98 protein-coding genes, 2 pseudogenes and 1 riboswitch (2 of these 101 cut by a window edge) are annotated in these 114854 nt (G+C 73.3%); of the genes and pseudogenes, 38 read left to right on the top strand and 62 right to left on the bottom strand.

Going from position 1 to position 114854, the window contains the following annotated elements; all coding sequences use genetic code 11:
• On the bottom strand, positions 1-417 hold the start of the coding sequence (locus OYE22_RS27300) for a saccharopine dehydrogenase (RefSeq protein ID WP_277322868.1). 597 nt of this gene lie to the left of the window's left edge; only the first 417 of its 1014 coding nucleotides appear in the window; its start codon is at positions 415-417; its stop codon lies off the left edge, out of view.
• A 74-nt stretch (positions 418-491) separates the two neighbouring features.
• On the opposite strand from OYE22_RS27300, the gene OYE22_RS27295 reads away from it, so the two are divergent.
• A complete protein-coding gene (locus tag OYE22_RS27295; RefSeq protein WP_277322867.1) occupies positions 492-1085 on the top strand; it encodes a TetR/AcrR family transcriptional regulator in 594 nt (197 codons plus the stop codon).
• 199 nt (positions 1086-1284) lie between these two features.
• Here the strand turns inward: OYE22_RS27295 and OYE22_RS27290 are convergent, their stop codons facing one another.
• The 3 genes from OYE22_RS27290 to OYE22_RS27280 all read right to left on the bottom strand — a co-directional run bounded on the left by OYE22_RS27290 (position 1285) and on the right by OYE22_RS27280 (position 5110).
• Complete coding sequence (locus tag OYE22_RS27290) at positions 1285-2850, bottom strand: hypothetical protein (protein WP_277322866.1); 1566 nt, start codon at positions 2848-2850, stop codon at positions 1285-1287.
• 281 nt (positions 2851-3131) lie between these two features.
• A complete protein-coding gene (locus tag OYE22_RS27285) occupies positions 3132-4250 on the bottom strand; it encodes a prolyl oligopeptidase family serine peptidase (RefSeq protein WP_277322865.1) in 1119 nt (372 codons plus the stop codon).
• A 116-nt stretch (positions 4251-4366) separates the two neighbouring features.
• Entirely contained in the window at positions 4367-5110 is a 744-nt protein-coding gene (locus tag OYE22_RS27280; protein WP_277322864.1) for a class II aldolase/adducin family protein, read from the bottom strand.
• A 366-nt stretch (positions 5111-5476) separates the two neighbouring features.
• On the opposite strand from OYE22_RS27280, the gene OYE22_RS27275 reads away from it, so the two are divergent.
• The 7 genes from OYE22_RS27275 (at position 5477) to OYE22_RS27245 (ending at position 14922) form a co-directional block, all read left to right on the top strand.
• On the top strand, positions 5477-6853 hold the full coding sequence (locus OYE22_RS27275; RefSeq protein WP_277322863.1) for an inorganic phosphate transporter: 1377 nt from the start codon (positions 5477-5479) through the stop codon (positions 6851-6853).
• A gap of 102 nt (positions 6854-6955) precedes the next feature.
• Entirely contained in the window at positions 6956-7204 is a 249-nt protein-coding gene (locus OYE22_RS27270; RefSeq protein WP_277322862.1) for a hypothetical protein, read from the top strand.
• 229 nt (positions 7205-7433) lie between these two features.
• Positions 7434-7566: riboswitch (cobalamin riboswitch) on the top strand.
• A gap of 165 nt (positions 7567-7731) precedes the next feature.
• On the top strand, positions 7732-8739 hold the full coding sequence (locus OYE22_RS27265; protein ID WP_277322861.1) for a cobalamin biosynthesis protein: 1008 nt from the start codon (positions 7732-7734) through the stop codon (positions 8737-8739).
• Positions 8740-8753: 14 nt separating this feature from the next.
• Positions 8754-10550 (top strand): cobyric acid synthase, encoded by a 1797-nt coding sequence (locus OYE22_RS27260; protein ID WP_277324344.1) that lies wholly within the window; start codon positions 8754-8756, stop codon positions 10548-10550.
• The gene (locus tag OYE22_RS27255) at positions 10550-12802 is read left to right on the top strand and encodes a putative cobaltochelatase (RefSeq protein ID WP_277322860.1); all 2253 of its coding nucleotides are present in this window, start codon (positions 10550-10552) and stop codon (positions 12800-12802) included. Before OYE22_RS27260 ends, OYE22_RS27255 begins: the two co-directional genes overlap by 1 nt.
• Positions 12803-13399 (top strand): cob(I)yrinic acid a,c-diamide adenosyltransferase, encoded by a 597-nt coding sequence (cobO, locus tag OYE22_RS27250; protein WP_176160993.1) that lies wholly within the window; start codon positions 12803-12805, stop codon positions 13397-13399. It abuts the gene before it with no gap.
• Positions 13393-14922 carry a cobyrinate a,c-diamide synthase gene (locus tag OYE22_RS27245; protein WP_277322859.1) on the top strand — a complete coding sequence of 510 codons (1530 nt, stop codon included), beginning with the start codon at positions 13393-13395 and terminating at the stop codon, positions 14920-14922. The genes cobO and OYE22_RS27245 overlap by 7 nt, the downstream gene beginning before the upstream one ends.
• Before the next feature lie 71 nt (positions 14923-14993).
• On the opposite strand, the gene OYE22_RS27240 is transcribed toward OYE22_RS27245, so the two are convergent.
• Positions 14994-15803, bottom strand: a complete 810-nt coding sequence (locus OYE22_RS27240) for a ZIP family metal transporter (protein ID WP_277322858.1) — start codon at positions 15801-15803, stop codon at positions 14994-14996.
• A gap of 230 nt (positions 15804-16033) precedes the next feature.
• Between OYE22_RS27240 and OYE22_RS27235 the strand changes: the two are divergent.
• Positions 16034-16423: pseudogene (locus OYE22_RS27235) on the top strand (cobalamin biosynthesis protein); the annotation flags it as partial.
• Between the two features lie 107 nt (positions 16424-16530).
• On the opposite strand, the gene OYE22_RS27230 reads toward OYE22_RS27235, so the two are convergent.
• The gene (locus OYE22_RS27230) at positions 16531-16836 is read right to left on the bottom strand and encodes a hypothetical protein (protein ID WP_277322857.1); all 306 of its coding nucleotides are present in this window, start codon (positions 16834-16836) and stop codon (positions 16531-16533) included.
• 68 nt (positions 16837-16904) lie between these two features.
• Between OYE22_RS27230 and cobC the strand changes: the two genes are divergently transcribed.
• Positions 16905-18014: an Rv2231c family pyridoxal phosphate-dependent protein CobC gene (gene cobC / locus OYE22_RS27225; RefSeq protein ID WP_277324343.1), complete on the top strand. Its 1110-nt coding sequence runs from the start codon at positions 16905-16907 to the stop codon at positions 18012-18014.
• Positions 18015-18228: 214 nt separating this feature from the next.
• Here the strand turns inward: cobC and OYE22_RS27220 are convergent, their stop codons facing one another.
• Together OYE22_RS27220 and OYE22_RS27215 are read right to left on the bottom strand one after the other, a co-directional pair.
• The gene (locus tag OYE22_RS27220) at positions 18229-19035 is read right to left on the bottom strand and encodes an SCO1860 family LAETG-anchored protein (RefSeq protein WP_277322856.1); all 807 of its coding nucleotides are present in this window, start codon (positions 19033-19035) and stop codon (positions 18229-18231) included.
• 290 nt (positions 19036-19325) lie between these two features.
• Complete coding sequence (locus OYE22_RS27215; RefSeq protein WP_277322855.1) at positions 19326-20426, bottom strand: amidohydrolase family protein; 1101 nt, start codon at positions 20424-20426, stop codon at positions 19326-19328.
• A gap of 426 nt (positions 20427-20852) precedes the next feature.
• Between OYE22_RS27215 and ectA the strand changes: the two genes are divergently transcribed.
• The 4 genes from ectA to thpD all read left to right on the top strand — a co-directional run bounded on the left by ectA (position 20853) and on the right by thpD (position 24247).
• The gene (gene ectA, locus OYE22_RS27210; RefSeq protein WP_277322854.1) at positions 20853-21416 is read left to right on the top strand and encodes a diaminobutyrate acetyltransferase; all 564 of its coding nucleotides are present in this window, start codon (positions 20853-20855) and stop codon (positions 21414-21416) included.
• A 74-nt stretch (positions 21417-21490) separates the two neighbouring features.
• Entirely contained in the window at positions 21491-22759 is a 1269-nt protein-coding gene (gene ectB / locus OYE22_RS27205; RefSeq protein WP_187061505.1) for a diaminobutyrate--2-oxoglutarate transaminase, read from the top strand.
• Between the two features lie 80 nt (positions 22760-22839).
• Complete coding sequence (locus OYE22_RS27200) at positions 22840-23244, top strand: ectoine synthase (RefSeq protein WP_176161001.1); 405 nt, start codon at positions 22840-22842, stop codon at positions 23242-23244.
• A 91-nt stretch (positions 23245-23335) separates the two neighbouring features.
• A complete protein-coding gene (thpD, locus tag OYE22_RS27195; protein ID WP_277322853.1) occupies positions 23336-24247 on the top strand; it encodes an ectoine hydroxylase in 912 nt (303 codons plus the stop codon).
• Between the two features lie 98 nt (positions 24248-24345).
• On the opposite strand, the gene OYE22_RS27190 is transcribed toward thpD, so the two are convergent.
• From OYE22_RS27190 to OYE22_RS27180, 3 genes are all read right to left on the bottom strand, one after another.
• Positions 24346-25407, bottom strand: coding sequence for an aminotransferase class V-fold PLP-dependent enzyme (locus OYE22_RS27190; protein WP_277322852.1), 1062 nt, complete (start codon positions 25405-25407; stop codon positions 24346-24348).
• Between the two features lie 161 nt (positions 25408-25568).
• The gene (locus OYE22_RS27185) at positions 25569-27209 is read right to left on the bottom strand and encodes an aldehyde dehydrogenase family protein (protein WP_277322851.1); all 1641 of its coding nucleotides are present in this window, start codon (positions 27207-27209) and stop codon (positions 25569-25571) included.
• A gap of 279 nt (positions 27210-27488) precedes the next feature.
• Positions 27489-28124: a TetR/AcrR family transcriptional regulator gene (locus OYE22_RS27180; protein WP_277322850.1), complete on the bottom strand. Its 636-nt coding sequence runs from the start codon at positions 28122-28124 to the stop codon at positions 27489-27491.
• A 158-nt stretch (positions 28125-28282) separates the two neighbouring features.
• On the opposite strand from OYE22_RS27180, the gene OYE22_RS27175 reads away from it, so the two are divergent.
• The gene (locus OYE22_RS27175) at positions 28283-29281 is read left to right on the top strand and encodes a DMT family transporter (RefSeq protein WP_277322849.1); all 999 of its coding nucleotides are present in this window, start codon (positions 28283-28285) and stop codon (positions 29279-29281) included.
• Here the strand turns inward: OYE22_RS27175 and OYE22_RS27170 are convergent.
• Complete coding sequence (locus OYE22_RS27170) at positions 29229-29648, bottom strand: pyridoxamine 5'-phosphate oxidase family protein (RefSeq protein ID WP_277322848.1); 420 nt, start codon at positions 29646-29648, stop codon at positions 29229-29231. The two genes, OYE22_RS27175 and OYE22_RS27170, sit on opposite strands and share 53 nt — an antisense overlap.
• A gap of 307 nt (positions 29649-29955) precedes the next feature.
• Between OYE22_RS27170 and OYE22_RS27165 the strand changes: the two are divergent.
• Together OYE22_RS27165 and OYE22_RS27160 are read left to right on the top strand one after the other, a co-directional pair.
• A pseudogene (locus tag OYE22_RS27165) lies at positions 29956-31216 on the top strand (TerD family protein).
• Between the two features lie 286 nt (positions 31217-31502).
• A complete protein-coding gene (locus tag OYE22_RS27160; protein WP_277322847.1) occupies positions 31503-31682 on the top strand; it encodes a hypothetical protein in 180 nt (59 codons plus the stop codon).
• 278 nt (positions 31683-31960) lie between these two features.
• Here OYE22_RS27160 and OYE22_RS27155 read toward each other — a convergent pair whose 3' ends face one another.
• From OYE22_RS27155 to OYE22_RS27145, 3 genes are all read right to left on the bottom strand, one after another.
• On the bottom strand, positions 31961-33037 hold the full coding sequence (locus OYE22_RS27155; RefSeq protein ID WP_277322846.1) for an MsnO8 family LLM class oxidoreductase: 1077 nt from the start codon (positions 33035-33037) through the stop codon (positions 31961-31963).
• A gap of 157 nt (positions 33038-33194) precedes the next feature.
• Positions 33195-34706: an alkaline phosphatase PhoX gene (locus tag OYE22_RS27150; RefSeq protein WP_277322845.1), complete on the bottom strand. Its 1512-nt coding sequence runs from the start codon at positions 34704-34706 to the stop codon at positions 33195-33197.
• Positions 34707-34888: 182 nt separating this feature from the next.
• Entirely contained in the window at positions 34889-36427 is a 1539-nt protein-coding gene (locus tag OYE22_RS27145; protein ID WP_277324342.1) for a hypothetical protein, read from the bottom strand.
• A 377-nt stretch (positions 36428-36804) separates the two neighbouring features.
• Between OYE22_RS27145 and OYE22_RS27140 the strand changes: the two genes are divergently transcribed.
• Positions 36805-38676 (top strand): endonuclease/exonuclease/phosphatase family protein, encoded by a 1872-nt coding sequence (locus OYE22_RS27140; protein ID WP_277322844.1) that lies wholly within the window; start codon positions 36805-36807, stop codon positions 38674-38676.
• 131 nt (positions 38677-38807) lie between these two features.
• On the opposite strand, the gene dapD is transcribed toward OYE22_RS27140, so the two are convergent.
• The 3 genes from dapD to OYE22_RS27125 all read right to left on the bottom strand — a co-directional run bounded on the left by dapD (position 38808) and on the right by OYE22_RS27125 (position 40806).
• Positions 38808-39800 carry a 2,3,4,5-tetrahydropyridine-2,6-dicarboxylate N-succinyltransferase gene (gene dapD / locus OYE22_RS27135; RefSeq protein WP_277322843.1) on the bottom strand — a complete coding sequence of 331 codons (993 nt, stop codon included), beginning with the start codon at positions 39798-39800 and terminating at the stop codon, positions 38808-38810.
• A 146-nt stretch (positions 39801-39946) separates the two neighbouring features.
• Entirely contained in the window at positions 39947-40486 is a 540-nt protein-coding gene (locus tag OYE22_RS27130) for a TetR family transcriptional regulator (RefSeq protein ID WP_277322842.1), read from the bottom strand.
• Positions 40486-40806, bottom strand: coding sequence for a multidrug efflux SMR transporter (locus OYE22_RS27125; protein WP_277322841.1), 321 nt, complete (start codon positions 40804-40806; stop codon positions 40486-40488). The genes OYE22_RS27130 and OYE22_RS27125 overlap by 1 nt, the downstream gene beginning before the upstream one ends.
• Before the next feature lie 167 nt (positions 40807-40973).
• On the opposite strand from OYE22_RS27125, the gene OYE22_RS27120 reads away from it, so the two are divergent.
• Positions 40974-41549: a DUF664 domain-containing protein gene (locus OYE22_RS27120; RefSeq protein WP_277322840.1), complete on the top strand. Its 576-nt coding sequence runs from the start codon at positions 40974-40976 to the stop codon at positions 41547-41549.
• Between the two features lie 138 nt (positions 41550-41687).
• Here the strand turns inward: OYE22_RS27120 and OYE22_RS27115 are convergent, their stop codons facing one another.
• The 11 genes from OYE22_RS27115 to OYE22_RS27065 form a co-directional block, all read right to left on the bottom strand.
• Positions 41688-42608, bottom strand: a complete 921-nt coding sequence (locus OYE22_RS27115; protein WP_277322839.1) for an RNA polymerase sigma-70 factor — start codon at positions 42606-42608, stop codon at positions 41688-41690.
• 44 nt (positions 42609-42652) lie between these two features.
• On the bottom strand, positions 42653-43858 hold the full coding sequence (locus OYE22_RS27110) for an FAD-dependent oxidoreductase (RefSeq protein WP_277322838.1): 1206 nt from the start codon (positions 43856-43858) through the stop codon (positions 42653-42655).
• A gap of 181 nt (positions 43859-44039) precedes the next feature.
• Complete coding sequence (locus OYE22_RS27105; RefSeq protein ID WP_277322837.1) at positions 44040-44405, bottom strand: VOC family protein; 366 nt, start codon at positions 44403-44405, stop codon at positions 44040-44042.
• A 159-nt stretch (positions 44406-44564) separates the two neighbouring features.
• The gene (locus OYE22_RS27100; protein ID WP_176161018.1) at positions 44565-44900 is read right to left on the bottom strand and encodes a metal-sulfur cluster assembly factor; all 336 of its coding nucleotides are present in this window, start codon (positions 44898-44900) and stop codon (positions 44565-44567) included.
• Positions 44897-45361 carry a Fe-S cluster assembly sulfur transfer protein SufU gene (gene sufU / locus OYE22_RS27095; RefSeq protein WP_277322836.1) on the bottom strand — a complete coding sequence of 155 codons (465 nt, stop codon included), beginning with the start codon at positions 45359-45361 and terminating at the stop codon, positions 44897-44899. The genes OYE22_RS27100 and sufU overlap by 4 nt, the downstream gene beginning before the upstream one ends.
• 13 nt (positions 45362-45374) lie before the next feature.
• A complete protein-coding gene (locus tag OYE22_RS27090) occupies positions 45375-46631 on the bottom strand; it encodes a cysteine desulfurase (RefSeq protein ID WP_277322835.1) in 1257 nt (418 codons plus the stop codon).
• A gap of 115 nt (positions 46632-46746) precedes the next feature.
• On the bottom strand, positions 46747-47511 hold the full coding sequence (gene sufC, locus OYE22_RS27085) for a Fe-S cluster assembly ATPase SufC (RefSeq protein WP_277322834.1): 765 nt from the start codon (positions 47509-47511) through the stop codon (positions 46747-46749).
• A 7-nt stretch (positions 47512-47518) separates the two neighbouring features.
• Positions 47519-47854 (bottom strand): non-heme iron oxygenase ferredoxin subunit, encoded by a 336-nt coding sequence (locus OYE22_RS27080; protein WP_176161022.1) that lies wholly within the window; start codon positions 47852-47854, stop codon positions 47519-47521.
• Entirely contained in the window at positions 47851-49029 is a 1179-nt protein-coding gene (sufD, locus tag OYE22_RS27075; RefSeq protein WP_277322833.1) for a Fe-S cluster assembly protein SufD, read from the bottom strand. Before sufD ends, OYE22_RS27080 begins: the two co-directional genes overlap by 4 nt.
• A gap of 66 nt (positions 49030-49095) precedes the next feature.
• The gene (sufB, locus tag OYE22_RS27070; protein WP_277322832.1) at positions 49096-50517 is read right to left on the bottom strand and encodes a Fe-S cluster assembly protein SufB; all 1422 of its coding nucleotides are present in this window, start codon (positions 50515-50517) and stop codon (positions 49096-49098) included.
• Positions 50514-51233, bottom strand: coding sequence for a helix-turn-helix domain-containing protein (locus tag OYE22_RS27065; RefSeq protein ID WP_277322831.1), 720 nt, complete (start codon positions 51231-51233; stop codon positions 50514-50516). Before OYE22_RS27065 ends, sufB begins: the two co-directional genes overlap by 4 nt.
• A 730-nt stretch (positions 51234-51963) precedes the next feature.
• On the opposite strand from OYE22_RS27065, the gene OYE22_RS27060 reads away from it, so the two are divergent.
• From OYE22_RS27060 to OYE22_RS27050, 3 genes are all read left to right on the top strand, one after another.
• The gene (locus OYE22_RS27060) at positions 51964-52857 is read left to right on the top strand and encodes an ABC transporter ATP-binding protein (protein WP_348652279.1); all 894 of its coding nucleotides are present in this window, start codon (positions 51964-51966) and stop codon (positions 52855-52857) included.
• Positions 52857-53657: an ABC transporter permease gene (locus OYE22_RS27055; RefSeq protein ID WP_277322829.1), complete on the top strand. Its 801-nt coding sequence runs from the start codon at positions 52857-52859 to the stop codon at positions 53655-53657. Before OYE22_RS27060 ends, OYE22_RS27055 begins: the two co-directional genes overlap by 1 nt.
• Before the next feature lie 109 nt (positions 53658-53766).
• Positions 53767-54786 carry a COX15/CtaA family protein gene (locus OYE22_RS27050; RefSeq protein WP_277322828.1) on the top strand — a complete coding sequence of 340 codons (1020 nt, stop codon included), beginning with the start codon at positions 53767-53769 and terminating at the stop codon, positions 54784-54786.
• Here OYE22_RS27050 and OYE22_RS27045 read toward each other — a convergent pair.
• The 3 genes from OYE22_RS27045 to OYE22_RS27035 all read right to left on the bottom strand — a co-directional run bounded on the left by OYE22_RS27045 (position 54726) and on the right by OYE22_RS27035 (position 57484).
• Positions 54726-55937 (bottom strand): amidohydrolase, encoded by a 1212-nt coding sequence (locus OYE22_RS27045; protein ID WP_277322827.1) that lies wholly within the window; start codon positions 55935-55937, stop codon positions 54726-54728. The genes OYE22_RS27050 and OYE22_RS27045 overlap by 61 nt on opposite strands.
• 76 nt (positions 55938-56013) lie before the next feature.
• On the bottom strand, positions 56014-56403 hold the full coding sequence (locus OYE22_RS27040; protein WP_277322826.1) for a hypothetical protein: 390 nt from the start codon (positions 56401-56403) through the stop codon (positions 56014-56016).
• Between the two features lie 136 nt (positions 56404-56539).
• Complete coding sequence (locus OYE22_RS27035) at positions 56540-57484, bottom strand: heme o synthase (RefSeq protein WP_277322825.1); 945 nt, start codon at positions 57482-57484, stop codon at positions 56540-56542.
• Positions 57485-57925: 441 nt separating this feature from the next.
• Between OYE22_RS27035 and tkt the strand changes: the two genes are divergently transcribed.
• The 5 genes from tkt to pgl are packed head-to-tail and all read left to right on the top strand — an operon-like array spanning position 57926 to position 64622.
• Positions 57926-60004 (top strand): transketolase, encoded by a 2079-nt coding sequence (gene tkt / locus OYE22_RS27030; RefSeq protein ID WP_277322824.1) that lies wholly within the window; start codon positions 57926-57928, stop codon positions 60002-60004.
• Positions 60005-60038: 34 nt separating this feature from the next.
• Complete coding sequence (gene tal / locus OYE22_RS27025) at positions 60039-61181, top strand: transaldolase (protein WP_277322823.1); 1143 nt, start codon at positions 60039-60041, stop codon at positions 61179-61181.
• Positions 61182-61183: 2 nt separating this feature from the next.
• The gene (gene zwf, locus OYE22_RS27020; RefSeq protein ID WP_277322822.1) at positions 61184-62719 is read left to right on the top strand and encodes a glucose-6-phosphate dehydrogenase; all 1536 of its coding nucleotides are present in this window, start codon (positions 61184-61186) and stop codon (positions 62717-62719) included.
• Complete coding sequence (gene opcA, locus OYE22_RS27015; RefSeq protein ID WP_277322821.1) at positions 62716-63819, top strand: glucose-6-phosphate dehydrogenase assembly protein OpcA; 1104 nt, start codon at positions 62716-62718, stop codon at positions 63817-63819. The genes zwf and opcA overlap by 4 nt, the downstream gene beginning before the upstream one ends.
• Complete coding sequence (gene pgl, locus OYE22_RS27010; RefSeq protein WP_277322820.1) at positions 63816-64622, top strand: 6-phosphogluconolactonase; 807 nt, start codon at positions 63816-63818, stop codon at positions 64620-64622. Before opcA ends, pgl begins: the two co-directional genes overlap by 4 nt.
• Positions 64623-64771: 149 nt before the next feature.
• Here the strand turns inward: pgl and pgi are convergent, their stop codons facing one another.
• From pgi to OYE22_RS26950, 12 genes are all read right to left on the bottom strand, one after another.
• On the bottom strand, positions 64772-66424 hold the full coding sequence (gene pgi, locus OYE22_RS27005; protein ID WP_277324341.1) for a glucose-6-phosphate isomerase: 1653 nt from the start codon (positions 66422-66424) through the stop codon (positions 64772-64774).
• A 251-nt stretch (positions 66425-66675) separates the two neighbouring features.
• Entirely contained in the window at positions 66676-67011 is a 336-nt protein-coding gene (locus tag OYE22_RS27000; protein WP_176161036.1) for an RNA polymerase-binding protein RbpA, read from the bottom strand.
• A gap of 165 nt (positions 67012-67176) precedes the next feature.
• Positions 67177-67410 carry a preprotein translocase subunit SecG gene (gene secG, locus OYE22_RS26995; RefSeq protein WP_176161037.1) on the bottom strand — a complete coding sequence of 78 codons (234 nt, stop codon included), beginning with the start codon at positions 67408-67410 and terminating at the stop codon, positions 67177-67179.
• A gap of 148 nt (positions 67411-67558) precedes the next feature.
• Positions 67559-68335, bottom strand: a complete 777-nt coding sequence (tpiA, locus tag OYE22_RS26990; RefSeq protein WP_277322819.1) for a triose-phosphate isomerase — start codon at positions 68333-68335, stop codon at positions 67559-67561.
• 5 nt (positions 68336-68340) lie between these two features.
• Positions 68341-69552 (bottom strand): phosphoglycerate kinase, encoded by a 1212-nt coding sequence (locus OYE22_RS26985; protein WP_277322818.1) that lies wholly within the window; start codon positions 69550-69552, stop codon positions 68341-68343.
• A 198-nt stretch (positions 69553-69750) separates the two neighbouring features.
• On the bottom strand, positions 69751-70755 hold the full coding sequence (gap, locus tag OYE22_RS26980; protein ID WP_277322817.1) for a type I glyceraldehyde-3-phosphate dehydrogenase: 1005 nt from the start codon (positions 70753-70755) through the stop codon (positions 69751-69753).
• A 340-nt stretch (positions 70756-71095) separates the two neighbouring features.
• Positions 71096-72094 carry a DNA-binding protein WhiA gene (whiA, locus tag OYE22_RS26975; protein ID WP_176161041.1) on the bottom strand — a complete coding sequence of 333 codons (999 nt, stop codon included), beginning with the start codon at positions 72092-72094 and terminating at the stop codon, positions 71096-71098.
• Positions 72085-73131 carry a uridine diphosphate-N-acetylglucosamine-binding protein YvcK gene (yvcK, locus tag OYE22_RS26970; protein WP_277322816.1) on the bottom strand — a complete coding sequence of 349 codons (1047 nt, stop codon included), beginning with the start codon at positions 73129-73131 and terminating at the stop codon, positions 72085-72087. Before yvcK ends, whiA begins: the two co-directional genes overlap by 10 nt.
• The gene (gene rapZ / locus OYE22_RS26965; protein ID WP_277322815.1) at positions 73128-74057 is read right to left on the bottom strand and encodes an RNase adapter RapZ; all 930 of its coding nucleotides are present in this window, start codon (positions 74055-74057) and stop codon (positions 73128-73130) included. Before rapZ ends, yvcK begins: the two co-directional genes overlap by 4 nt.
• The gene (gene uvrC / locus OYE22_RS26960) at positions 74054-76156 is read right to left on the bottom strand and encodes an excinuclease ABC subunit UvrC (RefSeq protein ID WP_277322814.1); all 2103 of its coding nucleotides are present in this window, start codon (positions 76154-76156) and stop codon (positions 74054-74056) included. Before uvrC ends, rapZ begins: the two co-directional genes overlap by 4 nt.
• Before the next feature lie 313 nt (positions 76157-76469).
• A complete protein-coding gene (locus OYE22_RS26955; protein ID WP_277322813.1) occupies positions 76470-77381 on the bottom strand; it encodes a hypothetical protein in 912 nt (303 codons plus the stop codon).
• A 4-nt stretch (positions 77382-77385) separates the two neighbouring features.
• Positions 77386-78006 (bottom strand): papain-like cysteine protease family protein, encoded by a 621-nt coding sequence (locus OYE22_RS26950; protein ID WP_277322812.1) that lies wholly within the window; start codon positions 78004-78006, stop codon positions 77386-77388.
• Positions 78007-78276: 270 nt separating this feature from the next.
• Here OYE22_RS26950 and OYE22_RS26945 point away from each other — a divergent pair, with 270 nt between their 5' ends.
• A complete protein-coding gene (locus OYE22_RS26945; RefSeq protein WP_277322811.1) occupies positions 78277-79221 on the top strand; it encodes a hypothetical protein in 945 nt (314 codons plus the stop codon).
• A gap of 58 nt (positions 79222-79279) precedes the next feature.
• On the opposite strand, the gene OYE22_RS26940 is transcribed toward OYE22_RS26945, so the two are convergent.
• Together OYE22_RS26940 and OYE22_RS26935 are read right to left on the bottom strand one after the other, a co-directional pair.
• Positions 79280-79708, bottom strand: a complete 429-nt coding sequence (locus tag OYE22_RS26940; RefSeq protein WP_277322810.1) for a protein-tyrosine phosphatase family protein — start codon at positions 79706-79708, stop codon at positions 79280-79282.
• Positions 79709-79819: 111 nt separating this feature from the next.
• Positions 79820-80242 carry a Rieske (2Fe-2S) protein gene (locus tag OYE22_RS26935; protein WP_277322809.1) on the bottom strand — a complete coding sequence of 141 codons (423 nt, stop codon included), beginning with the start codon at positions 80240-80242 and terminating at the stop codon, positions 79820-79822.
• Between the two features lie 532 nt (positions 80243-80774).
• On the opposite strand from OYE22_RS26935, the gene OYE22_RS26925 reads away from it, so the two are divergent.
• Positions 80775-81716 (top strand): carbohydrate kinase, encoded by a 942-nt coding sequence (locus OYE22_RS26925; RefSeq protein WP_277322808.1) that lies wholly within the window; start codon positions 80775-80777, stop codon positions 81714-81716.
• A 213-nt stretch (positions 81717-81929) separates the two neighbouring features.
• On the opposite strand, the gene uvrA is transcribed toward OYE22_RS26925, so the two are convergent.
• Positions 81930-84929, bottom strand: a complete 3000-nt coding sequence (uvrA, locus tag OYE22_RS26920; protein ID WP_277322807.1) for an excinuclease ABC subunit UvrA — start codon at positions 84927-84929, stop codon at positions 81930-81932.
• A 181-nt stretch (positions 84930-85110) separates the two neighbouring features.
• On the opposite strand from uvrA, the gene OYE22_RS26915 reads away from it, so the two are divergent.
• Positions 85111-85824, top strand: a complete 714-nt coding sequence (locus OYE22_RS26915; RefSeq protein ID WP_277322806.1) for a maleylpyruvate isomerase family mycothiol-dependent enzyme — start codon at positions 85111-85113, stop codon at positions 85822-85824.
• 4 nt (positions 85825-85828) lie between these two features.
• The gene (locus OYE22_RS26910; protein ID WP_277322805.1) at positions 85829-86485 is read left to right on the top strand and encodes an MBL fold metallo-hydrolase; all 657 of its coding nucleotides are present in this window, start codon (positions 85829-85831) and stop codon (positions 86483-86485) included.
• Between the two features lie 163 nt (positions 86486-86648).
• Here the strand turns inward: OYE22_RS26910 and OYE22_RS26905 are convergent, their stop codons facing one another.
• The 4 genes from OYE22_RS26905 to uvrB all read right to left on the bottom strand — a co-directional run bounded on the left by OYE22_RS26905 (position 86649) and on the right by uvrB (position 93118).
• Positions 86649-87629 (bottom strand): TerC family protein, encoded by a 981-nt coding sequence (locus tag OYE22_RS26905; RefSeq protein WP_277322804.1) that lies wholly within the window; start codon positions 87627-87629, stop codon positions 86649-86651.
• Between the two features lie 310 nt (positions 87630-87939).
• Entirely contained in the window at positions 87940-89910 is a 1971-nt protein-coding gene (locus OYE22_RS26900) for a TerD family protein (RefSeq protein WP_277322803.1), read from the bottom strand.
• Between the two features lie 316 nt (positions 89911-90226).
• Positions 90227-90805: a TerD family protein gene (locus tag OYE22_RS26895; RefSeq protein ID WP_277322802.1), complete on the bottom strand. Its 579-nt coding sequence runs from the start codon at positions 90803-90805 to the stop codon at positions 90227-90229.
• A gap of 186 nt (positions 90806-90991) precedes the next feature.
• A complete protein-coding gene (gene uvrB / locus OYE22_RS26890; RefSeq protein WP_277322801.1) occupies positions 90992-93118 on the bottom strand; it encodes an excinuclease ABC subunit UvrB in 2127 nt (708 codons plus the stop codon).
• A gap of 183 nt (positions 93119-93301) precedes the next feature.
• On the opposite strand from uvrB, the gene OYE22_RS26885 reads away from it, so the two are divergent.
• Positions 93302-93502, top strand: coding sequence for a DUF4177 domain-containing protein (locus OYE22_RS26885; protein ID WP_277322800.1), 201 nt, complete (start codon positions 93302-93304; stop codon positions 93500-93502).
• A 110-nt stretch (positions 93503-93612) separates the two neighbouring features.
• On the opposite strand, the gene OYE22_RS26880 is transcribed toward OYE22_RS26885, so the two are convergent.
• The gene (locus OYE22_RS26880; RefSeq protein WP_277324339.1) at positions 93613-94512 is read right to left on the bottom strand and encodes a phosphotransferase; all 900 of its coding nucleotides are present in this window, start codon (positions 94510-94512) and stop codon (positions 93613-93615) included.
• A gap of 146 nt (positions 94513-94658) precedes the next feature.
• On the opposite strand from OYE22_RS26880, the gene OYE22_RS26875 reads away from it, so the two are divergent.
• Both OYE22_RS26875 and OYE22_RS26870 read left to right on the top strand, forming a co-directional pair.
• A complete protein-coding gene (locus OYE22_RS26875; RefSeq protein ID WP_277322799.1) occupies positions 94659-95585 on the top strand; it encodes a glycerophosphodiester phosphodiesterase family protein in 927 nt (308 codons plus the stop codon).
• 359 nt (positions 95586-95944) lie between these two features.
• Positions 95945-96475 carry a methylated-DNA--[protein]-cysteine S-methyltransferase gene (locus tag OYE22_RS26870; RefSeq protein ID WP_277324338.1) on the top strand — a complete coding sequence of 177 codons (531 nt, stop codon included), beginning with the start codon at positions 95945-95947 and terminating at the stop codon, positions 96473-96475.
• Positions 96476-96543: 68 nt separating this feature from the next.
• Here OYE22_RS26870 and OYE22_RS26865 read toward each other — a convergent pair whose 3' ends face one another.
• From OYE22_RS26865 to OYE22_RS26855, 3 genes are all read right to left on the bottom strand, one after another.
• Positions 96544-97188: a uridine kinase gene (locus OYE22_RS26865; protein WP_277322798.1), complete on the bottom strand. Its 645-nt coding sequence runs from the start codon at positions 97186-97188 to the stop codon at positions 96544-96546.
• Positions 97189-97404: 216 nt separating this feature from the next.
• Positions 97405-97866: a type II toxin-antitoxin system PemK/MazF family toxin gene (locus OYE22_RS26860; protein ID WP_277322797.1), complete on the bottom strand. Its 462-nt coding sequence runs from the start codon at positions 97864-97866 to the stop codon at positions 97405-97407.
• Between the two features lie 183 nt (positions 97867-98049).
• The gene (locus OYE22_RS26855) at positions 98050-98745 is read right to left on the bottom strand and encodes a S1 family peptidase (RefSeq protein WP_277322796.1); all 696 of its coding nucleotides are present in this window, start codon (positions 98743-98745) and stop codon (positions 98050-98052) included.
• 501 nt (positions 98746-99246) lie between these two features.
• Here OYE22_RS26855 and OYE22_RS26850 point away from each other — a divergent pair.
• A complete protein-coding gene (locus OYE22_RS26850; RefSeq protein WP_277324337.1) occupies positions 99247-99573 on the top strand; it encodes a DUF6343 family protein in 327 nt (108 codons plus the stop codon).
• A 150-nt stretch (positions 99574-99723) separates the two neighbouring features.
• On the opposite strand, the gene OYE22_RS26845 is transcribed toward OYE22_RS26850, so the two are convergent.
• From OYE22_RS26845 to OYE22_RS26830, 4 genes are all read right to left on the bottom strand, one after another.
• On the bottom strand, positions 99724-100095 hold the full coding sequence (locus OYE22_RS26845; protein WP_277322795.1) for a tetratricopeptide repeat protein: 372 nt from the start codon (positions 100093-100095) through the stop codon (positions 99724-99726).
• Between the two features lie 296 nt (positions 100096-100391).
• The gene (locus OYE22_RS26840) at positions 100392-100844 is read right to left on the bottom strand and encodes a DUF3592 domain-containing protein (protein ID WP_277322794.1); all 453 of its coding nucleotides are present in this window, start codon (positions 100842-100844) and stop codon (positions 100392-100394) included.
• 219 nt (positions 100845-101063) lie between these two features.
• Positions 101064-101666: a dephospho-CoA kinase gene (coaE, locus tag OYE22_RS26835; RefSeq protein WP_277322793.1), complete on the bottom strand. Its 603-nt coding sequence runs from the start codon at positions 101664-101666 to the stop codon at positions 101064-101066.
• Between the two features lie 161 nt (positions 101667-101827).
• Positions 101828-102775 (bottom strand): PAC2 family protein, encoded by a 948-nt coding sequence (locus OYE22_RS26830; protein ID WP_277322792.1) that lies wholly within the window; start codon positions 102773-102775, stop codon positions 101828-101830.
• Between the two features lie 365 nt (positions 102776-103140).
• On the opposite strand from OYE22_RS26830, the gene OYE22_RS26825 reads away from it, so the two are divergent.
• The gene (locus OYE22_RS26825) at positions 103141-104166 is read left to right on the top strand and encodes a right-handed parallel beta-helix repeat-containing protein (RefSeq protein WP_277322791.1); all 1026 of its coding nucleotides are present in this window, start codon (positions 103141-103143) and stop codon (positions 104164-104166) included.
• A 105-nt stretch (positions 104167-104271) separates the two neighbouring features.
• Here the strand turns inward: OYE22_RS26825 and rpsA are convergent, their stop codons facing one another.
• Entirely contained in the window at positions 104272-105783 is a 1512-nt protein-coding gene (gene rpsA / locus OYE22_RS26820) for a 30S ribosomal protein S1 (protein ID WP_176161067.1), read from the bottom strand.
• A gap of 371 nt (positions 105784-106154) precedes the next feature.
• On the opposite strand from rpsA, the gene OYE22_RS26815 reads away from it, so the two are divergent.
• A complete protein-coding gene (locus OYE22_RS26815; RefSeq protein ID WP_277322790.1) occupies positions 106155-107135 on the top strand; it encodes a methyltransferase domain-containing protein in 981 nt (326 codons plus the stop codon).
• Between the two features lie 138 nt (positions 107136-107273).
• A complete protein-coding gene (hrpB, locus tag OYE22_RS26810; protein WP_277322789.1) occupies positions 107274-110051 on the top strand; it encodes an ATP-dependent helicase HrpB in 2778 nt (925 codons plus the stop codon).
• A 155-nt stretch (positions 110052-110206) separates the two neighbouring features.
• Here the strand turns inward: hrpB and OYE22_RS26805 are convergent, their stop codons facing one another.
• Positions 110207-112051: a lytic transglycosylase domain-containing protein gene (locus OYE22_RS26805; RefSeq protein ID WP_277322788.1), complete on the bottom strand. Its 1845-nt coding sequence runs from the start codon at positions 112049-112051 to the stop codon at positions 110207-110209.
• Positions 112052-112469: 418 nt separating this feature from the next.
• A protein-coding gene (polA, locus tag OYE22_RS26800; protein ID WP_277322787.1) for a DNA polymerase I crosses the window boundary here: on the bottom strand, positions 112470-114854 show its 3' portion. 345 nt of this gene lie beyond the right edge of the window; only the last 2385 of its 2730 coding nucleotides appear in the window; its start codon lies off the right edge, out of view; the stop codon is at positions 112470-112472.

Below are 114854 nucleotides of genomic sequence, written 5' to 3'. Positions count from 1 at the left end.
CGCCACGACCAGCGTGACGGCGCCGGCGCACCAGTGGCTGGCCAGCAGGATGGGCCCGGCGCCGGCGCCCTGGGCCCCCATGACGACCTCCGGCGCGATGTCCGGGCCACTGGAGATGCTGAGGTAGGGCAGCCCGCGCCGCTGGGCGTACCGCAGCCCGTGCAGGCGCTCGTCCCACAGCGCGGCGACGACCGCCGAGTACGTCTCGTCGGCCGGGCGCCCGAGGTCGCCGCGCTCAAGGTCGACGCGGACGGCGGTGGCGGCGCCGAGCCGGTCGGCCACCCGTCGCGCGCGGTCCAGGTCCCGGCCCGCGATCGTCAGCGGCAGCGTCGGGTACCACCGGCGCAGCAGGGCGGCCGTATCCGCTCCCGCCTGCCCTGATCCGCCCAGCATCAACACCGATCGCCGTTCCATCATGGCCTCCCAGGCTAAGTTACATTTCGTAGCTTACATTTTGTAGCTAGACTGGGTCGCAGACGCAAGGAGGGGCCATGGCCACATCACCGACCCGGCTGTCCAAGCAGGCCAGGCGGGAGCAACTGCTCGACGCGGCCCTGGGGCTCGTACGCGCCCGTGGCGCCGACGGCCTGACGCTGGTCACCCTCGCCGAGGCGGCCGGGGTGAGCAGGCCGATCGTGTACGACCACTTCGGCACCCGCGCCGGGCTGCTGCTCGCGCTCTACCGGCGGCTGGACGAGCGGCATCGCGCGGCGTCGACCCGGGCGTTGGCGGCCGCCGCGCCGAACGCCAGGGCGATCGCCGACGTCCTGAGCGCCGCGTACTTCGCCTGCGCCACCGACATTCCGGAGTTCGCGGCCCTCTCCGCCGCGCTGAAGGGCGACCCGGAGATGGAGGCGGCGCGGCACGAGATGCTCGACAGCTACACGCGCGCGATGGCGGCCGCCTTCGCCCCGCACTCCGGGCTGGAACCGGAGGCGATCCAGCTCCGCTGCGTCGGCCTGCTCAGCGCGGCCGAGGCGCTGGCCACCGAGCTGGACCGGGGGCGGACGACCGCCGCCGAGGCCACGGCCGCGCTGGCCGACCTGATCGTGGGCGGTCTCGCCGGCGACGCCGCCGACCGCTAACGGCCACCGCCGCGCGGGGGCGGCGACGCCAAGCGCCCGCCGGCCGAGGTGGTCGGCGGGCGGGCGCGGACTACGGGGCGGCTCACGGCGCGCTGGGCCGCCCACGGGACGGGCTCGGGTGCGGCCGGGCGCGGGCGAGGCGCCGGGGTGGCCGCGCCCGGGCCCGGCCGGCTGGGTCAGCGGGCCGGGTCCGGAGCCCTCACGTACCGCCCGTGTGCACCTGGAAGGCGGCGCGCCGGACCGCCTTGGCCAGGGCCGGGTCGGGGTGGGCGGCGGCCAGGGCCACCAGCACCTGGACCGTGCGCGGGTGGCCGACCTCGCGGACCTCGGCCAGCAGCGCGGGGACCGTGCCCTGGACGGCCGACTCGAGGTGGCGCACCAACAGTCTTATCTCGCCGTGGTCGGCGATCGCCGCCGCCGTGTCCACCCAGAGCCAGGTGGCCTCCTCGCGGGTGAGGACCTCAAGGGTGTCCTCTGGGTCGGCGCCCTCCTGTTCGGCGAGCCAGAGCAGGGCGTAGGGGCGCAGTCGGGACTCGTCCACGGCGGCGCGCACCGCGGGCTCGGCCGGGGCGCCGACCACCCGCAGCGCCTCGAAGGCGAGCCCGCGCAGCAGCGCGTCGTCGCCGCGCGCCGCGTCGAGCAGTTCGGTGACCGCGCTGCCCACCGGGCGGGCGGCGAGCCAGGCGCGGTACTCGGCGCGGGCCGGGCCGGGGGTGAGCTGGGCGCAGCCGCGCAGCATGTCCTCGGCGGGCTGCTCGATGTTGCCCGCGGGGCTCTGCGCGGCGACGCAGATCTGCTCCAGCTTGACCCACACCGCCCAGTTGCCCAGCGCGGTCAGCTCGGCCTCGCGGTCCTCCACGGCCTCGGCGTCGCGCACGACGAGCGCGTCGACCTCGGCGAGCCCGCCCAGCGCCCAGGTCAGCAACGACTCGGGGACCTCACAGGCGGATGCGCCCGCCCCCTCCCCCACCGTCGCCTCCGTGGCGCTCGGCGGCGCGGCCGTGGCCAGGTCGAGGCCAGCGTGCGGGCCGGGCAGCGGCTCGGGCAGGGCGGCGAGCCGGGGGCCCGACCCGGCGGGGCCGTGGTGCGGGGCGCGCTGGCCGTAGGGGACCTCGCAGCGCTCCGTACGCAGTTCCGCGACCCGCTTGCGCAACAGGTCGAGCAGGGCGGGGAAGCCCACCGGACCCGCCGAGAGCTGCAGCAGCGAGAGCAACTGCGGCACGGCCTCGATGACTTCGGCGACGGCGGCCGGGGTGGCCTCCGCGTCGGCGCGGCCGCGCGGGCCCCGGTCGTCCGGGAGCCAGGGGTGGGCGATGGACCAGGCGTCGAAGAGCGCGACCCAGCCACGGAGCACGGCCGAGTCGTCGCGGTCCCAGGCACGCAGCCGCCAGCCCGCCCGGGCGGCGCCGCCGTGCAACTCGATCAGGCCGGCGAGGCGGGCCCGGTCCCAGTCGGTACGTACCTGAGCGGGCGTCAGGCCGAGGGCGGTGGCCGCGCGGTCGGCGGCCACGTCGGACAGGGCGCCGTACGCCCCTGGCCGCAGCGCCGCGTCACCGTTCGGCTCGGCGGCGGCCCAGCGGGCGACGCGGGCGGCACCGGCGAGCGAGGCCCGTGCCTGGCGGGCAAGTTCCGCGGGTGGCGGGGTGCCCTCCGGTGGTCGTGGGGCGGGGCGCGTGCCGCGCTGCGGCACTGCCCGGCGGGCACCGGCGATCGGCCGGTGGGGGACGAGTCGGAGTCGGGAGTCGCGCGGGGTACGGGACGTCACAAGAGCAGTCTTGCCCCTGACGGCCCGAAAACCCAATCGGTGGTCATCCGGCCGCGTTCCCGCAACGGGTGTGGCGGTTGGGGCGGATGAGCCGCCTCCCTGGGCCGTATGGGCGTCGGCCGATCCGAACGTCCGCGCGAGCCGAACACGGCCGTGGCGCGAAAGCCGGGCGAGCGCGGCATGGCGGCCAGGTGAAGGGCGGGCGTCGGCCGCGCTCGGGCGCGCCCTGCCGAGGCCCACGGCAGGGCGCCCGACCGGCGGGCCCGTCGGAGTGGGGGCGCTCAGACCAGCGGGGTGAGGAAACGGCGCAGCGCCTCCTCGTACCCGACGGGGTCGGCGTTCCACATCGCCGCGTGCGGGGCGCGCGGCACGCTGCGCAGGGTGACCAGGTCCGGGCGGCGCTCGGCGAGGGCGCGGGAGCCGGCCCAGGGGGCCAGGTGGTCGTCGGGCCCGTGCATGATCAGCGTGGGGACTTCGAGGCGGCCCGCGTCGGCCAACTCGGCGAAGTGCTCCGCGTGCAGGGAGGCGCGGCCCTGCGCGGCGCGCACCACGAGCGGCAGCAGCGGGGCCGGCGTGCCACGGGCGGCGGCGACGGCGCGCAGCGTGGCCTGCCAGTCGAGCACGGGCGAGTCGAGGACCAGGCCGCTGATCAGGTGGCGCAGGGGCGAGTGCGCCGCGGTGTGCAGGGCCATCGAGGCACCGGTGGACCAGCCGTGGAGCACGACGCGCCGCGCGCCCCGCTGCGCCGCGTAGGCGACGGCCGCGTCGAGGTCGCGCCACTCGGTGTGCCCCAGGTGGCTCACCCCGTCGGGTGACGGGGGCGCCCCGGCGTCCCCACGGTAGGAGACGTCGAGCACCGGGAGTTGCTTGTCGTGCAGGAACCCCATGACGACCAGCGGGTGTTCGCGGGTGCCGCCCAGGCCGTGCACGGTGATCACCCAGGTGTCGCGGGCGGCCGGCACGTACCAGGCGGGGAGCGCGCCGAGTTCGCCCGGGACCTCCACGTCCTCGTAGGCGAGGCCGAGGGCCTGGCCGGGGTCGCCCGCGTACACCTGTGGCGTGAACCAGACGCGGGCGCCCGGCTCCAACGTGCCACGGGTGACCGACTCCAGGCGGCGCACGACGCAGTCGGCGGGGTGCGGCGCGCCCTCGACCACCGGGCCGACGGCGGCGTGGCAGCCGTCGCCGGTCAGCCCGTACGTGCCGGGGCGCTGGGAGGCCAGGGTGCGGGTCAGGGTGACCTGGCCGGCGGCGGTCGAGTGCACGGTGAGCCTGGGCTCGCCGGGCAGCGGGCGGCCGGGGGCCAGGGCGGCACCGCTGGCGTACCGGCCGGCCAGCACGGCCGTCCCGGCACCCAGCACGGTGGTGGCGGCCACGGCCGCCGCGGTACGCAGGCGCATCCTCCCCAGTGTGGGCGGACAGCCGCGCGCCGGCCAGTGGGCCCCGTCCACCGGGTGAGCCGCCGCGGCGGCCCCGGGTGTGGCGCCGGGCGCGGACCCCTCGGCCCGGGCCGGGGTCAGGCGGGCGGTGCGCCGGCTGGTCCGGGGGGTTGGCCGTAGCCGCGCAGGCGGTCGGTGGCCGCGTCGAGTTGCGCGGCGGTGAGCAGCGCGGGGGCGCGGCCGGGGACGGCCGACGCGGCCAGCCAGACCTGGCACATCCACTCCAGTTGGGCGGTGTGCTCGTACGCCCGGCGCAGGGTGTCCGCGTAGACGACCGTGCCGTGGTTGCGCAGCAGGCAACCGGTGCGGTCGCGGAGGGCGGCGAGCACGTGCCGGGCGAGTTCGTCGCTGCCGTAAAGGGCGTACGGGGCGACGCGGACGGGGCCGCCGAGCGCGCCGGCCATGTAGTGGACGGCGGGCAGTTCCGTGACGAGCGTGGAGACGGCGGTGGCGTGCACGGCGTGCGTGTGCACGACGGCGCGGGCGTCGGTGGCGCGGTAGATCGCGAGGTGCAGCGGGAGTTCGCTGGTGGGGCGCAGGTGTCCGACGCGGACGCGGCCGTCGAGGTCGACGGCGAGCATGTCCCGGGGGCCGAGCGCGTCGTAGGGCACGCCGCTGGGGGTGACGAGGACGGTGTCGCCCACCCGCGCCGAGACGTTGCCCGACGTGCCGACGACCAGGCCGTCGCGCGTGCTGCGCCGTGCCGTGGCCACCACCTCGCGCCAGGCCGGCGCGAGCGCGGCCGGGTCCGGCACGGCGGCCGGGGCCCGCCGCTCGGGCCGCTCGTCCGTTGTTTCCCGCTCACCTGAGTCCCGCGCCATGGGCCACCTCCGGGCCCGATCCTGTCAGGGTCCCCCGCCCGGCGCGCCGGGCGGTGTGCGCGGGGGCCCGGGCGAGGCCGTCTCGCCGGGTCGTCACGGACGGTACGGGAGGCTGTTCCATACGGGTGACAGGCGAACGGAAATGGGAGATCCGATGTCCGTCACATGTACAACGGATTGAGGTCTGCCGCACGCCGCTCGCACGCCGCTGACCTGCGACGTTGAGTAGTCGACGAGGAGGCGTGAGAGCTTCACCGCCGCACCCCCCGGACCGCGTCACCGCGATGCCCTACCTCGTTCACCTTCCGTTCACTCTTCGTACCTACGGTCGCCGGGACGTTGCTCCCTCAACGATTGCCTGGGTGAATGGAACACATCACGCTTCTCATCGGGATCGTGATCATCACGGCCTTGGTGTTCGACTTCACGAACGGCTTCCACGACACGGCCAACGCCATGGCCACCACCATCTCGACGGGGGCGCTGCGTCCCAAGACCGCGGTGGCCATGTCGGCGGTGCTCAACCTCGTCGGCGCGTTCCTGTCGGTGGAGGTCGCCAAGACCATCTCCGGCGGCATCATCGACGAGGGGTCCGGTATCCAACCGGAAGTCATCTTCGCCGGTCTGGTCGGCGCGATCGTCTGGAACCTGTTGACCTGGCTCGCCGGGTTGCCCTCCAGCTCCTCCCACGCCCTCTTCGGTGGCCTCATCGGCGCCACCCTGGTCTCCGTCGGCATGGACGGGGTCAACGGCGACGCGGTCGTCATGAAGGTCCTCATCCCCGCGATCGCCGCCCCGCTGGTGGCCGGCGTCGCCGCCCTCGTCGCCACCCGGCTCACCTACCGCATCGCCCGCGACCGCGACCCGCGGGACACCGCCAAGGGCTACCGCGCCGGGCAGATCGCCTCGGCCGCCCTGGTCTCGCTGGCGCACGGCACCAACGACGCGCAGAAGACGATGGGCGTCATCACCCTGGCCCTGGTCACCGGCGGCGTCGTCGCGCCCGCCTCCGACCCGCCGATGTGGGTCATCGTCTCGGCCGGTGTGGCCATCGCGCTCGGCACCTACCTCGGCGGCTGGCGCATCATCCGCACCATGGGCAAGGGCCTCACCGACATCCAGCCGCCGCAGGGCTTCGCCGCCCAGACCGGCGCCGCGACCGTCATCCTGGCCTCCTCGCACCTCGGCTTCGCGCTCTCCACCACCCAGGTCTGCTCCGGCTCCGTGATGGGCTCGGGCCTCGGCCGCAAGGGCGGCGTGGTGCGCTGGTCCACCGCCGGCCGGATGGTCATCGCCTGGGGCCTGACGCTGCCGGCCGCCGGCCTGGTCGCCGGCGCCGCCGCGCTCCTCGCCGACCAGGGCGACTGGGGCGTGACCACGGTCGCCGTGCTGGCCGTCATCGCCTGCGGCGCCATCTGGCTGGCCTCGCGCCGCAAGCCGGTCGACCACACCAACGTCAACGACGTCGAGGGCGCCCCGGCCCCGGCCGCCGCGGCCGTCGCCGTGGACGCCACCGCCCCCGCCACGACGGACGCCCCCGCCGAGCCGGTCGGGATCGTGACCGCCGCCGTGCGCAGCGTCGCCCCGCCGCCCACCGAGGCCGCGCTCGCCCAGTCGGCCGCCGACGCGGCGCCGGAGCCGGCCGCTCCCGGGGACCCGTCGGCGTCCGTCGCCGACGCCCTGCCGGCGCAGCCGACCGCCGCCACGGCATCGGCCTCCGCGCCCGCCAAGGCCACGGTCTAGCCGCCGTCCGGCCCGTCCACCCGTACGGGGCACGCACACGCGCCTCGCGCCCGCGCCCCGTACGACGCGGCCCAGCCGCCCCGACGACAAGGAAGCAGTGCCATGAACATCGACTGGACCGCGCTCGGTCAGGTCTTCGGCGTGAGCCTGGTGGTGACCGTCGCCATGGTGGGCGTCTTCACGCTCGGCATCGTCGGCACCTCCGCCAAGCCCTCCCGCGAGACGGCCACCGGGGCCGCCGGGGCCACCACGGCCAGCGGCCCCGGCGCGCTGGCCCGCTCCGGCGCGTACGCCTGCTTCGCGCTGTGCGCGGCGGCGGTGGCGTACGGGATCTACCTGATCGTCGCCTGAGTCCCTCACCCGTGGCGGTTCGCCGTCGCGGGCCGGCCGCCCCGGTCGGGTGGTGCCGTCTCGACGCGGCGCCGCCCGGCCGGGGCGGTGTTCGTGGTGCCCGGCGCGCCGAGGTGGGCACGTCCGGAGTGGGGGCCTCCCGCTCGGTGGGGCGTTCCGTCGCAGGTCAACGGCGAGTTGACGGGTCTTCCCGGGGCGTGGTGGACTGCCGGGGCCAAACGGCGACAGCAGAGGAAGCCGGTGTGAGTCCGGCGCGGTCCCGCCACTGTCACCGGGGAGCGCTCCCCCAGCGCATGGTCACGGCTCGCACACGACGGGCTGGAAGGCCGGGGTGTGGCGTCGATCCGGGAGCCAGGAGACTCTCGCCGCCGATCACGTCGAACCAGGGCGCGGACCCTGAGTGAGGACACACCGCCATGGCCTGCTGCCGTCCAGCGCCCTTCGCCCTGCCCCGCTCGTCCGGAGGCCGCCGCCCCCGGCGGCCCGGCGCACCGCTCCCCCTTCGAGGCGCGACGGCGAACTGACCGATGCGTACCGATCATGTTGCGTACGCCTGCGGTGCCGTCCTCGGTTTTCTGGGCGACCGTGCCGTCGGCGATCCCCGGCGGGGCCACCCGGTGGCCGCCTTCGGACGCGCCGCCGGCGCCGTGGAGCGCCGGCTGTGGCGCGACGACCGGGGACGCGGGGCCCTGCACACCGCCGTGTGCGCCGGCGGCACGGTGCTCGCCGGGGCGCTGCTGGCGCGCGCCGTGCGCCGCCCGGCCACCGGCGCGCCCGCGCACCGGGCCACGGCGCTGGGCGGCCTCGCCGCCGAGACGGCGCTGACCGCCGCCGCCACCTGGGCCGTGCTCGGCGGCACCACGCTCGGGCGGGAGGCCCGGACGATCGGCGCCGCCCTCGCGGCGGCGGACGTCGACGCGGCCAGGGACGCGCTGCCACGGCTGTGCGGGCGCGACCCACAGGCCCTGGACGCCCAGCAGATGGCGCGGGCGGTCGTGGAGTCCGTCGCCGAGAACACCTCGGACGCGGTGGTCGGGGCCCTGGTGTGGGGCGCGGTCGGCGGCACACCCGGGCTGCTCGGCTTTCGCGCCGTGAACACGCTGGACGCGATGGTGGGGCACCGCTCGCCGCGCTACCGCAGGTTCGGCTGGGCCTCGGCCCGTCTCGACGACGTGGTCGGCTGGCCCGGCGCCCGGCTGACGGCGGCGCTGGCCGTGCTCGCCGGGCCGAACCCGCGCGGCGCCTGGGCCGTCGCCCGGCGCGATGCCGGCAGCCACCCGAGCCCCAACGCGGGCCCGGTGGAGGCCGCGTTCGCCGGCGCCCTCGGCGTACGGCTCGGCGGCACCCTCGCGTACGCGGGGCGCGTCGAGCACCGGCCGGTGCTGGGCGCTAAGAACCGGCCGGTCGAGGTGGCCGACATCGAGCGCGCCGTACGGCTCTCGCGCCGGGTGAGCGCGCTGGCCCTGGCGGTAACCGTCGCCGGGCGACTGGCGTACGGCGCCGCCACCATGGGCACGCACCAGGGGGACCGATGAGGGGGACGGGACGCATGGGCGGTGGGTTGCTGGTCGCCGGGACGACGTCGGACGCCGGCAAGAGCGTCGTGACGGCGGGCATCTGCCGTTGGCTGGCGCGCCGGGGCGTCAGGGTCGCGCCGTTCAAGGGGCAGAACATGTCCCTGAACTCCTTCGTCACCCGCGAGGGCGCCGAGATCGGGCGGGCTCAGGCGATGCAGGCGCAGGCCGCCCGCGTCGAGCCGACGGCGCTGATGAACCCCGTACTGCTCAAGCCCGGCAGCGACCGCTCCAGCCAGGTCGTGCTGCTGGGCAAGCCGGTGGGCGAGCTGAGCGCGCGCGGCTTCTTCGGTGAGCGGGCCCCCGGCGCCCAGGACCCGAGCCCGGTGCCCGGCGGGCGGCAGGCGCTCTTCGAGCCGGTCGTGGCCTGCCTCGAAGAGCTGCGGCGCACGCACGACGTGGTGATCTGCGAGGGCGCCGGCAGCCCCGCGGAGATCAACCTGCGCCGTACCGACATCGTGAACATGGGCATCGCCCGGGCCGCCCACCTGCCGGTGGTGGTGGTCGGGGACATCGATCGGGGCGGGGTGTTCGCCCAGTTCTTCGGCACCACCGCGCTGCTCGCGCCCGAGGACCAGGAGCTGGTCGCCGGCTACCTGGTCAACAAGTTCCGTGGCGACGTCACCCTCCTCGAACCGGGCCTTGAGATGCTGCGCGGGCTCACCGGCCGCCGCACTCTCGGCGTCCTGCCGTACGCCTCCGGGCTCGGCATCGACGAGGAGGACGGGCTGCGGGTCTCGCTGCGTGGCGCGGTGCGCGAGGCGCCCGTCGCGCCGCCGGTCGGGGACGACGTGCTGCGGGTCGCGGTGTGCGCCGTGCCGCTGATGTCCAACTTCACCGACGTGGACGCCCTCGCGGCCGAACCGGGCGTGCTCGTACGGTTCGTGGACCGGCCCGCCGAACTGGCCGACGCCGACCTCGTCGTGGTGCCCGGCACCCGTGGCACCGTGCGCGCCCTGGCCTGGCTGCGCGAGCGCGGGCTCGCCGACGCGCTGGCGCGGCGCGCCGCCGATGGCCGGCCCGTGCTCGGCATCTGCGGCGGCTTCCAGGCGCTGGGCGAGCGCATCGAGGACGAGGTCGAGTCGCGGGCGGGCACCGTCGCCGGGCTCGGGCTGCTGCCGGTGCGGGTGCGCTTCGCGCGCGAGAAGACGCTGGCCAGGCCGGTCGGCGAGGCCCTGGGCGAGCGCGTGGAGGGATACGAGATCCACCACGGGGTCGCCGAGGTCGGCGGGGGCACGGCGTTCCTCGACGGCTGCCGGGTCGGCTCGGTGTGGGGCACGCACTGGCACGGCTCGCTGGAGAGCGACGGCTTCCGGCGCGCGTTCCTGCGCGAGGTGGCCGAGGCGGCGGGCCGGCGCTTCGTCCCGGCGCCCGACACGTGCTTCGGGGCGCTGCGCGAGGAGCAGCTCGACCGGCTCGGCGACCTGGTCGAGGAACACGCGGACACCGACGCGCTGCTGCGCCTCATCGAGCAGGGACCGCCCCCGGGGCTGCCCTTCGTCCCACCGGGCGCCCCCGCGCTCCCCACTCCCGTATCGGCCGAGAGTGCCCGTCGCGCCGACCACACCGACCGCGCGGACGAAGGGGTGCCCGCGCCGCGTCAGGCCACCACGCCACCGGCCCCGCCAGCACCTCCCGGGCCGCGCGCGCCGCAGGCCACGCCGTCCGTCGAACACCCCCGCGAGCGCGGGGTCCAGGCCGAACCGGTGGCGCGTACCGCCGCCGACGGCGCACCCCGCCAGAGCACCACCCGCGAAAGGGGCACCAGCTGATGACCTCGGCCACCTACCCGTTCACCGCCGTCGTCGGCATGGCCGACATGCGGCTCGGCCTGCTGCTCAACGCCGTGTCGCCGGCGATCGGCGGGGTGTTGGTACGCGGCGAGAAGGGCACCGCTAAGTCGACCATGGTGCGCGGCATCGCCTCGCTGCTGCCCACCATCGAGACCGTCCCGGGCTGCCGGTTCTCCTGCGACCCGGTCGCTCCCGACCCGGGCTGCCCGGACGGCCCGCACGAGCCGGGCGCCGGCGCCACCCGGCCCTCGCGCCTGGTCGAGCTGCCCGTCGGCGCCTCCGAGGACCGCCTGGTCGGCGCGCTCGACATCGAGCGGGCGCTGGCGGACGGCGTGAAGTCCTTCGAGCCGGGCCTGCTCGCGGACGCCCACCGCGGCATCCTCTACGTGGACGAGGTCAACCTCCTCCACGACCACCTGATCGACCTGCTGCTGGACGCCGCCGCCATGGGCTCCTCGTACGTGGAGCGCGAGGGCGTCTCCGTACGGCACGCCGCGCGGTTCCTCCTCGTCGGCACCATGAACCCGGAAGAGGGCGAGCTGCGCCCGCAGTTGCTGGACCGGTTCGGGCTGACCGTGGAGGTCGCGGCCTCCCGCGAGCCCGACGAGCGGGTCGAGGTGGTGCGGCGCCGGCTCGCCTACGAGGAGGACCCGGCCGGCTTCGCCGCCCGCTGGGCCGAGGACGAGGCCGAGCTGCGCGCGCGGATCGCGGCGGCCCGCGCGCTGCTGCCGAGCGTCGTGCTCGGCGACGGGGCGCTGCGGCAGATCGCCGCCGTGTGCGCGGCGTTCGAGGTGGACGGGATGCGCGCGGACATCGTGACGGCGCGCACCGCCACCGCGCTGGCCGCCTGGGCCGGCCGCACCGAGGTGACCACCGAGGACGTACGGCAGGCCGCGCTGCTCGCGCTGCCGCACCGGCGGCGCCGCAACCCCTTCGACGCGCCGGGCCTGGACGAGGACAAGCTCGACGAGATCCTGGACGCCTACCAGCCGGAGCCCGAGGGCCAGGCCCCCGAGGACGGCGAGGGCGAGGCGGACGGCGACGACACCGATCCCGATGGTCCCGACGGTCCCGACGGGCCCGGCGGCGGCCGCTCCCCCGACGACGGGCCGCCCCAGGACGGCGGCGGTCAGGGCTCCGGGGCCGAGCAGCCCGCCGAGCAGCCGTCGCTGCCGGAGCAGCGCGCGGACGACGCGGCACGTCCTGAGGCACCCGAGGCCGACCCGCACCAGGCCCCGGCCGCCGGCGAGGGCGGCGAGGGGCAGGGCGTGGACGCGCGGGGCGCGGCGCCGGAGCGGCCCGCCGTGGCCGCGGGCGAGCCGTTCGCCGCGCGCGTGCTGAACGTGCCGGGGCTCGGCGAGGGCGCGGCCGGGCGGCGCTCGCGGGCCCGCACCGCGCACGGGCGTACCACCGGCTCGCGCCGCCCGCACGGGGTGCTGGGCAAGCTGCACCTGTCGGCGACGGTCCGGGCCGCGGCCCCGCACCAGCGGGCCCGGGGGCGCACCGGGGCCGGCCTGCTGCTGCGCCGCGACGACCTGCGCGAGGCGGTGCGCGAGGGCCGCGAGGGCAACCTCGTGCTGTTCGTCGTGGACGCCTCCGGGTCGATGGCCGCGCGGCAGCGGATGAGCGCCGTCAAGGGCGCGGTGCTCTCGCTGTTGCTCGACGCCTACCAGCGGCGGGACAAGGTCGGCCTGGTCACCTTCCGGGGGCGGGGCGCGGAGTTGGCGCTGCCGCCGACGTCGTCCGTGGACGCGGCGGCGGCCCGCCTGGAGCGACTGCCCACCGGGGGCCGCACGCCGCTGGCCGCCGGGTTGCTCAGCGCCCGCGAGGTGCTGCGGGTCGAGCGGCTGCGGGACCCCTCGCGGCGCCCGCTGCTCGTGGTGGTGACCGACGGCCGGGCCACCGGCGGCGGCCAGCCGGTGGCCCAGGCCACGCGCGCGGCGCGGCTGCTCGCGGCCGACGGCGTGGCCTCGGTGGTCGTGGACTGCGAGTCGGGGATGGTGCGCCTGGGCCTCGCGGCGCGGCTCGCCGGCGAGTTGCGCGGCCCCGCGGTGACCTTGGACGAGTTGCGTGCGGACAGCGTCACGGCGCTGGTCCACGGGGCGCGTGCGGCGCGCGACGGCGGCCCCGCACGGCCCCGGCAGGGCGAACGAACCACGACCGAGCACGGGCCCCGACACCGGGGCGCGCGGCCGGGGCGACGGACCGACATCACGGAGAGGGTCGCGTAAATGCCACAGGGAAAGCCTTCGATGGTGCCCGACGACGGGCTCACCACGCGCCAGCGCCGCAACCGGCCGCTGGTGTTCGTGCACACCGGCGTCGGCAAGGGCAAGTCGACGGCCGCCTTCGGGCTCGCGCTGCGGGCCTGGAACCAGGGCTGGCCTATCGGGGTGTTCCAGTTCGTGAAGTCCGCCAAGTGGAAGGTCGGCGAGGAGCGGGCGCTGCGCGTGCTCGGCGACTCCGGCGAGGGCGGCACGGTCGCCTGGCACAAGATGGGCGAGGGCTGGTCGTGGGTCCAGCGTGACCTGGCCTCCAGCGAGGAGGCGGCGCGCGAGGGCTGGGAGCAGGTCAAGCGCGACCTGGCGGCCGAGACGTACCAGCTCTACGTGCTGGACGAGTTCGCGTACCCGATGCACTGGGGCTGGGTGGACGTCGACGAGGTGGTCGCCACGCTGCGGGACCGGCCCGGCACCCAGCACGTCGTGATCACCGGGCGCAACGCCCCGCAACCGCTGGTGGACTTCGCCGACCTGGTCACCGACATGTCCAAGGTCAAGCACCCGATGGACACCGGGCAGAAGGGCCAGCGGGGCATCGAGTGGTAGGCACGACCTCCGTCCCCCGCCTGGTCATCGCCGCGCCCTCCTCGGGCAGCGGCAAGACGACGGTGGCGACCGGGCTGATGGCGGCCTTCGCGGCGAGCGGCCTGGCCGTCTCGCCGCACAAGGTCGGCCCGGACTACATCGACCCCGGCTACCACGCGCTGGCCACCGGCCGCCCCGGCCGCAACCTGGACGCGTACCTGTGCGGGCCCGACGCGCTGCCGGGGCTGTTCGGGCACGGCGCGCGCGGCGCCGACCTGGCCGTGGTCGAGGGCGTGATGGGGCTGTACGACGGGGCCGCGCACCAGGGCGAGTTGGCCTCCACGGCCCAGGTCGCCAAGGTGCTGCGGGCCCCGGTGGTGCTGGTCGTGGACGCCGCGTCGCAGTCGCGTTCGGTGGCGGCGCTGGTGCACGGCTTCGCCTCCTGGGACCCGGAGGTACGGGTCGCCGGGGTGATCCTCAACAAGGTCGGCTCGGACCGGCACGAGGAGCTGCTGCGCGAGGCGCTCGCGGGCTCCGGCGTGCCGGTCCTCGGGGCGCTGCGCCGGGTGGGCGCCGTGCACACCCCGAGCCGGCACCTGGGCCTGGTCCCGGTGGCCGAGCGCCACGCGGAGGCGGTGGAGTCGGTGGCCGCGCTGGCCGACCGGGTGCGCGCGGGCTGCGACCTGCCGGCCCTCCTAGAGCTGGCCCGCTCGGCTCCCCCGCTGCCCGGGCCCGCCTGGGACCCGGCGCGCAGCCTGCGCGAGGCGCGGGCCGTGGACGCCGGACCCGCGGCCGGGCCGGACGCGGAGTCGGGTACGGAGCCGGCCGCCGAGTCGGGTACGGGGCCGTCGTCGGGCTCCGGGCGCGGGGCGCGGCCGGTGGTGGCCGTGGCCGGCGGCTCGGCGTTCACGTTCTCGTACGCCGAACACGCCGAGCTGCTGACCGCGGCCGGCGCGGATGTCGTCACCTTCGACCCGCTGCGCGAGACCCGGCTGCCCGAGGGCACCCGCGGGCTGGTCATCGGCGGCGGGTTCCCGGAGGTGTACGCGGCCGAGCTGTCCGCCAACGAGCCGCTGCGCGCCGCCGTCGCCGCGCTCGCCGCCTCCGGCGCCCCGATCGCCGCCGAGTGCGCCGGCCTGCTCTACCTGGCCCGCTCGCTCGCCCCGAAGCCGGACGAGGCGGGGGCCGCGCCGCTGCCCATGTGCGGCGTGCTGCCCGCCGACGCCCGCATGTCGGGCCGGCTGACCCTGGGCTACCGGGAGGCGGTGGCCCTGTCGCCGAGCCCGCTGCTGCCGGTCGGCGCCCGGGTACGCGGGCACGAGTTCCACCGCACGGTCATCACACCGGGCGCGGGCGAGGGCCCCGACGGGCCCGAGGACGGCGCCGACGGTGGCCCGGCGGCGCTGCCCGCGTGGGGCGTCGTGCGTCCCACCCGGCAGGTCGAGGGCTTCGTACGCGGCGGGGTGCACGCCTCGTACCTGCACGTGCACTGGGCGGCCACGCCCGGCATCGCGGCGTCCTTCGTGCGGAGCTGCTCGCCGTGAGCCCCGCACCATCCGGCGCGGGGCGACAGGGCCCCGGCGCCGGGCCCGGCCCGTGCGCGTCGGCGCGCCGCTCAGTGCGCGGCGCCGACCACCAGCCACACGAAGCCCACCCCGGCCACGGTGCAGCCCAGCGTGGAAAGCGCCGGGTGGTCGTGGTGCGCCTCGGGCAGGATGTCGGCGGCGGCGAGGTAGAGCAGGACGCCGCCGAAGAAGCCCAGGTAGATGCCGAGCGCCTGGTCGGGCACGGTGAACAGCAGCGTGGAGGCGGCGCCGACGACGGGCGCGACGGCGTCGGCGCCCAGCATCAGCACGGCCTTGCGCCGGGCGTTGCCGTACAGGCTGGTCAGCGTGTACGTGTTGAAGCCGTCCGCGAAGTCGTGGGCGATGACGGCGACCGCGACGGCCAGCGTCATCTCGTCGCTGACCTGGGCGGCGAGTCCCAGCGCGACGCCGTCCATGGCGCTGTGCCCGACCATGGCCGCGGCTGCGGTCAGCCCCACCTGCGGCGCGCGCCCCGGCAGCGCGCTCGCCGGCTCGGCCGGCCGGGCGGCGGCGCTGGCCCCGGCACGGGCCCCGGCCCCGCCCGTCGTCACCGGCGCCGGCTCCACCACGTGGTGGGCCGCGACCCGCTCGGCCAGCAGCCGCTCCACCGCGTGCGCGAGCAGGAAACCACCGACGAAGCACAGCAGCGCCGCGGGCACGCCGTACACCTCGTCCCCGGCGACCTCCAGCGCCTCCGGCAGCAGGTCGAGCCCCACCACGCCGAGCATCAGGCCGCCCGCCAGGCCCAGGATCAGGTGCCTGCGGTCGGTGACACGGTGCGCGGTCCAGCCACCGAGCAGCGTCATCACCAACGCGCCCAGCGCGATCACCACCGGCATGGACTCGCTCCTCTCGCGCTCACCACGCCCCCGGGCCGCCCGCGACGCCCCGCGCTCACCGCGGCTCGTCCCCACCCCCACCCGCCACGCTCCCGCCACCGGTCGCGGCGCCCTGTCCCGGGCCCGCCGCCGGTGCCACCGCGTGTCGCGACGGACACGCAGCGTACGCGGGGCTCGCGGGCGATGCCATGACCGCCCCGCGACCCACCGCCGAAAGCCCGTCGGTGCCGGTCTTCGTCGGCGTGGGGGCCAGCCGCGACGCGCCCGTGGACGAGGTGCTCGGGCTCATCGCCGACTGCCTCGCCGAGGCCGGTCGCGCGCCCGCCGCCGTCGCCGCCCTGGCCACGGTGGACGTCAAGGCCGACGAGCCCGCGCTGCGCGAGGCGGCCGAGCGGTTCGGGGTGGAGCTGTGGACGTATCCGGCCTCGGCCCTCGCGGCGGTGGCGGTGCCGCACCCCACCCGCGCGGCGCTCGCCGCCGTCGGCACGCCCAGCGTGGCCGAGGCCGCCGCGCTCCTCGCGGCCGGCCCGGGCGCCCGGCTGGTCGTGGACAAGCGCAAGTCCGCTCCGCCCTGCGGCCCGCCGGCCGCGACCTGCGCGCTGGCCCTGCCCGCCCCGGGCCCGGCGCCGCCGGCCGAGGCGCCGGCCGGCGGCCAGCGGCCGTCGCACGTCCCCCGGTGGCCCGGCGCCGGACCTGCCCGACGCCACCCGGACGACCAGCGGTAACGTCACGAGCGCCGCTCGGCCACCCGCCACGGCCGCCCCGACCCGCGCGCGGCGCGCCCCGCCCCGCCGGCGACGCCCGGCGCGGGCGCCGGTACGACGGGCCCGCCCCACGCGCGGCGCCCCGCGCCCGGACGCCTGACGCGGACACCGGCACCGGCACCGGCACCGGCACCCCGACCACACAGCACCACCCGGCACACCAGCACCAGCACCAGCACCAGCACCAGCACGGAGGAGATCGCGTGATGAGCCCGCCAGCGCCGCGGCCCGCAGGCCAGGGCGTACCAGGTCGTGACATAGCAGGCCATGGCGTGCCAGGCCGACTGACGGGTGGTCGGCCCGCCGTGGCGGGGGCGTGGGAAGCGTGACGATGCCGATGTCGCACGCCGCGACCGAGCGCGGCCCCGCCGCCGACCGCCCAGGCGCCGTGCCGGACCGGGCGCCCGACCTGCGCCACCACGGCGACGCCGAGGTGCGCGGCGCCGCGGCCGAGCTGACCGACCTCGCGGTCAACGTGCGCGCCGACACCCCGCCGAACTGGCTCAAGTCCCGCATCGCCGCCTCCATCGACACCCTGGCCGCCTACCCCGACGGGACGGCCGCACGCGCCGCGGTGGCCGAGCGGCACGGCCTCGCCCCGGAGCGGGTGCTGCTCACGGCGGGCGCGGCCGAGGCGTTCGTGCTGATCGCCCGGGCGCTGCCGGGCCGCCACCCGGTGGTGGTGCACCCGCAGTTCACCGAGCCCGAGGCCGCGCTGCGGGACGCGGGGCGCGCCGTGCGGCGGGTGCTGCTGGAGCCGACCGACGGCTTTCGGTTGCGCCCGGACGCCGTACCCGACGACGCCGACCTCGTGGTGATCGGCAACCCGACCAACCCGACGTCCGTACTGCACCCCGCCGAGGCGATCGCCGAACTGGCCCGCCCCGGGCGCACGCTCGTGGTGGACGAGGCGTTCATGGACGCGGTACCGGGCGAGAGCGCGTCGCTGGCCGACCGCACCGACGTGCCGGGTCTGGTGGTGCTGCGCAGCCTCACCAAGACCTGGGGGCTGGCGGGGCTGCGCATCGGTTACGTCATCGCCGCCCCACGGACCGTCGACGCCCTTGAACGGGCCCAGCCGCTGTGGCCGGTCTCCTCGCCGGCGCTGGCGGCGGCCGAGGCGTGCAGCGCCCCGCCGGCCCGGGCCGAGGCCGCCCACGCGGCGTACCGCATCGCCGCCGACCGGGCCCATCTGATCGCCCGGCTGGCCGAGTTCCCCTCGGTCCGGGTGTGCGAGCCGGCCGCCGGGCCCTTCGTCCTGGTCCACCTGCCGGGCGCCGACGCGGTGCGCGGGCGGCTGCGGGAGCTGGGCTTCGTGGTGCGCCGCGGCGACACGTTCCCGGGCCTGGGCCTGGACTGGCTGCGGCTCGCCGTACGGGACCGGGCCACCACCGACCGCTTCGTGACGGCCCTGTCCCGCGCCCTGCCGGGGGCCCGTACGGACTGAGGCGTAGGAGGGCTGGGGCGTACGGAACGCGGCGTACGAGCCGCGACGTACGGATCGTGGCGTACCGCTGGGACGGCGCGGCGTACGGCTGAGGCGGCGAGCCGCGCGCGGGCGTGACGGGCGGGGTGAGTGGCGGTCCAGACGGGTGGCGTCCCGGGCGCTGGCCCGGGACGCCAGATCAGACCAATCAGAACAGTCAGACCGGTCAGACCAGTCAGGCCGGCGCGGGGCCGGTGCCCGGCGTCCCGGGGCCGTTCGCGTCCGGGCCCGGGCGGGCGGCGGCGCGGCTGCCGGGCGTGGCGCACGTCGCCTCGGCGAGCGTGACCCGGCCGGTGACCGAGGCCACGTTCAGCCGCAGCGGGTTGATCGTGACCCGCAGGTCGAGGGCGGCCGAAGCGGCCGTGCGCGAGGTGGTGGTGGTCTCGGCCACCGCGAGCCGCACCTCGCCGACGCCCGGCACGGTGACCTTCCCGGTGCGGCCGGCGCCGAGCGTGACCCGCTCGCCGAGCACGGTGACCGTGCCGAGCGGCGCGGAGGTCGCGACGGGCCTCGCGCCGACCTCGCACACCGCGCGGGAGGTGACCTGCTCGGCCTCGACCAGGGGCAGCCCCGGCAGGCCGGGAACGTTCACCCGGGCCTGGCTCAGGCTGGCGTACCCGGTCGCGGCGCGCGCCGTACGGGTCGTACGGGCGGTGACGGCGTCGGCCCGCAGGACGGTCACCGGCCTGCCCTTGGCCACGCCGTCGAGCAGCACCGTGAGCGCGGTCTTCTCCCCGCTCAGCGGCGCGCGCACCTCGTTGACGGGGACCTCGACCGGCACCCGCAGGGCGTCGTCGAGCAGCGCGACGTCGAGCCCGGCGCGCAGCACCACGGCGCTCGCCGCGCCGGTGTCGGCGCGCCCGCCGCCGTCGTCGGCCCGCGCGGGCGCGCCGGTGTCGGCGCACAGCAGGCCGCAGCAGGCGGCCAGGGTGGCGGCGCGCCGTGCGGAGACGGCTAAGAAGGAGTCGTTGGAACGGGACACGTGTGGAACCCCCACGGAAGACACGGAGTCGCCGGTCGCGGTCGGCAGGACGCGCGCACGCCGACGACCTTGGCCCCGTCATGCTGGCGCACGGGGAGTGAGCGGGCGCCTACCCGTCGCGCGTTCACCGCATCGGGTGAATCCGGTCCCTGTTTTTTCCGCCCTCCCCCATCCGCCCCACGGGTCCCACCTGCGTCGCCGGCCCACCTCGGCCCGGGGCCGGGTGCGGCTGACCCGGACGGCGGACGGGTCCCGCCGTCCGGGTCAGCCGTTCGGCGCAGCGCGCGGTCTCAGCCGACGACGCGCCCGCGCAGCACCACGCGGCGGGGCGCGGACAGCACGCGGACGTCCTCGCGCGGGTCGGCGTCGTAGACCACCAGGTCGGCGGCGGCTCCCTCGGTCATGCCGGGGCGCCCGAGCCACTCGCGCGCGCCCCAGGTGGCGGCGGACAGCGCGTCGATGGCGGGTATGCCCGCCTTCACCAGTTCGGCCACCTCCTCGCCGATCAGCCCGTGGGCCAGCGAGCCGCCCGCGTCGGTGCCGGCGTAGATGGGCACGCCCGCGTCGTAGGCGGCTCGCACGGTGTCGTAGCGGCGCTCGTGGAGCCGGCGCATGTGGGCCGCCCAGCGCGGGAACTTGGCCTCGCCGCCCTCGGCCAGCTTGGGGAAGGTGGCGATGTTGATCAGGGTGGGCACGATGGCCACGCCGCGCTCGGCGAACAGCGGGATGGTGTCCTCGGTGAGCCCGGTGGCGTGCTCGACGCAGTCGATGCCCGCCTCCACCAGCGGGGCCAGCGACTCCTCGGCGAAGCAGTGCGCGGTCACCCGGGCGCCCAGCCGGTGCGCCTCGGCGATCGCCGCCGCCACCTCGCCGGGCGGCCAGCACGCCGACAGGTCGCCGCTCTCCCGGTCGATCCAGTCGCCGACGAGCTTCACCCAGCCGTCGCCGCGGCGCGCCTCCTCGGCCACGTAGGCGACCAGGTCGGCGGGTTCGATCTCGTGTGCGTAGTTCCGGATGTACCGGCGAGTACGGGCGATGTGGCGGCCCGCGCGCACGATGCGGGGGAGGTCGTCTCGATGGTCGATCCACCGGGTGTCCGACGGCGAGCCCGCGTCCCGCAGCAGCAGGACCCCCGCGTCCCGCTCGGTCACCGCCTGTCGCTCGCTGGTCGACGCGTCCACCGGTCCGTGCGCGTCCAGGCCCACGTGGCAGTGGGCGTCGACCAGGCCGGGCAGCGCCCAGCCCTCCACGACCCGTACGTCCCGGGCCCCGGCCGGGCGGTCGAAGGTGATCTTTCCGTCGACCACCCAGAGTTCGTCATGGACGTCGTCGTCGGCGACCGGCCCGGCCAGTACCCGCCCCTTGATGTGCAGCACCGCGCTCTCACTCATGGACGGAACTCTACGAGCCCCACCAAGCGGCCCGGACGGCTCCGCCCCGGTCGCGACAGGGGCTCCCAAAAGACCGATGAACACTCAACCGAAGCATCCACCCTGCGCTTATGCTAATGAATTCCCAGCACTACGAAGATACTTATTCAGCTCAGCAACCCATATTCTCCTGCCCGCTTTCCCGCACCCTAAACGCCAAGGTTTCGCTAGCGGTGAGTACGCAATTCCGTAGCGACTCAAGGCCGTTATGAATCTGTGACGTAACGCACAGGCCGCCCGCTTTGCCCAGTAAATACGGGTCAAACCGGGACTTCCTGCCGACCGGTTGCGCGCCCGCGCGTCCCCGCGTGATACCACACGACCCCCCTCCCACGTAACCCCTCCTCGCGATGCAATTTCCGATTCAGCTCGGTAAATTCAATTTGCATGACCGCCGCACAAGCAGACCTTGCACGTGCCCACAGCGAATTCCTGGAAATTCCGGAGGGACTGGAGCTCGACACCCCAGGCGTCGAAGACGGAGCCGCGATCTGGCGCATCGCCCGCGACTCCAAGGCGCTGGACCTGAACTCCTCGTACAGCTACCTCCTGTGGTGCCGGGACTTCGCCTCCACCTCCGTGGTGGCCCGCTCCCAGGATGGCGAGCCGGTTGGCTTCGTCACCGGGTACATCCGCCCTGAGCGCCCGCAGACCCTCGTCGTCTGGCAGGTCGCCGTCGACGACGCCTGCCGTGGCCGGGGACTCGCGGGAGCACTGCTTGACGGACTGACCGCGCGGGTCACCGCCGAGAGCGGCGTCCGCCGCGTGGAGACCACCATCACGCCGGACAACGCCGCCTCGAACCGGCTGTTCACGTCGTTCGCCGAGCGGCATGGAGCCACGGTGGAGCGTGAGGTGTTGTTCGACGGGCAGATGTTCCCCGAGGGGTCCCACGAGCCCGAGGTGCTGTACCGCATCGGGCCACTGGCCCCACCCGCCGAGCACCCCTGACCCAGGCCCGGCGCCACCCCCGAACCACTTCCCCCACTCGTCACCCCTCGCCACTGAACTTCCAGGAGCACGCTGTGACCATCACCCAACCCGACCTGAGCGTCTTCGAGACCCTGGAGTCGGAGGTGCGCAGCTACTGCCGAAGCTGGCCCACCGTCTTCGACCGCGCCCAGGGCAGCCGCATGTACGACGAGGACGGCCACACCTACCTCGACTTCTTCGCCGGGGCCGGGTCACTCAACTACGGCCACAACAACCCGGTCCTCAAACGCGCCCTGATCGACTACATCGAACGCGACGGCGTCACCCACGGCCTGGACATGTCGACCACGGCCAAGCGCGCCTTCCTGGAGTCCTTCCAGCGGACGATCCTGCGCCCGCGCGACCTGCCGTACAAGGTGATGTTCCCGGGCCCGACCGGCACCAACGCCGTCGAGTCCGCGCTCAAGCTGGCCCGCAAGGTCAAGGGCCGCGAGTCGATCGTCTCCTTCACCAACGCCTTCCACGGCATGTCCCTCGGCTCGCTGGCCGTGACCGGCAACGCGTTCAAGCGCGCCGGCGCCGGCATCCCGCTGGTGCACGGCACGCCGATGCCGTTCGACAACTACCTGGACGGTCGGGTGCCCGACTTCCTGTGGTTCGAGCGCCTGCTTGAGGACCAGGGCTCCGGGCTCAACCAGCCCGCCGCCGTGATCGTGGAGACGGTGCAGGGTGAAGGCGGCATCAACGTGGCCCGCGCGCAGTGGCTGCGCGAACTGGCCGACCTGTGCAAACGCCGCGACATGCTGCTCATCGTCGACGACATCCAGATGGGCTGCGGACGCACCGGCGCCTTCTTCTCCTTCGAGGAGGCCGGCATCGTCCCCGACATCGTCACCGTCTCCAAGTCCATCAGCGGCTACGGCCTGCCCATGGCCCTGACCCTCTTCAAGCCCGAACTCGACGTCTGGGAGCCCGGCGAACACAACGGCACCTTCCGCGGCAACAACCCCGCCTTCGTCACCGCCGCCGCCACCCTCGACACCTACTGGGCCGACGGCCAGATGGAGAAGCAGACCCTCGCCCGCGGCGAGCAGGTCGAGGAGGCGCTGCGCGCCATCTGCGACGAGCACACCCGGCTCGGCGCCGAGTACCGGGGCCGCGGCCTGGTCTGGGGCCTGGAGTTCACCGAGAAGTCGCGGGCGTCGGCCATCGCCCGCCGCGCCTTCGAGCTGGGCCTGCTGATCGAGACCTCGGGCCCGGAGAGCGAGGTCGTCAAGCTGCTGCCGGCGCTGACCATCACCCCGGAGGAGCTCGACGAGGGCCTGCGCACGTTGGCGCGCGCCGTCCGTGAGACCGCCTGACCACCACACCCCCGCGGCCATCCGCCGCGCGGAGGCCACCCGTGCCCCCCGGGCACGCGAGAGAAAGGCATCAACCCACCGTGATCGTCCGTTCGTTCAAGGACATCGAGGGCACCGACCGGCACGTGAAGGCCGCGTCAGGCACCTGGGAGAGCAAGCGCATCGTGCTCGCCAAGGAGCGCGTCGGTTTCTCCCTGCACGAGACCATCCTCTACGCCGGCACCGAGACGTCGATGTGGTACGCCAACCACATCGAGGCCGTGCTGTGCGTGGAGGGCGAGGCCGAGCTCACCAACGACGAGACCGGCGAGAAGCACTGGATCACGCCCGGCACGATGTACCTGCTGGACGGCCACGAGAAGCACACGATGCGGCCGAAGACCGACTTCCGCTGCGTGTGCGTGTTCAACCCGCCGGTCACCGGCCGCGAGGACCACGACGAGAACGGCGTGTACCCGCTGCTGACGGAGCCCGCGGACGCCTGAGCCGCGGGCGGCGACCGGCCGTCCGCCGGCCACCTGCCGGTGCTGCGGCCCGCCACGTACGGACCGTACGAGAGGAGAGGAAGGCAACACCATGACCACCGCACCCGAGCGCATCGCCGACCTGTACCCGACCCGTGGGACCACCGAGGTGACCACCCCGCGGCAGGACCCGGTGGTGTGGGCGATGCCGGATGGCGAATGGGCGCAGGGCCCCATCGACCACGCGGACCTGATGGGCTACGAGCGTGACGGCTTCCTGACGGTGGATCAGTTGATCACACCGGACGAGGTGGCCACCTACCGCGCCGAACTCGACCGGCTCGTCTCGGACCCCGCGATCAGGGCCGACGAGCGCTCGATCATCGAGCCCAAGTCCCAGGACGTGCGGTCGGTGTTCGAGGTGCACAAGATCAGCGAGGTGTTCGCCAAGCTGGTCAGCGACCCGCGCGTGGTCGGCCGGGCGCGGCAGATCCTCGGGTCCGAGGTCTACGTCCACCAGAGCCGGATCAACGTCAAGCCCGGCTTCGGCGCCTCCGGCTTCTACTGGCACTCGGACTTCGAGACCTGGCACGCCGAGGACGGGCTGCCCAACATGCGGACGGTGTCCGTCTCGATCGCCCTGACCGAGAACTACGACACCAACGGCGGCCTGATGATCATGCCCGGGTCGCACAAGACGTTCCTCGGCTGCGCCGGTGCGACGCCGAAGGACAACTACAAGAAGTCGCTCCAGATGCAGGACGCCGGCACGCCGTCGGACGAGGCGCTGACCAAGCTCGCCGACGCGCACGGCATCCGCCTGTTCACCGGCAAGGCCGGCGCGGCGACCTGGTTCGACTGCAACTGCATGCACGGCAGCGGGGACAACATCACCCCGTACCCGCGCAGCAACGTGTTCATCGTCTTCAACAGCATGGACAACCCGGCGACCGACCCGTTCGCCGCCCCGGTGCCGCGCCCCGAGTTCATCGGCGCGCGTCCACCGTTCACGCCGGTGAGCTGAGGCACCGGCGACAGCGCCGCGGGGCGGCGGTGGCCTTGGGCCACCGCCGCCCCGCGGCGCGTTGTGCGGCTCGTCGCTCGGCCCTGGGCCGTGGCGCCTCAGCCGCCGAGCACGTCCAGCGCCCGGTCCACGTCCGCGTCGGTGTTGTACAGGTGGAACGCCGCCCGCAGGAAGCCGTTGCGGCTGGAGACCATCACGTCGGCCGCGGCCAGCCGCTCCGCCGCGTGCCCGAGCCCCGGCACCGCGACGATCGCCGAACCCGGGGCCTCCACCGGCTCGTGCCCGAGCCGCGCGAGCCCGGCGCGGAAGCGGTCGGCGAGCGCGGCGTTGTGCGCGCCGATGCGCTGCGGGCCGAGCCGCTCGATCAGCGCGAGCGTGTGCCGGGCCGCGCTGTACGCCAGCAGGCTGGGACTCTCGTCGAAGCGCCGCGCTGACCGCGCGAGCTGGGTGACCGGCCCGTAGCAGGAGTCGTACGGCACCTCGCCGGCGACCCAGCCCGCGAAGACCGGCGTGATGTCGGACCGGTCGTCGGGGGTGACCAGGAAGGCCGCGCCGCGCGGCGCCATCAGCCACTTGTAGCCCACCGTCGCCAGGAAGTCGAAGTCGTCGGCGCGCAGCGGCAGCCAGCCCACGGCCTGGCTGGCGTCGACGAACGTCCGCGCACCGTGCGCGCGGGCCGCGTCGCGGATCGCGGCGAGGTCGGCGATCCGCCCGTCCGCCGACTGCACGGCGCTCACGGCGACCAACGCGGTGCCGGGCCGCACCGCGTCCGCCAGCTCCGGCAGCGGAACGCTGCGCAGCTTGAGGTCGCCGCGCACGGCGAACGGGTTGACCAGCGAGCTGAAGTCGTCGTCCGCGACGAGCACTTCCGCGCCCGTGGGCAGCGCGCTGGCCAGCAGCCCGGCGTACACCGCGACCGAGGCGCCGGCCGCCACCCGCGAGGCGTCGACCCCGACCAGCCGGGCGAACAGTTCGCGGGCCTCCTGGACCGCCTCGAAACCCTCGCGGACGTAGGGCCGTCCGACGCTGTACTCGGCGATGGCGGTGCGTACGGCGTCGGCGGCGTCCCGGGGCAGGACGCCCAGGGAGGCGGTGTTGAGGTAGGTGGTCTCCGCCGCGAACTGCTCGCGGACCGTGCGATCCGTTGCCAGGCTCTCCATGACCTCACTATGCGGGGCGTGCGCCTGGCGCGTCCATGCCGCGTCGCCACTCCCCCACCACGCCATACGCGCCGGTGGCCGGCGCGCGACGCGCTCCCGCGCGCCGTCTCGTGAGTCGTCTCGCGAGTCGTCTCGGGAGCGTGAGGGGCGGGCCGTCGCGGTCAGGCGCGCGGCTCGAAGCGCCCGTCCACGCGCCGGGGCAGGCCCAGCGGGTTGTCCGGGCGCAGCTCGGGCGGGAGCAGCGCGGGCGGGGTGTCCTGGTAGACGACCGGGCGCAGCCAGCGGTCGATGGCCCGGGTGCCCACCGACGTGGTGGTGGAGGTGGTGGCCGGGTACGGGCCGCCGTGGTGCTGGGCCGGCGCGACGGCCACGCCGGTGGGCCAGCCGTTGACCAGCAGCCGTCCGGCGAGCGGGGTGAGCTGTTCGAGCAGCCGGGCCGCCCGACGCCGCGCCTGTCCCGGCTCCCCCGCCGCCTGGGCCCCGTCCGCCTCGTCGGCCCCGCACTCGGCGGCGCTGAGCTGCGCGGTGGCGGTGAGGTTCCCCGGCAGACGCCGCAGCACCGCGCCGATCTCGTCCTCCCGCGCGTAGCGGGCGACGACGGTGACCGGGCCGAAGCACTCCTCAAGCAGCAGGTCGTACGGGCCTTCGGCGGCCAGGTGGGCGGCGGGCACGGTGAGCACCCCCGCGCGTACCGAGCCGTCTGGAGCTTCCGGCCCCGGGTTCCCGGCGCCCTCGCCCGGCTCCCCGGCGCGCACGCCGGGCAGCGCGGCGCGCACGCCGGGCAGCGCGGCGCGCACGCCGGGCAGCGCGGCGCGCTCCCGCACGCCCGCCACGAACGCCTCCCGCATCCGGGCGTCCAGCAGCACGCCGGGCGGGGTGGCGCCGACCGCCTCGGTCAGGCTGGCCAGGACCCGGTCGCCGGCCTCGGTCGCCGGGGCGAGCACCAGGCCGGGCTTGACGCAGAACTGGCCGACGCCGAGCGTCATCGAGCCCGCGAGCCCCTCGCCGATCGCCTCCGCCCGCTCCCGCGCCGCCGCCTCGGTGATCACCACCGGGTTGAGGCTGCCGAGTTCGCCGTAGAACGGGATCGGGTGCGGGCGCGCGGCGGCGGCGTCGTACAGCGCCCGGCCGCCGCGCTCGGAGCCGGTGAACCCGGCGGCCCGCACCAGCGGGTGGTTGACGAGGGCGACGCCGGCGTCGAAGCCGTGCACCAGGCCGAGCACCGCCGCGGGCAGGCCGCCGCGCTCGGCCGCGCGGCGCAGCAGGGCGGCGCACAGCTCGGAGGTGGCGGGGTGGTCGGGGTGGGCCTTGACGACGACGGGGCAGCCGGCCGCCAGGGCGCTCGCGGTGTCGCCGCCCGGCACGGAGAAGGCCAGCGGGAAGTTGCTGGCGCCGTAGACGGCGACGACGCCCAGCGGCAGCCTGTAGCGGCGCAGGTCGGGGCGGGGCGGGGTGAGTTCGGCGGCGGCGTGGTCGATGGTCACGTCGAGGTACTCGCCCTCGTCCACCACGTCCGCGAAGGCGCGCAACTGGTATGCCGTACGGGCGAGTTCGCCGGTCAGCCGGCCGGGGCCGAGCGCGGTCTCCGCGTCGGCGACGGCCACCACGGCCTCGGCCTCCTCCTCAAGGAGCGCCGCGGCGGCGCGCAGGAAGTGGACGCGGGTCGCCCGGTCGGCGAGGGCCGCGCTGGCCGCGTGGGCGGCGCTCACCGCCCGGTCCACGGCGGCGGCGTCGGACTCGGTGGCCGCCTGCTCGCGCCGCTGCCCGGTGCGCGGGTCGAGGCTCCACACTGGTACCGGCACGGCGGGCCCCCTCCCTCGTGCGCGTGCGCCCCACCGGGGCTGCTCCCGCTCCGTTGTCCGCCCACCGTGACGGCGAATCACCGGGGACTCTAGGGCCGCCGTTTCCGAGGGGTCAAGGGTGCCGGTCGGCGGCCGGCGCGGGTGAGGCCCGGGCCAAGTCGGCCGCGCGGACCGCGGAGTTACCGGGTCACGGGTTCACCCGGCCGTGCCCGTCGTGCCCGCCGCCGGCCACGCCGCGAGGTACGCCCCGGGTCACGCCGCCGCGAGGCACGCCCCGGGTCACGCCGCCGGCAGGCCGCGCCGGGCCAGGGCCCGTACCGCCAGCCGGCGCGCCAGCGCCACCGGCTCCGTCACGGTGCCCAGGCCACCGAGCACCATGGCCCCCTCGTGCAGCAGCGCGAGTTCGTCGGCGAGGTCGTCCGGGTCGCTCGCGGACGTGGCGCGGCACAGTTCGCGCAGGTGGTCGCGGAACCACCGCTTCTGCTCGATGATCACCAGGCGCCCCGGGTGGGCGGGGTCGGGCAGCTCCGCGGCGGCGTTGACGAAGCCGCAGCCGCGCGGGTTCTCGCGGCGCGTCCACACCTCCAGCGCGTCGAAGGTGGCCAGCACCCGGGCGGTGGCGGCGGCGCCCGGGTCGGGCCCGGCCGCCCGCGCCGCCTCGTCGAGGCGGGCCGACAGCCAGCGGCGCCAGCGCTCGTCGCGCTCCCGCAGGTACGCGGCGACCAGCGCCTCCTTGGAGCCGAACCGGTCGTAGAGCGTCTTCTTGGTGACCTCGGCCCGCTGGGCGATGAGGTCGACGCCGACCGCGTTGATGCCGCGCTCGTAGAACAGTTCGGCCGCCGCGTCGAGCACCCGCCGCGCCCCGGGTGTCAGCGCGGTGCGCCCCGCCGCCGCTCCCGTGGCCCCAGAGCCCATCGCGCTCGCCTCCCGCTCTTCGCGTCCGCGGCGCGTTCGCCACTTGACGGTAAACCGATCTGTTTAGTGTAGTGGGAGACCCAGGTAGACCGATCGGTTTACCTCCGCACGTCGGGTGCGCCGCCGGCGTGCGCCCGTGACCGACGAGGGGAACTCCCATGCCCACATCCAGCGCGATCGGTTCGGCGGCCCTGGCCAGTGGCCTGGTGGTGATGTGGAGTTCCGGCTTCGTCGGGGCCGAGTTAGGGACCCGGCACGCCCCCGTGGACACCCTGCTGATGTGGCGGTTCACCGTCGCCGCCGCGCTGCTCGGCGCGGCCTGGCTGGCGCTGCGCCGCAGGCGGCTGCCCGCCCGCGCGGTGGCCGAGCAGGCGCTGATCGGCGTGCTCTCGCAGGGCTGCTACGTCGGCCCCATCGTGTGGGCCGTCGGGCTCGGCGTGCCGTCGGGCACCTGCGCGCTCATCGCGGCCCTGCAACCGCTGGCCGCGGGCGCGCTGGCCGGCCGGCTCCTCGGCGAGCGGGTCACCGCGCGGCAGTGGTGGGGGCTCGGCGTCGGGCTGGTCGGCGTCGCGCTGGTGGTGCGCGGCGACCTGTCCGGCGCGACGGCCCCGGCGTGGGCGTACGCGCTGCCCTTCGCCGGCATGGCGGGGCTGCTCGCCGCGAGCTTCCTCGAACGCCGGGCCCGCGCGCCGCTCTCGCCCGTCGACGCCCTGCCCCTGCACTGCGCGACCAGCGCGCTGCTGTTCTCCGCCGTGGCCGGCGGCGCCGGCCACGCCGACGCGCCCACCGCGGGCACCTTCTGGGTGGCCGTCGGCTGGGTCGTCCTCCTGTCCACGCTGGGCGGCTACGGCTGCTACTGGCTGAGCCTGCGCCGCGACGGCATCACCCGCACCAGCGCGCTCATCTACCTCACCCCGCCGACGACGGCGCTGTGGACGTACGCGATGTGGGGCGCGCGGCCGGCCGCGCTCGGCCTGGTGGGCATGGCGGTCTGCGTGGCCGGCGTCGCGGCCGCCACGCTCGGCGGCCGACCCCGCCCGGCGCCTACCGAGGCCACCACCACCGCCGAGTCCGGTCAGCCCGAAGACAGCGATGCCGCGCCGGTCATGTCCCCGGATCGGCCGACAGCCACCGCTCGACGCGCAACCGGAAGTTGACCAGGTCCGTCGTGCCGGCCACCATCCCCGCCACGTAGTCGTCGACCCGCTCGGCGGGCAGGTAGCGGGCGGAGAGCGCGCGCAGCTCCGCCTCCGTCGCGGACTCCACGGCGACCACCGGCCCCTCCACCGCGACGTACCGGTACGCCGGCTCCGTCCGCTGCACCAGGAGCGAGAACCGGCCCGCCGCCGCTATCAGCCGCGCCTTGCGCGAGCCGCGCTCGGTCATGACCAGCACGTCGCCGCCCGGCTCGTACGCGTACCACACGGGCACGGTCAACGGCGCGCGGCCGGCGTCGGCGACGGCCAGAGCCGCCACGTGCGGCTCGGCGAGAAAACCCTGACGCTCCGACAGGGACAGGGGCATCCGCGTCCTCCTCGCGTGCGCGGCACCGGCGGGCGCCGGTGCCGGGAGCGCGCCACGGGTGCGCGGCGCTGCCGGCGGTGCGCCCGGCCTGGCGGTTCGCGGGCCGGCACGCACACCGAGGCCAGCGCACCGCCCCGCGCGACTATTTCCCCGCCCGGCCGGCGAGGGCGAAAACGAGACAGCCGCCGCGCCCGGCGGGCCGCGCCGCCCCGGCCGGCGGCGACCACCGCCCGGCGCCCGCGTTCCCGGTCCTGACCGGGTGCGCTGGTCAAGGAACCGTAAAGCGGGCCCGGTCGTTACCCGGGGCATGACCGCTATGACACCCGGCTCGAATCTCCCTCTCTCCGTCCCGCGCGTGACGGTGGACGTCACCGCTCCGGCGCGGCTCGACGTGTCGGGCCTGCTGCTCACCGCCAACGGCAAGGTGCGCTCCGACGACGACTTCGTCTTCTACAACCAGCCCACCGGGCCCGGCGTGAGCCACCGCGCGGCGGCGGGCGGCACCGGCGACTCGATCACCGTGGACACCACGGCCGTCCCCGCCGACATCGAGAAGATCGTGGTGACGGCCAGCCTGGACGCCCCCGGCGCGACCTTCGCCGGCACGGAGCCGACGGCCACGGTTCGCGGCGCCGACGACGGCTCGGTCATCGCGACCTTCAGGCCGCCGCAGCTCGGCGCGGAGACGGCGCTGGTCGTCGTCGAGGTCTACCGGCGTGCGGGCGCCTGGAAGGTCCGCGCGGTCGGCCAGGGGTACGCGAACGGCCTCGCGGGCATCGCCACCGACTTCGGCGTCAGCGTGGAGGAGCCGGCGGCCCCCGCCCCGCAGCCCGCCGCCCCCGTGGCCCCGGCTCCGCCCGCAGCCCCGGCCGCCACCGGCTTCCCGGTCGCGCCCCCGCCCCGCCGGCGCCGCCGGCCGCCCCCAGGCGCAGGTGCCGCCCGCGCCGCACACGGCCCCCGCCGCGCCCCCGCAGCCGCCCGCCGGCAGTGGGAAGGTCAACCTCGACAAGGGCCGGGTCAGCCTGCAGAAGAACCAGACGGTCTCGCTGGTCAAGGGCGGTCGCCCGCTGTTGACCTCGGTGAAGATGGGCCTCGGCTGGGAGCCCGCGTTCCGCGGCAAGGACATCGACCTGGACGCGTCCGTCATCGCGTACGGCGCCAACCGCAAGAAGATCGACGCCTGCTTCTTCGGCAAGCTCTCCATCCTGAACCGCGTGATCCAGCATTCGGGCGACAACCTGACCGGCGAGGGCGGCGGCGACGACGAGGTCATCACGGTCCACCTGGGCGACCTGCCGCCGGAGGTGACCGGGCTTGTGTTCACGGTCAACTCCTTCACCGGCCAGAAGTTCACCGACGTCGCCAAGGCGTACTGCCGGCTGATCGACGCCGGCACCGGCGAGGAGCTGGTCCGGTTCGACCTCACCAACGCCGAGCCGCGCACGGGCGTGCTGATGGCCAAGATGATCCGCCAGTTCAGCGGCGAGTGGGAGATGACGGCGCTGGGCGAGTACGTGGACGCGCGCACCGTCCGCGGTATGGCCAAGCCCGGCGGCGCCGCGCTCTGACGGCCCGCCCCCACGGCCCGCGCCGCCGACCCCCGCCCCGGTTCCGGGCGCGGGGGCGGCCGGTCGTGGCGCCCCGGCGTGGGGACACCCCCGGCCGGGCCCGGCCCGCTGACACCGCTGGCGGGCGACCCTCGAACGTGGACATGGACACGGCGCGTGGCGCTGAGCGTGGCGCGTGCGGCGCGCGGTGCGTACGGGGCGCGCGCGGCGGTCAGCTCATGTGGCCGTCGCCTGCGCGACACCCGCCGTGAGCCCGTTGTCAGTGCCCGGCCCTAAGGTGATGTGCATGGTTCCCACCAACCCTCCGTCTACCGGCCCCCGTTCGCCCGCCGCCCTCGCCAACGAAGCCATCCGGGCGTACGTGGCGGGCAAGCGATCCTGGTCCCCCGCGGAACTGCGGGAGCTGGACCGGCTGCGCGCGGTGTGGTGGCAGGCGATACGCGAAGAGGTCGTCAAGGCGGCCTGAGCCCCGCCACCCGGGCCCCGGCCCCGCCGCGTGTCACCGCCCACCCCGCCGGCCGCCCGCGTTCCGCCCGACCGCCGTCACACCCGCCGGCCGCGCCGGGCCACCCCGACAGGCGGGCACCCTCCGGCCAGGCGAGCCCAGCCGGGACAGCCCGGGCCGGCTCCGTCAGGCCGGCGCCGGGCCGGCTCGGCAAGAACAGCTCGGCCCGGCCGGCTCCGACGGGCGGCGCTCGCCTCCGCCTTCCGTCCCCGGCGCGGTCCACGCCCGCCGGGGTTCGCTCAGTGCGCGCCGGCCAACGCGGCCGAGCCGCGTGGCGGTCCCGCCGCGTCCCCCCGCGTCCCCGGCGTGGCGGACAGCCGGGCGATGCGGGCCAGCCGGCGGTAGGAGTCGAGCATCCCCGCCCGGTCGTACGTGCTCGTGGTCACCAGTATCTCGTCGGCGCCGCTGCGCTCGATGAGGGCGTCCAGGGCCACGGTCACCTCCTGCTCGGTGCCGTGGATGTGGCCGCGCATCGACTCCTCGTATCGCTCCCGCTCGCGCGGCGACATGGTCCGTGCCTCGATCTCCTCCGCCGGCTCCAGCGGCGGGAACACCCCGTGGGTGCGCGAGTAGGCGCTCGACCACGCCTCGGGCACCAGCAGCCGGCGGGCCCGCTCGGTGGTCTCGGCGACCGCGACGGTCCCGGCCACCACCACGTACGGGCGCGTCGCCTGCGCGGAGGGGCGGAAGGCGGCCCGATAGCGCTCGATGGCCTCCAGCATCCGGTCCTCACCCACCACGGCGGCGATCACCAGCGGCAGCCCGGCCTCGGCGGCCACCGTCGCACCCGCGCCGGTGGCCAGCACGAACGCGGGCACGTGCAGGCCCTCCGCCGGCCGCGCGTGCACCTGCGGGTGCACCTGCTGCCGCCCGGTGAAGTACCCGAGCAGCTCCGCCAACTGGGCCCCGAAGTCGCCGGCCGCCTCCTTGTCCCGGCCGAGCGCGCGCCGGATGCCGTTGGTGAAGCCGACGGAGCGGCCGAGCCCCATGTCGATCCGGTCCGGGTAGAGCGCCGCCAGCACCCCGAACTGCTCAGCGACCACCAGTGGCTGGTGGTTGGGCAGCATCACGCCGCCGGTGCCGACGCGCACGCGGTCGGTCGCCGCGGCCGCGGCGGCGGCCAGCACGGTCGGCGCCGAGCCCGCCACCCCGGGCACGCTGTGGTGCTCGGAAACCCAGAACCGGTGGTAGCCGAGTTCCTCGGCGAGGCGGGCGAAGGCGACGGTGTCGCGCAGCGCCTCGCCCTCCGCCCGGCCCTGCCGGGTGCGGGAGCGGTCGAGGACGGAGAACGGGATGCTCGTCACGCGTGAGGTCACATGGGTGTCAACGCCCTACGCCGGCCAGGATTCCCCCACCCCCGCCCCGGGCCACCTGAAGCCGCCGGTCACACGGGCGGCGCCCCCCACGACAGCGCCCGCCCGGGCGCACGGGGCGCCGGGCGGGCGGGGCCGGAGATGAGGTGCCGGCGAGGGCTTAGCTGTTCTGCTCCTGCGCACGGCCGTGGCCGTGGCCGTGCGGCCGGTGGGGCTGGCGCCGCCACGGGCCGGTGATCGCGAGCATGATGCCCGGCACCTGGATGTTCGCGTACAGGGTGTCCCCGTCGGGTGAGAAGACCACGCCGGTGAACTCGCTGTACGAGGGCTTCTGGGCGGTGCCGATGTTCAGCTCGTTGCGGGCGATCGGGTAGGTCTCGCCCCGGTCCGTCGCCCCGAACAGGTGCTGAACGCCGTCACCGTCCTCGGCGATGATCAGGCCGCCGTACGGGGAGACGGTGATGTTGTCCGGGCCGTCGAAGGCACCGTCCTTGTCCGGGTCCTGGTTCACGCCGAGCAGCACCTTCAGGGTGAGCGTGCGGCGGCGCGGGTTGTAGAACCAGACCTGGCCGTCGTGCGCGACCGGGCTCTCGTCGCGGGCGAAGGAGGCCACGATGTACGCCCCGCCGTCGGCCCACCACATGCCCTCCAGCTTGCGCGCCCGCGTGACCTGGTGGTCCTGGAACTGCTGGCGCACCGGAACCTCCCGGGCGTCGCGGTCGGGCACGTCGATCCAGTCCACGCCGTAGACGGTGCCCACCTTCCGCGCCCGCGAGAGGTCGTCCACGAACCGGCCGCCCGAGTCGTAGCACTGCGGGGCCTGCAGCACGCCCGCGTCGTCGGCGAGGTGGCGCAGCGCGCGGCGCCCGGGCGTGAAGCCGCGCGGCGGGACCCAGCGGTAGAACAGGCCGTTGGGCTCGTCGGCGTCCTCGGTCAGGTAGAAGTGGCCGCGCCGGGGGTCGACCACGACCGCCTCGTGCGCGTACCGGCCAAGGGCCTTGATCGGCTTCGGGCCCCGCTGGGCGTGCGCGCCCTCCGCCTCCGCGCGGTGGCCGCGCGGCCGCTCGTGCGGGTCGACCTCGAACACGTAGCCGTGGTCCTTGGTCATGCCGTTCTCGCCGGCCTTGTCCTCGGTCTCCTCGCACGTCAGCCAGGTGCCCCAGGGCGTGCGACCGCCCGCGCAGTTGGTGGCGGTGCCCGCGATGCCCACCCACTCGCTGACGTGGTCACCGTGCCGGGAGACCTCGACGACGGTGCAGCCGCCGGAGGCCGCCGGGTCGTAGACCAGGCCCTCCACCAGCGGCACCGGGTGCGCCCACTTCGACCGGGGGCCGCTCAGCTCGTGGTTGTTGACCAGCAGCGTCGACCCCCGCGGGCCCTCGAAGGTGGCGGTGCCGTCGTGGTTGGACGGGGTGGACTCGCCCGACTCCAGCGTGGTCTCACCGCTGCGGGTGATCACCCGGTAGGAGAAGCCGGCGGGCAGCGCGAGCAGGCCCTTGGGGTCGGGGACGAGCGGCCCGTAGCCGAGCGAGGGCCGGTGCCCCCGCTCGCCCGCGCCCTCCGCCGCGAGGGCCCCGGGGGCGGTGGCGAGCACATCGACCGTGCCGACCAGCGCGACACCGGCCCCGGTGTACGCGGACTGCTTCGCGAAATCCCTGCGAGTAAGCGGCATCTTCATCTCCTGGTGGCCGGAACTGTCCGCCTGACGTGCCGCGGTCAGGCTGCCGCGCCCGGCCGAACACCAGTTGAACGCGGTGCGACATCAGGAGGACCGGTTGGCCGTGCCGTACGCCTGGATCGTCCCGCCCGGGGCGCGGCCGAACGGCCGGCCCCCGCGCTCGCCCGCGCGCCGGCTCAGTGTCGCGAGCGGGCCTTGAACGCGGCCTTGCGCGCCTCCTTGGCGGTCTTCTTGTCCGGGTGCAGCCGGCCCATCGCCTCCAGGACCTCCGCCGTCGCCGGGTGCTCGACGCGCCACACCGAGTCGAAGAAGCCGGCGCTGCGGTCCACCAGACCCTGCACCAGCTCCCGCAGCTCCTCCGAGTCGCCACCGGCCGCCAGTTGCGCCGCGATGGTGTCCACGGTCAGCCAGAAGACCATCTCCTCCGACGGCTCGGGCACCTGGTCCACGCCGTGCTCGGCGAGCCACACGCGGGCGAGCCCGCCCAGCTGCCGGTCGCCGAGTACCGCGCGCAGCGCCGACTCCGCCTCCGGGCCGACCAGGGTCAGCGTCTGCTGGCAGGTCAGGCGGCGCAGCGGCGCCTCGGGGTCGTCGCCACGGGCCGCCGCGAGCAGTTCGGCCGCGGCGTCGGTCGCCGTGCGCCCGGACAGCCACTGCTCGACCTCGGCCCGGGCGGCGGCGTCCGGGAAGCCGGGCAGGGCGGCGAGCAGCGTGTGCGCGTCGGCGGGCGCCAACTCGCCGACGACGGGGGCGTCCACGCCGGCCTCCAGCATCCGCGAGCGCACCGCGTACAGGCCGAGCGGTGTGAGCCTGACCATGCCGTAGCGGGCGACGTCCTCCTCGTCGACCTCGGCCTCGGCGATGCCGCGCTCGGGCTCGGAGACCCGGCCCTCGCCGTCCGCCTCCTCGATCAGCTCCTCGTCGACCGGCCGGTAGTCCACGATGCCGGTGGGCGCGAGCATGCGGAACTGCTCGTCCAGCCGCATCATCGCGTCGGAGACCTCTTCGAGGACGGCGTCGGTCGGCTCGTCCATGTCGTCCGGGACGATCATGGAGGCGGCGAGCGCGGGCAGCGGCACCGCGCGGTCGGTGGTCTCCTCGTCCAGCGCGGTCAGCAGGTAGAGGTTGCCCAGCACGCCGTCGAGGAAGTCGGCCTCCTCCTCCGGGTTCCAGTCGAGCCCGTCGAGGTCGAGCTCGTCGCCCTCGCTCAACTGGTCGATGATGTCGGCCAGGTCGGGGGCCGCCGCGTCCGCCAGGACCGTCTCAAGCCCGTTCAGCCACAGCTCCAGCACCTCCTGCGGGGCGCCGCCGGCGAAGCGGGGCAGCTCCTCGCCGGGGCGCGCGGTGCCGGCCGGTTCGGAGGCGTCGACGCCGGGGGCGAGCGGCGTGCCGTCGGCCGGGGCGCCGTCGGCTTCGGCCGCCCCGGCTGCGTCTTCGGGGCCTTCCACCTCGACGAGCCCGATGTCCAGGGCGAGCTGCCACGCCTCGGCGGCGTAGCCGGGGCCGTCCTCGTCGTCGTCGAGGCCCAGCTCCTTGACCGCTTCCCGCAACTCGTCGGCCAGGAGCTCGCCGCCCGCCCCCACCGGCTTGTGCGGATCGGCCCAGCGGGCGAGCCGCACCGCGCGGACGAACAGCGGTGCGCTCAGCGCGTCCCGCGCGAGCTCTGCCTCGGTGTGCAGCACGACCGGCGGCATGGTGGGGCGGTCTTCGGGCATCTGCTGGGTCATCTCCTCGGGGGTCGCGGCCGTACGAATCGCGTGACGGCACGGTGTCCCAGCGTAGACGGATTCGCGGGGGGTCATCCGGTTCACGTATCCGTCAGCCGCCGTCCATCCGGCGAGCCTTGACAACACCCTGACGCGCGCACGAGATTGACGCGCGTAGAGAGGTCGGACACTCCCGCGCGCCCGTCCACGGGCACCGCGTCCCGGGCGCCCGGCCGCCCCGGCGGGCCGCCGCCGCGCCCACCACCCGCGACACGTTCCGCCCGTCCCCTCGCGCGTGAGGCCCACAGTCCCGCGCCGACCCACCCGTACCACCCGGCACGCAGCGTCCGCTGTCGCCGCCACTCCCGCTTCCCGAAAGGCCCGCCATGTCGTCGCTGTCCCCCTCGTCGCCGCCTCCGGTCCCGCTCCGGGCCTCCCGCGCCCGGCGCCGCTCCGCGGCCGTCACGGCCGTCGTCGCGGCGGCGCTCGCCGCCGGGCTGCTCGCGGTCCCGCAGTCCGCGTCCGCCGCCGAGATACGCGTGCACGACATCCAGGGCGCCACCCGGCTCTCGCCGCTGGCCGGCAAGGACGTCACCGGCGTACCGGGCGTGGTCACGGCGGTACGCGCCTTCGGCTCGGCGCGCGGCTTCTGGGTCCAGGACCCGAGGCCCGACCGCGACCCGGCCACCAGCGAGGCCGTCTTCGTCTTCACCGGCTCCAGCACGCCGAAGGTGGCCGTCGGCGACGCCGTCGAGGTCTCGGGCACGGTCACCGAGTACTACCCCGGCGGCGCGGACGCGGGGCTCCAGTCGGTGACCGAGCTGACCCGCGCGACGTGGACCGTGCGCGCCTCGGGCCAGCCGCTGCCCGCCGCGTTCACGCTCGACTCGGCCGCCGTTCCCCGGCGTTACGCGCCCACCGCCGGCGAGGGCGAGAGCATCGAGTCACTGCGGCTGCGGCCCGGCCGCTACGCCCTTGACCGGTACGAGTCGCTGGAGGGCATGCGGGTGGCCGTGCGGAACGCCCCCGTCGTCGGGGCGACCAGCGAGCACAAGGAGCTGTGGGTCACCGCCGAGCCGTACCAGGACCGCACCGCGCGCGGCGGCGTGCTCTACGACTCGTACCGGAAGCCCGGCTCGGGCCGGGTCAAGGTCGCCTCGCTCATCCCCTACGCCGAGCGCCCGTTCCCGGTCGCGAACGTGCGCGACCGGCTCGCCGGGGTCACCTCGGGGCCGCTCGACTACGACCAGTTCGGCGGGTACGAGATCCAGGCCACCGAACTCGGCGAGCTGGTGGACGGCGGGCTGCCCCGCGAGCGCACCCGGCCGCAGGGCTCCCGCGAGCTGGCCGTCGCCACGTACAACGTGGAGAACCTGTCGCCGAAGACGCCTCGGGCCAAGTTCGACCGGTTGGCGCAGGGCCTGGTCCGCGACCTGGCCTCGCCCGACATCGTCGCCCTTGAGGAGGTGCAGGACGACAACGGCCCCACCAACGACTCCGTCGTCTCCGCCGACGCGACGCTGCGCCAGCTCACCGAGGCCATCAAGGCGGCGGGCGGGCCCTCCTACTCCTGGCGCCAGATCGACCCCGCCGACGACCAGGACGGCGGCCAGCCCGGCGGCAACATCCGCAACGCGTTCCTCTTCAACCCCGAGCGGGTCTCCTTCACCGACACCGCGGGCGGCGACGCGACCACGCCGGTGCGGGTCATCGACCGCGACGGCGAGCCCGCCCTGTCGGCGTCGCCGGGCCGGATCGACCCGGCGAACGAGGCGTGGCGGGACAGTCGCAAGCCACTGGTCGGCGAGTTCACCTTCCGCGGCCAGCCGGTCTTCGTGGTGGCCAACCACTTCAACTCCAAGGGCGGCGACCAGGGTCTGGACAGCCGGTTCCAGCCGCCCCGGCGCGGCTCGGAGGTGCAGCGGACCGCGCAGGCCAAGGCGGTCAACGCGTTCGTGAAGGACGTGCTGGAGGTCAAGCCCCGGGCGAGCGTGGTGGTCGCGGGCGACATCAACGACTTCCAGTTCTCGCCCGCCCTGGACGCCCTGACCGACGGCGGGGTCCTGACCGACCTGGTGAACAAGCTGCCGAAGCGGGAGCGCTACGGCTACGTCTACAACGGCAACTCGCAGGTCCTGGACCACATCCTGACCAGCAAGGGCGTGCGCCGGGCCGAGTACGACATCGTTCACGTCAACGCGGAGTTCGCCGACCAGGCCAGCGACCACGACCCGCAGGTCGTTCGCATCCGCTACTAGTCAACGTGGCCGTACGGCTCCGCCCCGCCGCTGCCGACGGGCAGGGGCGGGGCGGAGGGGGTTACCGGCCAGGCGGGGGCCGGGCGGCGCTCGGGGCGGCCGGGCGGTCGTCCGGCCGGGGCCGGGGGACGTCAGTTGTGGCTGTGCAGCGCCTCGTTCAGGCCGCCCCAGGAGCCGGAGCGCTGGAGGGCCTCGACGCGTCCGGTGGTGGAGTTGCGCCGGAAGAGCAGGTTGCTCACGCCCGACAGCTCAAGGGCCTTCACGACCTCGCCGTCCGGCAGCGTGACGCGGGTGCCCGCGGTGATGTAGAGGCCGGCCTCCACCACGCAGTCGTCGCCGAGCGCGATGCCGATGCCGGCCTCCGCGCCCAGCAGGCAGCGCTCGCCGATGGAGACGACCTGCTTGCCGCCACCGGAGAGCGTGCCCATGATCGACGCGCCGCCGCCGATGTCGGAGCCGTCGCCGACGACGACGCCCGCGCTGATGCGCCCCTCGACCATCGAGGTGCCGAGCGTGCCCGCGTTGAAGTTGACGAAGCCCTCGTGCATCACGGTGGTGCCGGCCGCCAGGTGGGCGCCGAGCCGCACCCGGTCGGCGTCGCCGATCCGGACCCCGGCGGGCGTCACGTAGTCGGTCATCCGCGGGAACTTGTCCACGCTGGTCACCTGGAGGTGCAGCCCCTCGGCGCGCGCCGCGAGCCGGGCCCGCTCCACCTGGTCCACCGGCACCGGGCCGAGCGAGGTCCAGGCGACGTTGGCCAGGAGGCCGAAGAGGCCGTCCAGGCTGACGCCGTGCGGGCGGACCAGCCGGTGGCTGAGCAGGTGCAGCCGCAGGTACGCGTCGTGCGCGTCCAGGGGCTTGTCGTCGAGCGAGGCGATGACCGTGCGGACGGCCACGACCTCGACGCCGCGGCGGAGGTCGCTGCCGAGCGCGGCGGGCGCCCCGGGGCCGAGGAGTTCGGCGACCCGCTCGTCGTCGGTGATGCGCTCGGTGCCGGCCGGGCCGGGCTCGGCGGACAGGACGGGGGCCGGGAACCAGGTGTCCAGGACGGTCCCGTCCTCGCTCAGGGTGGCGAGCCCGGCGGCGACGGCGCCGGTGGTGCGGTGAGTTGCTGCTTCGGTCATGCTCGAACGCTAACCGGAGCCGCCCCGTCGAGGCGAACCGGTCCCACTCCCCGGGCCGCCGCGCCCGCCACCGGCCGGTTCTCCGACCGACCGGCGGCCCGACCGCCCGGCCACCCCGAACACTCCCCCGCCCCCGACGCCCCTGGCTACCCGGCCACCCGGGCCAGCGCCGCGCGCACCTCGGCCCGCTCCAGTCGCCGCCCGGTCAGCAGGACCTGCAACATCAGCCCGTCCGCCAGCGCGAGCAGGGCCCGCGCGCTGGCCTCGTCCCCGGTGCGCCGGACCAGGACCGCCACCACGGCCTCCAGCCACTCGGCGGCCACCGGCCGCAGCGCCTCGCGCCGCAGCGCCGCCAGGTACAGCTCGTAGGCGAGCCGCACCTCGCCGTGGACGTCCCGCGCCGCGTCCAGCAGGAGGTCGGCGACGGCGTCAGCCAGCGGCTCCGGCCCCTCGACGGCCCGCCGCCAGGTCGGCACCGCCATCCCCGGCTCGGCGCACACCTGCCGCAGCGCGGCGACCAGGAGGTCGTCCAGGGTCGCGAAGTGGTACGTGGTGGAGCCGAGCGGCACGTCGGCCGCCGCCGCCACGGTGCGGTGGCTGAGCGCCTCGATGCCTCGCTCGGCCACCACCCGGATCGCCGCGTCGATGATGCGCTGGCGGCGATCGGGGTCGTACCGGCGGGCCATCAGTGCGCGCCCCCCAGGTTGAGCACCACGACCCCGGCGATGACGAGCAGCACCCCGCCGATCCGGGCCGCCGTCGCCGCCTCCCCGAGGAAGACAATGCCGATCAGCGCGACGACGGCGGTCCCCGCCCCGGACCAGATCGCGTACGCCGTCCCCACCGGCATGGTCTTGAGCGTGTACGCGAGCAGCGAGAACGCCACCACATAGCCGGCCAGCGTCCCGAGCGAGGGCCAGAGCTTGCTGAACCCGTCGCTGTACTTCATGGCGATGGTTGCCACGATCTCCGCCGAGATCGCCCCGGCGAGCGTCAGATACACCATGCGGACGAGCGTACACATCGTTGCGTACGGCCGTACGCAACTCCGCTGAGCCGGCGCGAACCGTTCCTCCTCGCGGACAGAAGCTGACCTGAAGGCTGGTTAGCGTCGGCGTCGTCGGGCCGCACGGAACGCGCCTGGCGCCCCACCCCCGACCGGAGGACGTGCCCATGACCACCGCAGCCACCACCCCGCCGCCGACCCGCGCCACGGAGCGCGCCGCGCACGCCGAGGCCGAACGCGACGCGCTGCTGCACGCGCTCGCCGAGCAGCGCGCCACGCTGCTGATCACGCTGCGGGGGCTCACCGACGCACAGGCCGGGCGCCGCTCCACGGCCAGCGAACTGACCCTGGGCGGCATCCTCAAGCACCTCGCCCAGGGCGAGCGGGTGTGGGCACAGCTCATCGGCGAGCGTCGGGGCGAGACGCCCGACGGCATGTGGGACATGGGCCAGTACCACCTGACGGCGGACGACACGCTGGCCGACCTGCGCGCGGCGTACGCGGCGGCGACCCGGGCCATGGACGCGGCCGTCGGCGCCCTGCCGAACCTGGACGTCGCGGTGCCGCTGCCGCCCGTCCCGTGGGACCCCGAGGCCGCCCCGGAGACCTGGACGGCGCGGCGGGCCCTGCTGCACATGCTGCGCGAGACGGCCCAGCACGCGGGGCACGCCGACATCATCCGGGAGTGCCTGGACGGCGCGAACACCACGGCCCAACTGGGCGACGCCCCAGACGCCGACTGAGCCGCCCGGCCGGAGCGTCGCCCGGGCGGTCCGCGCCCACCGCGTGCCCTGGCTAAGGCGCGCCCACCGCGTGCCCTCGCGGAGGCGGCCGGTCGGCCCGCCCGGGCGCTGGCCCGCCAGAGCGCCGGCCCGCCGGGGCTACCGCGGGCCCACGTCGTGCACGGTGCCGACGGCGACGGCCCCGAGCTTGTCCGGGTTGGCCACGTTGTGGATGGCGAGAACGCGCCCGGTGGCGTCGAAGTCGAAGGTGACCGTGGCGATCACCCGGCCGGCGCCCCGGAACACCAGGCCCGGGCCGCCGTTCAGCTCGACCAGGTCGGCGCGCATGTCGGCCGGCTCGATCCCCTCGTACGCGGTGGTGCCGACCGCCGCGAACCAGGTCGCCACCGCCGTCGCCCCCACCACCGGGCGCCTGGCCTGCCGCACCTTGCCGCCGCCGTCGGTCCACAGCGTGACGTCCGGGGACAACAGCTCCATCAGCGCGTTGACGTCCCCACCGGTCGCGGCGGCCAGGAACCGCTCGGTGGCCTCCCGCTGCCGCGCCGGTGCGGCGGCGAAGCGGGGCCGCCGGGCCCGCACGTGCTCGCGGGCCCGATGCGCGGCCTGGCGCACCGCGACCTCGGAGCGCTCCACCACCTCGGCGATCTCGGCGTGGCTGAAGCCGAAGACCTCCCGCAACACGAACACCGCGCGCTCCAGCGGGCTCAGCGTCTCCAGTACCACCAGCATCGCCATCGAGACCGACTCGGCATCCGCGACCACATCGGCGGTGTCGCCGCAGGTCAGAATGGGTTCCGGCAGCCAGGGTCCGACATAGGTCTCGCGTTGGTGGCGGGCCGAACGCAGCCGCTCCAGAGCGATGTTGGTCACGATCCGCGCCAGATACGCCTTGGGGTCGGCCACCTCGGCGCGGTCCGCGCCCGACCACCTGAGCCAGGCGTCCTGGACGGCGTCCTCCGCGTCGGCCGCGCTGCCCAGGAGGCGGTAGGCCACCGAGAACAGCAGCTTCCGGTGCTGGTGGAAGACCTGCTGGTCGCGGTCTTCGGTCGGCTCACTCATCGCTACCCTCGAACCCCCACTCGTCGTCGCTCCCAGGCGCTCGCTCACCGCTGCCCCCGGACCCTGGTGAAGCGACCGCCGCGTGGCCAGAACGCGCCGGCGGCGGGCAGCTTCGCCGTGCGGCCGAAGACCGGCCAGGGCGCCGACGTCACCGCCTCCTTGTACCGGACGGCCGCGCGGCCGGTCAGGCACAGGCGACGGGGGCTGGCGTCGGGCCGGGTGAACTGTACGACCGCGTCGCCCCGCCCCAGGCTCACGGGGGCGTGGTAGTGACCGAAGCGGAACGGCTTGGGCCGCTTGCCCCGCAGCTCGCGGACGATCGAGACCGCCGCGTGCACCCCGGTCGGCATGCCGCTCTGACAGGTCCCGTGCAGCACGCCGTAGCCCTGCCGGACCGAGGCGGCGTCCCCCACGGCGTACACGCTCGGATGCGAGACCGACCGCAGCGCGGCGTCGGTGACGACGCGGCCCCGTTCGTCCACCGTCAGCCCGGCCGAGGCCGCCAGCGGCGCCGCGCGCGTGCCGCTCGCCCAGACCACCACGTCGGCGTCGACCCACTCGCCGCCCGCCAGCTCGACGGCGTCGGGCAACACCTTGACCGCCTCGACCCCGCCGCGCACCCGCACGCCCAGCCGCTCGAACGCCGATCGCACATGGGCCCGGGCGCGCGGGCCCAGCAACGCTCCCGGTTCGTCCCGGCCGAGCAGCAGGACGTCCAGCTCCGGATACCGCTCGGCGATCTCCGCGGCCACCTCGACCCCGGTCAGCCCGCTGCCGCCGACCACCACCGTGCCCCGGGCGAGCCGCGCCAGCCGTTCGGCCAGCGCGTCGGCGTCCCGCGCGCCGTCGAGGGCGTACGCGTGATCGCCGGCGCCTGGCACCGTCGCCGTGTCGGCCACCGAGCCCAGGGCGTACACCAGCGTGTCGTACGACAGGAGGCGGGCGTCGTCGATCCGGACGGTCCGCGCCTCGGCGTCCAACGCCGTCACCCGGCCGCGTACGAAGCGCGCGCCGGCGCCCTCCAACAGCCCGGGGATGTCCAGCTCGGCGGTCGGCTGGCCGGTCGCCGTCATGTGGAGCCGCAGCCGCTCGGTGAACCGGTCCCACTCGTTCACCACGGTCACCGACACCCCCGCGCGCCCCCTGACCCGGGCCGCGAGCTGGACCGCCGCGGACAACCCCGCGTACCCCGCCCCCAACACCACCACGCGATGCGTGCCCGCCGGACCGCCCTGCTGCCGTGCGCTCATGGTCTCGCCCTTCGTACGCCTGCTGCTGACGACCACGGGATGGGACGAGCCGGCCCGTTCGTGACACGCGGCCGATGTGACGCGCGGCACAGCACACGCGGGTCGCCCGCCGCGCACCGGCCGCACGCCAACGGGCCGGCCCCGAACGCACGGGCCGGCCCGACATCCGGGGAGAGCGCGCTCAGCCCAGCAGCGTCTGCTTGGGCCGCAGCACGCAGAACTCGTTGCCCTCGGGGTCGGCCAGTACGCGCCACGTCACCTCCGGACCCTGCCCCACATCGACGGGGCGGGCGCCGAGGGCGATCAGGCGGTCCACCTCGGCCTGCTGGTCCTCCGGGTTCAGGTCGAGGTGCAGCCGGTTCTTGATCGTCTTGTTCTCCGGGACGCGCAGGAAGACGATGCCGGGCATCGCGGAGGCGTCCGCGCCGATGATGATCTCCTCGGGGTCCTCGTAGACGATCTGCCAGTCCAGGACCTGGGTCCAGAAGTCGGCGAGAGCTTTCACGTCGTGTGCGTCGACGGCGATGGTGTAAAGAGAGACAGCCATGCCCGCCAGTCTGCCTGGCGGGCATGGCTGTGTCAGGTGATCAACTCACGTCGCGGGTCCGTCGCCCCCGCGCGTGACCTGCTCGGCCATCGGCCATCGGGCCATCGGCCCCGCGCCCGGCGGGCGGTGCCGGGCACGGGCCGGGTCGCGCGAGATGGCTCAGACGTTGAACCCGAGCGCCCGAAGCTGCTCGCGGCCGTCGTCGGTGATCTTGTCCGGGCCCCACGGGGGCATCCAGACCCAGTTGATGCGCAGCTCGTTGACGATGCCCTCGGTGGCCGACTTCGCCTGGTCCTCGATCACGTCGGTCAGCGGACAGGCCGCCGACGTCAGGGTCATGTCGAGGGTGGCGATGTTGGCGTCGTCGATGTGGATGCCGTAGATCAGGCCCAGGTTGACGACGTCGATGCCCAGCTCGGGGTCGACCACGTCGTACAGCGCTTCGCGGACCTCCTCCTCGCTGGCGGGCTTGGTGATCGTTGCGTTCTCGCTCATGCGGTCTTCCTCCCGGTGCCCTCGCCCAGTGCCTGGGCCGTGGCGTCCTTCCAGGCCATCCAGCTCAGCAGCGCACACTTCACGCGTGCCGGGTACTTCGAGACGCCCGCGAACGCCACGGCGTCCTCCAGGATCTCTTCCATCGCCTCGTCCGGCTCGATCCTGCCCTTGGACTGCATCAGCTCAAGGAACGTCTCCTGGACCTTGCTGGCCTCGGCGAGTTCCTTCCCCACCAGCAGTTCGTTGAGCACCGAGGCGCTCGCCTGGCTGATGGAGCAGCCCTGCCCCTCGTACGACACGTCGGCGATGGTGTCGCCGTCCAGCCGCACGCGGAGCGTGATCTCGTCCCCGCAGGTCGGGTTGACGTGGTGCACTTCGGCGTCGCCATCGCGCAGCCCCCGGCCGTGCGGGTGCTTGTAGTGGTCCAGGATGACGTCCTGGTACATCGAATCAAGCTTCACGAGTCAGCAGCCCCTACCCGAAGAAGTTCCGTACGTGCTCCAGCCCCTCGACCAGGGCATCGACCTCGGCCGGCGTGGAGTACAGATAGAACGACGCTCGCGTGGTCGCTGGAATTCCGTACCGCAGGCAGACCGGGCGCGCGCAGTGGTGTCCGACGCGCACCGCGATGCCCTGCTCGTCCAGTACCTGCCCCACGTCGTGCGGGTGGATGTCGCCGAGCGTGAAGGAGATCGCCGCGCCCCGGTCCTCGGCCGTGGTCGGGCCGATGATGCGCAGGTCGGGGACCTCCTGGAAGCGGCGCACCGCGTACTCGGTGATCGCGTGCTCGTGCGCCTCTATGCGCTCCATGCCGATCGCCGAGAGGTAGTCCACGGCCGCGCCGAGGCCCACGGCCTGGGCGATCGGCGGCGTGCCCGCCTCGAACTTGTGCGGCGCCGGGGCGTACGTCGAGGAGTGCATCGAGACGGTCTCGATCATCTCGCCACCGCCGAGGAAGGGCGGCAGGTCCTCAAGGAGTTCCTGGCGGCCCCACAGGACGCCGATGCCGGTCGGGGCGCACATCTTGTGACCGGTGAAGGCGACGAAGTCGGCCTGCAGCGCCTGCACGTCGAGCACCATGTGCGGGGCCGCCTGCGAGGCGTCGACCAGCACCAGCGCGCCGACCTCCTGGGCGCGGCGCACGATGGCCTCGACCGGGTTGACGGTGCCCAGGATGTTGGAGACCAGCACGAACGAGACGATCTTCGTCTTGGGCGTGATGATCTCTTCCAGGTTGGACAGGTCGAGCCGGCCCTCGTCGGTGAGCCCGAACCACTTCAGCTTCGCGCCGGTGCGCTGCGAGAGCAGCTGCCACGGCACGATGTTGGAGTGGTGCTCCATCTCCGTGATGACGATCTCGGTCTCGTGGTCCACGCGGTAGGGCTCGTCGGCCCAGCCGAGCATGTTCGCCACGAGGTTCAGCGACTCGGAGGCGTTCTTGGTGAAGATCACCTCGTCGCGGCTGGGCGCGTTGATGAAGGCCGCGACCTTGTCACGGGCGCCCTCGTAGAGCGCCGTGGCCTCCTCGGCGAGCACGTGCACGCCGCGGTGCACGTTGGAGTTGTGCCGCTCGTAGTACGCGTTGAGGGCGTCGAGCACCTGGCGCGGCTTCTGCGAAGTCGCCGCGTTGTCCAGGTAGACGAGCCTCTTGCCGTCGTGGACCACACGGTCCAGGACGGGAAAGTCCTTGCGGATCGCCTCGGTGTCGAGGAGGCCCGGCAGCGGTGTCACGCCCCTCCCCTTTCGGTCGTCGCGTGGCCCGCGGGGCCCCTCCTCGCGGATGAGCGAGGAGGCACGGCCCGCGGGTCGTGGATCTTCCGCGGGCCGATGGCCTCGCGTGCGGGGGTCACGAGTGCGCGCCGCCCTTCACGTACGCCTCGTAGCCCTCGTTCTCCAGCTTGTCGGCCAGCTCCGCGCCGCCGGACTCGGCGATCCGGCCCTGCGCGAAGACGTGCACGAAGTCGGGCTTGATGTAGCGCAGGATACGGGTGTAGTGCGTGATCAGCAGGGTGCCGACCTCGCCGCTCTCGCGCACCCGGTTCACGCCCTCGGACACGACGCGCAGCGCGTCGACGTCCAGGCCCGAGTCGGTCTCGTCGAGGATCGCGATCTTGGGCTTGAGCAGTTCGAGCTGAAGGATCTCGTGGCGCTTCTTCTCGCCGCCGGAGAAGCCCTCGTTGACGTTGCGCTCGGCGAACGCGGGGTCGATGGAGAGCCGCTCCATGGCCTCCTTGACCTCCTTGACCCACAGCCGCAGCTTGGGGGCCTCGCCGCGCACGGCGGTGGCGGAGGTGCGCAGGAAGTTGGAGACGGAGACGCCGGGCACCTCGACCGGGTACTGCATGGCGAGGAAGACGCCGGCCCGCGCGCGCTCGTCGACGGACATCTCCAGGACATCCTCGCCGTCGAGGGTGACGGTGCCGCCGGTGATGGTGTACTTCGGGTGCCCCGCGAGCGAGTACGCGAGGGTGGACTTGCCGGAGCCGTTCGGGCCCATGATCGCGTGCGTCTCGCCCTGCTTCACGGTCAGGTCGACGCCGCGCAGAATCTCCCGGGGGCCGTTCTCGGCCTCGACGGAGACGTGCAGGTCGTGGATCTCAAGCGTTGCCATGGGTGCCTCAGGACTCCTGGGTGACGGAGACGAGCACAGAAGCGTCTGGGCCGTCCCCTTCGATCTTGACGGGGTATACGGGTACGGGGCGCGTCGCGGGCAGCCCGGACGGCTTGCCGGTACGCAGGTCGAAGCTCGACCCGTGCAGCCAGCACTCGATGGAGCAGTCCTCCACCTCGCCCTCGGACAGCGAGACGTTCGCGTGCGAGCAGATGTCGTTGATCGCGAACACCTCACCCTCGGTGCGGACGATCGAGACGGGCACGCCGTCCAGCTCGACGCGCTTGGGGGTGTCCTCTTCGAGCTCGCTCAGCGCGCAAGCCCGCACGAACGGGGCGCTCATCCGACGGACGCCTCCAGCTCCGCCTCGATCTTGCCGAGCAGGCGGTCCTCGATGTCCGGGATGCCGATCTGCTGGACCAGCTCCGCGAAGAAGCCGCGGACGACCAGGCGCCGGGCCTCCTCGGCGGTGATGCCGCGCGCCATCAGGTAGAAGAGCTGCTCGTCGTCGAACCGGCCGGTGGCCGAGGCGTGGCCGGCGCCGACGATCTCGCCGGTCTCGATCTCCAGGTTCGGCACCGAGTCCACGCGCGCACCGTCGGTGAGCACGAGGTTCCGGTTGAGCTCGTAGGTGTCGGTGCCCTCGGCGGCGGCCCGGATGAGCACGTCGCCGATCCACACCGCGTGCGCGTCCTGGCCCTGCAGCGCGCCCTTGTAGACCACGTTGCTCCGGCAGTGCGGGGTGTCGTGGTCCACGAACAGCCGGTGCTCCTGGTGCTGGCCGTCGTCGGTGAAGTACAGGCCGTACAGCTCGGCCTCGCCACCGGGACCGCCGTAGATCACCCGCGGGTGCAGTCGGACCAGGTCGCCGCCGAAGGTGACGATGACGGACTTGAACGTGGCGTCGCGGCCCACCAGCGCGGTGTGCTGCGCGACGTGCACCGCCTCGTCGTCCCAGTCCTGTACGGAGACGACGGTCAGCTTGGCGCCGTCGCCGATCACGTACTCGATGTTGGCCGCCAGCGTCGCGTCGCCGGTGTGGTCGACGACGACCAGCGCCTCGGCGAAGTTGCCGACCTCGACGACCTGGTGGCCGTAGGCCACGCCGCCCTCGCCGTGCACGGCGATCCGCACCGGCTCGGTGAGCACCGTGTCCTTGGGCACGGAGATCACGGAAGCCTTCTCGAACGAGCTGTACGCCTGCGCGGCGACGCGGTCCACCGGCTTGCCGGCCCGGCCCAGCCGCGGGTCCTCGCGGTCCACGGTCTCGACGGTGACGCCCTCGGGGGCGCTCACCTCGACCCGCAGCCCGCCCTTGGCCTCGGCGGTGCCGTCGTGCAGGCCCCGCAGGCGCTCCAGCGGCGTGAACCGCCACTCCTCCTCGCGGCCGTGCGGCACCGGGAAGTCCGCCACGTCATACGAGGCGGGGGCGCTGACCCGGGCGTCGATGGGCTGCTGCGGCCCCCCGACCTGAATGGCGCCGTCGGTGGTGCTGCCGGCGGGAGTGTTCTCAGCCATGGCTGTCGTGGTGCTCTCTCTCTGCGTCAGAAAACAGGTGCTGCTCCAGGGGTGCGCGGGTCGGCATCAACCGACCGCGCCCTCCATCTGCAGCTCGATCAGCCGGTTGAGCTCCAGCGCGTACTCCATCGGCAGCTCGCGGGCGATCGGCTCGACGAAGCCTCGGACGATCATGGCCATCGCCTCGTCCTCGGACAGACCTCGGCTCATCAGGTAGAAGAGCTGGTCGTCGCTGACCTTGGAGACCGTCGCCTCGTGGCCCATCGACACGTCGTCCTCGCGGACGTCCACGTACGGGTAGGTGTCCGAGCGCGAGATGGTGTCCACCAGCAGCGCGTCACAGAGCACGTTCGACTTCGAGCCGTGCGCGCCCTCGCCGATCTCGATCAGGCCACGGTAGGAGGTGCGGCCGCCGCCCCGGGCCACCGACTTGGAGACGATGTTCGAGGAGGTGTTCGGCGCCATGTGCACCATCTTGGCGCCCGCGTCCTGGTGCTGGCCCGAGCCCGAGAAGGCGATGGACAGCGTCTCGCCCTTGGCGTGCTCGCCCATCAGGTAGACGGCCGGGTACTTCATGGTGACCTTGGAGCCGATGTTGCCGTCGACCCACTCCATGGTCGCGCCCTCGTAGGCCACGGCGCGCTTGGTGACCAGGTTGTAGACGTTGTTCGACCAGTTCTGGATCGTCGTGTAGCGGCATCGGCCGCCCTTCTTGACGATGATCTCCACGACGGCGCTGTGCAGCGAGTCCGAGGAGTAGATCGGGGCGGTGCAGCCCTCGACGTAGTGCACGTAGGCGTTCTCGTCGACGATGATCAGCGTCCGCTCGAACTGGCCCATGTTCTCCGTGTTGATACGGAAGTAGGCCTGGAGCGGAATGTCGACGTGGACGCCCGGCGGGACGTAGATGAACGAGCCACCGGACCAGACGGCCGTGTTCAGCGCGGCGAACTTGTTGTCGCCGGCCGGGATCACGGTGCCGAAGTACTCCTGGAAGATCTCCGGGTGCTCCTTGAGCGCCGTGTCGGTGTCCAGGAACAGCACGCCCTGCTCCTCCAGGTCCTCACGGATCTGGTGGTAGACGACCTCCGACTCGTACTGCGCGGCGACACCGGCGACCAGACGCTGCTTCTCCGCCTCCGGGATGCCCAGCCTGTCGTAGGTGTTCTTGATGTCCTCCGGCAGGTCCTCCCAGCTCGCGGCCTGCTTCTCGGTGGAGCGCACGAAGTACTTGATGTTGTCGAAGTCGATGCCCGACAGGTCCGAGCCCCAGGTCGGCATCGGCTTCTTGCCGAACAGCTTCAGGCCCTTGAGCCGGAGCTTCAGCATCCAGTCGGGCTCGGACTTCTTGTCGGAGATGTCCCGGACGACCTCTTCCGAGAGGCCGCGCTTGGCACTGGCACCGGCGACGTCGGAGTCGGCCCAGCCGTACTCGTACGTGCCCAGGCCCTCAAGCTCGGGGTGAGCAGTCTCCGTGGGGAGAGTCATGCGGGTTTCCTCCCGGACGTGCTTGCGGATGCTGTGGTGGTCTTCTTCTTGGGGATGAACGTCGTGCACACCCCGTCGCCGTGGGCGATGGTGGCCAGACGTTGCACATGGGTCCCGAGCAGGTGGGAGAAGACCTCGGTCTCCGCCTCACAGAGCTGCGGGAACTGCTCGGCGACATGCGCAACCGGACAGTGGTGCTGACAGAGCTGTTCACCCTGCTGAGGGTTGGGCGCGCTGCGCGCCGTAGCAGCGTACCCGTCGGCGGTCAATGCCTTGGCCAGGGCCTCGGTACGGGACTCCGGGGCAGCGGCCTCGACCGCCTCTCGGTATCCCGCGGCCTGCGCGGCCAGGCGCGCGCGGGCGAACGCCGCGACCGCGGCCTCGCCCATCACGCCACCGCCGGCCGACTGCGCGATCCAGCGCAGCGCGTCGGCCGCCAGTTGGTCGTACGCCTGGTCGAAGGCGTCCCGGCCGCAGTCGGTCAAGGCGAAGACCTTGGCCGGCCGGCCGCGACCGCGCGCGCCGTACACCCGCTGCTCGCGGGGTTCGACGATGCCCTCGGCCACCAGGGTGTCCAGGTGGCGGCGGACCGCGGCCTGGGTGAGCCCCAGCCGCTCGGCGACCGCCGCCGCCGTCGACGGGCCGTGGTCGAGAATGGAGCGCGCCACCCGGTTACGGGTCCCGCGCAGGTCATCGTGGGTGGATACGGCAGGCACGCCAGTCGCCGCGGCCGGCTTGGCCGCGGGCTCCTGATCGTCGCTCGCGTATTTCACAACGCCATTGTTGCGTAATTCCCGAGGCCGATACAACCCGCTCCCCAGGCGACCTCGGTGGGGTGCGTCACTTAGGGAGACCTAAGTTGACCTGCGTAAACGATCACGCGGGCGCGGATCCAAGGGCCTGCTCCGCAGGTCACGAGGGTGTGTCCCCGGGTGGCCGTTCCCCTCCCTGCCCGCAGATCCTGACCTGCGCGGATGGGCGCGCGGCGGGCGGTCGCCCGCATCGCCCGGAGCCGCCTCGCACGCCGGGGCGCGCGGGTCCGGCCGACGCCCGCCGTTCAGCACCGGCGCGCGGACGCGGCGGGCCGGGACGACCCACGCGCCCGAAGGCGAGCCCGCAAACCAGCCATCCGCCACCCGTCCGCGTGCCCGCACGCCGTCGACCCCAGCGCACGGCCGCGCGCCGAGGCTCCGCCCCGCGCTTCCGCCCCCGGCGCCAGCCCTGAGCGCGGGCGCGCGCCGCCGGGGCGACCGCACCCGCGCGCACGCCCCCTGGGCGCCGGCCGAGCGCCCGTCAAGACCCGGCCCAGCGCGGGCCCGCCGGCCGGCGGGCCCCGGGAGCTTCGTAGACTTCCGCCCATGCGAGACGAGCCCTCCCCCAGCCCCCCGCCCCGGTCCCGCACCGGGGGACGTCACCGGGGAGGCGCCGGCGGTCGAGGTCGTCGGCCTGGTCAAGCGGTACGGGACGAAGACCGCGGTGGACGGCCTCACGCTGTCCGTCGCGCGCGGCAGCGTCACCGCCGTGCTCGGCCCGAACGGCGCCGGCAAGACCACCACCATCGAGACCTGCGAGGGCTACCGCCGACCGGACGCGGGGAGCGTGCGCGTGCTCGGCCTCGATCCGCTGGCCGACGCGGCCAGGCTGCGCCCGCGCGTCGGCGTGATGCTCCAGTCGGGTGGCGTCTACCCCGGCGCCCGGGCCGCCGAGATGCTCCGGCACACCGCGTCCCTGCACGCGCACCCGGTCGACGTGGACGCGCTCATCGAACGCCTGGGCCTGGCGAGCTGCGGGCGCACGGTCTACCGCCGGCTCTCCGGTGGGCAGCAGCAGCGGCTGGCCCTGGCCATGGCCGTCGTCGGCCGCCCCGAACTGGTCTTCCTCGACGAGCCGACCGCCGGTCTCGACCCGCAGGCCAGGCGCGCCACCTGGGACCTGGTGCGGGAGCTGCGCGCGGACGGCGTCAGCGTCGTCCTCACCACGCACCACATGGACGAGGCCGAGCAACTCGCCGACCAGGTCCACATCGTCGACGCGGGCAAGGTGATCGCCTCCGGCAGTCCGGAGGAGCTGTGCCGGGGCGGCGCGGAGAACTCGCTGCGCTTCTCGGGCCGCCCCGGGCTCGACGTGGTCTCGCTGCTCACGGCGCTGCCGGCGGAGTGCACGGCCGTCGAGCTCGCCCCGGGCTCGTACCGCGTCACCGGCAAGGTCACGCCGCAGTTGCTGGCCACCGTGACCTCCTGGTGCGCCCAGCACGGGGTGCTGCCGGACCGGCTCTCGGTAGAGCGGCACACCCTGGAGGACGTCTTCCTGGAACTGACCGGCAAGGAGCTGCGCGCGTGATGGCCGACACCGCTGAGACCACGGAGCCCGGCGGCGGGCCCGGCACCTTCGCGCCGCGCCCCGGGGCCGCGCCGCTCGGGCGGATGATCCGCGCGCAGGCCGCCCTTGAGACCCGGCTGCTGCTGCGCAACGGCGAGCAACTGCTGCTCGTCATCGTCATCCCGACCCTGCTGCTGACGCTGTTCAGCAGCGTGGACATCGTGGACACCGGCGACGGCGACGCCGTGGACTTCCTGGCGCCGGGGGTGCTGGCGCTGGCGGTGCTCTCCACGGCGTTCACCGGGCAGGCCATCGCGACCGGCTTCGAGCGGCGCTACGGGGTGCTCAAGCGGCTCGGCGCCTCACCGCTGCCGCGCTGGGGGCTGATGACCGCCAAGACGTGCGCGGTGCTGGTGACCGAGGTGCTCCAGATCGCGCTACTGACGGCGGTCGCCCTCGCGCTCGGCTGGTCGCCGCACGGCAACCCGGCCACCGTGGCCCTGCTGCTCCTGCTCGGCACCGCGGCCTTCTCCGGGCTCGGGCTGCTGATGGCCGGCACGCTCAAGGCCGAGGTCACGCTGGCCGCGGCCAACCTGGTCTTCCTGCTGCTCCTCTTCGGTGGCGGCGTCATCGTGCCGCTGTCGAAGTTCCCCGGCGGCGTCGAGGCGGTGCTGCACCTGCTGCCGGTCGCCGCGCTCTCCGACGGGCTGCGCGACGTGCTGCGGGACGGCGCCGGGGTGCCCTGGTCGGACCTGGGCGTGCTGGCCGCCTGGGCCGTGCTCGGCCTGGGCGCGGCGGGCCGCTTCTTCCGCTGGGAGTAGCCCGTCACTCCCGCCCGTACCCGCCGTACGGAGGGGGTCCGGGCGGGACGCGCGCCGGGTGGGCACCCCCTCGTGAATCGGTGCACAAGGTGCGGCCTACCATGATGCCGTGCCGAATACGTGGAATCCCCTTGAGCTGATCGCCCGCCGCTGGACGCCGTCCGCGCGCCTGGTGCGAGTGGCAGCGCTGATCACCGTGGTGATGGCCGTGGTCATCGTCGTGACCGGGGGCGCCGTGCGGCTGACCCAGTCCGGGCTCGGCTGCGAGACGTGGCCCAAGTGCACCGACGACAGCCTCACGCCCACCTCGGACATGGGCGTCCACGGCATCATCGAGTTCGGCAACCGGCTGCTGACGTACGCGCTGTGCGCGGTCATCGGGTTCTTCATCATCGTGGCCCGCGCGGCCAAGCCGATGCGCCGCCCGCTCACCCGGCTCGGCTGGCTGCAGTTCTGGATCGTGATGGGCAACGCCGTGGTGGGCGGCATCACGGTGCTCACCGGCCTGAACCCGTACATCGTCAGCTCGCACTTCCTCATCTCCACCGCGCTGCTCACCGTCGCGATGGTCACCTGGCAGCGCACCCGCGAGGGCGACGGACCGGCCAGGCTGCTGGTGGCGCCTGCGGTGCGGCAGTTGTCGTGGCTGCTGGTGGTCGCCGCCGGCGCGCTGATCGTGATCGGTACCGTGGTCACCGGTTCCGGGCCGCACGCCGGTGACGCGACGAAGGTGCACCGGATTCCGCTGGACTGGCAGGAGATCACCCAGCTCCACGTGGACTTCGTCTACATCGTCTTCGGCCTCACCGTCGCGCTGTGGTTCACGCTGCGCGCCGTGAAGGCCCCGCAGGCCGCCTCTCGCACGGTGGTCGAACTCTTCGTCGTACTGCTCTCCCAGGGCGTGATCGGGTACGTGCAGTACTTCACGCACCTGCCGGAATTCGTCGTCGGCATGCACATGTTCGGCTCATGCCTGGTGTGGATCGCGGTGCTGCGGGTCTTCCTCGCGCTGCGCGAGCGGGCGCAGGCGCCGGCCGTCCCCGCCCCCTCCGGCGACCACGAGGCGCTTCAGCCCCGCCCCGGGGAGGCCGTGGGAGCCGAGGAGCCGGCCCCGGCCGGCAGCCGGTAGACCCGGCGGGCGGTGCCGGAGGCCACCAGGTCGGCGATCCGCTGCGCCTGCGGCGGCGTACACACCCCCTCGGCGCACCACTCGTCGGCCAGGCGTGTCATCTCCACCGCGAACTGGCGCGCCGCCACCACGTACAGCTCCGGCAGCCCCCGGGCGCCGGTCGAGAACAGCAGCTTCCCGAACGGCGCGAGGCGCAGCGTCTCCCGGGGCGCGGGGCCGACATCCGCGTACACGTGCGGGAACGTCGCCGCGAGACGGGCCGCGCTCCGGTGCCCGCCGTGGCCGGGCAGCAGCACCAGATCGGTGCCGAGTCCGACCGTGGCGGCCAGGAAGTCGGCGACCCGGTCAGGCTCGGGGCAGTGCAGTTGGATCGGCAGGCCGGTGGTGAGCGCGCTCCACAGCAGGTGGTGCAGGAGCACTGGATCGCTCGGCCGCGCCCCCCGCGCGCGGGCGCGCAGCCAGCGCTCCGCCGCCTCCCGCACCGCGCGGGCGTCCGGCGGCCGGGCGGGCAGCGGGCCGGGCGCGATGGCGAGGGCCACGGCCCGCCGCGCGGGCGCCCCGGCCAGCGCGTCGACCGTCGCGGCGAGGAAGCCGCGGGCGGTGTGCGAGCCGTCGGCGACCTGCCCGGCGAGCGCCCGGACGGAGACGATCTCGTACGCGGGCACGCCCGTGGCCGACGCCAGCTCGGCCGCCGACAGCGGCGCCTCCACCGCGCCCGCCGCCAGCAGGTACGCGCCCACCCCGCAGCCGCGCAGCAGCAGTCGGGTCGCCTGGTAGGCGCCGTGGGCGCGGCGCGCGGCGAGGTAGTGCGCGGGCGTGCAGTGCGGCTCGACGCCGAGCAGCGGCGGGCACCAGCGGCGTACGGCCAGCCCGAGCCAACTGTCGAAGAAGGTGGTGCCGGGCGCGGCGGGGCCGCGCGAGCCGACCGCGGCGGCCAGATGTGACTCAAATGCGCCGAGCCCGATGTCAGCATGCGAGACACCGAGGCCGTACTGGTCCACCAAGGGGGGCAGGACGAAGCCCGGCTCCTCGTCGACGACGGCGCCGGACTCGTCCCGGGGAACCGCGAGGGGTCGGTCCGCCCGTGCCCGCTGCGGACGTCGGGGCCCCGGCGGGACGGATCGTCGCCGCTCAGGGCCGTCCAGCAGCATCCGCGTCTCCCTGCCCGTGCCGATCCCGGGCGGTCTGACGCGCGCGGGACCGCGTGAGGTGTCGGTGCGGGGAAGGCTACGGGTTGCGGGAGCCACCAAGCTGGATACCGGCCATCCGCGACCACTCGTACGGGCCGGTGCGCACCTGGGCGGCGAACTCGCCCCCGAAGTCCTCGTGCACGGTCAGCCCGGCCAGTTCGACGGCGCGCTGGGCGCTGGCGTACGAGGGGGCGACCAGGTTGCCCCACTCGCCGTTGGCACCGACCAGGGCGATGCGTACGGAGCCACGGGCGATGTGCGCGAGCTGGCCCTCGGCGCTGCCGCCGTGGGTGCGCGCGAAGGCGTCGATCTGCTTGGCCAGTCGGGCCGCGTGCCGCTCCACCTTGGCGTCGCGGACGGCCTCGTCGGCCGCCGGCGTGCTCGCGTCGGCCCGCTGGGTGTCTTCGGCCTGCTCGGTGTCTGCCATGCCCGCGATGCTACCGAGCGGTAGATCACCTTGGCGACGGGGCGGTCGCGTGGCCTGCGCCACGCGTTCGGGGCGGCGCCCCGGGTGGGGGCGCCGCCCCGGACGGCAGCGGTGGGTGGCGGGCCCGCGCGGGGCCTCAGCGCAGGAAGGGGTCCACGGCCACGGCCACGAACAGCAGCGAGACGTAGGTGATGGACCAATGGAACAGGCGCATCTCCTTGAGCTTGGCGCCCGTCACACCGGACTTGGCCCGCGACTGGAGGGCGTGCGCCTCCTTGAGCCAGAACGCGCCGAGCAGGGCGGCGACCACGGGGTAGAACCAGCCGGTGTAGCCGAGTGGCCACAGCGCCAGCGAGACCGCGACCATCACCCAGCTGTAGAGCACGATCTGCCGGGCCACGACCTTGTTGCCCGCCACGACCGGCAGCATCGGCACGCCCACGCGCTCGTAGTCGTCCTTCACCTTCATCGACAGCGGCCAGTAGTGCGGCGGCGTCCAGAAGAAGATGACCAGGAAGAGGACCACGCCGGCCCAGGAGACGGAGTTGGTCACGGCGGACCAGCCGACGAAGACCGGCATGCAGCCGGCGATGCCGCCCCAGACGATGTTCTGCGCGGTACGCCGCTTGAGCAGCATCGTGTACACGAGGACGTAGAAGAGCAGGGCGCCCAGCGCGAGCATCGAGGACAGCGGGTTGACCAGGACCCACAGCCACACGGTGGAGACCACGGTGAGGGTGTAGGCGAAGACCAGGCACTCGCGCGGCGAGACCATGCCGGTCACCAGGGGCCGCTGGGAGGTGCGGTCCATCAGCGCGTCGATGTCCCGGTCGATATACATGTTGAACGCACCGGCCCCGCCGGCGGACATGAAGCCGCCCACGCACGTGGCGAGCACCAGCCAGAGGTCGGGAACGCCCTCGGCGGCCAGGAACATCACCGGAACGGTCGTCATCAGCAGCAGCTCGATGACGCGCGGCTTCGTCAACGCGAGGAACGCCCTGGCACGGGCCCCGAACGGCCGGTGACTGGTGCTCTGGGTAGAGAGCGACCCCGCAGGACGGGATTCGACGGCCGTCACGCACACCCCTGGTTTAGTGACATCAGCGGCAGTGAGCCGCGGGCAGACCAGCAAGCACCGGACATGAAGACCCGGTAAAGACTTGCGCGTACCACGCCACTCTAGACGTTGCCGCTCTTCCGCCCGTCGCCGGGGTGGGGTCGTGTTGGCGACCGGAGCACGCCGCCGGGAACGCGCGGGAGCCGCCGCGCCCCGCGCTCTCGACGGGCGCTCCGCCAGGTGCGCGGGCAGGCTGGAGGGGGGCGGCGGTACCGGCCGTCGGTCCCGGCGATGACTCACGGGCGGTACTCGGGGAACCCGTGTGGCCAGCGGCTCTGAGCGGTTGTCCACAGGCTGTAGCGGTCGAATGGATGACCGCTGCCGCGAGGGTAGGCTCGGCCCTGCCCGGCGTGAAGAACCCTCACCGGCATTCGACCTTGTGGAGAGGAGCCCTGACTCAGGGTGAGCACCAAGCCGACCACCACAGATCTTGAGTGGACCGAACTGGACCAGCGGGCCGTGGACACCGCCCGCGTCCTGGCCATGGATGCCGTGCAGAAGGTCGGTAACGGCCACCCTGGCACGGCCATGAGCCTGGCTCCCGCCGCGTACCTGCTCTTTCAGAAGTTGATGCGGCACGACCCCTCGGACGCGAACTGGACCGGCCGCGACCGGTTCGTTCTCTCCCCGGGCCACACCAGCCTCACGCTCTACATCCAGCTCTTCCTCTCCGGCTACGGCCTGGAGCTGGAGGACCTCAAGGCGTTCCGCACCTGGGGCAGCAAGACGCCGGGGCACCCCGAGGTCGGGCACACCACGGGCGTGGAGACCACCACCGGGCCGCTCGGTCAGGGCATCGCGAACGCGGTGGGCATGGCCATGGCCGCCCGCTACGAGCGCGGTCTCTTCGACCCCGAGGCCCCGCGCGGCGAGTCCCCCTTCGACCACACCATCTGGGCGATCGTCTCCGACGGCGACCTGGAGGAGGGCATCTCCGCCGAGGCGTCCTCGCTGGCCGGGCACCAGAAGCTGGGCAACCTGGTCGCGCTCTACGACGACAACCACATCTCGATCGAGGGCGACACCGCGACCGCGCTCTCCGAGGACGTGCTGGCCAGGTACGAGGCGTACGGCTGGCACGTGCAGCGCATCGAGCAGGCGCCCAGCGGCGACTTCGACGTCAAGGCGCTGTACGCGGCGCTGAAGGCGGCCCAGGAGGAGACGGAGCGGCCCTCGATCATCGCGGCCCGCACAATCATCGCCTGGCCGGCGCCGAACGCGCAGAACACCGAGGCGTCGCACGGCTCCGCGCTCGGCGCGGACGAGGTGGCGGCGACCAAGGAGGTGCTGGGCTTCGACCCGGAGCGGCACTTCGAGGTGGACGAGGCGGTGCTCGCGCACGCCCGCGCGGTCATCGAGCGCGGGCGCGCGGCCCGCGGCGACTGGGACAAGCGGGTCCTGGCCTGGCGCGAGGCCAACCCGGAGCGGGCCGCCGAGTTCGACCGGATCAGCGCGGGCGAGCTGCCGGCGGGCTGGGAGAAGTCGCTGCCGTCGTTCCCCGTCGGCAAGGACGTGGCCACCCGCAAGGCGTCCGGCGAGACGCTCAAGGCGCTGGGCGCGGTCATCCCCGAGCTGTGGGGCGGCTCCGCCGACCTCGCCGGTTCGAACAACACGACCATCGACGCCTCGTCCTCCTTCCTGCCGGCGGACAACCCGCTGCCGGAGGCGAACCCGTACGGGCGCACGGTGCACTTCGGCATCCGTGAGCACGCCATGGGCTCGACCATGAACGGCATCGCGCTGCACGGCAACACGCGCGTCTACGGCGGCACCTTCCTCGTCTTCTCCGACTACATGCGCCCGGCGGTGCGGCTCGCCGCGCTGATGAAGCTGCCGGTCACCTACGTGTGGACGCACGACTCCATCGGCCTCGGCGAGGACGGCCCGACCCACCAGCCCGTCGAGCACATGGCCGCGCTGCGCGCCATCCCGGGCCTGAACATGGTCCGTCCGGCCGACGCGAACGAGACGGCGATCGCCTGGCGCGAGATCCTGCGCCGGCACCACGACAAGCCGGCGCCGCACGGCCTCGCCCTGACCCGGCAGAACGTGCCCACCTACGTGGCCAACGAGAACACGGCCAAGGGCGGGTACGTGCTGCGCGAGGCCGAGGGCGGCCAGGCCAAGGTGATCCTCATCGCCACCGGCTCCGAGGTGCAGCTCGCCGTCGAGGCGCGCGAGCGGCTCCAGGCGTCCGGCGTGCCCACCCGCGTGGTGTCGATGCCGTCGGTCGAGTGGTTCGAGGAGCAGGACCAGGCCTACCGGGACAGCGTGCTGACGCCGACCGTGAAGGCCCGGGTCGCGGTCGAGGCCGGGATCGGCCTGACCTGGTACCGCTTCGTGGGCGACCACGGGCGTGTCGTCTCCCTTGAGCACTACGGCGCCTCGGCCGACTACAAGGTGCTGTTCCACGAGTTCGGCATCACCGCGGACGCGGTGGTCCAGGCCGCGCGGGAATCCCTCGACGCCGCCGGGCGCTGACGCTCGTATACGACTAGTAGGAGTTGCAATTCCCATGACAGACGCACTCAAGCGCCTCTCGGACGCAGGCGTCGCGATCTGGCTGGACGACCTGTCCCGCAAGCGGATCACCTCTGGCAACCTCGCCGAGCTGATCGACCAGCAGCACGTCGTCGGCGTCACGACCAACCCGTCGATCTTCCAGAAGGCCATCTCCAAGGGCGACGGGTACGAGCAGCAGCTCGCCGACCTCGCGGTGCGCGGGGTGACCGTCGAAGAGGCCGTCCGCATGATCACCACGGCGGACGTCCGGGACGCCGCCGACATCCTGCGGCCGATCTTCGACGCGACCGAGGGGCAGGACGGCCGGGTCTCCATCGAGGTGGACCCCCGCATGGCGCACCGTACGGACGCCACCGTCGCCGAGGCCAAGCAGCTCGCCTGGCTGGTGGACCGGCCGAACACGCTGATCAAGATCCCGGCGACCAAGGCGGGCCTTCCGGCGATCACCGAGACCATCGGCCGCGGCATCAGCGTCAACGTCACGCTGATCTTCTCCCTTGAGCGCTACCGCGAGGTCATGGACGCCTACCTGGCGGGCCTGGAGAAGGCCAAGGCCGCCGGGCTCGACCTCGCCAAGATCCACTCGGTGGCGTCGTTCTTCGTCTCCCGGGTCGACACCGAGATCGACAAGCGCCTGGACGACCTGGGCACCGAGGAGGCCAAGCAGCTCAAGGGCAAGGCCGCCCTCGCCAACGCCCGGCTCGCCTACCAGGCGTACGAGGAGGTCTTCGGCTCCGTGGACGGCTCGGTCGCGCCGTCGGAGCGGTTCGCCGCGCTGGAGAAGGCGCACGCCAACCGGCAGCGCCCGCTGTGGGCCTCGACCGGCGTGAAGGACCCGGCGTACAAGGACACGCTGTACGTGGACGACCTGGTCGCCCCGGGCACGGTCAACACCATGCCGGAGGCCACGCTGGAGGCCACCGCCGCGCGCGGCGAGATCACCGGCGACACCGTGCGCGCCACGTACGCGCAGTCGCGGGCCGACCTGGACGCCCTCGCCGGCCTCGGGGTCAGCTACGACGACGTGGTGCGGGTACTCGAAGAGGAGGGCGTCGAGAAGTTCGAGGCGTCCTGGACCGACCTGCTGAAGTCCACCGAGGCGGAGCTGGCGCGCCTCACTCCGGCGAAGGACTGACCTTGTCTGAACCCGCACGCGGTGACAACCCGCTGCGTGACGCCCAAGACCGACGGCTCCCGCGCATCGCGGGGCCGTCGGGCCTGGTCATCTTCGGCGTCACGGGCGATTTGTCGCGTAAAAAGCTGATGCCGGCCGTTTACGATCTGGCCAATCGCGGACTGCTGCCCCCAGGCTTCTCCCTCATCGGGTTCGCCCGGCGTGACTGGGAGGACGAGGACTTCGCCCAGGTCGTGCACGACGCGGTCAAGGAGCACGCCAGGACTCCGTTCCGCGAGGAGGTCTGGCAGCAGTTGGCCGAGGGCTTCCGCTTCGTCCCCGGCGAGTTCTCCGACGACGAGGCGTTCAAGCAGCTCAAGGCCACCATCGAGGAGCTGGACGCGGCGCGCGGCACGGGCGGCAACTTCGCCTTCTACCTGTCGGTGCCGCCCAAGTTCTTCCCCACCGTCGTCGAGCAGCTCAAGAAGCACGGCCTGTCCGAGGGCCAGGGCGACTCCTGGCGGCGCGCGGTCATCGAGAAGCCCTTCGGGCACGACCTGGCCAGCGCGCAGGAGCTCAACCAGGTCGTGCACCAGGTCTTCCGGCCGAGCGACGTCTTCCGCATCGACCACTACCTGGGCAAGGAGACGGTCCAGAACATCCTGGCGCTGCGCTTCGCCAACACGATGTTCGAGCCGCTGTGGAACCGCTCGTACGTGGACCACGTGCAGATCACCATGGCCGAGGACATCGGCATCGGCGGTCGGGCCGGGTACTACGACGGCATCGGCTCCGCCCGTGACGTGATCCAGAACCACCTGCTCCAGCTCCTCGCGCTGACCGCGATGGAGGAGCCGGCGTCTTTCGACGCCAAGGCCCTGGTCACCGAGAAGCTCAAGGTGCTCACGGCCGTCAAGCTGCCGCACGACCTGGGCCGGCACACCGTGCGAGGCCAGTACACGCACGGCTGGCAGGGCGGCACCGAGGTCTGCGGCTACCTCGAGGAAGAGGGCATCGACCCGCAGTCCAAGACCGACACGTACGCCGCCATCAAGCTGGGCATCGACAACCGTCGCTGGGCGGGCGTCCCGTTCTACCTGCGCACCGGCAAGCGCCTCGGCCGCCGGGTCACCGAGATCGCGGTGGTCTTCCAGCGCGCCCCGCACTCCCCCTTCGACACCACCGACACCCAGGAGCTGGGGCAGAACGCCCTGGTCATCCGGGTGCAGCCGGACGAGGGCGTGACGATCCGGTTCGGCTCCAAGGTGCCTGGCACCTCGATGGAGATCCGGGACGTGACCATGGACTTCGCCTACGGCGAGTCCTTCACTGAATCCAGCCCCGAGGCGTACGAGCGACTGCTGCTCGACGTGCTGCTCGGCGACGCCAACCTCTTCCCCCGCCACCAGGAGGTCGAGGAGTCCTGGCGCATCCTCGACCCGATCGAGGCGTACTGGGACCGGCACGGCAGGCCGGAGGAGTACACCGCCGGGACCTGGGGACCCAAGGCGGCGGACGAGATGCTCGCACGAGACGGACGGAGCTGGCGGCGGCCATGAACATCGATCTCACGGACACCACGTCCAGCCAGATCAACTCCGCACTGGTGCGGGCGCGCCGGGCCAGCGGGACGCCGGCGGTCGGGATGGTGCTCACGTTGGTGATCGTCACCGACGAGGGCAACCACTACGACGCGCTCAAGGCCGCGAGCGAGGCGTCCAAGGAACACCCCTCGCGCATCCTGGTCGTCATCCGCCGGCCCGGGCGCTCGCCACGCGACCGCAAGATCGCCCGGCTCGACGCCGAGGTCCGGGTGGGCGGTGAGAGCAACACCGGCGAAACGGTGCTGCTGCGCCTGCACGGCGAGTTGGCCAGCCACGCCCACTCGGCCGTGCTGCCGCTGCTGCTGCCCGACGCGCCGGTCGTGGTCTGGTGGCCGGAGGACGCGCCGGAGAACCCGAGCGATGACCTGCTCGGCCAGCTCGCCGCGCGCCGCATCACCGACGCCCAGGCCACCGAGGACCCGGTCGCCACGCTCGCCCTGCGGGCGGGCACCTACACCCCCGGCGACACGGACCTGGCCTGGACCCGGATCACCCCCTGGCGCAGCGTGTTGGCGGCGGCCCTGGACCAGAAGCACGCGCCGATCACCTCGGCCTCGGTCGAGGGCGAGGCGTACAACCCGAGCAGCGAGCTGTTGGCGCTCTGGCTCGCCGACCGGCTGGGGGTGCCGGTCGAGCGGACCGTCTCCGAGGGGCCCGGGCTCACGGCGGTGCGCCTGGAGACGGCCGACGGCACGATCTGCCTGGACCGCGCGGACGGCTCGCTGGCCGAGCTGGCGATGCCGGGTCAACCCGACCGGCACGTGGCGCTGCACCGGCGCGACACCGCCGAGCTGATCGCCGAGGAACTGCGGCGCCTGGACCCGGACGAGACGTACGCCGCCGCCGTCAAGTACGGCGTGCAGCGGCTGGGCGCGGGTGCCTCGGCGGCCAAGGGCGCCGCCAAGGCCGGCGCCGCGCGCGGTGAGTCCGCCGCGCCCACCGCGCCGGCTGAGGCCGCGCCGGAGGGCGAGGGCGGGGACGGGGCCGAGGCCGCGACCAAGTCGGGCAAGAAGAAGGCCGCCTCGTCTTCGGCCAGGAAGGCGGCGTCCACGTGAGTGCGCCGCAGATCGTGGTCCACCGCGACAAGGAGCTGATGGCCCGGGCCGCCGCCGCGCGGCTGATCACCCGGGTGGTCGACGCGCAGGCCGCCCGGGGTTCGGCCTCGGTCGTCCTCACCGGCGGCCGCAACGGCAACGGGCTGTTGGCGGCGCTGGCCGAGTCGCCGGCGCGGGACGCGATCGACTGGTCGCGGCTTGATCTGTGGTGGGGCGACGAGCGGTTCCTGCCGGAGGGCGACCCGGAGCGCAACGTGACCCAGGCCCGCCAGGCGTTGCTGGACGCGGTGCCGCTCGACCCGGCCCGGGTGCACCCGATGCCGGCGTCCGACGGCGCCTACACCGGGGACGCCGACGGGGCGGCCGCCGCGTACGCCGCGGAGCTGGCCACCGCCGCCGCGCGGGAGACCGCGTCGCCACCGGCCGGCGCCGGCGGTCGCGGCGTACCGGCCTTCGACGTGCTGCTCCTCGGCGTCGGCCCGGACACGCACGTCGCCTCGCTCTTCCCGGAGCTGCCCGCGGTGCGGGAGACCGAGCGGACGGTGGTCGGCGTGCACGGCGCGCCCAAGCCGCCGCCCACCCGGATCTCCCTGACGCTGCCGGCGATCCGCGCGGCCCGTGAGGTGTGGCTGCTCGCCGCGGGCGGCGACAAGGCGGGGGCCGTGGCCATAGCCCTCTCGGGGGCCGGCGAGGTGCAGGCCCCGGCCGCGGGCGCGCGCGGGCAGAGCCGCACCCTGTGGCTCCTCGACCAGAGCGCGGCGGCCGAGCTGCCCCGCGGCCTGTATCCGCCGTCCTCGCCCTGAGCGACCACGCCGCTCGTGACCGGCCGGAGCCAACGCCCGACCGCCCCGCGAGCGACGCGAGAGCGCCCGGCCGCCGCCCCTCACACGGAGTGGCGGCCGGGCGCTTTTCGCTACCGCGCGGCCCGGCTACCGACTCGGCCTCGACGAACTCAACGCCCGCGCAGCGCCCGGTACTTGGACACCAGGGTCGCCGTCGAGTTGTCGAGGCCGGGTACCTGTTCGGCGGCGCGCAGTGCCGGCTCGACCCGCTTGGCCAGGACCTTGCCGAGTTCGACGCCCCACTGGTCGAAGGAGTCGATGTTCCAGATGGCGCCCTGCACGAAGACCTTGTGCTCGTAGAGCGCGATCAACTGTCCGAGCACCGAGGGCGTCAGCTCGCTGGCGAGGATGGTGGTGGTCGGCCGGTTGCCATGGAACGTCTTGTGCGGCACGAGTTCCTCGGCCACGCCCTCCGCCCTGACCTCGTCGGCCGTCTTGCCGAACGCCAGCGCCTGGCCCTGCGCGAACAGGTTGGCCATGAGCAGGTCGTGCTGGTCCACGAGGCCGGGCCGCAGGTCGTCCACCGGCTTGGCGAAGCCGATCAGGTCCGCGGGGATGAGCTTGGTGCCCTGGTGCAGCAACTGGTAGTAGGCGTGCTGGCCGTTGGTGCCGGGCGTGCCCCACACCACGGGCCCGGTCTGCCAGGTCACCGGCCGGCCCGCGCGGTCCACCGACTTGCCGTTGGACTCCATGTCGAGCTGCTGGAGGTAGGCCGTGAACTTGGACAGGTAGTGGCTGTACGGCAGGACCGCGTGCGACTGGGCGTCGTGGAAGCCGCCGTACCAGACGCCGAGCAGGCCGAGGAGGAGCGGCACGTTCTCCTCGGGCGGCGCGTTGAGGAAATGCTCGTCGATCAGGTGGAAGCCCGCGAGCATCTCCCGGAACCGGTCGTGACCGATGGCGATCATCAGGGAGAGCCCGATGGCGGAGTCGTACGAGTAACGTCCACCGACCCAGTCCCAGAACTCGAACATGTTGGCCGGATCGATGCCGAATTCGGCGACCTTCTCCGCGTTGGTGGACAGCGCGACGAAGTGCTTGGCCACCGCTTCCTGGCCGGCCCCCAGCTCGGTCAGCAGCCAGTCGCGGGCGGAGGTGGCATTGGTGATCGTCTCGATGGTGGTAAAGGTCTTGGAGGCCACGATGAACAGCGTCTCGGCCGCGTCCAGATCGCGGATTGCCTCGTGCAGGTCGGCGCCGTCCACATTGGATACGAAACGGAAATCCAGGTGGCGTGCGCTGTACGCGCGCAGCGCGTCATAGGCCATGGCGGGGCCCAGGTCGGAGCCGCCGATACCGATATTGACGACCGTCCTGATCCGCTTACCGGTGTGACCGGTCCAGTCACCCGAGCGGACGCGGTCGGAGAAGGTCGCCATCTTGGTGAGCACCGCGTGCACGGCGGGCACCACGTTCTCGCCGTCGGACTCGACGACTTTCGACAGCGGGGCCCGCAGCGCCGTGTGGAGCACGGAGCGGTCCTCGGTGACGTTGATCTTGTCGCCGCGGAACATCGCGTCCCGCAGCTCGGCGACGCCGCTCGCCGCGGCCAGCGCCCGCAGCAGCCGCAGCGTCTCGTCGGTCACCAGGTGCTTGGAGTAGTCCAGGTAGAGATCGCCGACCTGGAGGGCGTAGCGCTCACCGCGCGTGGGGTCGGCCGCGAACACCTCGCGCAGGCGCACCTCCCCGAGCTGCTCTCGGTGTTCTCCCAGCGCGATCCACTCCGGCATCTGGTCGAGCCGGGTTCGGCCTTCAGCGTTCATCTCGGACATCAGCCCTATTCTTCTCGTCATTGCGCGCCAGCGTCGCCCAACCTAGTTGATCAGGGCGGTGGTACGTCGTCATCGCGACCCGACGCACGACATCGGACTCCGGCGCACGACGAGGGCCCGGCAGCGCGCCCCCCGCGGGGGAAGTGCTGCCGGGCCCTGTCGATGCCGGAGGGGACGTGCGCTGCGTGGCGGTCACGACCCGGGTGCCGGACGGGGTCCGTGCGGGGCGGCCCTGCGGTCCGTCAGATCTCGCCGCGGAGCTTGGCCAGCGCCTCCGCGAGGATCGCCTCGCCGTCCGCGTCGCTGCGCCGCTCCCGCACGTAGGCGAGGTGCGTCTTGTACGGCTCGGTGCGCGGCGGGTCCGGCGGGTTCTCCCGGTCCTTTCCGGCGGGGAAGCCGCAGCGCGGACAGTCCCATGTTTCGGGAATCTGCGCATCGCTGGCGAAGCTCGGCTGAGTCTCGTGCCCGTTCGAGCACCAGAAGGAAATGCGGAGGCGCGGCGCTGACTCGCCTCGCTCCGCCTCCCCCATCGGCCCCGCTCCGACCCGACTTCCTCGGATCGCGTTGCCACTTGCCACGGTTGTAACTCCCTGCGTGATGGTGCCGCGAAGCATCCGATAGGCGGCTCCGCTGCCGGGCGCCCCAGTCTATGTAAGGCCCAACGCGCGTCCAGCGACAGGAGTTACACCCCGCCCCCGAGGACGCAAGCCCAATAATAGGCTGCGCTTACGACGGTGTGTCAGTTAATCCAGCTTCATCAGCACGCCGAGCACGACGATGCATGCGAACCACAGCAGACCGACCACAACGGTGATCCGGTCAAGGTTACGCTCGGCGACAGAAGAGCCGCCGACAGAGGACTGCATTCCGCCACCGAACATGTCGGACAGGCCGCCACCCTTTCCCTTGTGCATGAGCACGAGCATCATCAACAGCCCACTGAAGATGATGAGGGCGATTGAGAACCCAGTTTCCACGGCTGGACCAACTCTCTGGGATGCAAGAATTCTGAAAACGATCTGATGAAACTGATGGAACCGTTGAACGCCGTCGGGGCCGGACAGCGTGTTAACGCCGGTCCCGGCCCCGACAGGGTACGACGGGGTAGCCCCGTCGTCATAGCTGCTACTGGTCGCGGAAGCGGACGATCTTGACGAACTCGTCCGCGTCGAGCGCCGCGCCGCCGATCAGCGCGCCGTCCACGTCGGGCTTGGCCATGATCGCGGCGATGTTGGCCGCCTTGACCGAGCCGCCGTACTGGATGCGCACCTTGTCGGCGAGGTCCTTGTTGTAGAGCTCCGCGAGGCGCTTGCGGATGGCCGAGCAGACCTCCTGCGCGTCCTCGGGCGTGGCCACCTCGCCGGTGCCGATCGCCCAGACCGGCTCGTAGGCGATGACGATGGACTCGGCCTGCTCGGCCGGCAGGTCCTCCAGCGCCCCGTCCACCTGCGCGAGCGTGTGCGGCACGTGCTGCCCGGCCTTGCGCACCTCAAGGCCCTCGCCCACGCACAGGATGGGCGTGATGCCGTGCTTGTAGGCGGCCTTGACCTTGGCGTTGCAGACCTGGTCGGTCTCGCCGTGGTACTGGCGGCGCTCGGAGTGCCCGACGGCCGCGTACGTGCACTTGAGCTTGGCCAGCATCGGGCCGGAGATCTCACCGGTGTACGCGCCGGAGTCGTGCGCCGAGATGTCCTGGGCGCCGTACCTGATCTTGAGCTTGTCGCCGTCGACCAGCGTCTGCACCGACCGCAGGTCGGTGAAGGGCGGCAGGACGGCGACCTCGACGGTGTCGTAGTCCTTGTCGGCGAGCGCGAAGGCGAGCTTCTGGACGTGCGCGATGGCCTCAAGGTGGTTGAGGTTCATCTTCCAGTTGCCCGCCATCAGCGGGGTGCGGTCACTCACGGTGTTCAGTCCTCCAGTGCGGCGAGGCCGGGGAGCGTCTTGCCTTCGAGGTATTCGAGGCTGGCGCCGCCACCGGTCGAAATGTGGCCGAAAGCGTTCTCGTCGAAGCCCAGGATGCGCACGGCCGCGGCCGAGTCCCCGCCGCCGACCACCGAGAAGGCCGAGCTGTCGAGAAGCGCCTGGGCGACGGCCTTGGTGCCGTCGGCGTAGTCGGGGTGCTCGAAGACGCCCATGGGCCCGTTCCAGAAGACGGTGGCCGCGTCGGCGAGCTTCGATGCGTACAGCTTGCGGGTCTCCGGGCCGATGTCCAGGCCCATCTTGCCGGCCGGCATGGCGTCCGCCGCGACCGTCTCCGGGTGGGTGTCGGCCTTGGCCGCGAGGTCCGGGAAGGCGGGCGCGACCAGCACGTCCACCGGCAGCACGAACTCCACGCCGCGCTCCTTGGCCCGCGCCAGGTAGTCGCGGACGGCCGGGAGCTGGTCCTCCTGGAGCAGCGAGGAGCCGACCTCGTGGCCCTGGGCCTTGAGGAAGGTGTAGACCATGCCGCCGCCGATGAGGATGCGGTCGGCCTTCTCCAGCAGGTGGTCGATGACGCCGAGCTTGTCGGAGACCTTGGCGCCGCCGAGGACGACCGCGTACGGCCGCCGCACGTCGTCCGTGAGCTTCCGCAACACGCCGACCTCGGTGGCGATCAGGTCGCCGGCGGCGTGCGGCAGCTTGGCCGGCAGGTCGAAGACCGAGGCGTGCTTGCGGTGCACCGCGCCGAAACCGTCGCCGACGTACAGGTCGGCGAGCGCGGCGAGCTGGTCGGCGAAGGCGGCCCGCTCGGCCTCGTCCTTGCTGGTCTCACCGGCGTTGAAGCGGAGGTTCTCCAGCAGCGTGACCTCGCCGTCGCCCAGAGCGGCGACGGTGGCCTTCGCGCTGTCCCCCACGGTGTCGGTGGCGAACGTGACGTCCTTGCCGAGCAGCTCGCCGAGTCGGGTCGCGACCGGGGCGAGCGAGTACCGCTCGTCCGACGCGCCCCCCGGGCGGCCGAGGTGCGAGGCGACGATCACCTTGGCGCCGGCGTCGGCGAGCTTGGCGATCGTGGGGGCGACGGCCCGGATGCGGCCGTCGTCGGTGATGGTGGCGCCCTCAAGCGGCACGTTGAGGTCGGCGCGGACGAACACCCGCTTGCCCGCCAGACCGTCCTTGCTGAGGTCGTCGATCGTCTTCATTGCTTCCTGGACTCCTTGAGTCTCCACGGTGGGCCTGCATGGGACAGGGCCCGGACGACGCGCCGTCGCGTCTCCCGAGCCCTGTCCGCAACACATCTCGGTGACCCGGTGGCCGGGGACACCACCCCGCGCCCCCGTGCCCTCGGCCCGCCCCCACGGTGGTCGCGGGGGCGCGCCGGGCAGTGCGGCTGGGGAATCTTAGAGCTGGCCGCCGACGAACGTGGTCAGGTCGACCAGGCGGTTGGAGTAGCCCCACTCGTTGTCGTACCAGCCGACGACCTTGACCTGCGCGCCCTGCGCCATGGTCAGCGAGGAGTCGAAGGTGCAGGAGGCGGGCCAGTTGACGATGTCCGAGGAGACGATGGGGTCCTCGGTGTACTCCAGGTAGCCCTTGAGCTCGCCCTCGGCGGCCTTCTGGAAGGCGGCGTTGACCTCTTCCTTGGAGACCTCGCGGCTCAGTTCGAGCACGAGGTCGGTGACGGAGCCGGTGGGCACGGGCACGCGCATGGCGATGCCGTCCAGCTTGCCCTTGAGCTGCGGGAGGACCAGGGCGGTGGCCTTGGCGGCGCCCGTCGAGGTGGGGATGATGTTCTCGGCGGCGGCGCGGGCGCGACGCAGGTCCTTGTGCGGGAAGTCCAGAATGCGCTGGTCGTTGGTGTACGCGTGCACCGTGGTCATCATGCCCTTGACGATGCCGAAGCTCTCGTCGAGGACCTTGGCCATCGGCGCCACACAGTTGGTGGTGCAGGACGCGTTGGAGATGACGTCGTGCTGGGCCGGGTCGTACTTGTCCTGGTTGACGCCCATGACGATCGTGATGTCCTCGTCCTTGGCGGGCGCGGAGATCAGGACCTTCTTGGCGCCGGCGGCGAGGTGCTTGGCGGCGTCGTCGCGCTTGGTGAAGATGCCGGTGGACTCGATGACGATGTCGGCGCCAAGCTCGCCCCAGGGCAGGGCGGCCGGGTCGCGCTCGGCCATCGTCTTGAAGGTCTGGTTGCCCACCGTGATGGTGTCTTCGGTGTGGCTGACGTCCTGCTTCAGCCGGCCCAGGATCGAGTCGTACTTCAGCAGGTGAACCAGGGTGGCGTTGTCGGTCAGGTCGTTGACACCGACGATCTCGATGTCCGCGCCCTGCTCCAGGAGCGCGCGGAAGTAATTGCGACCGATACGGCCAAAGCCGTTGATGCCTACGCGGATCGTCACGAACCGATCTCCTCGTTGGTGTGCCGGTCTGGACGCCGGCGAGCTGTATGGGATGTCCCCGACCGCCCTCGACCCTACCGCGTACGCGACCCGTACGTGACATTTGACCGGGGCTGGACAGGCGCTGATACCAAGGGTCCGCGAGGCGTTCCAACCCTTGTGGGAAGCGGCCGAGCGGGCCCTCGCACGCGCCCGGCGCGGCCGGGCCGCCGGGCCCGTCGGGTACCCGGCCACGACCCCTGGCACACCCCCGGCGCATCCCCGGTCGAGCCGCCCGAGACGGCGGACGCGTGGGCGCGGGCCGCGCGCGTCGGCGACGCCGGGCGGCGTGGCGCGCCGGTCAGCCGACGGCGCCTTCCACCATCTCCTCGCCCAGGTCGGCCAGGTTGGACTCGGTGCCCGGGATGCCCAGGTCCTGGGCACGCTTGTCCGCCATCGCCAGCAGTCGCCTGATCCGACCGGCCACCGCGTCCTTGGTCAGCGGCGGATCGGCGAGGGCGCCCAACTCCTCGAGGGACGCCTGCTTGTGCTCCATGCGCAGCCGGCCGGCGGCGGCCAGGTGCTCGGGCACCTCCTCGCCCAGGATCTCCAGGGCGCGCTGCACCCGGGCGCCCGCGGCCACGGCCGCGCGGGCGGAGCGGCGCAGGTTGGCGTCGTCGAAGTTGGCCAGCCGGTTGGCGGTGGCCCGCACCTCGCGCCGCATCCGGCGCTCCTCCCAGGCCAGCACCGACTCGTGCGCGCCCAGCCGCGTCAACAGCGCGCCGATCGCGTCCCCGTCCCGAACCACGACCCGGTCAACGCCGCGCACCTCGCGCGCCTTGCTCGCGATCTGGAGTCGGCGCGCCGCGCCGACCAGCGCGAGGGCGGCCTCCGGCCCGGGGCACGTCACCTCAAGGGAGGACGAGCGGCCGGGCTCGGTGAGCGAGCCGTGGGCCAGGAACGCGCCGCGCCAGGCCGCCTCGGCGTCGCAGGTCGCGCCGGAGACCACCTGCGGGGGCAGGCCGCGGATCGGACGGCCGCGGCCGTCGACCAGCCCGGTCTGTCGCGCGAGCTGATCGCCGCCCGCCACCACCCGCACCACGTACCTGCTGCCTCTGCGCAGCCCGCCCGGCGCCATCACCACCAGGTCGGAGGCGTGCCCGAAGATCTCGAGGATGTCCTTGCGCAGCCGCCTGGCCGCGATGCCGGTATCGAGTTCGGCTTCGATCACGATCCGCCCGCTGACCAGGTGCAGCCCGCCGGCGAAGCGCAGGATCGAGGAGACCTCCGCTTTCCGGCAGCACGTCCGGGTGACGGGAAGCCGGGAGATCTCGTCCTTCACCGCAGCCGTCATCGCCATGGGCCGATCCTTCCATGCATCCGAAAAATACGGTCATACGCGGCGGCCAACAGCTCGGGGTCGTGCCTGGCGGTGCCCTCCCCGGCCTCGGGCTGGGAACAGCTTCCAGGCGCGGCCACCGGCGCCAGCTCGACCGTGCCGCCGAGCCGCGCCGCGGCTTCTCGGAGGGTGTCTCGATCGGGCACGGCGGCCTCGTCGGCCAGCACCACGTCCAGGGCGAGTTTAGGGGCGTGTCGGGCCAAAACCTCCAAATGACGCTGCGGAGAGAAGCCGTCGGTTTCACCGGGTTGTGGCGCGAGGTTCAACGAGAGGACCCGCCGGGCCTTCGTCTCGATCAGCGCCTCCAGCAGTTCCGGCACCAGCAGGTGCGGTATCACCGAGGAGAACCAGGAGCCGGGGCCGAGGACGACCCAGTCGGCGTCGAGCACCGCGCTGACCGCCTCCGGCACGGCGGGCGGGTCGTTCGGCACCAGGTGCACCGACTGCACCTCGCCGGGCGTTAGGGCCACGGTCGCCTGCCCGCGGACGGTGCTGATCTCCTCGGGCCGCCGCGGGTCGTGCCCGCGCACCAGCGCCTGCAGCTCCAGCGGCACGGCCGACATCGGCAGCACCCGGCCGTGCGCGCCCAGCAGCCGGCCCACCCACTCCAGGGCCTTGACGTGGTCGCCGAGCTGTTCCCACAGGGCCACGATGAGCAGGTTGCCCACCGCGTGCCCGTGCAGTTCGCCCTCGCTGGCGAACCGGTGCTGGATCACCCGGGCCCAGGTCTGGCCCCAGTCGTCGTCGCCGCACAGCGCGGCCAGCGCCTTGCGCAGGTCACCGGGGGGCAGCACGCCGAGCTCGTCCCGGAGCCGGCCGCTGGAGCCGCCGTCGTCGGCGACCGTGACGACGGCGGTGAGGTCGCCGGTGATGCGGCGCAGCGCGGCGAGCGAGGCCGACAGCCCGCGGCCGCCGCCGAGCGCGACGACCTTGGGCTGGGCGCCGCGGTTGGTACGGGCTCCGACCAGGCGCCGGAACCGTCGGGAGCGGACGGTCACTCGCGCCCCATGTCCCGGTGCACGATCACGGTCTCCACTCCCTCGGCGGCCAGTCGGGTCGCCAGCTTCTCCGACATGGCCACGCTGCGGTGCTTGCCGCCGGTGCAGCCGACGGCGATGGTCACGTACCGCTTGCCCTCGCGACGGTACCCGGCCGCGATGAGCTGGAGCAGTTCCGCGTACCGGTCGAGGAACTCCTTGGCGCCCGGCTGGTTGAAGACGTAGCCGGAGACCTCCTCGTTGAGGCCGGTGAAGGGGCGCAGCTCGGGGACCCAGTGCGGGTTGGGCAGGAAGCGGCAGTCCACCACGAGGTCGGCGTCGACGGGCAGCCCGTACTTGTAGCCGAAGGACATGACCGTGGCCCGCAGCTCCGGTTCCTCGTCGCCGGCGAACTGGGCGTCCATCTTGGCCCGCAGCTCGTGCACGTTGAGACTGGAGGTGTCGATCACCAGGTCGGCGTCGCCGCGCAGCTCGCGCAACAGGTCGCGCTCGGCGGCGATGCCGTCAACGATGCGGCCGTCGCCCTGGAGCGGGTGCGGCCGGCGCACCGACTCGAAGCGCCGCACCAGCGCGTCGTCGGACGCCTCCAGGAACAGCACGCGGCGCTTGACGTGCTTGGCCTCCAGGTCGGCCAGCGACTCGCGCAGGTTGTCGAAGAAGCGGCGGCCCCGCACGTCGACGACGACAGCGATCCGCGCGACGTTGCCCTGCGAGCGCGCGCCGAGATCCACCATGGTGGGGATCAGGGCGGGCGGCAGGTTGTCGACCACGAACCAGCCGAGGTCCTCCAGGCACTTGGCGGCCGTGCTGCGGCCGGCGCCCGACATGCCAGAGATGATCACCAGTTCGGGGATGGCCACCGGTTCGGCGGCCTCGCCCGTGATGCCCGTACTCACCTGTACTTCATCTCCATCGATCGCGTTCATGCCGTGTCCCCCCGTTCCGATGCCGCCGCCGTGGGTGCGGCGTCATCTTCAATGATCTCTCCCGTGGCGGTGTTCACCGCCGGGGCGGCCGGAGCCGCCTGTGCCAGGGCCGCTGCGACGGTCTCGGCGGTCTTGCGGCCGATGCCGGGCACCTCGCAGAGCTGGTCGACCGTGGCGGCGCGCAGCCGCTTGACCGACCCGAAGTGCTTGAGCAGGGCGCGCTTGCGGGTCTCCCCCAAGCCTGCCACCGCGTCCAGCGGGCCCGCCCTGAAGCTCGCCGCGCGCTTGGTGCGCTGGTAGCGGATGGCGAACCGGTGCGCCTCGTCGCGTACCCGCTGGAGCAGGTACAGCCCCTCGCTGCTGCGGGGCAGCACGACCGGGTCGTCCTCGCCCGGCAGCCAGACCTCCTCCAGCCGCTTGGCCAGCCCGCACACGGCGACGTCGTCGATGCCCAGGTCGTCCAGGGCCCGCTGGGCGGCGGCGACCTGTGGCTGGCCGCCGTCCACGACCACGAGCTGCGGCGGGTAGGCGAAGCGGCGCGGCCTGCCGTCCTCGTCGCGGCCGGAGTCGGCCACCGACCCCGACGCGGCCGCGCCGGCGGGCGTCAGCTCCTCGACGCTCACCTGGTCCGCCTCGTCGGGGGCGTCCGGGGCGCCGGGCGCGTCGCCCGCGTCGGCGAGGTCCCACTCGCCGGTCTTCTGCTTCTCCTGGAGGTAGCGACGGAAGCGGCGGCTGATCACCTCGTGCATCGAGCGGACGTCGTCCTGGCCGGCGAAGGACTTGATCTGGAAGCGCCGGTACTCGCTCTTGCGCGGCAGGCCGTCCTCGAAGACCACCATGGAGGCGACCACGTCGTCGCCCTGCAGGTGGGAGATGTCGAAGCACTCGACCCGCAGCGGCGCGGCGTCCAGACCGAGCGCCTCGGCGATCTCCTCCAGGGCCCGGGAGCGGGTGGTCAGGTCGGAGGCGCGCTTGGTCTTGTGCAGCACCAGGGCCTGCTCGGCGTTCCTGGCGACGGTCGCCATCAGGTCCTTCTTGTCGCCGCGCTGGGGTATGCGCAGGGAGACGGCGGCGCCGCGGCGGTCGGTGAGCCACTGGTTGAGCGCGGCGGTGTCCTCGGGCAGCACCGGGACCAGCACCTCCTTGGGCACCGCGTCGCCGCTCTCCTCGCCGTACAACTGCTGCAGCGCGTGCGCCACCAGGCCCGCGGTGTCCACGGCCTCGACCTTGTCGGTGACCCAGCCGCGCTGTCCGCGCACGCGCCCGCCGCGCACGTGGAAGATCTGCACGGCGGCCTCCAACTCGTCCTCGGCGACCGCCATCAGGTCGGCGTCGGTGGCGTCGGTGAGGACGACGGCGTTCTTCTCCATCGCGCGCCTGAGCGCCTCGATGTCGTCCCGCAGCCGGGCCGCCCGCTCGTACTCCATCTCCTCGGACGCCTCGCGCATGCGCGTCTCGAGGCGTCGGATGTAGGCGCCGGTACGGCCGGCCATGAAGTCGCAGAACTCGTCGGCCAGCGCCCGGTGTTCCTCGGCGCTCACCCGGCCCACGCAGGGCGCGGAGCACTTGCCGATGTACCCCAGCAGGCAGGGCCGGCCGATCTGGGCCGAGCGCTTGAACACCCCGGCGGAGCAGGTCCGCACGGGGAAGACCCGCAGCATCAGGTCGACGGTCTCGCGGATCGCCCACGCGTGGGCGTACGGGCCGAAGTAGCGCACGCCCTTGCGCTTGGGGCCGCGCATCACCTGCACCCGGGGGAACTCCTCGTTCAACGTCACGGCCAGCGACGGATAGCTCTTGTCGTCGCGGTACTTGACGTTGAACCGGGGGTCGAACTCCTTGATCCACGCGTACTCCAACTGGAGCGCCTCCACCTCGGTGGAGACCACGGTCCACTCGACGGAGGCGGCCGTGGTGACCATGGTGCGGGTGCGCGGGTGGAGGTTCGCCAGGTCCTGGAAGTACGAGGACAGCCGCGGGCGCAGGCTCTTCGCCTTGCCGACGTAGATCACGCGCGCGTGCTGGTCCCGGAACTTGTAGACCCCGGGCGAGTCGGGGATCTGTCCCGGCTTGGGTCGGTAGCTGCTGGGGTCGGCCATGGTCACCACCCTACTGGCGGGCAGTGACAGTCCGTCCTCGGTGCGGCACCGGTTCGGGCCGGGCACCGGCCGCCCGGGACGGCCGCCAGCCACCACTCACGCGCCGCGCGCCGCCCGCGCCACCGGGGCGCACGCCCCCGGCGCCGGACCCGGCCCGCCGACGGCACGGCCGTGCCGCACCAGTCCGGTGGGACCGGTGCGGCACGACAGGTTCGCTCAGGCACGAGCGCCACGCACGAGGCGTCGTACGGCGCGGGGCGGACCCCGGCGCGTAGGAGCGGCGTACGCCCCGGCGTGGCGCGCGCCGGGTGGGTCAGCGCCGGCGCAGCCGCAGGGCCACCGCGCCGGACAGGCCGAGGGCGACGAGCGCCGCCAGCGCGGTGAGCGTGGACGTCGCGGTCAGCAGGTCCTCGTCTCCCGTGGACGCGGTGGCGTTGTGCTGGACGGCGTCCCGCGCGCCGTCGGCGGGCCGCGCGTCGGTCGGGGGCGCGGCGTCGGACCGGGGGCCGTAGCCGCCGGCCTCGCCCTTCTTGGCGTACTGGGAGCCGGGGAGCTTGTCCGCGTACGCCTTGTGGACGCGCTCGCGGTAGGCGTCCACGGTCGTGCCGCGCGCTCCGACGGCCCGCTCGGCGTCGGCGTCCAGGGGCAGCACGCGGGACCCGCGCTGGACGTACCAGGCGTCGATCTGCGGCTCGCGGAAGACGGTGCCGCCGGCGAGCTTCTTCGCGCCCTTGGCCACGTAGTACGTCTCGTCCCCGCCGGTGGCGATGTTGACCACCTTCCAGGAGCCGCCGGTGTGCGCGGTCCACACCGAGGCGACCTGGCCGTCCGCCGACAGCGCCTTGCTGGCCAGGAAGTCCAGCTTGGCGATGGGCGCGCGGTCGGCGCCCGAGGCGTCGGCGACGAAGCCCGGCGCCAGGGTGTAGACGGGCACCGTCGCCCCCTCGATCCGCGGCTGCGCCTTCGCCCTGGCGACGGCGCCGTCCCGGGCGAAGAACCGGGCGAGGCTGTCGAGGGTGCTCGGCGCGGTGGTCGCGGCGCGGGCGGCGCTGACGGCGGTGGCCGCGGGGGCCTTGGGCGCCGCCGGGGACTCGCTGGCCGCGGCCTGCGGGGCGCCGGCGACCAGCACGGCGATCGCGGTCGCGAGGGTGGCCGCGCCCACGGCGGAGCGGGCGCGCGACGGCTGGGTGGTCGTGACCGACCTGGGGGTGCGCTCGACGGTCATGACCTCACGCTCCGATCCGGTAGAGCGAGTGGGTCCAGGAGAACTCGTTGTTGCCCACGTACCAGCCGTGCGAGGCCCAGTTGTAGCGGTTGTTGGAGGGCCAGGGGTCGCCCCAGTAGACGAAGCCGTTGGCGTTGTCGTAACCGTAGATGACGTGCATGTGGCCTCCGCCCGACGACCACTGGATGCGGGTCTCAATGGGGCGCTCCGCGTTGATCTCGTTCTGTATCGCGCCGTACTGCAGCCAGTCGTTGATGTACGAGCCCGGCCTGATGCCCGCCCAACGCAGCGCAGTCTGCACGTTACCGAGGGTAGCTTGATTGTTGGGGCAGTCGAGGCCCTGCTGCCGGTTGAAGGCGGCGTTGCAGAACTGGTTCTGGCTGTAGTTCTTGCCCATCCAGGTGGCGATCGTGTTGCCCGCGGCCGACCAACACCAGTTGGTCTTCTGCTGCGCCTGCATGGTGATGTTCAGCCGGTTCGCCGCGCGGGTGTCCCGCGTGTCGTCGGTGGCCGCGGTCGCCGTGGCCGTGGGCACGGCCAACACGGCGACCGCGGCGAGCGCGGCGACGGTCAGCCGTCTGGGGTGGGGACGGCGCGCGGGGCGCTGTCGAGGGGTGAGGGGCATGGCGTTCCTCCCAGCGAGCGAGGGGTGTGGGGTGGAGGAGCGCGTCCGGACGCTGCGAGGAGCATCAGGTGTTGTCCGAGCACAGTCAACACGCTTCAATGCGTGGTGATAATCGACGTGAACAGTCGGCGCGACATGTGAACGCCCCCGCGCCCCGCTAGCTGGATCACGGCACGCAAGGCGCCGAATTGGCGGATTCCGATCGTGAATGTTCACGTAGGGCACCGGTGTGTGAATATCCGTCCTGACTTGGCTCAGGGGAGGCATGCGATGCGACAGACCGCCGCACGGTCGGATGTGGCCGAGGCCGAACTGGCACAGGCCCTGCGCACCGGACCGTTCCACCTCGCCCTGCGCACCGCGCTCGCCGCGCGCGGGCTGGCCCTCCACCGCGTGCAGCACCGGCTGGCGCAGCGCGGCGTCAAGGTCGGAGTCACCAGCCTCAGCTACTGGCAGCAGGGCGCCAGGACCCCGCGCCGCGCGGAGTCCCTACGCGCCGTACGCGCCCTCGAAGACGTCCTGGACCTCCCCAGCCACGCCCTGACCCGACTCCTCGAACCGGCGCTGCGCCCCGAGGCCGAACGCCCCGCCGCCCGCTCCTACCGCACCCTGCACGAACAGGCCGAGTCCGTCGCCCTGTTGATCGCCGACCTCGGCTCCCCCCTCGACGGCGGCCTGCACACCGTGTGTCACCTGGAGCGCATCCACATCGGCGCCCGCCGGGAGCTGGCGGCCCGCGACTCACAGCACGTGGTCCGGGCGCACCGGGACGGCGTGGACCGGTACCTCGCCATCCACCAGGGCGACCACGGCTGCGAGCCCAGCCAGGTACGGGTGCGGGCCACCGACAACTGCCGCGTTGGACGGCTCCGTTGGCACTCGGGAACGGGCGTGCTGGTCACCGAGTTGCTCTTCGACACCCGGCTGCGCGCCGGCGACACGCACGTGTTCAGCTACGTCGTCGAGGACGGCACGGGCGGCCAGAGCACCGAGTACGTGCGGGGCTTCCCGTTCGCGGGCGGCCAGTACGTGCTCCAGGTCCGCTTCGACTCGGCCGCCCTGCCCGTACGGTGCCACCGCTTCGCGCAGGGCTCGACGGGCGCGGCCCGCAGCGGCCAACGGGAACTCACCCTGAGCGGCCAGCACCGCTCCGTCCACCTGGCCGAACAGGGCGTACGCCCCGGCATCCTGGGCATCGCCTGGGACTGGTCGTAACCCGCGTGCCCCACACCCGACGCGTCCGCGCGCGGCCGGAGCGCGCGACCGCTCCCCGCTACCCGAACGCGGCCACGAAACGCCGCTGCCACGGCGTCTCCACGGCCCGGGGCGCGTAGTGCCGCCGGACGTACGCCACGGCCTCGCCGGCGGGCACCCCGTCCAGTACGGCGAGGCAGGCCAGCGCGGTACCGGTCCGCCCGACCCCGCCGCCGCACGCGACCTCGACGCGCTCGGCCTCGGCGCGCGCCCACGCCTGCCGCAGCGCCTGGCCGAAGGCCGCGCGGTCCTTCGGCAGCCAGAAGTCGGGCCAGCGCACCCACCGGGCCTCCCACGCGACGGGAGGCGGCCGGCGGCCCCGCAGATAGAGGGCGAAGTCCGGTCGCGGCCCGTCGGGCAGCGGATGCCGCAGCCCCCGTCCGCGCACGAGCCGGCCCGACGGCAGTCGCAGCACCCCCGCCGCCGCGGGCTCCCAGGTAGCGATCACACCGCGAGCCTAACTCCCCCGTCACCGCGACGCCTTGGCCCGGCTCCGCGTTGTTCACTCACGGAGGCGCTCACCTCCGGGCGTCTCGCGCCGCCGGCGGGGCCGCGGGTGCTACGCCTTGGGCCCCGCGACCAGCTTCCCGCCCTCCAGGCGCACCGGCACCGCGGGCAGCGGGGCGCCGGCCGGGCCGTCGAGCACCTCGCCCGTCACCGGGTCGAACCGGCTGCCGTGACAGGGGCACTTGGCCTCGCCGTCCTCGATCTTGCTGAGCGTGCACCCCGAGTGCGTACAGACCGCGCTGCGCGCCGTGAACTGCCCCTTCGCCGGCTGCGCGACCAGCAGCCGGTCCTCGCGGTAGAGCTTCGTCCCGCCCACCGGCACCGCGTCGGGCGCCCCCAGGTCCACCGGGGCGGTCGGCGTCGCCGGCCCGGGCCCGTCGACGCCCGCCGAGCACGCGGCTACGCCGAGCCCCGCGACCCCCGCCAGTGCCGCCCCTCGCAGCACGGTCCGACGGCTGGCGGGCTGGCAACTCATGGGAACTCCACGGGGATGTTTCAGGGAACTGGATCACGAAATGGGCACCGCCGACGATACCCGGCCGGAGCTGCGGGTCAGCGCCCACGCGAGCGTTTACGCACCCCGCTCCCGTACGGTAACTTCGGCCCGGCCCCGGGCGCCGAGCAGCCCCCTCACCTCGGTGAGCGCACGCCGGTCACCCTCCCCGGCGACGGTTCGGGCGGCGTGGCGGACTGGCCGCGGCACGCCCGTCGAAAGGCTCCGACGTGACGACCCTGCACGAGGTGGCGCGACACGCGGACGTCTCGGCGGCCACCGTCTCCCCCGCGCTGACCCCACCCCGGCCCCTGCGTCCCGCCACCCGCGCCGGCCGGCCGGCTTCGCGCTCCGCCCGCCCGCGCCGCACGCCGCGTCCGCGCCCCCTCCCGGCCGCCCGTCGCCCCGAACCAGCGCCCGACCCCTGAGCAGGCGCCCCCCGCCGCCCGGCACGCCGCTGGCCGGCGCGCACGCGCCATGGTCACCCACCTCGCCCCTGGAAGGACTCCCACCCGTGATCGTCGTCGCCGGAGAAGCCCTGATCGACCTCGTCCCGAGCACAGCGACGCCTCCCGAGGCCGACGCGCGGCTGGTGCCGCTGGTCCCCCGCCGGGGCGGCGGGCCGTACAACACCGCTCTGGCCCTGGGCCGGCTGGGCTCCCCGACGGCGTTCTGCTCCCGCGTCTCCACCGACGGCTACGGGGCCGCCCTCCTCGACGCCCTGCACGCCGCCGGCGTCGACACCGCCCCGGTACAACGCGGGCCGGAGCCGACCACGCTGGCCGTGGCCGAGGTCAACGCGGAAGGCTCGGCCGGTTACGTCTTCTACGTGGAGGGCACGGCCGATCGCCTCTTCCAGCTCCCGGCCGCCCTGCCGCCCGGCACCACCGCCCTCTCGCTGGGCACGTGCTCGCTGGTCCTAGAGCCGGGCGCCACCGCGTACGAGGCGCTGCTGCGCCGAGAGGCCCAGCGCGGGGTGTTCACCGCGCTCGACCCGAACATCCGGGCCGACCTGATCGCGGACCCCGACGCCTACCGGGCCCGCTTCGCCAGTTGGCTGCCGCACCTCGACCTCCTCAAGCTCTCGGTGGAGGACGCGACGTGGCTCGCCGGATCGGCCGACGTCGCCGCCGCCGCGCGGGGCTGGCTCGCGGCGGGCCCCGCGGCCGTCGTCGTCACGCACGGCGCGGACGGGCTCGGCGTCCACACCCGGGACGCCGGCGAGTTGCGGGTCCCCGGGGTACGGGTCGACGTGGTGGACACCATCGGGGCGGGCGACACGGTCAACGCCGCGCTCCTGCACCGGCTGGCTTCGCACGACGCGCTCTCCGGCGCCGCCGTGGCCAGCCTCGCGCCCGGCACCTGGCGCGACATCCTCTCCTTCGCCGCCCGCGCCTCGGCCCTCACCTGCTCCCGCGCCGGCGCGGAGCCCCCCTTCGCCGCCGAACTGGCCTGACCCTCGGCCCCTCCCCTTCAGCGCGAAGAGGCGGCGGGCTGTCACGCGCGCCGGCCGTCGCCCTCGCCCGTACGTGTGCGGGGGCGACGGGCCGGCGGGCCCGCCACGCCTGGCCTTCTCCGTGGCGGGGCCGGCCCGCTTCGCCGCCTGAGGCCGCGCCCGCCAGGCAGGCCAGCGGGCGACCGGGCGCGGCCTGCCTCGTGCGGTTCGCCGCTAGCGCGCGGTCCGCTTCGTCGCGGTCTTCTTGGCCGTGGCCTTCTTCGCCGCGCCGGCCTTCTTCGCCGCCGTGGCCGTCGCCGCCGCGGTCTTCTTCGCGGGCGCCGCCTTCTTCGCGGTCCGCTTCCGCGCCGGGGCCGCGTCCGCGTCGCTGACCCGGTCGCCCAGCAGGTCCCGGAGGAACTTGCCGGTGTGGCTGGTCGGCACGGACGCCACCTGCTCCGGCGTGCCCTCCGCGACGACCAGCCCGCCGCCGCTGCCGCCCTCGGGGCCCATGTCCACGACCCAGTCGGCCGTCTTGATCACATCGAGGTTGTGCTCGATCACGATCACGGTGTTGCCCTTGTCGACCAGTCCCGACAACACCCGGATCAACTTGCTGATGTCCTCGAAGTGCAGACCGGTGGTCGGCTCGTCCAGGACGTAGACCGTACGGCCCGTGGACCGCTTCTGCAGCTCGCTGGAGAGCTTGACGCGCTGGGCCTCGCCACCGGAGAGGGTCGGCGCGGACTGGCCGAGCCGAACGTAGCCCAGCCCGACCTCGTTGAGCGTCCGCAGGTGGCGCGAGATGGCCGGTACGGCCTCGAAGAAGTCCAGGGCCTCCTCGATGGGCATGTCCAGCACCTCGGCGATGGACTTGCCCTTGTAGTGGACCTCCAGCGTCTCGCGGTTGTAGCGCGCGCCGTGGCAGACCTCGCACGGCACGTACACGTCCGGCAGGAAGTTCATCTCGATCTTGATGGTGCCGTCACCGGAGCAGTTCTCGCACCGGCCGCCCTTGACGTTGAACGAGAAGCGGCCCGGCAGGTACCCGCGGACCTTGGCTTCCATCGTCTCCGCGAACAGCTTGCGGACGTGGTCGAAGACACCGGTGTAGGTCGCCGGGTTGGAACGCGGGGTCCGACCGATCGGCGACTGGTCCACGTGCACGACCTTGTCGACCAGGTCGTCGCCGTCGACCCGGGTGTGCCGGCCCGGAACCGAGCGGGCCCCGTTGAGCTCCCGCGCCAGGTGCGTGTACAGGATGTCGTTGACCAGGGTCGACTTCCCCGAGCCGGAGACGCCGGTGACCGCGGTCAGCACGCCCAGCGGGAACGACACGTCGATGTCCCGCAGGTTGTTCTCCCGCGCGCCGTGCACCGTCAACTGCCGGTCGCGGTCCACCGGACGCCGCTGCGGCGGGGTCGGGATGGCCTTCTTGCCGGCCAGGTACTGCCCCGTCACCGAGGCGTCGTTGGCCAGCAGCTCGGCCAGCGGCCCGCTGTGCACGACCTTGCCGCCGTGCTCGCCCGCGCCCGGGCCGATGTCCACCACCCAGTCCGAGGTCTTGATGGTGTCCTCGTCGTGCTCCACGACGATCAGCGTGTTGCCGAGGTCACGCAACCGCACCAGGGTCTCGATCAGCCGGTGGTTGTCGCGCTGGTGCAGGCCGATGGAGGGCTCGTCGAGCACGTAGAGCACGCCGACGAGGCCGGAACCGATCTGGGTGGCCAGCCGGATGCGCTGGGCCTCGCCGCCGGAGAGGGTGCCGGCGGCCCGGTTCAACGAGAGGTAGTCGAGGCCCACGTCCACCAGGAAGCGCAGCCGCTCGTTGACCTCCTTGAGCACCCGCTCCGCGATGGTCTTCTCGCGGGCGCTCAGCTTGAGGGCCCGCAGGAACTCGGCGCACTCGCTGATCGACATCGCCGAGATGTCGGCGATGGACCGGTCCTGAACGGTCACCGCGAGGACGATGGGCTTGAGCCGCGTGCCCTCACAGGTCGGGCACGGCACCTCGCGCATGTAGCCCTCGAAGCGCTCCCGGCTGGCGTCGCTCTCCGCCTCGGAATGGCGCCGCTTGACGAACGGCACCGCCCCCTCGAAGGCCGTGGTGTACGCGCGCTCGCGCCCGTACCGGTTGCGGTAGCGGACCTCGATCTGCGTCTTGTGCCCGTTGAGCAGGGCCTTCCTGGCCCGCTGCGGCAGCCCCGCCCACGGGATGTCGGTGCGGAACCCCAGCGCGTCCGAGAGCGCGCCCACCAGGCGCGCGAAGTAGTCCTTGGTGTGGCCGTGCGACCACGGGTGGATCGCGCCCTCGTCCAGCGACTTCTCCTCGTCCGGAATGATCAGCTCCGGGTCGACCTCCATCCGGGTGCCGATGCCGGTGCAGTCCGGGCAGGCGCCGAAGGGCGAGTTGAACGAGAAGGAGCGCGGTTCCAGCTCCTCGAAGGAGAGGTCGTCGTACGGGCAGTAGAGGTGCTCCGAGAACATCCGCTCGCGCTGCGGGTCGTCCTCGTCGAGGTCCACGAAGTCCAGGATCACCATGCCGCCGGAGAGCCCGAGGGCGGTCTCCACCGAGTCCGTCAGCCGCCGCTTGGCGCTCTCCTTGACGGTCAGGCGGTCCACCACCACCTCGATGGTGTGCTTCTCCTGCTTCTTGAGCTTCGGCGGCTCGGAGAGCTGCACCGTGGCCCCGTCCACCCGGGCCCGGCTGTACCCCTTGGTCTGGAGGTCCGAGAAGAGGTCGACGAACTCCCCCTTGCGCTCGCGCACCAGCGGGGAGAGGACCTGGAAGCGGCTGCCCGGGGGCAGCTCCAGGACACGGTCCACGATCGCCTGGGGTGACTGGCGGGCGATGGGACGGCCGCACTCCGGGCAGTGCGGCTTGCCGATCCGGGCGAACAGCAGCCGGAGGTAGTCGTAGACCTCGGTGATGGTGCCGACCGTGGAGCGCGGGTTGCGCGAGGTGGACTTCTGGTCGATGGAGACAGCCGGCGAGAGACCTTCGATGAAGTCCACGTCGGGCTTGTCCATCTGGCCCAGGAACTGGCGTGCGTAGGAGGAGAGCGACTCGACGTACCGGCGCTGCCCCTCGGCGAAGATCGTGTCGAACGCGAGAGACGACTTGCCCGACCCAGAGAGCCCGGTGAAAACGATGAGGGAGTCACGCGGGAGGTCGAGCGAGACATTCTTTAGATTGTGCTCGCGAGCGCCACGGACGATGAGACGGTCGGCCACGCCGGTCGGCACCTTTCTTGAGAGAGGCGGAGCGGAGCGGTGCCCCGGAACCCAGGGTATGGGGGGCGCCCCAGAGAGATGGTGGTTCGATGCCACACACGAGCGTATAGCACGCACATTCGAATTACGGCGAGAGTCTGCCACCTTCACCCGATCGAGTGGCGCGCATTAACGTTGGATCATGACTGACTTCGCGCACGACGCGGCTGCCGTGCAGGCTGCCACCGATCGCCTGCTGACCGCGGTGACCCCACTGGACGACGCGGCGGCCGCCCGTCCGTCGCGGTTGCCGGGCTGGACCCGGGGCCACATCCTGGCCCACCTCGCCCGCAACGCCGACGCCATCGTGAACCTCCTCACCTGGGCGCGCACCGGCGAGGAGACTCCGATGTACGCCAACGACGAAGCGCGCAACGCCGACATCGCCCGCGACGCGAACCGTCCGATGATCGTGCACCTCGACGACCTCCGCACCAGCGCGTTTCGCTTCAATTCAGCAGCCGCGGCCCTTCCCAAGGACCGGTGGGACTACGTGGTCGCCATGCGCAACGCCGTCACCGAGCGCGCTGCCCGGCTCCCCTTCCGCCGCCTCATCGAGGTCGAGCTGCACCACGTCGACCTGGACATCGGCTACGAGCTCACCGACCTCCCGGCCGACTTCGTGCAGCGGGAGGTGGAGTTCCTCACCAGCGGCAAGTTCGCCGGCCACGCGGACGTGCCCGCGTTGACGCTCACCGTTCCCGGTGGGCACACCTGGCACACGGGTCGCACCGGAGAGGAGCCCACCACTGTCGAGGGTACGCCCGTCGCGCTGCTCGGCTGGCTCACCGGCCGCTCCGACGGCTCCGACCTCGCCGCGAACGCTCCGCTGCCCACCCTCCCGCCACTAGGCTGAGGCCATGACGTACAGCGGAGCGGTGGAGGTCGGCGGCCCCGCCGACGTGCACGAACTGCCCGACCTCATGATCTCCAAGATCGCGGTCGGCCCGATGAACAACAACGCGTACCTGCTGCGCTGCCGGGCCACCGACGAGCAACTCCTCATCGACGCGGCCAACGACTCCGCGCGCCTGCTCGACTTCATCGGCGACGACGGCATCGCATCGGTCGTGACGACGCACCGGCACGGCGACCACTGGCAGGCGCTGGACGAGGTGGTGCGGGCGACCGGCGCGCGCACCTACGCCGGCCGGCACGACGCCGAGGGCATCCCCGTCGCGACCGACGTCCTGGTGGACGACGGCGACACGATCCAGGTGGGGCGGGTCACCCTCACCGCGCGCCACCTGGTCGGACACACCCCGGGCAGCATCGCCCTGGTCTACGACGACCCGCACGGGCACCCGCACGTCTTCACCGGGGACTGCCTCTTCCCCGGCGGCGTCGGCAACACCTGGGGCGAGGAGCGTTCGTTCGCGAGCCTCATTGACGACGTCGAGCGCAAGCTCTTCGACGTCCTGCCCGACGAGACCTGGGTCTACCCGGGCCACGGGGCGGACACCACGCTCGGCGCCGAGCGTCCCCACCTCGGCGAGTGGCGGGAACGCGGCTGGTAGTCGGCTCGCGGCGGGCCTCGCCCGCACAAGGCGGTGCCCCTGACGTCCGTGGACGTCAGGGGCACCGCCTTGTGCGCCGCCGCGCACGGCGGCTTCCCACTCGATGCTCCGGAGGGGCGCCGAGCGACGTTTCGCCCGTAGCGCGCCCCTCCGGGTCGACCCGTCAGACGTCGACGCTGTCCTTCTCGGCGTCCGCTTGGGCCTGCTTCTTGGAGGCGCGCAGGCTCGTGATCGTGGTGACGACGAGCACCGCGCAGATCACGCCGAGCGAGACCGGGATGCTGATCTCGGGGACGTGCACACCCGACTCGTGCAGCGCGTGCAGCACCAGCTTCACACCGATGAAGCCGAGGATGATCGACAGCCCGTACGAGAGGTGGACCAGCTTCTTCAGCAGGCCACCGATGAGGAAGTACAGCTGCCGCAGTCCCATCAGGGCGAAGGCGTTCGCGGTGAACACGATGTACGGGTCCTGGGTGAGGCCGAAGATCGCGGGGATCGAGTCCAGCGCGAACAGGACGTCCGTCGTACCGATCGCCAGCATCACGATCAGCATCGGCGTTATCAGCCGCTTGCCGTTCTGGACGATGAAGAGCTTGGTGCCGTGGTACTGGTCGGTCGACGGGAAGCGCCGCTCCACGAGTTTCAGGAAGCGGTTCTCCTCGAACTCCTCGTCCTGCTCCTCGGCCCGCGCCTCCTGGATGAGCTTCCAGGCGGTCCAGATGAGGAAGGCGCCGAAGATGTAGAAGACCCAGGCGAAGTTGGCGATGATCGCCGCGCCCGCGCCGATGAAGACGGCGCGCAGCACCAGCGCTATGAGCACGCCGACCATCAGCACCCGCTGCTGGTATATCGACGGCACCGCGAACTTCGACATGATCAGGACGAAGACGAAGAGGTTGTCGACGCTCAGCGACTTCTCGGTGATGTAGCCCGCGGTGAACTCACCGGCCGGCTGACCACCCCCGAAGACCAGCAGTCCGAGCGCGAAGAGACCGGCGAGGACGATCCACACCACGGTCCAGATACCGGCCTCCTTGATGGAGACCTCGTGCGGTTTGCGGCCGCCGATGAAGAAATCGACGGCGATCAGGGCGGACAGACCGACAATGGTCAGCACCCACAGGGTCAAGGAAACGTCCACTGCTCCTCCGGCAGATTGCGTACGGCAACTCTCAGCGTTGTCGCTGCCGGAGGTCTCTTCCGCCTGAGTCGGCCGTATGTGCTACCGACGGATCAGGCCGACGCCCCGGGACCGGGGTCCGTGATGACGGGAACGTCGCTGTAGGGAGTACTCCCCTCCGCACACAAGAGAGTACAGGGAAACCCAAGGAATAGTAAAGAGAGTAAAGGGAGAGCTAAAAGCGCAGAACGCGCGGGCGCCCCGGCGCCTCGACCCCGAGCCGGTGGTCGAGGCGCCGGGGCGCCCGTCGGCTGTCAGCACGCGGCGGCACTCAGTCCGCGATGTCGTGCCCCCCGTAGGACTCCCGGGCCCGCGTCACCTGGCTCAGCACGCGCGTCAGGACCTCGCTGCCCTGGGGCGCCAACGATGGCTCGAACGTCCACGCGTGGCCGACCCAGGGATCGGCGAGGTGGTCGTCGGCGACGGGGGTGACCCGCAACAGGGCGCGCCACAGCGGGTCGAGCGCCGGCCCGTAGGCCCGCGCGTCCTCCCGGTCGGCCACCATCATCAGGTGCACCCCGACGGACGGCCCCTCGTCCGCGAGGTACCGCAACTGGTTCACCGCCCGGTCGTCGAACCCGTGCGGGAAGTCGTTGACGATCAGCAGTTGCTGGGCGGTGTCCAGGTCCCGTGGGAGGGCGTCGACGGCGCCGCTGCGCACCGCCATCTGCACCAGGTCGACCCGCTGGGTCAGCTTCGCCAGCACCGCCGCCACGCCCTGCGCGCCGACCGCCGGCGCCTCGGGCAGCACGCCCGTGCTGGTCAGCGGGGTGAGCGCGGAGGCGCCCGCCCCCGCGGGGTCGATCACGTGCACCGTGAACTCACCGACCGGGTAGACCGCGATCAACCGCGCCGCGTGCGCCACGGCGCTCTCCATCGCGAGCCGTCGCATCTCCGTGGGGTCCACTATCGCCGCGTCCGAGGACCCGCCACGCCCGCTGTCCACCCACAGCCCGCGCTCCAACGGCAACCGGACGATCATGGGTATGCGCAGGTCCGTGCGCTCGGGCAGGTGCAGATCGCCCAGGCGCAGCGCCATGGGCATCTCCATCGGCACCTCGTACGCCTGCCACACCGGGCTGCTCCAGCGGGCGTAGGCCGGCGGTAGCGCCGGCTCGACCACCTCGGCCTCGGCGACGAGCTGCGCCAGGTCGCGGTCCAGCACGGCCCGGGCCTGCTCCACGAGCCGCGTGTGCTTGTCGCGCGCCTCGGTGCGCGCGGCGTCCGCGAGCGGTCCGACGCGCGTCCGCGGGTCGGAGAGGACCGCGTCGAGCTCCTTCTCCATCCGCGAGTCCGCGAAGTCGACCGCGCTGCGATAGGCGGCCGTGCTCCGCGCCAGATCCTCGAACATGCCCCAGACCTGGTTGTACAGCCGCTCCTCCGTCGTCCACCCCGGCGCGTCACCCGCCACGGGTCGCGGCGGTTGGCCCTGCGGACCGGGCTGCGGGGCGGCCGGGGGCGGGGTTGGCGCCGCGGACTGTCGGCCCGGGTGCCGGTAGTTCACGGGCCCGCCGGCCGGCGCGGCCGAGGCGTCCGCGCCGCCCGGGTCCGGTGCGCCGATCGATGCGGGAGCCGCGCCGGCCACGGGGCCGGACGCGCTCGCTCCCTGCGTGGGATCGCCTCCCGCCGTGGCCGTCCGCACCCGGCCGTCGCCGCCGTTGGTCCGCGCCGGCGGCGCGAGCGACCTGGCCATGCCGCGCGCCACCGCGTCGTTGATCTCCGCGGCCAGCGTGGCCGCCTCGGGCAGCCCCTGGTCGTGGAGCATGGCCGCGAGGCCGCCCGCGTACCCCTGGCCGACGGCTCGGACCTTCCAGGCGCCGTTCCTGCGGTACAGCTCCAACGCCGTGACCGCGGACTCCGCGTCGAGGTCGGTGATGGTGAACGTGGCGATCTCGTCCCCGTCGAGGTCGGTCACCGCGACGAACGGGGCGGCCAGGCCGCCGAACCGCACCGGCCCGCCCACCCCGGTGGGCAGCGCGAGCAGCACGGTCACCGTGTGGACGGCCTCCGGCATCGCGCCGAGATCGACCGCGAGGCGGTGGTCGGCCGCGGCCTGCCGGGACACCTCGAGTCCCGGCATCTGCGGAGCGGCGGGATGCGCGACCCAGTCGGCGCTCCGCACCCTTCCCTGGTCGTCTCCGAGTGTCGCTCCGGCGACGACGGGCTTGCCCGCCGCTATCCGGACCTCCAAACGGGTCTGAGGCAGCGGGTGGTTCTGCCCCCGGACCAGCTCGGCCGTCATCACTGCGCCCTCTCGTTGGTGGTGTGCGTGGGTGCGCCGAGTCGCCGTGGCGTGCGGTCGGCCTGGCTTGTCGTACGGGCTGGCTTGTCGTACGGGCTGGGCGGCGGGCCGGGCTCCGGCGCGGCGAGTCCCGCACGCTCTGATGAGCTTCCGCGGGCGGGCCGGCTACCGTACGCGCCGGCCCTCCGTTGCCCGTTGGTGGCTCGGCCGCGCGGCCCGCGGCAGGTCCGGGTACGCGCCGCGCCCCGTGCCCGCCCGGTCGAGCGGCCGGGGTCGGCAGGGGCGCGCGGCGGTCGGGCGTACCCGGTGCCGGTCCTTACAGGTGCGGGACGATCGACGGCATCAGGTCCTGGAACGTACGGCCGTTGGCCGGCGTGCCGATGGCCGTCATCTGCCAGCCGCTCCCCGCGCGGTGCACCTTCGCCATGATCTGGGCCGTGTACTGCCCGCCGCCCGTGAGCGTGTAGCGCGCCATCTCCTGGCCGTTGGTCTCGTCCACCAGGCGGCAGAAGGCGTTGGCGACCTCGGCGAAGGTCTGGCCGGTGAAGGAGTTGACGGTGAACACGATCTGGTCGATGTGCACCGGAACCCGCTGCAGGTCGACCAGGATCGCCTCGTCGTCGCCGCCCTGCCCCGCGCCGCCGACCAGGTTGTCGCCGGTGTGCCGGACCGAGCCGTCGTCACTCGTCAGGTGCCGGAAGAACACGACGTCCACCGGCTGCTTGTCCGCGAAGAGCACGGCCGACGCGTCGAGGTCGACCTCCTTGGTCCGCGACCCGAACAGGCCACGGCGGGGCGCGGACTGCCAGCCCAGGCCCATCCGAACGGCGGTCAGAGTGCCGCCGTCGGCCTTCTGAAGGCTGATGGCCTGGCCCTTGGACATGTTGACCGTCACGCGCTGTACCTCTCTCGCTGCTTCCCCGGCCGCCCGTCTGTACGGCCTGTTCGAACCCTATGCACTGCGCCCGCGGCCCTGACCACCCGCGTGCGGCTTTGTGTCGCTCTTGCAACACACCGTCGGCGCGTCCCCTCGCCGGCCACACCCGGGCGCGCTGGCGGCGCACTCGGCCCGCCGGCCCCGTCAGGCCAGCCCGGCCTCACGCATCTGCCGCAGCTCCTTCTTCAGCTCGCCCACCTCGTCGCGCAGCCGCGCCGCGACCTCGAACTGCAGGTCAGCCGCGGCGGCTCGCATGCGCTCGGTCATCTCCTCGATGAGTTCGGCGAGTTCGGCCGCCGGGCGGTCCGTCGGCGTGGCGTCCTTGCCCTTGGCGGCCTTGCCGCGCGTGGACTGCTTGGCCAGCGCGGGCACCGGGGCCTTGCCCTTGCCCTTGTCGGGCTGGCGGTAGCCGGTGCCGAGCAGTTCCTCGGTGTCGACCTCCTCGCGGGCGATGGTCGCGACGATGTCGTTGATCTTCTTGCGGAGCGGCTGCGGGTCGATGCCACGCTCCGTGTTGTAGGCGATCTGCTTCTCGCGGCGCCGGTTGGTCTCCTCGATGGCCGTGGCCATGGCGCGGGTGACCTTGTCGGCGTACATGTGCACCTGGCCGGAGACGTTGCGCGCCGCGCGGCCGATGGTCTGGATCAGCGACGTCCCCGAGCGGAGGAAGCCCTCCTTGTCGGCGTCGAGGATGGCCACCAGGGAGACCTCGGGCAGGTCGAGGCCCTCGCGCAGGAGGTTGATGCCCACCAGCACGTCGTACTCGCCCGCGCGCAGTTCGCGCAGCAGCTCGACGCGGCGCAGCGTGTCGACGTCGCTGTGCAGGTACCGGACCTGGATGCCCAGCTCGATCATGTAGTCGGTGAGATCCTCGGCCATCTTCTTGGTGAGCGTGGTGACCAGGACGCGCTCGTCCTTCTCGGTGCGCAGACGGATCTCGTGGATCAGGTCGTCGATCTGGCCCTCGGTGGGCTTGACCACGACCTCGGGGTCCACCAGGCCGGTGGGGCGGATGATCTGCTCCACGAACCCGTCGCCGCGGGCGAGTTCGTACTTGCCGGGGGTGGCCGACAGGTAGACGGTCTGCCCGATGCGGGTCAGGAACTCCTCCCACTTGAGCGGGCGGTTGTCCATGGCGGACGGGAGCCGGAAGCCGTGTTCGACCAGGGTGCGCTTGCGGGAGGCGTCGCCCTCGTACATGGCGCCGATCTGCGGAACGGTCACGTGCGACTCGTCGATGACCAGGAGGAAGTCCTCCGGGAAGAAGTCGAGCAACGTGTGCGGCGCGGAGCCGGGCTCGCGGCCGTCGATGTGCAGCGAGTAGTTCTCGATGCCCGAGCAGGTGCCGATCTGGCGCATCATCTCGATGTCGTACGTGGTACGCATCCGCAGCCGCTGGGCCTCCAGCAGCTTGCCCTGCTTCTCCATCCGGGCGAGCGTGTCGGTCAGCTCGGCCTCGATGCGGGTGATGGCCTTCTCCATGCGCTCGGCGCCCGCCACGTAGTGGCTCGCGGGGAAGACGTGGAGCTCCTGGTCCTCGGAGATCACCTCGCCGGTCAGCGGGTGCAGCGTGGACAGCGCCTCGATCTCGTCACCGAACATCTCGATGCGGACGGCCAATTCCTCGTAGACCGGGAAGATCTCGATGGTGTCGCCGCGCACCCGGAAGGTGCCCCGGGTGAACGCCATGTCGTTGCGCGTGTAGTGGATGTCCACGAAGCGCCGCAGGAGGCGGTCGCGGTCGACCTCGTCGCCGATCTTGAGGTGGACCATGCCCTTGACGTACTCCTGCGGCGTGCCCAGGCCGTAGATGCAGGAGACGGAGGCCACGACGACCACGTCACGACGGGTGAGGAGCGAGTTGGTCGCGGAGTGGCGCAGCCGCTCGACCTCCTCGTTGATCGAGGAGTCCTTCTCGATGTAGGTGTCCGACTGCGGTACGTACGCCTCCGGCTGGTAGTAGTCGTAGTACGAGACGAAGTACTCCACCGCGTTGTTCGGCAGCAGCTCGCGGAACTCGTTGGCGAGCTGGGCCGCGAGGGTCTTGTTCGGCGCCATGACGAGCGTGGGCCGCTGCAGCTTCTCGATCATCCACGCGGTGGTGGCCGACTTGCCCGTACCGGTCGCGCCGAGCAGGACGACATCCTTCTCACCTGCTCGGATGCGCCGTTCGAGCTCGGCGATCGCCGTCGGCTGGTCACCGCTCGGCTGGTAGGGGCTGACGACCTCGAAGGGCGCCACCTTGCGTTGGATCTGAGATTCGGGCCGCATGGAACTACCGTACGGCTCACCACTGACAACGGCCTCGGCACAGACCCGTAGCCTGGCGTCTCGCCAGCCCACGAAAACGGCGCTAAGCATCCGATCGATCACTCTTCGCATCGATCCGGACATGCCTGGGCCGCGGAAATGCCAGTTCACGGCACGGGCGCGACAAACGAAAGGCCATTGACCATGTACGAGTACAAAGTGATCCAGATTCGCGAAAAGCTGATCGGCGGCAAGATGTCGCCCGACAAGATCGAGGATCTGCTGAACAAGCACGCGGCCGAAGGGTGGCAGCTCAAGGCGATGACGGCCGCCGACGTGAAGGGGCGCATAGGCCCCGGCGGCGTGGAGGGGTTGCTCGTCACGTTCGAGCGCCCGCGCCGCTGACGCCCAGGGGCGAGCCGCCGCCAGGGGCGAGCCGCCGGAGCCCCGGAGGGGCCACGTGAGCCCGTCCGGGGCTCCGGAGGGGCCACGCGAGCCGCCGGTCCGGGGCCGGGTCAGGGCCGTAGCGCCGCGAAGGCGGCCATCCGCCGCTCGTGGTAATCGACGTCCTCCGCGTCGTGCGGCACCCCACGGGCGACCGCCGACGCGTAGTACGCCGCCTCCCGTCGCAACCGGTGCCGCATGAGCTGGGCCATGTCCGCGTCGTCCAGCTTCTCCACCGTGCCACCCTCCGCCAGATAGGCGTCCACGAACCGACGGCAGGCGGCCCAGTCGTCGCCGAACTCGCCGGCGAACTCCAGGGCCGCGCCCGCCAGTTCCAGCTCGGGCGGGGCGACCAGCGCCTCGTCCCAGTCGAGCACGGCCACCAGCCGGCCGTGGGCGTTCACCAGCAGGTTGCCGTGGTAGTAGTCGCCGTGCAGCGGATGCGCCCGCCCGACCCGGCGGGAGAACGCGGCCAACCAGGCGTCCAGCTCCGGATCGCGCAGGGCGGGATGCGCGTACGCCACCTCGCCGCGCAGCCCGACCGTCAGGTCCGCGACCACCGGACGCCTGGGCACGACCGCCCCGGACAGCGCCCGGTGCAGCCGGGCGAGCAGCCGCGCCGCCCGCTCCGCCTGCCGCTCGTCCGCCGCGCCGACCCAGCCGCCCTCGACGTACGGCCACAGCGAAACGGGCCTGCCCTCCGCCCGCACGACCGTACGGCCATCAGGCGTACGCAGCGGCACCACGGCCTCGACCAGCCCACCCCGCGCCGCGCACCGGGCCACCGCGTGGCACCACTCGGCCTCTTCGGACGTGCGCCAGTGCGGCCCGACCCGGATCACCACGGCGCGCGGCGAGCCGGCACCGCTCGTATCGTTCACGTGATAGGCGGCGGACTCCTCGCCGCCGTGGAGGCGACGCGCGCCACCACTGAGTTCAACCCCCCACGCCTGCCCGACAACTGTCCGGATTCGCTCCGAAAGCGGTATTTCCGCGAAGGCCACGGCGCACCTCTCGTTCAGTTCCTGTCCATCCCACACCTATCTCTCGGTACGGAATGACTGGGACTCTCTGCCCGTCCTGTCCGTTTCTGATTCACCCGACGCGAGGAGTCCCCATGCACATCCGTTCCGTCGCCGCAGCTTCCGGCATACTCCTGGGAGCGTCCGCCCTCCTCCTGCCCGCGGCGTCGGCCCAGGCCGCTGACCACCCGCACAGACCGGTCACCGTCGCCCACCGGGGCGCGTCGGCCTACGCGCCGGAGAACACGCTCGCCGCCGTGGACGCCGCCGCCGACCGGAACATCGACTGGGTCGAGAACGACGTCCAGCGCACCAAGGACGGCAAGCTGGTGATCATCCACGACACCACGCTGAACCGCACCACCAACGTCGAGGAGGTCTTCCCCGACCGCACGTCGTGGAAGGTCTCCGAGTTCACGCTCAAGGAGATCAAGCGGCTGGACGCCGGTAGCTGGTTCAGCCCCGAGTTCGCCGGCGAGCGCGTGCCGACGCTGGAGCAGTACATGAACCGGGTGAGCAGGAACCACCAGAAGCTGCTGATGGAGCTCAAGGCCCCCGAGCTGTACCCCGGCATCGAGCGCCAGACGCTGAACGAGCTGCGCCGCCAGGGCTGGCTCGACCGCCAGCACGTCAAGCACCGGCTGATCATCCAGAGCTTCAGCGCCGATTCGGTCAAGACCACGCACGAGCTGCGCCCCGACGTGAAGACGGGCTTCCTCGGCACGCCGGCCGTGGCCGACCTGCCCAAGTACGCGAAGTTCACGGACCAGATCAACCCGAGCCACACGACCGTCAGTTCCGACTACGTCGCCGCCGTGCACGCGCTGCGCGGGGCGCACGGCAAGCCGCTGGAGGTCTACACCTGGACCGTGAACGACGCCGCGAAGGCGGTCAAGGTCGCGGACATGGGCGTGGACGGGATCATCACCAACTACCCCGACGTCGTCCGTGACGCGGTGGGGCACAAGGCCAAGCCCGCTGCCGGCCGGAACGCGGTACCGGCGACGAGCGCGGCGGCGTAACACCGCCCACCACGGCCGACGCGGACGCCGGCACGGAGCGTCGCTCCGCGGAGCAGGCGGGCTCGATCGTCCTCGTGTGAGGCGATCGGGCCCGCCGCGCCCGCGTACGGCCTGATCCGCGTCCGACATCTGCGGGTTCGCCCCACCGGCCAGCCCCCGAGCACGGTCCACGCGCTCCGCGTTCTCGCAAGTCAACGGCGATTGTCAGTACGGCGATCTACGCTGAACGCGTGAACATCTCAGAGCAGGCGGAGCCGGCCACGCGCGCGGCCCGCCCCGTGGCCACGGCGCCGGAGCGGGCGTCGGACCGGGAGTCGGCCCCGACGGACCGCGGGGCGGGGCGGCCGGGCAGTCGCACCCTGGCCTGGCAGACCATCGACACGCCGATCGGGCCGTTGCTGCTCGCCATAACGGAGCAGGGCCTGATCCAGGTGGTCTTCCACGCCAACGCGGCGAGAAGCGCCGACGCACTCGACCGGCTCGGTCGCCGGCTGGGGATCACCGCGCCCTCCTCTCCCTCGCCCGATCACCCGCCGGTCGCGGCGGCGGTCCGGCAGTTCGAGGCGTACTTCGACGGCGAGCTGCGGGACTTCACCCTGCCCCTTGACTGGTCGCTGATCTCGGGCTTCAACCGCCGGGTGCTCCGCGAGCTGGCCGCCCATGTGCCGTACGGCACCGTGGTCGGCTATCAGGATCTCGCCGTCAGGGCCGGTGAGCCGGACGCCGCCCGCGCGGTCGGCGTGGCCATGGGGGCGAACCCGATTCCGGTCGTCGTGCCCTGTCACCGCGTCGTCGAGAGCGACGGAGGCATAGGTGGCTTCGGGGGCGGCCTGGAGATGAAGCGCACGCTGCTCGCGCTGGAGGGCGTTCTGCCGCAGCCGCTGTTCTAGGCCATCCGGCCCCACCCGTCCCCTGCCGCGTGGCCGCCTCGGCGCGCGGGGGGCCTGCGGGAGCCCGATCACGGGGTCGCTCCACCGTTCCAGGCCGGGTGGCGGGGGTCGTCGGCGCGTACGACGACGTCGGCGCTCTCGGCGGGGCGCACCTCCGCCTCGTAGCGGGCGAAAGCGGGCAGGGTCCACTGTTGGCCCTGCTCCGTGCGCCGGGCGAGGGCCGCGGGAGAGAGCCGGAGGTGCACCGTGAGGTCGAAGGGGAACCAGTGGCCGAGCAGCAGCGGCCCGTGCACCACCAGTACGCCACCGGGCGGAAGCGGTACGTAGGGCGAGCGCGTCGCACGGTCGGTGACCGGGCCCCACAGGTCGGGCAGCACGCGCCCGGAACCACCCGCGTCGAGGGGGTTGAACACCTCGCGCCACAGGGCGCCGGTATCGGTCCACCCGTCGTAGTACGCGTCGACGTCCTGCCGGCCGAACTCGTAGCGCAGCGACGCGGGACGCAGGAACCCGGCCGTCGCCACCACCAGTACGGACCGGCCGCGCACCCGCAGGGCGTCGGCGAGCCGCTGGGCGAGCGCGTCGCCGTGCGCGGCCGGCGCGCCGTCCACCGCCACGCGTAGCCAGGGCCCGCCGTCCGCGGCCTCGGTCCGCGTCACCCGGTCGGCGAGCGCGTCGGTCAACCGTTCCCAGGAGATCGCTTCGAGCCGCACACCACCATCATGCCGACCGCCCCCGGCGCGCCCACCCGCGCCCCGGCCCCCAGCACACGGAGCCTCACGGCGCATGGGTCCTCGCCCGGCCGGACACCGCACCAGCGCGGGACCAGGCCATCCGAGCGGGGGCCCGATCCACGGCCGTCCGCCTCCGCCGCGGGGGCGCGGTATGCGGCGCGGCGCGTCAACCGGTGGGGCGATGCCGCCTCCTCCTCAGCGCCAGCCGTAGCGTCGCCGCAGCCGGGTCACCACCCGGTCGAAGAGCGGACGCGCGAGCGCGCAGGCCTCGCGGCGCATACCGTCGCGGTGCACGCGCAGTACCCGGTCCAGGTCCACCCACGACTGCCTACCCGCGCTGTCCCACGGGCCCGACCCGATCGGCACCCACTCGCGGTCCTCGTCGTGCCGCTTGCTCGACAGTTGTACGGCGAGCAGGGTCCCGGCCTTCTCCCGCGCCACGACCAGCACCGGTCGGTCCTTGCCCCGCCCGTCGTTCTCCTCGTACGGCACCCAGGTCCACACGATCTCCCCGGGGTCCGGGTCGCCGTCCGGGTCGGGGGCGTACTCGGTGCGCACCGGGCCGACCTGTTCTGGGCGGGCCTCGACCGTGGCCGACGGCCCCAGCCGGCCGGGGTTCTCGGAGCTGCCGTGCGGGGCATTGAGCGCTGACGTCATCCGGACACGCTAGCCCGCGTGGCGCTGGCCACCGTGAGCACGGGTCCGGGCCCCGGGTCTGCCCGGAGGGTGCCGGCCGCCCCCACCTGGCTGGTGCGGCTGGATGTCGGACGCGTCGAGCGCGGCGAGCGGCAGCGAGCCGTCGACCTCGTCGAGAACCAGGGGCGGAGTGCCGCCAGCCGGTCAGCGCAGCACCAGCCCGTGCTCGGCCAGCACCGGAATGATCGGCTTGTAGTACGTCCTGCCAGCGGTTCGGCAACCGCCGTTGGAGTGGAAGATGAAGCCCAACGCCTTGTCACCGGCGAACGCGGGGCCGCCCACGTCCCCACGCTCCGAGCATGCGTTGGAGGTGAACAGGCCGGTCACCAGCCCCTCGGGGAAGTTCACCGAGACGTTCACCGACTGCACGGTGCCGCACCCGAAGAGGGTCACTCGCCCGAAGTGACACATCGCGTGCCCGACGGTGGGGCGTGCGGCACCGGTGATGTCCACGAGCTTGCCCGTGCCGACCCGGATCTCGCCGGGGAAGGAGACGGCCGTGTTGGTGTAGCGGATGAGGCCGTAGTCGGAGGCGGGGAAACCCGCGCCCTCCGTGCGCCCGATGGGTATCGTTCGCGCCGAGTCCGCGTACCAGGTGGTGTCCGTCTCCGCGCAGTGTCCGGGAACGATGCCGTACGGGTTACCGCTCTTCTCCGCGTTGAAGCCCACCACGCAGGTGCCGCCGCTACCGGCATAGACCACGTCCCCGCCCGCGACGATGGTCTGCCGGTCCACGGCGGCAGCGGGCGGGGCTCCGGCGAGAAGCAGCGCGCACACGGCGAGTAGTACGCCTAACCACATCGGGCGCGACGCGCGGGCGGCGGAGGGGCGAGCTCTCATGGTTCCTCCCAGGTCGGGCGAGCGGGGCATCCTTGGCTGCGCTGGACTGGCGGAGGTCCGCCACATGCGTGGCGCCGACAGCGGCAAGTATGGAGCGGGGCCAGCGCCCGAGGGCACCCCCGTGCGCCGACTCGGCGGCCGGGCGCGGCACTTGGGCTCGGGACCACGGGACACACCCCGGGCCCGCGCGGCGCGCGGCGCCCGTCAGTGGCGGTGCCGTCGGGTGTGCGCCACAACGCGAGCCCTCCGTGCACCCTGGCTCGCGGCCGGCCCTCCGCGTCCGCGAAGCATGGGGCCCGCACCAGGCGGAGGAAGCGTGCACGCTGCGCGGACGGTGCCCGCGGGCCAGCGAGACGCGCGGGGTCGACCGTACGGAGCAGCGGTGGGCAGAGACTCGCTCGCGCCGCCGGCGAGGAGCCGGCACGCCTCGGCCACCGCGCGCGGTAACCGGCCGGGCACCCCACGGGCAGGAGTATTTTGGGCCGTGGGAGATGCGTTGTGATGCTCCGTACCGGCGACGAGCCACTGCACGCGCGCAGCCCACTGCGGCTGCGCCTCGGCCTGGCCCTGTGGGGTCTGGCCTGGGCCGTCGGTGGTGCCGTCGCCTTCAGCAGCGTCGGCAGGCCCGGCTGGGCCGCGGCCTGTGCCGTGGTCGCCGCCCTGGCCGTCCTCGATCTCGGCTGCGTCCTACGGCGCCTCCGGCAGGGGCCGCACTACCAACCCGGCCGCGACGTACCACCGTACGAACCCCTCAATGGCGGTGCCGCCGGAGCACGCCACGCGTACGGCGGTGCCGGCCGGCGCAGCCGTCGTCGCCGCGCGCGTTGACCGGGAGTTGGGTGTCAGGGGGAGGCATCCGCGCCGGGGACCGGCAGGGCGTGCTGTCGCGTGCCGTGCCCGTCCGCGCTGTGGCCGGACAGGCGTGCCGCGCGACGGCCTCCCAGACGCGGGAGGCCGTCGCGCGGCTGCGTGGACCAGTTAGCCAGCGTCCCCGAACCGGGCCGCCGCGATGAAGTCCGGGCGGGGGTCGAGGGCCGCGGCCAGCCGGAAGTGCCGCGTGGCCTCGTCCGGACGGCTGGCGCGCTCCAGCGTGCGCCCCAGCGCGAAGTGCGCGAAGGCGTTGTCGGGCTCGCGCTCCAGGACGTGCTGGAACTCCAGCTCAGCCGCTCGCAGTTGGGCTCCGAGGAAGAACGCCCGGGCCCGCAGGAGTCGGGCCGCGGTGTTGTCCGGGTGCGCGGATATGACGGAGTCCAGCAGCTTCACGGCACCCCGCGGGTCACGCGCCGCGAGCAACTGCTCCGCCGCGCGGTAGTCGATCACATGCGTCTCGGGCGTGTGCTGCCTGGTCACTGCCGTCTCCTCTCCCGGTTCTCCCGGTCACTGGTCGCCGGCTCATGGGCGATGAGGTGCTGTTGGGTACGAGCCCGTCGGGCCGCGTGCCAACGCGCGCCTCGCGATGCGAGAACGTGGACTCTCGCGGCCTCGCGGAATGGTGCCAACGAGGTCCACAACGATCCGCCCCGGAACTGTATTCCCGCGTCGTCGGCCGCTCACGCGCGCACGCTCCCCCTACCGGCTGCCCCGCTGGCCCGCCGCCGCCCGTACACCGCCCCGACGCGACTGGTCGCGCAGAGCCACGCCCCAGCTCACGGGGCGAACACCAGGACCAGCAGACCAAGGAACATCCAGGCCAGTCCCGCACCGGCGAAGCCGTAGTCCCGGGCGAGGCGTTCCCGACGGTGGATGACGACCGTGTGCGGATCGGCCGGGTCGTAGCGGACGAGGACGTGCTTGCCGACGGTCAACGGTTGCTGCCGGGTCGGCGGCACCGGGCAGACGACCTCGATGACCCGCTCGTCCTCCGTGGTGAACTGCAACCGTGGCCTCTCCCCGATGTGCGACCGCACCGGCCGCTCCCCCGCGGCGTGTCCGCCGGCCGGGCCGGGCGTCTGGGGCGCTGGCTTGATCAGCGCCCAGGCCGCGACCCCGCCGCCGCGCAGGCGCCACACGTGCCGGAGGCCGGCCAGCCCGGCCACCAGGGACACCGCGCCGCCGACGACCGCGAACAGTCCCACCACCGAGGCAGGCCCGTACGCCATGATTGCCCTCCCCTCGCCTTCGCTCCGCAGCGTGCGCCCCGCGCGCCCGCCCCCGACCCGCGCCCCCGCCACTCCCCAGCCTCGCCGCGCCGCTACGGGTCCCGCGCCCGCCTCGCGGTGTCCGCGCATCGCATGGCGGCCCGGCGGTACGGCGGGACCGGTATCGCTCACCCGCCAGCGGCGCGGCACGCTCGGCGTCCCGCGTGCGGCCAGGCCTCGCTACGCGGACGCCGCTCGCTCCCTGAGCTGCTCCCACACCTTCCTGACCTGTGGCTCCAGTGCCTCCAGCGGACCGTCGTTGTCCACGACCAGGTCGGCTACCGCCTTCCGCTGTTCCCGCGTCGCCTGCGCCGCCATCCGGGAGCGAGCCTCTTCCTCGGTCATGCCTCGCAGCCGCACCAACCGGTCGAGCTGCGTCCGCGGCGAGGCGTCCACGACCAGCACGAGGTCGAAGAGGGGCGCCAGACCGTTCTCCGTGAGCAGCGGCACGTCGTGGACGACGATGGAATCAGCCCCCGCCTCACTCTCCAGCTCGGCCGAGCGGTCTCTCACCAGCGGGTGGACGATCGCGTTGAGCGCCGCCAGTCGTTGCGGATCGGCGAAGACGATGGAGCCGAGCTTCGGCCGGTCGAGCCGCCCCTCGGCATCCAGGATCTCCTCGCCGAACTCCGCCACCACCGCGGCCAGTCCGGGAGTCCCCGGCTCCACCACCTCGCGCGCGATCCTGTCGGAGTCGATCACGACCGCTCCGTAGGAGGCGAGCAACCGCGTCACCTCGCTCTTGCCCGCACCGATTCCGCCCGTGAGCCCCAGCTTCAGCATGCGCTCAGCCTAAGCGGACGGCCGCGCGCGAGCGCGCTCACCCCGGCGCGGCCCACCGGCGCACGCGGGCCACCACCGAACCGGCTTCGGGCACGCCCCTACGTCGCGACAGCAGCACAGCCCGCATCACGCCGCCAGCCGGCGCCATGCCACCGGCTGGCTCAGACGTCGCCGTCGCGCTTCGCGCGCTCGGCGAGGAACTGCTCCAGCTCCGCCCCGAGTTCCTCCGCCGACGGCAGCTCGGCGGGCTCGGCCACGAGGCTGCCGCGCGTCTCGGCGCCGGCTATCGCGTCGTACTGGTGCTCCAGGCCGCGCACCAGGGACACCAACTCCTCGTCACCCTCGGAGATCTGTCGTTCGATCTCCTCCTGGGTACGGAGGGCGGCGGTACGCAGGGAGTGGGCGACTCCGGGCAGCACGAGCCCCGTTGCCGCGGTGACCGCCTCAAGCGCCGTCAACGCCGCGTCCGGGTAGGGCGACCTGGCCACGTAGTGCGGTACGTGTGCCGCCACGCCGAGCACGTCGTGCCCGGCCTCGCCAAGCCGGAACTCGATGAGCGACTCCGCGCTGCCCGGCACCTGGGCCTCGTCGAACAGACCCTGGTAGCCCGGCGTCAGGTCGACCCGGTTGCCGTGCGGCGTCAGCCCGACCGGCCGGGTGTGCGGCACGCCCATGGGTATGCCGTGGAAGTTGACCGTGAGTCGTACGCCGAGCCGCTCCACGACCTGGCGCACGGCCGCAGCGAAGCGCTCCCACTCCACGTCCGGCTCCGGGCCCGACAGCAGCAGGAAGGGCGCGCCGGTGGCGTCGCGTACGAGGTGGAGTTCGATCACGGGCGTCTCGTAGGCCGTCCAGCGGTCGCGCTCGAAGGTGAGCAGCGGACGCCTGGCCCGGTAGTCCACGAGCCGGTCGTGGTCGAAGCGCGCGACGACCTGGTGTGGCAGGCCCTTCAGCAGCTTCTCCACGATCTGCGCGCCGGTCTCACCCGCGTCGATGTAGCCGTCGAAGTGGTAGAGCAGCACCAGCCCGGCCGAGTCGCGCGACGTTATCGCGTCAACCGCCGCGAGCCCGCTCGGCTCCCATGCGTACAAGTCCTGGGGTTCCAACACCGTGAGCGCTCCTCCTCGTTCTCGTTGAGGCCAACGCCACCGTCACCGCCCGCATTCCCGGTGATCAGTCTCGTCGTGAGGGCCGGGGCGCGAACGCCAGCCCAGGTTAGACGAGCCGGGCTGGGAGCGGGTCACCGTTCGGGACGGGCCAGGCCGCGCCGGTCCAAACCACACCGGGCGGCATCGGTGTCGGGTCGCGCGGCGAGGCTCCGCGCCTCCACCCCCTGTTGACGCGTTCACGTAATACCCCTACGTTCCCGACCCGACCTGTCCCGACGTACGCGTCAACACACCCACCCCCACCGACGCGACGCCCCACGCACCAGTAGCCCCACACACCCGCCCCCGACCCAGAGGCAGCCCCCATGCGCACTCGCCCCGCCCGATCCAGCCGCCCCCGCCGCTCGCGCGGCCCGCTCGCGCTGTCCACCACGGCGCTCGCCTGCGGTGGGCTGCTGGCCGCGGGACCCGTTCCCCAGGGCCCCGCACACGCCACGCCCGTCCACCCGACCGCGACCACCCCCGTCTCCTCCGCCCAGCAGCTCAAGGACGCGCTCGCCGTCGCCAAGCCGGGCGACACCATCAAGCTGGCCGACGGCACCTACCGCGGGAACTTCAAGACCACCCGCGCCGGCGGTCGTGACTCCCCCATCACCCTGATCGGCTCGGCCAAGGCCGTCCTGACCGCAGGCGGCGGCTACGGCCTGCACCTGAACGGGGCCGACGGCTGGAGCCTGCGCGGTTTCACGGTCACCGGTGGCCAGAAGGGCATCGTCCTGGACGAGGCCGACGACGTGCACATCGACGGCGTCACCGTGCACGACCTCGACATGGAGGGGGTGCACTGGCGCAAGTCCAGCTCCGACGGCTCGATCAAGAATTCCACGATCCGGAACACCGGCACCAACGGTCGCGGCATGGGCGAAGGCATCTACGTGGGCAGCGCCGGCGGCACCTCGGACAGGAGTGACAACATCCTGATCGAGAACAACACCCTGGGCCCGGGCATCGGCGGCGAGAACATCGACGTGAAGGAAGGCACCACCGGCGCCCGGATCATCGGCAACACCTTCGACGGCGGCGGCCTGACCGGCGCGAACTACGACGACTCGTGGGTGGACATCAAGGGGAACGACGTTCTCGTCGAGAACAACGTCGGCAAGCGCACCACCAACGACGGCTACCAGACGCACGAGGTACAGGACGGCTGGGGCTGTCGCGCCACGTTCCGCGGCAACAAGTCCGACCTCACCGGGTCCACCGGGCCCGACCGGTACGCCATCCACGTGACCAACTACGACGCGCGAAGCTGCCCCGTCACGATCACCCGCGACAACACCGTCTCCGGCGGCAGGGGCCTGACCAATCCCGGCGTCCCCGTGCGCGACTGACCCCGTTCACGGCCGGCGCCCCGGAAACGGGAAACGGCGAAGGCCCACCCCTCGCGCAGAGGGGTGGGCCTTCGCCGTCAGCTAGTGCTCAGCAGAGGGAGAGCTTCAGCTCTGCCCACCCGCCAGCTTCTCGCGGAGGGCAGCCAGCGCCTCGTCGGAGGCCAGGGCACCGGAGGTGTCGTCCGACTCGGAGGAGTACGAACCGCCGGAGACGTTGCCCCCGCCGCTCGCACCGCCGGCCGCCGGAGCGGCAGCGCCCTCGGCAGCGGCCTGCTCGTCGGCCTCGCGGGACTTGATGACCTGCGCCTGGTGCTGCTCGAAGCGGGACTGGGCCGTGGCGTACTGGCCCTCCCACTCCTCACGCTGCTTCTCGTAGCCCGGCAGCCAGTCGTTGGCCTCGGGGTCGAAGCCCTCGGGGTAGATGTAGTTCCCCTGGTCGTCGTACGAGGCGGCCATGCCGTACAGCGTCGGGTCGAACTCGACCGAGGCCGGGTCGGCACCGAAGGACTCGTTGGCCTGCTTCAGCGAGAGGCTGATGCGGCGGCGCTCCAGGTCGATGTCGATGACCTTGACGAAGATCTCGTCGTTGACCTGGACGACCTGCTCCGGGATCTCCACGTGGCGCTCGGCCAGCTCGGAGATGTGCACCAGGCCCTCGATGCCCTCGTCGACGCGGACGAACGCGCCGAACGGAACGAGCTTGGTGACCTTACCGGGGACGACCTGCCCGATCTGGTGGGTCCGGGCGAACTGCTGCCACGGGTCTTCCTGGGTCGCCTTGAGCGACAGGGAGACGCGCTCGCGGTCCATGTCGACGTCGAGGACCTCGACCGTGACCTCCTGGCCGACCTCGACGACCTCGGAGGGGTGGTCGATGTGCTTCCAGGAGAGCTCGGAGACGTGCACGAGGCCGTCCACGCCACCCAGGTCCACGAAGGCACCGAAGTTGACGATGGAGGAGACGACGCCCGAGCGCACCTGGCCCTTCTGCAGGGTGGTGAGGAAGGTCTGACGGACCTCGCTCTGGGTCTGCTCCAGCCAGGCACGGCGGGACAGGACCACGTTGTTGCGGTTCTTGTCCAGCTCGATGATCTTGGCCTCAAGCTCCTTGCCCACGTAGGGCTGGAGGTCGCGGACGCGGCGCATCTCCACGAGGGAGGCCGGCAGGAAGCCACGGAGGCCGATGTCGAGGATGAGACCACCCTTGACGACCTCGATGACGGTACCGGTGACGATGCCGTCCTCTTCCTTGATCTTCTCGATGGTGCCCCAGGCACGCTCGTACTGGGCGCGCTTCTTCGAGAGGATCAGGCGGCCTTCCTTGTCCTCCTTCTGGAGAACAAGGGCCTCGATCTCGTCACCGACGGCGACGACCTCGTTGGGGTCGACGTCGTGCTTGATCGAGAGCTCGCGGCTCGGGATGACACCTTCGGTCTTGTAACCGATGTCGAGCAGGACCTCGTCCCGGTCGACCTTCACGATGACGCCGTCGACGATGTCGCCGTCGTTGAAGTACTTGATCGTCTCGTCGATCGCGGCGAGGAAGGCTTCCTCGTTACCGATGTCGTTGACCGCTACCTGCGGGGTGGTGGCGGTGGTCTCGGTGCTGCTCGTCATGTGGGAAAGGGCTCCGGTACGGACATTGAAGTCGTAGGTACTGCTACGCCGGGAGCCCGTATCGCACTGCCGAAGTCGGCCAGCCTTGGAGGCGTGAGCTTCGCGGTCCGCCCCGAGGGGAAAGCCGCTAGCGCCTCGACAACCGAGGGGACATACAACAGATGCAAGCGCAACCTGCTCCGTCTGAGGTACGCAGGCTCGCAGCGCAACTTGTAGCATACGGGGGCAGCCGGGCAGGGTCAATGCGCGAAGAGCGCACGTGGAAGGCGAAACGCCAGTTGCCCGGCGTACGTGTGGTCCGGGCCGCCATCGGGGGTCACTCACGGTGTTCGCGGCCACAGGTCGATTCAGAGAGTACGACGACACCGACGATGAGCCAAGACCGCCGGCCGAGCGACGCGCCCGACGCCTCTAAAGCCCCCGAAAGCGGCCCACCCGGCCCGTCCCCCGCGCCTCTTCTCGCCCCCGCGCGCGCCGGGGCCGGCGTCGCGCGGGACGCCGTGGACGAGGCGCTGGCCGCCGCGCGAGAGAGCGCGGACGAGGACGACGTCACCGCCACCCGACGCCGCGCCGGGGACGACGAGAGCAACCGGGCCAGCCGGGGCTGGTGGGACCGTAACGCCGACGAGTACCAGGACGAACACGGTGCGTTTCTCGGCGACGACCGGTTCGTCTGGGGCCCGGAGGGCCTGGACGAGGAGGAGGCCGGGCTGCTCGGTCCGGTCGCGGGGCTCAGGGGACGCAGGGTGCTGGAGATCGGGGCCGGGGCGGCGCAGTGTTCGCGCTGGCTCGCGGCGCGGGGCGCCCGGCCGGTCGCGCTCGACCTCTCGCACCGCCAGCTCCAGCACGCGCTGCGGATCGCGGACGGGGCCTCCCCGGCCGCGTCGGTGCCGCTGGTGCAGGCCGAGGCGGGGTCGCTGCCCTTCGCCGACGGCAGCTTCGACCTGGCGTGTTCGGCGTACGGGGCGGTCCCTTTCGTGGCCGACCCGGTGCGGGTGATGCGTGAGGTGCGGCGCGTGCTGCGGCCCGGCGGGCGCTGGGTGTTCTCGGTGACGCACCCGATCCGCTGGGCCTTTCCCGACGAGCCGGGCCCGGAGGGGCTCTCGGTCGCGGCCTCCTACTTCGACCGCACGCCCTACGTCGAGCAGGACGCGGCCGGACACGCCGTCTACGTCGAGCACCACCGGACGCTCGGCGACCGGGTCAGGGACGTGGTCAGCGGCGGCTTCCGGCTCGTGGACCTCGTCGAGCCCGAGTGGCCGCACTGGAACACGCAGGAGTGGGGCGGCTGGTCTCCGCTGCGCGGCCGGCTCATCCCCGGCACCGCGATCTTCGTGTGCGAGCGGGACTGAACCTTTCGGCTTGGGCGCGCCGCAGCCGGGGATTGCCGACTGGCCGAGACAGGCCATGGCTGGCAAGGGCCCGGCCCCCGCTGGCGAGCGGGCGGCCACTCCGTGGCGGTGTCAGTGGTCGCTGCGAGGATAGGACGCGTGACGATCCGTACTGACGTGCTCGACCGCCTGCCCGTCCGCGGCGCCGTGCCCGCGCTGTGGGACGCCCTGGAGGCACACGGGACCGCCGTGCTGTGCGCGCCCCCCGGCACGGGGAAGACGACGCTGGTCCCGCTCGCCCTGGCCGGTCTGCTGCGCCCCGGTGGTCCGGTGCGGCGGGTGGTGGTGGCCGAGCCACGGCGGATCGCGGCCCGGGCGGCGGCGCGCCGGATGGCCTGGCTGCTGGGCGAGGAGGTCGGTGAGCGGGTCGGCTTCACGGTGCGTGGCGAGCGGCGGGTCGGGCGGCGGACCGTGGTCGAGGTGGTGACCACCGGCGTGCTTCTGCAAAGACTGCAACGCGATCAGGAGCTGGCCGGCGTGGCCGTCGTGATGCTGGACGAGTGCCACGAGCGGCACCTGGACGCGGACACCGCCGCCGCGTTCCTGCTCGACGTACGGGCCACGCTGCGGCCCGATTTGTGGCTGGTGGCGGCCTCGGCGACGACGGACGCGGAGGGCTGGTCCGCGCTGCTCGGCGGGGCCGGCGCCGGCTCGACCGCGCCGGTGGGCGGTACGCGGACCGGCGGCGCTCCGGGGCCGGCCGATGACGGGTTCGCCGTCCCCTCCATCGCGACGGGGGACGCCGGGGTGGACGGGGGTGCGGCGAGCGACCCGGACGGCGCGGCGCGGGGCGCGGCGGACGGGGTTCATGGCGTGGGGGGCACCGGTGCGCCCGTCGTGACCGCGCACGGCACGGCCCATCCCGTGGACGTGGTGTGGGCGCCGCCGGAGCGGGCCGTGCGGCCGGCGCACGGCATGCGGGTCGATCCGGTGCTCCTGGACCACGTCGCGGCCGTGGTGCGGCGGGCCCTGCGGGAGCGGGACGGTGACGTGCTCTGTTTCCTGCCGGGGGTCGGGGAGATCAGCCGGGTGGCCGGGCAGCTCGGGGGCGGGGAACGGCTGGGTGCCGAGGTCCTGCAGGTGCACGGGCGAGCGCCGGCGGCGGTGCAGGACGCGGTGTTGGCGGGTGGCACCGGCCGGCGCCGGGTGGTCCTGGCCACCTCGGTCGCTGAGTCGAGCCTGACGGTTCCGGGGGTGCGGGTGGTGGTGGACGCGGGGCTGGCGCGGGAGCCGCGCACCGACCACGCGCGGGGGCTCGGCGCGCTCACGACCGTACGGGCGTCCCGGGCCGCGGCGCGACAGCGGGCTGGCCGGGCGGGGCGTGAGGCGCCCGGTGTGGTGTACCGCTGCTGGTCAGAGGCGGACGACGCGCGGTTGCCGCGCTGGCCGGCGCCGGAGATCGCGGTGGCCGACCTGGCGTCGTTCGCCCTGCACTGCGCGTGCTGGGGCGACCCCGACGCCTCGGGCCTCGCGCTGCTCGACCCGCCACCGGGCGGTGCCATGGCCGCCGCCCGGGAGGTGCTGGTGGCGATCGGCGCCACCGACGACGCGGGCAGGGTGACGGAGCGCGGGGCGCGCATGGCGAGGCTGGGGCTGCACCCCCGACTGGCGCGGGCGCTCTTCGACGGCGCGCGCGAGGTGGGTCCGCGCCCGGCGGCCGAGGTGGTGGCCCTGTTGAGCGAGGAGCCGCCACGGGAGTACGGGGACGATCTGAGCGCCGCCCTGCGCGCCGCGCGGCGCGGTGGCGATGCCTACGCCGGGCGCTGGCGCACGGAGGCCCGCCGGTTGGCGGGGGCGTTGCGCGAGGTGCGGGACGACGGTGTGGGCGCGGGAGGCGGCGGTACGGGGGGAGAGACCCCGTGGGGTGGCGCCGGGCAGGGGGCGGGTTCCGACGACGCGGTGGCCGGGCTGGTCGCCGCGTTGGCCTTCCCCGAGCGGGTGGCCCGGGCGCGTGGTGGCGGCGCGCTGTTGATGGCGTCGGGCACGGGTGCGGAGTTGGCGGCCGGGTCCGGGTTGCGGGAGGCGGAGTGGTTGGCCATCGCGGTGGCCGACCGGCCGGTCGCCGCCGCGTCGGCGCGGGTGCGGCTCGCGGCGGTGATCGACGAGGAGACGGCGCGGACGGCGGCGGGCACCCTCCACACCACCGCCGACGAGGTCGGCTGGTCCGTCGAGCGCGGCGATCTGGTGGTCCGTCGGGTCGAGCGGCTGGGCCGTATCGAGTTGCGGAGCAAGCCGCTCGCGGAGCCCGACCCGGAGCGCGTGCGGGCCGGGCTGCTCGACGGGCTGCGCGGCGAGGGGCTCGGGCTGTTGCGCTGGTCGGCCGATGCCCGCTCGCTCCGGCAGCGGATGGCCTTCGCCCACCGGGTGCTGGGCGAGCCGTGGCCCGACGTGAGCGATACGGCGTTGCTCGACCGGGCCGACGAGTGGCTGGCCGGCGTGCTCGATCGCGCCCGTGGCCGGGCTGACCTGGGGCGGGTGGACGCGGGGCAGGCGTTGAGCCGGCTGCTGCCGTGGGCCACGGGGGACGCGGCGCGGTTCGCCGAGTTGGTGCCGGAGCGGATCGAGGTGCCGAGCGGTTCGCGGATACGGGTGGACTACGCGCAGGAGCAGCCGGTGCTCGCGGTGAAGCTCCAGGAGTTGTTCGGCTGGCAGGAGACGCCCCGGATCGCCGACGGGCGGGTGCCCGTCGTCGTCCATCTCCTCTCGCCGGCCGGCCGCCCGGCAGCGGTCACCGCCGATCTGGCGTCGTTCTGGCGCGAGGGCTATCGCTCCGTACGGGCCGAGTTGCGCGGCCGGTATCCGAAGCACCCCTGGCCGGAGGACCCGACGGCGGCCGAACCCACCCGGCACACCGCGGCACGCGCGCGGCGGGGTTAGCGAGGGCGGGGCGTGGCCCCGCGACGACGGCGGTGGTGGTGAGGCCCGGGCCGGCGGGTGCGCCGTAGTTGCTCGGGCTGGTCGCGGGGGGTTCGGGCCGAAACGGGCCGGGCGCCGGCGGGAGGATTCCCGTCGGCGCCCGGTGTGGAGCTGGCTCAGGCGACCGTCAGTGCGAGCGTGAAGGCTGCGCCGTCGGCGGTGGTGAGGCGGAGCAGGAAGGTGCCCGAGGTGCCGTCGGTGAACACCTGCGGCAGGACGAGCTGTCCCTTGGCGTCCGTCTTCAGGCCGCCGAGCGTGCGTACGGGCTTGCCCTGGGCGTCCTTGAAGTAGGGACCCTTGTCGTTCGGGGCGGCCTCAGTGGCCGAGGTGATCATGGTCGCGGTGAACTTCACGTCCGCGGCCGGCTTTCCCCGGTGGGTGGCCCGCACCGTGATCGGCTCGACGAACGAGGCGTCCGGCTTCGCGGTGAGCGGCAGCGTGTCGGTCCGCGTCACCGCGTCGGCCGTCGGTGTGGGCGTGGGGCGGGCGACTACGGTCCCGGTGAAGTCGACCGCGCCCTTGGGCCCGTCCACCAGCGTGGCCCGCACGGTGAACGTGCCGACCTTCTTGCCGGCCATGATCTTGGGGGCCTGTGCCGTGCCGTCCAGCCGGGAGAAGACCGTGACCTGGTCCGTGAGGCCGTAGAAGCGGGCCTCGGTCTCGCCGTGTATCTCGTACCGCACGCGCACCCCGGCGAGCGGCTTGCTCTTGGCGTCGACCACGCGGGCCTCGGGCGACGCGTCGAAGGACGTGCCCTCGGTGGCCGTGAACTCCTCGGCGCCGACCCGCGTCAGGGACTTCTCGGGCTTGGGCGCGGGTGGCGTGGTCGGCGGGGGCGTCGTCGGAGGTGTGGTGGGCGGCGTCGTCGGGGGCGACGTCGGCGGCTTGGTCGGGGGCGTCGGCGGCGTGGTGGGCTTCGGCGTGGGCTTGTTCGGCTGGCCCGGCTTGTGCGGGGGCTCGGGCCGTTGCGGCTTGCCGGGACGCTCGGTGCCGCCGGGGCGCTGCGCCTGCTCCTTGCCGCCCTTGCCCCCGCTATGGCCCTTCTGCCCACCCGGCTTGCGGGCGGGGTCGCCGTTGTCGTCGGGGCGCTGGTCGCCGCGGGTGCCGGGGCCGTCGTCCTCGGGCAGCGCGCCGGTGCCGTCCGGTACCTCGTGCGTGCCGGACCGGTAGTACTCGAACCAGGACAGGACCGTCCGCAGGTACTCCTGGGAACGGTTGTAACCGAGGATCGCCTTGTCCAGGTCGGCCTTGACCGACAGGTCGCGGTCGTTGGCGCACAGGTAGTGGGCGGCCGCCAGGGCCGCGTCGTAGATGTTGTTGGGGTTGCGCACGCCGTCCCCGTTGCCGTCCTGACCCCAGGTGGCCCAGGTGGACGGGATGAACTGCATCGGCCCGACGGCCCGGTCGTGCGTGGTGTCGCCGTCGTACGCGCCACCGTCCGTGTCGGTGATCCGCGCGAAGCCGTTGCCGTTCAGGACCGGGCCGAGGATCGGGCTGTACGTGGTGCCCTCGCGGTCCACGGCGCCGCCGCGGGCCTGGCCCGATTCGACGCGGCCGATGGCGGCGAGCAACTGCCACGGGAGCTGGCACTGGGCGCGGCTCACCGCGACGGACGACTCCGCCTTCTGGTACGCGTCGAGCACGGTGGCCGGGATGCCGGAGTCGGCGCCGCCCATCCCGGCGGGCTCGTTGGCACCGCTCGGCCGGTCGCCCGGCCGGGTGGGGTGCTTCGGGCTGCGCAGCGGCGGGAGGTCGGTGTGGTAGGAGGAGTCACCGCTGATCGCGTCGTCCGCGCTCGAAGGCGCCTCGCCCGCGACGTCTCTGTCCCGGTCTCTGGTCTTCTCCGAGTGCTCGCCCGCGAACCCCGGGGCCTGAGAGGCGGTCAGCGCGGCCATCGCGACCGCTGCCACCGCAGTCGTCGCCGCCCCCTTGCGCAGCCGCCGACTGATGTGCGCTGCCATCGTCCATCCCTCCCGATCGACCGTGCCGCGCTCCCCCGCGCGACAACGCTGGTGACCCTACGGCAACTTGTGGTCCGCATCTACTGACACACAATGTTCCTTTTTGAACGGGTACACAGGGGGCTGTGGCCGTGGTGAGCGAGGTGTTCTCGCGGTGTTCCGTCGGTGACGAGGACGTCGCCCGCCGGCCGAACGTTCCCACCTCGGACGATGTTTACCGGTAATTCCGCTGGCCGAAAAGGGGTCGAGCGGGGCGGGGTCGGCGGCGAGCGGCCGCGGGGTGGCGGACCACCCGGCGCGCTGCCCTTCGCGCCGCCGACCGTTGCTCCTTCGTCCCCGGCCGCTGCTCGTTCGGCACACCGTGGTTGCACGGGCGGACGGGCGGGGGCCGCTCCCTGGCCGGCCCCCGCGGCGGGGCTCAGTGCGCCGCCGACTCCCAGTCGCTGCCCGCGCCGACCGAGACGTCGAGGGGGGCGCTGAGTTCCACGGCCCCGGACATCTCGCGCCGCACCAGCTCCTCCACGCGCTCCCGCTCCCCCGCCGCGATCTCCAGCACGATTTCGTCGTGCACCTGGAGCAGCATCCGGGAGGTGAGCCGCGCCTCGCGCAGGGCGCGGTCGACGCGCAGCATGGCGATCTTGACGATGTCGGCCGCGGTCCCCTGGATGGGGGCGTTGAGCGCCATGCGCTCCGCCATCTCGCGGCGCTGCCGGTTGTCGCTGTTGAGGTCCGGCAGGTAGCGGCGGCGGCCCAGCATGGTCTGGGTGTAGCCGGTGGCCCGCGCCTCCTCCACCACGCGCTGCAGGTAGTCGCGCACCCCGCCGAACCGCTCGAAGAAGGTGTCCATCAACTTGCGCGCCTCGTCGGGCGCGATGGTCAGCTGCTGGGACAGCCCGAAGGCGGACAGCCCGTACGCCAGCCCGTACGACATCGCCTTGATCTTGCGGCGCATCTCCGGGTCGACCTCGGTCTTGGCGACGCCGAAGACCTGGGAGGCGACCGTGGTGTGCAGGTCCTCGCCGGAGGTGAACGCCTGGATGAGGCCCTCGTCCTCGGAGAGGTGGGCCATCACGCGCAGCTCGATCTGGCTGTAGTCGGCCGTCATCAGCGACTCGTACCCCTCGCCGACGACGAAGCCGCGGCGGATGGCGCGGCCCTCATCCGTGCGCACCGGGATGTTCTGCAGGTTCGGGTCGGTGGAGGACAGCCGGCCGGTGGCCGCCACCGTCTGGTTGAAGGTGGTGTGGATGCGGCCGTCGGGGGCGATCGTCTTGATCAGGCCCTCGACGGTGGAGCGCAGTCGGGCCTGCTCCCGGTGGCGCAGCATGATGACGGGCAGCTCGTGCTCGGTCTGGCCGGCGAGCCAGGCCAGGGCGTCGGCGTCCGTCGTGTAGCCCGTCTTGGTCTTCTTCGTCTTCGGCAGGCCCAACTCGCCGAACAGCACCTCCTGGAGCTGCTTGGGCGAGCCGAGGTTGAACTCGTGGCCCACCGCGGCGTGCGCCTCCCGCACGGCCTGCTGTACGGCGGCGGCGAACTGCTGCTCCATCGACTCCAGCCAGCCGCGGTCGGCGGCGATCCCGGCCCGCTCGAGCCGGGCCAGCAGCTCGGAGGTGGGCAGCTCGATGTCGTGCAGCAACTCGGCCGCGCCGACCTCGGTCAGCCGCCCCTCGAACGCCTCGCTCAGGTCCACCACGGCCCGCGCCTGCGTCATCAGCGCGTCCTGCTCGGCCTGGTCGTCGGAGCCGAAGGCGAGCTGTCCGCTGTCGGCCGCCGCCGGGGCCAGCTCACGCCCCAGGTACTCGACCGACAGCGCGTCCAGGGCGAAGGACCGCCGGCCGGGCTTGACCAGGTACGCGGCGAGCGCGGTGTCCATCCGCACGCCGGCGATGGTCCAGCCGTGCTCGGCGAAGACCCGCATCGCGCCCTTGGCGTCGTGCATGACCTTGGGCCGCTCGGGGTCGGCGATCCAGGCGGCGAACGCCTGCTCGTCCGCCGGGTCCAGTTCGGCGGGGTCGAACCAGGCGGCGGGGCCGGCCGCGGTCGCCAGCGCGATCTCGCTCACGCTGCCGCTGCCGAGCGCCCAGGCGTCCACGGTCGCCACGCCGAGCGGCACCCCGTCGTGCTCGGCGAGCCAGGGCGCCAGCTCGCCGGCGCCCAGCGCCACGCCGTCCACGGCCACGCCCGCCGCCGGTGCCACGGTCTCCTCGACCGCGCCCGGGTCGGCGGCCAGCAACCGCTCGCGGAAGTTCTGGTGCCGGAACTCCAGCGCGTCCAGCACCACCGTCAGCGCCTGCCGGTCGTACGGCGCCCGCAGCAGGTCGGCGGGGCCGCAGGACAGCTCCACGTCGCGGACCATCTCGGTCAGCCGGCGGTTGAGCTTGACGGACTCCAGGTGGTCCCGGAAGTTCTGCCCGGCCTTGCCCTTGACCTCGTCGGCCCGCTCGACCAGCGCGTCGAAGGAGCCGAACTGGTTGATCCACTTGGCCGCGGTCTTCTCGCCGACGCCGGGGATGCCGGGGAGGTTGTCCGACGGGTCGCCGCGCAGCGCCGCGAAGTCCGGGTACTGCCGCGGCGACAGCCCGTACTTCTCCTGCACCTTCTCGGGGGTGAAGCGCGTCAGCTCGGAGACGCCCTTGGTGGGGTAGAGCACCGTGACCTGGTCGCTGACCAACTGGAAGGAGTCCCGGTCGCCGGTGACGATCGAGACCTGGAAGCCGTCGGCCTCGGCCCTGGTGGCCAGGGTGGCGATCACGTCGTCGGCCTCGAAGCCCTCGACGGCGAAGCGGCGCACGCTCATCGCGTC

The sequence above is a fragment of the Streptomyces sp. 71268 genome (genome assembly GCF_029392895.1).
Classification (GTDB): Bacteria; Actinomycetota; Actinomycetes; order Streptomycetales; family Streptomycetaceae; genus Streptomyces.
This window is presented reverse-complemented; position numbering and strand designations above follow the sequence as displayed.

Coding starts and splice junctions, on each gene's coding strand:
- OYE22_RS27295 (WP_277322867.1), top strand. CDS start 492: ATGGCCACATCACCGACCCGGCTGTCCAAGCAGGCCAGGCGGGAGCAA.
- OYE22_RS27285 (WP_277322865.1), bottom strand. CDS start 4,250: ATGCGCCTGCGTACCGCGGCGGCCGTGGCCGCCACCACCGTGCTGGGT.
- OYE22_RS27280 (WP_277322864.1), bottom strand. CDS start 5,110: ATGGCGCGGGACTCAGGTGAGCGGGAAACAACGGACGAGCGGCCCGAG.
- OYE22_RS27275 (WP_277322863.1), top strand. CDS start 5,477: ATGGAACACATCACGCTTCTCATCGGGATCGTGATCATCACGGCCTTG.
- OYE22_RS27270 (WP_277322862.1), top strand. CDS start 6,956: ATGAACATCGACTGGACCGCGCTCGGTCAGGTCTTCGGCGTGAGCCTG.
- OYE22_RS27265 (WP_277322861.1), top strand. CDS start 7,732: ATGCGTACCGATCATGTTGCGTACGCCTGCGGTGCCGTCCTCGGTTTT.
- OYE22_RS27260 (WP_277324344.1), top strand. CDS start 8,754: ATGGGCGGTGGGTTGCTGGTCGCCGGGACGACGTCGGACGCCGGCAAG.
- OYE22_RS27255 (WP_277322860.1), top strand. CDS start 10,550: ATGACCTCGGCCACCTACCCGTTCACCGCCGTCGTCGGCATGGCCGAC.
- cobO (WP_176160993.1), top strand. CDS start 12,803: ATGCCACAGGGAAAGCCTTCGATGGTGCCCGACGACGGGCTCACCACG.
- OYE22_RS27240 (WP_277322858.1), bottom strand. CDS start 15,803: ATGCCGGTGGTGATCGCGCTGGGCGCGTTGGTGATGACGCTGCTCGGT.
- OYE22_RS27230 (WP_277322857.1), bottom strand. CDS start 16,836: ATGGCCTGCTATGTCACGACCTGGTACGCCCTGGCCTGCGGGCCGCGG.
- cobC (WP_277324343.1), top strand. CDS start 16,905: ATGTCGCACGCCGCGACCGAGCGCGGCCCCGCCGCCGACCGCCCAGGC.
- OYE22_RS27215 (WP_277322855.1), bottom strand. CDS start 20,426: ATGAGTGAGAGCGCGGTGCTGCACATCAAGGGGCGGGTACTGGCCGGG.
- ectA (WP_277322854.1), top strand. CDS start 20,853: ATGACCGCCGCACAAGCAGACCTTGCACGTGCCCACAGCGAATTCCTG.
- thpD (WP_277322853.1), top strand. CDS start 23,336: ATGACCACCGCACCCGAGCGCATCGCCGACCTGTACCCGACCCGTGGG.
- OYE22_RS27190 (WP_277322852.1), bottom strand. CDS start 25,407: ATGGAGAGCCTGGCAACGGATCGCACGGTCCGCGAGCAGTTCGCGGCG.
- OYE22_RS27180 (WP_277322850.1), bottom strand. CDS start 28,124: ATGGGCTCTGGGGCCACGGGAGCGGCGGCGGGGCGCACCGCGCTGACA.
- OYE22_RS27175 (WP_277322849.1), top strand. CDS start 28,283: ATGCCCACATCCAGCGCGATCGGTTCGGCGGCCCTGGCCAGTGGCCTG.
- OYE22_RS27170 (WP_277322848.1), bottom strand. CDS start 29,648: ATGCCCCTGTCCCTGTCGGAGCGTCAGGGTTTTCTCGCCGAGCCGCAC.
- OYE22_RS27160 (WP_277322847.1), top strand. CDS start 31,503: ATGGTTCCCACCAACCCTCCGTCTACCGGCCCCCGTTCGCCCGCCGCC.
- OYE22_RS27150 (WP_277322845.1), bottom strand. CDS start 34,706: ATGCCGCTTACTCGCAGGGATTTCGCGAAGCAGTCCGCGTACACCGGG.
- OYE22_RS27145 (WP_277324342.1), bottom strand. CDS start 36,427: ATGCCCGAAGACCGCCCCACCATGCCGCCGGTCGTGCTGCACACCGAG.
- OYE22_RS27140 (WP_277322844.1), top strand. CDS start 36,805: ATGTCGTCGCTGTCCCCCTCGTCGCCGCCTCCGGTCCCGCTCCGGGCC.
- dapD (WP_277322843.1), bottom strand. CDS start 39,800: ATGACCGAAGCAGCAACTCACCGCACCACCGGCGCCGTCGCCGCCGGG.
- OYE22_RS27130 (WP_277322842.1), bottom strand. CDS start 40,486: ATGGCCCGCCGGTACGACCCCGATCGCCGCCAGCGCATCATCGACGCG.
- OYE22_RS27125 (WP_277322841.1), bottom strand. CDS start 40,806: ATGGTGTATCTGACGCTCGCCGGGGCGATCTCGGCGGAGATCGTGGCA.
- OYE22_RS27120 (WP_277322840.1), top strand. CDS start 40,974: ATGACCACCGCAGCCACCACCCCGCCGCCGACCCGCGCCACGGAGCGC.
- OYE22_RS27115 (WP_277322839.1), bottom strand. CDS start 42,608: ATGAGTGAGCCGACCGAAGACCGCGACCAGCAGGTCTTCCACCAGCAC.
- OYE22_RS27110 (WP_277322838.1), bottom strand. CDS start 43,858: ATGAGCGCACGGCAGCAGGGCGGTCCGGCGGGCACGCATCGCGTGGTG.
- OYE22_RS27105 (WP_277322837.1), bottom strand. CDS start 44,405: ATGGCTGTCTCTCTTTACACCATCGCCGTCGACGCACACGACGTGAAA.
- OYE22_RS27100 (WP_176161018.1), bottom strand. CDS start 44,900: ATGAGCGAGAACGCAACGATCACCAAGCCCGCCAGCGAGGAGGAGGTC.
- sufC (WP_277322834.1), bottom strand. CDS start 47,511: ATGGCAACGCTTGAGATCCACGACCTGCACGTCTCCGTCGAGGCCGAG.
- OYE22_RS27080 (WP_176161022.1), bottom strand. CDS start 47,854: ATGAGCGCCCCGTTCGTGCGGGCTTGCGCGCTGAGCGAGCTCGAAGAG.
- sufD (WP_277322833.1), bottom strand. CDS start 49,029: ATGGCTGAGAACACTCCCGCCGGCAGCACCACCGACGGCGCCATTCAG.
- sufB (WP_277322832.1), bottom strand. CDS start 50,517: ATGACTCTCCCCACGGAGACTGCTCACCCCGAGCTTGAGGGCCTGGGC.
- OYE22_RS27055 (WP_277322829.1), top strand. CDS start 52,857: ATGGCCGACACCGCTGAGACCACGGAGCCCGGCGGCGGGCCCGGCACC.
- OYE22_RS27045 (WP_277322827.1), bottom strand. CDS start 55,937: ATGCTGCTGGACGGCCCTGAGCGGCGACGATCCGTCCCGCCGGGGCCC.
- OYE22_RS27040 (WP_277322826.1), bottom strand. CDS start 56,403: ATGGCAGACACCGAGCAGGCCGAAGACACCCAGCGGGCCGACGCGAGC.
- tal (WP_277322823.1), top strand. CDS start 60,039: ATGACAGACGCACTCAAGCGCCTCTCGGACGCAGGCGTCGCGATCTGG.
- opcA (WP_277322821.1), top strand. CDS start 62,716: ATGAACATCGATCTCACGGACACCACGTCCAGCCAGATCAACTCCGCA.
- pgi (WP_277324341.1), bottom strand. CDS start 66,424: ATGAACGCTGAAGGCCGAACCCGGCTCGACCAGATGCCGGAGTGGATC.
- OYE22_RS26985 (WP_277322818.1), bottom strand. CDS start 69,552: ATGAAGACGATCGACGACCTCAGCAAGGACGGTCTGGCGGGCAAGCGG.
- whiA (WP_176161041.1), bottom strand. CDS start 72,094: ATGGCGATGACGGCTGCGGTGAAGGACGAGATCTCCCGGCTTCCCGTC.
- rapZ (WP_277322815.1), bottom strand. CDS start 74,057: ATGAACGCGATCGATGGAGATGAAGTACAGGTGAGTACGGGCATCACG.
- uvrC (WP_277322814.1), bottom strand. CDS start 76,156: ATGGCCGACCCCAGCAGCTACCGACCCAAGCCGGGACAGATCCCCGAC.
- OYE22_RS26955 (WP_277322813.1), bottom strand. CDS start 77,381: ATGACCGTCGAGCGCACCCCCAGGTCGGTCACGACCACCCAGCCGTCG.
- OYE22_RS26950 (WP_277322812.1), bottom strand. CDS start 78,006: ATGCCCCTCACCCCTCGACAGCGCCCCGCGCGCCGTCCCCACCCCAGA.
- OYE22_RS26945 (WP_277322811.1), top strand. CDS start 78,277: ATGCGACAGACCGCCGCACGGTCGGATGTGGCCGAGGCCGAACTGGCA.
- OYE22_RS26935 (WP_277322809.1), bottom strand. CDS start 80,242: ATGAGTTGCCAGCCCGCCAGCCGTCGGACCGTGCTGCGAGGGGCGGCA.
- OYE22_RS26915 (WP_277322806.1), top strand. CDS start 85,111: ATGACTGACTTCGCGCACGACGCGGCTGCCGTGCAGGCTGCCACCGAT.
- OYE22_RS26910 (WP_277322805.1), top strand. CDS start 85,829: ATGACGTACAGCGGAGCGGTGGAGGTCGGCGGCCCCGCCGACGTGCAC.
- OYE22_RS26900 (WP_277322803.1), bottom strand. CDS start 89,910: ATGACGGCCGAGCTGGTCCGGGGGCAGAACCACCCGCTGCCTCAGACC.
- uvrB (WP_277322801.1), bottom strand. CDS start 93,118: ATGCGGCCCGAATCTCAGATCCAACGCAAGGTGGCGCCCTTCGAGGTC.
- OYE22_RS26885 (WP_277322800.1), top strand. CDS start 93,302: ATGTACGAGTACAAAGTGATCCAGATTCGCGAAAAGCTGATCGGCGGC.
- OYE22_RS26875 (WP_277322799.1), top strand. CDS start 94,659: ATGCACATCCGTTCCGTCGCCGCAGCTTCCGGCATACTCCTGGGAGCG.
- OYE22_RS26860 (WP_277322797.1), bottom strand. CDS start 97,866: ATGACGTCAGCGCTCAATGCCCCGCACGGCAGCTCCGAGAACCCCGGC.
- OYE22_RS26855 (WP_277322796.1), bottom strand. CDS start 98,745: ATGAGAGCTCGCCCCTCCGCCGCCCGCGCGTCGCGCCCGATGTGGTTA.
- OYE22_RS26850 (WP_277324337.1), top strand. CDS start 99,247: ATGCTCCGTACCGGCGACGAGCCACTGCACGCGCGCAGCCCACTGCGG.
- OYE22_RS26840 (WP_277322794.1), bottom strand. CDS start 100,844: ATGGCGTACGGGCCTGCCTCGGTGGTGGGACTGTTCGCGGTCGTCGGC.
- coaE (WP_277322793.1), bottom strand. CDS start 101,666: ATGCTGAAGCTGGGGCTCACGGGCGGAATCGGTGCGGGCAAGAGCGAG.
- OYE22_RS26825 (WP_277322791.1), top strand. CDS start 103,141: ATGCGCACTCGCCCCGCCCGATCCAGCCGCCCCCGCCGCTCGCGCGGC.
- rpsA (WP_176161067.1), bottom strand. CDS start 105,783: ATGACGAGCAGCACCGAGACCACCGCCACCACCCCGCAGGTAGCGGTC.
- OYE22_RS26815 (WP_277322790.1), top strand. CDS start 106,155: ATGAGCCAAGACCGCCGGCCGAGCGACGCGCCCGACGCCTCTAAAGCC.
- OYE22_RS26805 (WP_277322788.1), bottom strand. CDS start 112,051: ATGGCAGCGCACATCAGTCGGCGGCTGCGCAAGGGGGCGGCGACGACT.